General features: G+C 49.1%; 71 protein-coding genes and 2 pseudogenes. 10 read left to right on the top strand and 63 right to left on the bottom strand.

The features are described from left to right. Positions 1–51: 51 nt before the first annotated feature. The 24 genes and pseudogenes from wzy to LIZ87_RS13930 all read right to left on the bottom strand — a co-directional run bounded on the left by wzy (position 52) and on the right by LIZ87_RS13930 (position 25342). On the bottom strand, positions 52–837 hold the full coding sequence (gene wzy / locus LIZ87_RS14045) for an O-antigen polysaccharide polymerase Wzy (protein WP_227147928.1): 786 nt from the start codon (positions 835–837) through the stop codon (positions 52–54). A gap of 35 nt (positions 838–872) precedes the next feature. Then, on the bottom strand, positions 873–2123 hold the full coding sequence (locus LIZ87_RS14040) for a glycosyltransferase (protein WP_227147926.1): 1251 nt from the start codon (positions 2121–2123) through the stop codon (positions 873–875). 33 nt (positions 2124–2156) lie between these two features. Then, positions 2157–3362 (bottom strand): ATP-grasp domain-containing protein, encoded by a 1206-nt coding sequence (locus LIZ87_RS14035; protein ID WP_227147923.1) that lies wholly within the window; start codon positions 3360–3362, stop codon positions 2157–2159. 15 nt (positions 3363–3377) lie between these two features. Next, on the bottom strand, positions 3378–3986 hold the full coding sequence (locus tag LIZ87_RS14030) for a sugar transferase (RefSeq protein WP_227147921.1): 609 nt from the start codon (positions 3984–3986) through the stop codon (positions 3378–3380). A gap of 7 nt (positions 3987–3993) precedes the next feature. Then, positions 3994–5202 (bottom strand): ATP-grasp domain-containing protein, encoded by a 1209-nt coding sequence (locus LIZ87_RS14025; RefSeq protein WP_227147919.1) that lies wholly within the window; start codon positions 5200–5202, stop codon positions 3994–3996. 36 nt (positions 5203–5238) lie between these two features. Further along, entirely contained in the window at positions 5239–6495 is a 1257-nt protein-coding gene (locus LIZ87_RS14020; protein ID WP_227147917.1) for a DegT/DnrJ/EryC1/StrS family aminotransferase, read from the bottom strand. Positions 6496–7022: 527 nt separating this feature from the next. Continuing rightward, positions 7023–7139, bottom strand: a complete 117-nt coding sequence (locus LIZ87_RS22900; RefSeq protein WP_319638590.1) for a polysaccharide biosynthesis protein — start codon at positions 7137–7139, stop codon at positions 7023–7025. Positions 7140–7712: 573 nt separating this feature from the next. Continuing rightward, a complete protein-coding gene (locus LIZ87_RS14010; RefSeq protein WP_227147915.1) occupies positions 7713–8234 on the bottom strand; it encodes a sugar transferase in 522 nt (173 codons plus the stop codon). A gap of 188 nt (positions 8235–8422) precedes the next feature. Then, positions 8423–8578 (bottom strand): annotated as a pseudogene (locus tag LIZ87_RS22895) (DegT/DnrJ/EryC1/StrS family aminotransferase); the annotation flags it as partial. Positions 8579–8707: 129 nt separating this feature from the next. Beyond that, the gene (locus LIZ87_RS14000; RefSeq protein ID WP_227147913.1) at positions 8708–10783 is read right to left on the bottom strand and encodes a polysaccharide biosynthesis protein; all 2076 of its coding nucleotides are present in this window, start codon (positions 10781–10783) and stop codon (positions 8708–8710) included. Positions 10784–10973: 190 nt separating this feature from the next. Beyond that, positions 10974–11654, bottom strand: coding sequence for a hypothetical protein (locus LIZ87_RS13995; protein ID WP_227147911.1), 681 nt, complete (start codon positions 11652–11654; stop codon positions 10974–10976). A gap of 28 nt (positions 11655–11682) precedes the next feature. Then, on the bottom strand, positions 11683–11925 hold the full coding sequence (locus tag LIZ87_RS13990) for a hypothetical protein (RefSeq protein ID WP_178313130.1): 243 nt from the start codon (positions 11923–11925) through the stop codon (positions 11683–11685). 99 nt (positions 11926–12024) lie between these two features. Next, positions 12025–13068 (bottom strand): LCP family protein, encoded by a 1044-nt coding sequence (locus LIZ87_RS13985; RefSeq protein ID WP_227147910.1) that lies wholly within the window; start codon positions 13066–13068, stop codon positions 12025–12027. Next, a complete protein-coding gene (locus LIZ87_RS13980) occupies positions 13052–13819 on the bottom strand; it encodes a CpsD/CapB family tyrosine-protein kinase (RefSeq protein ID WP_227147909.1) in 768 nt (255 codons plus the stop codon). Before LIZ87_RS13980 ends, LIZ87_RS13985 begins: the two co-directional genes overlap by 17 nt. Positions 13820–13822: 3 nt before the next feature. Continuing rightward, positions 13823–14560: a YveK family protein gene (locus LIZ87_RS13975; RefSeq protein ID WP_227147908.1), complete on the bottom strand. Its 738-nt coding sequence runs from the start codon at positions 14558–14560 to the stop codon at positions 13823–13825. 38 nt (positions 14561–14598) lie between these two features. After that, positions 14599–15366 (bottom strand): CpsB/CapC family capsule biosynthesis tyrosine phosphatase, encoded by a 768-nt coding sequence (locus LIZ87_RS13970; protein ID WP_227147907.1) that lies wholly within the window; start codon positions 15364–15366, stop codon positions 14599–14601. 342 nt (positions 15367–15708) lie between these two features. Continuing rightward, complete coding sequence (locus LIZ87_RS13965) at positions 15709–16578, bottom strand: tyrosine-type recombinase/integrase (RefSeq protein WP_227147906.1); 870 nt, start codon at positions 16576–16578, stop codon at positions 15709–15711. 222 nt (positions 16579–16800) lie between these two features. Further along, complete coding sequence (yihA, locus tag LIZ87_RS13960; RefSeq protein ID WP_178317323.1) at positions 16801–17403, bottom strand: ribosome biogenesis GTP-binding protein YihA/YsxC; 603 nt, start codon at positions 17401–17403, stop codon at positions 16801–16803. A gap of 156 nt (positions 17404–17559) precedes the next feature. Next, on the bottom strand, positions 17560–19872 hold the full coding sequence (lon, locus tag LIZ87_RS13955; RefSeq protein WP_227147905.1) for an endopeptidase La: 2313 nt from the start codon (positions 19870–19872) through the stop codon (positions 17560–17562). Positions 19873–20077: 205 nt separating this feature from the next. Next, entirely contained in the window at positions 20078–21394 is a 1317-nt protein-coding gene (clpX, locus tag LIZ87_RS13950) for an ATP-dependent Clp protease ATP-binding subunit ClpX (RefSeq protein ID WP_227147904.1), read from the bottom strand. A gap of 96 nt (positions 21395–21490) precedes the next feature. Continuing rightward, positions 21491–22072, bottom strand: a complete 582-nt coding sequence (gene clpP, locus LIZ87_RS13945; RefSeq protein ID WP_227147903.1) for an ATP-dependent Clp endopeptidase proteolytic subunit ClpP — start codon at positions 22070–22072, stop codon at positions 21491–21493. A gap of 367 nt (positions 22073–22439) precedes the next feature. Then, positions 22440–23726: a trigger factor gene (tig, locus tag LIZ87_RS13940; protein WP_227147901.1), complete on the bottom strand. Its 1287-nt coding sequence runs from the start codon at positions 23724–23726 to the stop codon at positions 22440–22442. Between the two features lie 169 nt (positions 23727–23895). Next, positions 23896–24450 carry a DJ-1 family glyoxalase III gene (locus tag LIZ87_RS13935; RefSeq protein WP_227147899.1) on the bottom strand — a complete coding sequence of 185 codons (555 nt, stop codon included), beginning with the start codon at positions 24448–24450 and terminating at the stop codon, positions 23896–23898. Positions 24451–24634: 184 nt separating this feature from the next. Beyond that, on the bottom strand, positions 24635–25342 hold the full coding sequence (locus LIZ87_RS13930; RefSeq protein ID WP_227147897.1) for an L-2-amino-thiazoline-4-carboxylic acid hydrolase: 708 nt from the start codon (positions 25340–25342) through the stop codon (positions 24635–24637). Positions 25343–25468: 126 nt separating this feature from the next. Between LIZ87_RS13930 and LIZ87_RS13925 the strand changes: the two genes are divergently transcribed. Beyond that, the gene (locus LIZ87_RS13925) at positions 25469–25936 is read left to right on the top strand and encodes a CYTH domain-containing protein (RefSeq protein ID WP_227147895.1); all 468 of its coding nucleotides are present in this window, start codon (positions 25469–25471) and stop codon (positions 25934–25936) included. A 121-nt stretch (positions 25937–26057) separates the two neighbouring features. Here LIZ87_RS13925 and LIZ87_RS13920 read toward each other — a convergent pair whose 3' ends face one another. The 8 genes from LIZ87_RS13920 to LIZ87_RS13885 all read right to left on the bottom strand — a co-directional run bounded on the left by LIZ87_RS13920 (position 26058) and on the right by LIZ87_RS13885 (position 35669). Next, entirely contained in the window at positions 26058–26270 is a 213-nt protein-coding gene (locus LIZ87_RS13920; protein WP_227147893.1) for a hypothetical protein, read from the bottom strand. A gap of 5 nt (positions 26271–26275) precedes the next feature. Beyond that, positions 26276–27274 carry a galactose/methyl galactoside ABC transporter permease MglC gene (locus LIZ87_RS13915; protein ID WP_178316568.1) on the bottom strand — a complete coding sequence of 333 codons (999 nt, stop codon included), beginning with the start codon at positions 27272–27274 and terminating at the stop codon, positions 26276–26278. Positions 27275–27295: 21 nt separating this feature from the next. Next, positions 27296–28828 (bottom strand): sugar ABC transporter ATP-binding protein, encoded by a 1533-nt coding sequence (locus LIZ87_RS13910; protein WP_227147891.1) that lies wholly within the window; start codon positions 28826–28828, stop codon positions 27296–27298. Positions 28829–28924: 96 nt separating this feature from the next. Further along, positions 28925–30043 carry a galactose ABC transporter substrate-binding protein gene (locus LIZ87_RS13905; RefSeq protein ID WP_178316566.1) on the bottom strand — a complete coding sequence of 373 codons (1119 nt, stop codon included), beginning with the start codon at positions 30041–30043 and terminating at the stop codon, positions 28925–28927. A 169-nt stretch (positions 30044–30212) separates the two neighbouring features. Continuing rightward, positions 30213–31274: a galactose ABC transporter substrate-binding protein gene (locus LIZ87_RS13900; RefSeq protein WP_227147889.1), complete on the bottom strand. Its 1062-nt coding sequence runs from the start codon at positions 31272–31274 to the stop codon at positions 30213–30215. Positions 31275–31289: 15 nt separating this feature from the next. After that, entirely contained in the window at positions 31290–32261 is a 972-nt protein-coding gene (locus LIZ87_RS13895) for a substrate-binding domain-containing protein (protein WP_227147888.1), read from the bottom strand. An 11-nt stretch (positions 32262–32272) separates the two neighbouring features. Beyond that, positions 32273–34033 carry a sensor histidine kinase gene (locus LIZ87_RS13890; protein ID WP_227147886.1) on the bottom strand — a complete coding sequence of 587 codons (1761 nt, stop codon included), beginning with the start codon at positions 34031–34033 and terminating at the stop codon, positions 32273–32275. A 1-nt stretch (position 34034) separates the two neighbouring features. After that, positions 34035–35669 (bottom strand): response regulator, encoded by a 1635-nt coding sequence (locus tag LIZ87_RS13885; RefSeq protein ID WP_227147884.1) that lies wholly within the window; start codon positions 35667–35669, stop codon positions 34035–34037. A gap of 454 nt (positions 35670–36123) precedes the next feature. On the opposite strand from LIZ87_RS13885, the gene LIZ87_RS13880 reads away from it, so the two are divergent. Continuing rightward, positions 36124–37533, top strand: coding sequence for an amidophosphoribosyltransferase (locus tag LIZ87_RS13880; RefSeq protein WP_227147882.1), 1410 nt, complete (start codon positions 36124–36126; stop codon positions 37531–37533). 42 nt (positions 37534–37575) lie between these two features. Here LIZ87_RS13880 and LIZ87_RS13875 read toward each other — a convergent pair whose 3' ends face one another. The 16 genes from LIZ87_RS13875 to LIZ87_RS13800 all read right to left on the bottom strand — a co-directional run bounded on the left by LIZ87_RS13875 (position 37576) and on the right by LIZ87_RS13800 (position 53460). Continuing rightward, positions 37576–38235 carry a precorrin-8X methylmutase gene (locus LIZ87_RS13875; protein ID WP_178313344.1) on the bottom strand — a complete coding sequence of 220 codons (660 nt, stop codon included), beginning with the start codon at positions 38233–38235 and terminating at the stop codon, positions 37576–37578. Positions 38236–38371: 136 nt separating this feature from the next. Next, positions 38372–39937, bottom strand: a complete 1566-nt coding sequence (locus LIZ87_RS13870) for a cobyric acid synthase (protein WP_227147881.1) — start codon at positions 39935–39937, stop codon at positions 38372–38374. Then, on the bottom strand, positions 39919–41046 hold the full coding sequence (locus LIZ87_RS13865; RefSeq protein WP_227147880.1) for a pyridoxal phosphate-dependent aminotransferase: 1128 nt from the start codon (positions 41044–41046) through the stop codon (positions 39919–39921). The genes LIZ87_RS13870 and LIZ87_RS13865 overlap by 19 nt, the downstream gene beginning before the upstream one ends. A gap of 47 nt (positions 41047–41093) precedes the next feature. After that, positions 41094–42080 (bottom strand): adenosylcobinamide-phosphate synthase CbiB, encoded by a 987-nt coding sequence (gene cbiB, locus LIZ87_RS13860; RefSeq protein ID WP_227147879.1) that lies wholly within the window; start codon positions 42078–42080, stop codon positions 41094–41096. Between the two features lie 137 nt (positions 42081–42217). Beyond that, positions 42218–42673 carry a bifunctional adenosylcobinamide kinase/adenosylcobinamide-phosphate guanylyltransferase gene (locus LIZ87_RS13855; protein WP_178316058.1) on the bottom strand — a complete coding sequence of 152 codons (456 nt, stop codon included), beginning with the start codon at positions 42671–42673 and terminating at the stop codon, positions 42218–42220. Positions 42674–42729: 56 nt separating this feature from the next. Then, positions 42730–43536 (bottom strand): adenosylcobinamide-GDP ribazoletransferase, encoded by an 807-nt coding sequence (locus LIZ87_RS13850; RefSeq protein ID WP_178316057.1) that lies wholly within the window; start codon positions 43534–43536, stop codon positions 42730–42732. A gap of 98 nt (positions 43537–43634) precedes the next feature. Further along, positions 43635–44309 carry a bifunctional adenosylcobinamide kinase/adenosylcobinamide-phosphate guanylyltransferase gene (locus LIZ87_RS13845; protein WP_227147934.1) on the bottom strand — a complete coding sequence of 225 codons (675 nt, stop codon included), beginning with the start codon at positions 44307–44309 and terminating at the stop codon, positions 43635–43637. Positions 44310–44450: 141 nt separating this feature from the next. Beyond that, entirely contained in the window at positions 44451–44603 is a 153-nt protein-coding gene (locus LIZ87_RS13840; protein WP_227147878.1) for a hypothetical protein, read from the bottom strand. Next, on the bottom strand, positions 44600–45658 hold the full coding sequence (gene cobT / locus LIZ87_RS13835; protein WP_227147877.1) for a nicotinate-nucleotide--dimethylbenzimidazole phosphoribosyltransferase: 1059 nt from the start codon (positions 45656–45658) through the stop codon (positions 44600–44602). Before cobT ends, LIZ87_RS13840 begins: the two co-directional genes overlap by 4 nt. Before the next feature lie 53 nt (positions 45659–45711). Continuing rightward, entirely contained in the window at positions 45712–47127 is a 1416-nt protein-coding gene (locus LIZ87_RS13830; protein WP_178316136.1) for a cobyrinate a,c-diamide synthase, read from the bottom strand. Then, a complete protein-coding gene (gene cbiE, locus LIZ87_RS22595; RefSeq protein WP_227147876.1) occupies positions 47112–48401 on the bottom strand; it encodes a precorrin-6y C5,15-methyltransferase (decarboxylating) subunit CbiE in 1290 nt (429 codons plus the stop codon). Before cbiE ends, LIZ87_RS13830 begins: the two co-directional genes overlap by 16 nt. Further along, positions 48394–49248 (bottom strand): precorrin-6A reductase, encoded by an 855-nt coding sequence (gene cobK, locus LIZ87_RS13820; protein ID WP_178314329.1) that lies wholly within the window; start codon positions 49246–49248, stop codon positions 48394–48396. Before cobK ends, cbiE begins: the two co-directional genes overlap by 8 nt. Next, on the bottom strand, positions 49235–50737 hold the full coding sequence (gene cobM / locus LIZ87_RS13815; protein ID WP_227147875.1) for a precorrin-4 C(11)-methyltransferase: 1503 nt from the start codon (positions 50735–50737) through the stop codon (positions 49235–49237). The genes cobK and cobM overlap by 14 nt, the downstream gene beginning before the upstream one ends. Positions 50738–50788: 51 nt before the next feature. Then, the gene (gene cbiD, locus LIZ87_RS13810) at positions 50789–52006 is read right to left on the bottom strand and encodes a cobalt-precorrin-5B (C(1))-methyltransferase CbiD (RefSeq protein WP_227147873.1); all 1218 of its coding nucleotides are present in this window, start codon (positions 52004–52006) and stop codon (positions 50789–50791) included. A gap of 77 nt (positions 52007–52083) precedes the next feature. Further along, positions 52084–53184: a cobalt-precorrin 5A hydrolase gene (locus LIZ87_RS13805; protein WP_227147871.1), complete on the bottom strand. Its 1101-nt coding sequence runs from the start codon at positions 53182–53184 to the stop codon at positions 52084–52086. Positions 53185–53235: 51 nt separating this feature from the next. After that, positions 53236–53460, bottom strand: coding sequence for a small, acid-soluble spore protein, alpha/beta type (locus LIZ87_RS13800; protein ID WP_227147869.1), 225 nt, complete (start codon positions 53458–53460; stop codon positions 53236–53238). A 171-nt stretch (positions 53461–53631) separates the two neighbouring features. On the opposite strand from LIZ87_RS13800, the gene LIZ87_RS13795 reads away from it, so the two are divergent. Together LIZ87_RS13795 and LIZ87_RS13790 are read left to right on the top strand one after the other, a co-directional pair. Further along, the gene (locus LIZ87_RS13795) at positions 53632–54366 is read left to right on the top strand and encodes a LytR/AlgR family response regulator transcription factor (protein WP_178316716.1); all 735 of its coding nucleotides are present in this window, start codon (positions 53632–53634) and stop codon (positions 54364–54366) included. Continuing rightward, positions 54363–55694, top strand: coding sequence for an ATP-binding protein (locus tag LIZ87_RS13790; RefSeq protein ID WP_178316715.1), 1332 nt, complete (start codon positions 54363–54365; stop codon positions 55692–55694). The genes LIZ87_RS13795 and LIZ87_RS13790 overlap by 4 nt, the downstream gene beginning before the upstream one ends. 129 nt (positions 55695–55823) lie before the next feature. Here LIZ87_RS13790 and LIZ87_RS13785 read toward each other — a convergent pair whose 3' ends face one another. The 8 genes from LIZ87_RS13785 to LIZ87_RS13750 form a co-directional block, all read right to left on the bottom strand. Then, positions 55824–57827: a bifunctional 4-hydroxy-3-methylbut-2-enyl diphosphate reductase/30S ribosomal protein S1 gene (locus LIZ87_RS13785; RefSeq protein ID WP_227147867.1), complete on the bottom strand. Its 2004-nt coding sequence runs from the start codon at positions 57825–57827 to the stop codon at positions 55824–55826. Beyond that, a complete protein-coding gene (gene cmk, locus LIZ87_RS13780) occupies positions 57824–58510 on the bottom strand; it encodes a (d)CMP kinase (protein WP_227147865.1) in 687 nt (228 codons plus the stop codon). Before cmk ends, LIZ87_RS13785 begins: the two co-directional genes overlap by 4 nt. 83 nt (positions 58511–58593) lie before the next feature. Beyond that, a complete protein-coding gene (locus LIZ87_RS13775; RefSeq protein WP_227147863.1) occupies positions 58594–59922 on the bottom strand; it encodes an NAD(P)/FAD-dependent oxidoreductase in 1329 nt (442 codons plus the stop codon). Beyond that, positions 59919–61424 (bottom strand): polyphosphate:AMP phosphotransferase, encoded by a 1506-nt coding sequence (gene pap, locus LIZ87_RS13770; RefSeq protein ID WP_227147861.1) that lies wholly within the window; start codon positions 61422–61424, stop codon positions 59919–59921. Before pap ends, LIZ87_RS13775 begins: the two co-directional genes overlap by 4 nt. 403 nt (positions 61425–61827) lie before the next feature. Beyond that, positions 61828–63147, bottom strand: a complete 1320-nt coding sequence (locus tag LIZ87_RS13765; protein ID WP_227147859.1) for an aspartate kinase — start codon at positions 63145–63147, stop codon at positions 61828–61830. Positions 63148–63487: 340 nt separating this feature from the next. Beyond that, complete coding sequence (locus tag LIZ87_RS13760) at positions 63488–64075, bottom strand: hydrolase (protein ID WP_227147857.1); 588 nt, start codon at positions 64073–64075, stop codon at positions 63488–63490. 120 nt (positions 64076–64195) lie between these two features. Beyond that, on the bottom strand, positions 64196–65413 hold the full coding sequence (locus LIZ87_RS13755; RefSeq protein WP_227147932.1) for a MalY/PatB family protein: 1218 nt from the start codon (positions 65411–65413) through the stop codon (positions 64196–64198). 64 nt (positions 65414–65477) lie between these two features. Further along, positions 65478–66698, bottom strand: a complete 1221-nt coding sequence (locus LIZ87_RS13750) for a DUF401 family protein (protein ID WP_227147856.1) — start codon at positions 66696–66698, stop codon at positions 65478–65480. Between the two features lie 478 nt (positions 66699–67176). On the opposite strand from LIZ87_RS13750, the gene LIZ87_RS13745 reads away from it, so the two are divergent. Next, entirely contained in the window at positions 67177–67689 is a 513-nt protein-coding gene (locus LIZ87_RS13745) for a GNAT family N-acetyltransferase (RefSeq protein ID WP_178316482.1), read from the top strand. 24 nt (positions 67690–67713) lie between these two features. Here the strand turns inward: LIZ87_RS13745 and LIZ87_RS22420 are convergent, their stop codons facing one another. Next, the gene (locus LIZ87_RS22420; RefSeq protein WP_264467997.1) at positions 67714–67848 is read right to left on the bottom strand and encodes a hypothetical protein; all 135 of its coding nucleotides are present in this window, start codon (positions 67846–67848) and stop codon (positions 67714–67716) included. Positions 67849–68006: 158 nt separating this feature from the next. On the opposite strand from LIZ87_RS22420, the gene LIZ87_RS13740 reads away from it, so the two are divergent. After that, positions 68007–68315: an ArsR/SmtB family transcription factor gene (locus LIZ87_RS13740; protein WP_178316483.1), complete on the top strand. Its 309-nt coding sequence runs from the start codon at positions 68007–68009 to the stop codon at positions 68313–68315. A 105-nt stretch (positions 68316–68420) separates the two neighbouring features. On the opposite strand, the pseudogene LIZ87_RS13735 reads toward LIZ87_RS13740, so the two are convergent. Further along, positions 68421–69287, bottom strand: a pseudogene (locus tag LIZ87_RS13735) (cation:dicarboxylate symporter family transporter); the annotation flags it as partial. 329 nt (positions 69288–69616) lie between these two features. Between LIZ87_RS13735 and LIZ87_RS22590 the strand changes: the two are divergent. Then, positions 69617–71026, top strand: coding sequence for a DNA-deoxyinosine glycosylase (locus tag LIZ87_RS22590; protein WP_319638589.1), 1410 nt, complete (start codon positions 69617–69619; stop codon positions 71024–71026). A gap of 294 nt (positions 71027–71320) precedes the next feature. After that, positions 71321–71725 carry a hypothetical protein gene (locus LIZ87_RS13720; protein WP_227147855.1) on the top strand — a complete coding sequence of 135 codons (405 nt, stop codon included), beginning with the start codon at positions 71321–71323 and terminating at the stop codon, positions 71723–71725. 301 nt (positions 71726–72026) lie between these two features. On the opposite strand, the gene LIZ87_RS23085 is transcribed toward LIZ87_RS13720, so the two are convergent. Then, a complete protein-coding gene (locus LIZ87_RS23085; protein WP_442912192.1) occupies positions 72027–72122 on the bottom strand; it encodes a putative holin-like toxin in 96 nt (31 codons plus the stop codon). Between the two features lie 374 nt (positions 72123–72496). On the opposite strand from LIZ87_RS23085, the gene LIZ87_RS13715 reads away from it, so the two are divergent. Beyond that, positions 72497–72988, top strand: coding sequence for an NUDIX hydrolase (locus tag LIZ87_RS13715; protein WP_227147854.1), 492 nt, complete (start codon positions 72497–72499; stop codon positions 72986–72988). A 47-nt stretch (positions 72989–73035) separates the two neighbouring features. Here the strand turns inward: LIZ87_RS13715 and LIZ87_RS22890 are convergent, their stop codons facing one another. The 3 genes from LIZ87_RS22890 to LIZ87_RS13700 all read right to left on the bottom strand — a co-directional run bounded on the left by LIZ87_RS22890 (position 73036) and on the right by LIZ87_RS13700 (position 75623). Further along, positions 73036–73296: a sigma factor-like helix-turn-helix DNA-binding protein gene (locus tag LIZ87_RS22890; protein WP_334301008.1), complete on the bottom strand. Its 261-nt coding sequence runs from the start codon at positions 73294–73296 to the stop codon at positions 73036–73038. A gap of 285 nt (positions 73297–73581) precedes the next feature. Further along, complete coding sequence (locus LIZ87_RS13705; RefSeq protein WP_227147853.1) at positions 73582–74898, bottom strand: MATE family efflux transporter; 1317 nt, start codon at positions 74896–74898, stop codon at positions 73582–73584. A gap of 164 nt (positions 74899–75062) precedes the next feature. Next, entirely contained in the window at positions 75063–75623 is a 561-nt protein-coding gene (locus LIZ87_RS13700; protein ID WP_178316488.1) for a TetR/AcrR family transcriptional regulator, read from the bottom strand. A gap of 311 nt (positions 75624–75934) precedes the next feature. Here LIZ87_RS13700 and LIZ87_RS22885 point away from each other — a divergent pair, with 311 nt between their 5' ends. Further along, the gene (locus LIZ87_RS22885; RefSeq protein WP_227147852.1) at positions 75935–76051 is read left to right on the top strand and encodes a hypothetical protein; all 117 of its coding nucleotides are present in this window, start codon (positions 75935–75937) and stop codon (positions 76049–76051) included. A gap of 565 nt (positions 76052–76616) precedes the next feature. On the opposite strand, the gene LIZ87_RS13685 is transcribed toward LIZ87_RS22885, so the two are convergent. Next, positions 76617–80393 carry a phosphoribosylformylglycinamidine synthase gene (locus LIZ87_RS13685; RefSeq protein WP_227147851.1) on the bottom strand — a complete coding sequence of 1259 codons (3777 nt, stop codon included), beginning with the start codon at positions 80391–80393 and terminating at the stop codon, positions 76617–76619. Between the last annotated feature and the right edge of the window lie 424 nt (positions 80394–80817).

Raw genomic sequence — 80817 nt, 5'->3', positions numbered from 1 at the left:
CAATTATCTCGAATTATCGAGTTGAAGGAAAGTCGACGAGTTATATACCATTTACAGAATACAAATGACAATGTATGATTTTTTCACCCACTTTTCTTCTGGATGGATTCCATTTCTAAATAAAAAATATACAACAAGGAACAAAATACCCAACATAAATGTTGATCTTTGCCCACTTCCAAGGGATACCACTAAATACACCAGATAAAAAAAACATGGTAATCTGAACTGCTTTTTACTCGGCATACAAGCTAAATATATGCTTAATGCCACCGGCATCATTAATTCAATTTTACTTATGGCATATAGGATCGTATTGCCTGATAAATATTCCGAATAATCAGTATAATAATCCCAATAACTATTAGAACTTATATATCGAGCAACAATCACCTTAGAAGCAACAGCAAATAACCATGTAGCATAAAACATGTATAATGAAATTTTCTGTAAAATCCTATCATTATTGAATGTTACTGTACTAGCTATCGACTTATTTTTTCTATTAAAAAAGATAAAGCCAATCAAAATCGTTAAAAGACTAATCAACAAGCACACATTAGAATGAATTTGTACATCAGCATCGAACACCTCTACTTTATATAAAAAAAACTGCTGCAAAGCTTCTCTTCCCATTAGGAATACAAAAAATGCAACCAGGAAAGCAAATAACATACTTCGCTTTCCTAAATCACACAAAGCGAAAAACAGCATATTTGTCCAAATTAACAATGTGATTGTAAGCAGGCTGTCGGCACTGGTAATCATCCATCCTAATATAATAATTACATTAATTGTTGCAAAGACAAGAAATGCTTTTCGTTTTATGAGCAACATTACACTCTCCTATCCTATGCCGATTTTTCATTCATCTATAGCGGCAATTCTTTGACGAATTCAGAATAGTTTGTTTCCGCATTATATTTTCCTTCCCAAAAAGAATAAACATTCTTACGAAGATTATAAACTGTATCTTTATCCATCTTCAAATACCAATTTATTGCTTCAACAAAATCAGCATTATTAAAATCAGACCTTAAGAGTCTGCCATTATATCCGTCTGTTACTATCTCTTTCGTTCCACCTACATCAGTAGCAATACAGGGAATTCCAAAAGACATAGCTTCCATAATGGATACCGGAATTCCCTCGGAACTGCTGACATTTATAAACAAATCAAATTGCTCTTTTTCATATACCTTCATCAGATCACTATTTTTTAAATTTCCGCGGAAATCCGTTTCAATATTTTCAGGTAACTGTTTTGCTAATTTTTTTATTTCATTCAACAAAATTCCATCACCAAAATGTGTCCAAATTACTCTAACATTTGTAATTTCTTTCAAAGCCGCTATGATGAGATCCAGCCTTTTGACAGGAACTACATTTGAACAGCTAACCAACCGCAGTCTTGAACTTCTTTCAAATTTTTCCCTGTTATGTGCAATAGTGCCTAAATATCGCACACTTACACGATCTTTATATTCAGGGAATCTCTTCTGTAAATACTCCGTCCCATCTTCTGAGCATGGATAAACTGCATCTATATTTTCTAACAAGATTTCCCTGCATGGTATATATTTATGGGTTCTTCGTTCTTCATATAAATCATACCTGTGTGCGCGGGCAATTATTTTATTATTCAATCTTAACTTTTTCCGTAGCAAAATAGCCACATACGGCTGATACTCAAACCTGTAGGAATAAAAAATAGCATTCTTTATATCCTCATGTTTTATTGACTTTCGTATAATACGCATCTCATAATCTGATCTGCTTAAAAATACAAAAAGATCAATTATTTTTCTTATATTCAATCGGTGTTTTTTTCTCAGTATGCCTAATTCTTTGTACAAGTTTTGGTCAGTCAACACCCTAAAAGAATTCAGAAAATATTTCCACCTCGGAGCATACCTGATTGGAATTACAATACAGTTATCTGGCATCTTTCTAATCGTTTTCGCATGCTCTTTTCTTAACTGAAGCGCAAAAATATAAACTTTGTCAAACTCATCATAGTACTTTACTTCCGTTTCAAGATATGCCTCCCAGTTACCATAAGGAAACTCATTTGCAAACAAGCACAAAGCTTTCATAATGCTCAAAATCTCCAATCTATCCACTCCAGAGCCTGCCCCAGAGTGGATTCTGTTGTTTTATCTCAATTTCATCACGACTTCTGAAATTACCTTATCAAGCTTTTTCTGACATTCCTCCATTGTCTCTCCCTGTACAATGATCTGTCCCACACAATCGTTTGAATTCTCAAAAATTCTAATTTCATCACCCGGATGCTTGAAGAATGTTACTTCAAGAACATCTCCTGCAATCTCCCCTTTATACTCTATAGCATCAAGAACTCCTGACTTCTCTGTTTCCAGAATCATTTTTGCCAATCCAGCTTTTGTAGACTCTCTCTTTTTTTCCCAGAACTCCAACGGATTTTCTCCCAAAGCCATTGCTACAATCATCTTGTAATATTCAATGCCAAAATTAATTTGGACCAATTCCGGCAGGCAATTTGCCCCAACACGACCTGTCAGTTCAATCACATAAACTGTATTGTCCTTCAAAATCAAATCAACATTAACCGCACAATTATTAAGTCCCAGAGCTGTAATAGCATTTTTTACGGCAACTTTTGTTTGCTCATGGACATCCATATTGCAGCCTAATGGTACATAATGTCCGACAGGAACTGCTGTGTGGCTCATATATGTTTCATCACCATGCGGCATTACAAACAATATCTGACCATTATAGACAAATGCCTGTGCACCAAACTCCCAGCCTTCAATATACTCTTCCACAATACAATAAGATTTTTTTGTTTTTTTCATTGCCTCTTTAAATCCATTAAAAGCAGCCTCTCGCGTCTTAGAAATATAGATGCCATTACTTCCCTGCAGATCTGTAGCCTTGATAATTACTGGAAGCTGTAATTTTTCCAATGCCACATTAAGCTCTGTTTCATTGGAAATTTCATAGAATCTTGCTGTACTTACATTATGTTCCATAAAAGCTCTCTTCATTTTCAGCTTATCTCCGCACATAATGGCCGCATCTTCCGTAAGTCCTGTAAGTTTTAGTGCATCACACACTTTTCCAAGAGCTGGGACTCCAGTATCCAGACAACATGTTGCCACACCATCTAATTGTAAAGTTTTTGCTTTCTCCAAAACCTCATTTGGATTCGCAATATTCATATAGCAAACTTCATCAGCAAGTTTAATTCCTGGCGGGTTATTATCTTTCATGGTTCCAGCAATGGTATGAATTCCCATTTCTTTTGCAGCCTTATATAACCCTACCTGTCCGCGTCCTGCCCCAATTATCAAAAGTCTCTTTTTTGTTGCATTCATTTTCTCTTCCTCCAATCATTTCACTTCATGAACGTCTGATACATTTTCCTGCTCGATGTATATATTCTTTCTGAACAAAACCATCTCTATGGTTTTAAAAACAATTTTTATGTCTCCCCAAAATGTTACATTTTTTGCATACTCAGCATCATACTGTAATTTTTTTTCCTGATCGATTGAGTTTCTAAAGTATGCCTGAGAATATCCGCTAATTCCTGGTCGTACTGTCAATCTGATTCTTCTTTTCTCATCATATTCTGAAAGCGGTCTGTTGATAGTAATTGGTCTGGGACCTATAAAACTCATGTCCCCTTTAAGAATATTAAAAACCTGAGGTAGTTCATCAACAGAAATTTTTCGGATAACCTTGCCTATTTTCGTAATCCTGGGATCATCAGGCGAATTATATGTAGAATTATCGGCATTCCGCATATCCGGAGCATTCATCCTCATAGATCGTAATTTATACATCTCAAATATTTTTCCGTTTACTCCCCTGCGTTTTGCTTTATAAAAAATATTTCCTTTATCTTCCAGATAAATAAGTGGACCTATTATCAAACAAATCAGGAAAACAAAAGGCAACATTACAAGTGAAAATATAATGTCAAAGATACGTTTCACATATTTTCTATACATCGTCTATTACCTCAACACTGATTAAATTCAGAGCCTTTTCGCACAAGGAAACAGCATGCTCTGCGTCTTCTCCCTGAGCTATTACAAATCCTGCTCTGTCTACACTGCTTCTGATCCCATGTAACATTTCTCCAACACCATGCACAATAGAAACCTGCTTAATCCCTTCTATTCTCTTCGCGTTATCTACTCCCTGAATGCCCGTTATTCTTCCATGGTCAGCTCTAAAATATCGAATCGCAGCTCCTTTTGAAAATTTTTTCTTCACATCTGGCTTCTGTCCAAGAGCGATTTTTATACAACATTCAACCATATCAACTCCGGTTGATAATGGTACAAGATGAGTAGTTATATTATCTCCCCCCAGTCTTGCGCCTAATTCGACTATCTTAGGACCGCTTGATGTTATTTTGATTTCAGTATGTGATGGACCATTTTCAATGCCTATCGCATGATTAGCAGCCACTGTAATCATCTCGATTTGTCTCTTAATATTATCTGACAGCATCGAAGGCTCATTATGTCCCATTTCCACAAAATAAGGAGAACCTGTAGTCAATTTGTCCGTAATCTGAATAACTTCACACCTTCCATCAACACTCAATGTTTCAACGCTTACTTCTGGTCCATCCATATATTCTTCAACCATTAACTCACCGGATCTTGAAGACTTCCTACTATACTCAAAAGCACCCTCTATCGTTCTATCTTCAAAGTCCTTCAATAAAACTATTCCACGACTCCCTGAATTGTCTGTAGGTTTGATGATACAACGCATTCCTCTGTTTTGCATTTCTTTAACTGCCTTTTTATATTCAGTCATATCGGCAACTCGGAAAAACATCGGAATTGGAACCTCTGCTTTTTTTAATGCCTCTCTCATGACTGCCTTATTTGTCGCCTTTATAGCTGTATCTTCTGTAATTCCAACCAGATTTAATTCTTTAGACACTACCGCAACAGACCTCATCGGCATATCTGAGGCCAATGTCATAATCCCATCAATTTGATGTCTCTTAGCCGCTTCTAAAATTGCAGAGGTATCTATCGTACTGATAACCTCTTTAATTACTCTCTGCACTTTGAATCCAATTGCCTCTGGATTCATGTCGACTGCAATCACCTGCAATCCCATTTCGTTTGCTTTTTCAATTGCAGGCAGCTGAAGGATTCCAGCCCCTAATATCATTAATTTTTTCATGATTTGCTCCTGTTTAAAAAAGATTTTAAACTAACATCAAAACCCTCTCTCTATTTTCACACATTCTCTAAAGCACTGAATAACATATTCCACATCATCATCTGACAGCTTTGTATGAAGCGGAAGCGTAATCAGATTATGGTAGTAATCATATGCATTAGGATAATCTGCAATCTCTGCCCCCAAAGCTTTATATGCTGTCATCATTGGCAACGGTTTATAATGGACATTAGTTGCCACACCCATCTCTGCCATCTTTGTAATAATCTGATTTCGCTGTTCTACAGTGATTCCCATAATTCTGGTCAGATACAGATGGCCAGCTGATGTCATATTTTCTGTGTAATGGTTCAAGTGCTTCACACCCAGTTCCTCGCACATTGCATCGTATTTTCCTATGATTTCTTTTCTTCGTGCTAACAATCCCGAATATCTTTCTAACTGCCTTAGTCCAATAGCAGCCATAATATCCGTCATATTGCACTTGTACCATGGGCCTACGATGTCATATTCCCATGCACCCAGCTTTGTCTTTGCCAGGGCATCCTTGCTCTGTCCATGCAGACTGTACAGCTGATACTGATGATAGATTTCTGCATCATCAATTCCATCTATACTTTTCCATGTACTGGCTCCACCCTCGGCCGTTGTAAAATTCTTTACAGCATGGAATGAAAAAGATGATAAATCAGCGATATTACCGGCCATTACGCCGTTTTTGCTTGCCCCCAGTGCATGAGCACAGTCGGCTACAACTGCAACTCTTCCTAATGCTTTCTGGATTCTGTTCCCTAAATCTGTATTTCCTGAAGCCTTGAACAAATGCTTCTTATTCTCTACTGCCTGAAAGATTCTGTCATAATCGCAGACAACGCCCCCCAGATCTACAGGAATGATTGCTTTTGTCTTTTCTGTAATTGCCGCTTCCAGTGCGTCATAATCCATCTCACAATTATCTTTCTGAGAATCAATGAACTTAACCGTTGCACCCACATGAAGCGCTGCTGAACAGGTAGAAGTATATGTATACGAAGGGCATAAAATTTCATCGCCTTCGCCTATCCCCAAAACACGAAGGTTCAATTCCTCTGCCTCTGTTGCTGAATTAAGGCAAACAACATTAGGTGCTTCTGTCTGGAGCCCCAGATATACTGCAAGATTCTTTTCCAACTGCTTTGTTCTTGGCCCCGTTGTAATCCATCCAGATTTAAGTGCTTCTGCTACTTCAGCAATCTCTAACTCTGAAATATCTGGCGGACTAAACGGAATCGATCTAGATGGTAATTTACTCATAACAATTCTCCTCGTTTTGAATATTTTTTTACAACTACAAAATCTTAAAGTATCAAACACCATCAAATAGATTTAGTTCTCTACCATATTTCTCTACATATTCCATCATAGAATCAATCACAGATTCTCTCAAAAAGCTCTCCGTATTTTTCAGTTCCAGACAAATACTTCGAAACAACACTATATTTCTTCACATCTTCTATTGCCATATCAGCAGATGATATTTTTTGATCAATCGCAGTCAGACAGATCTTATATGCTTCCGGTTCCGGCAACTACTATTTTTACATGTTGTTCTCAATAGCCTCAATACAGTTATGCCCCATCAGCGGGACATACTGGTGTACATCCGCATTGATGGCAATCTACAAATGATACTGCTCAAATACTCTTACTATTGTTCTTCGATTTGTAATCAAAGCAATCTCCACCTACAGGTTTAACTGCCACTTATATGCAATTCTTAATTCCTGCTGGGCATCATAAGCACCGTTCTCATAGATATCTAAAATGATCAACTGCTTCGGCTACATCTTTGCTATCTGTCGGCATAATTCTGAACCAATTGAACCACCACCTCCTGTAATCAAAACGACCTTGTCTCTATAATAAGCATTCCTTCTCTCGTCAACCACGACCAGCATTTTTCTAAACAAAAGTTCTTATATCAAATTCATAGAGGCGCCTTTTCCGTCCTGCGGCGTACATAGCCGGATAATCGTAACCCTTTACCTTATAAACAACATTTTCGTAATAGTCATAAAGTCCCTTCTTGAACTCTGCTTCCATTAACGAAATCTCAAATACAATTCCTGTACCTCATATTCCCCCATTTTTCTCAGAGTTAGTTCATCCTCAGACCACACTGGACTTCCCAAAAGGTCTTCCGCTAGACCAATGCCAATATGTCTGGCACCAATAATAGCAATCTTGATCCTCTGTATTTCCTTATCTTCTCCAGAATTCTTTCATTCTCTTTATAGATCAACTCTTTCTTTTTCCTTCTATATTAAGAAGGGAAAACATTGAGATAGTTTTCAAATAGTTCATTCGTTGGAAATATGTCGTATATTCTTGTTTTAATCTCATTCACCATATTTGCATTACCCCCATCTTCAAGAAATTTAGGAGCGTTTAATACGACCATCAGTCCAATGAAATCTGTCTCACAATCTAGCTAAATCAAACCTCCTTATTGTGATTCTTATTCCCGAAAATCAGGCACAACAATAAGAGAAAGCCACCCGACTCTCCCTTCCACAATTTTCATAAAAATAATCATAATGGGATTCAACCTGACTGCTAAAAAGTTCACCATCCTCCAAAAAGTTTGGTCTTAAATTGGCAATAGTACGTTCTGGCACAGCAAAGCCCTTCAGAGCATTGTTATTACATAAAAGATGGAAATTTTCGCTTTGGCCCTCACGATATAAGGAAGTTGACCGAAGTATCCATCCAAATCTAGTCAACCGCATTTCATCAGACAATAAATTACCCTCATCATCTTTTTGATTTGACATAGAGCAGAATTTATATATCCTAAAGTTTTTTTCATCCTTACCGAGTTTCTCCTGGCTTAAAAGCACCATGCAACCCAATTTCACCCTTACCAAGACAGCTGTGCTCAACAAAATAGATAAAATGATGAGTGTTCCCATGGATAACAGAATATCTATGGGCTTTTTGATAAATCTTTCGTATATTCCAATGGTTTTATGGTTACCCCTTTTATACTCCATTTCTCTAATCCATCCTCTTCAAAATAAAACCTCAACATTTTTGTTCAAAGCAGCGTTTAATAATTTCAATCACTACATTCTGTTTTTCAACAGATATCTTGTTATTAGAAGACAGGTGTAACATCGGCTGAAGATATTATTGCCTACATCCACCCTTTCGCATACCACTCATAAATTTCTTTTTTCTACGCAATATGTTCATCAATATGCAACATATTTCCTATAGCTACGCCCGCAATAATGTTGCTCATCCGGTAGTTATAACCAAGCTCCTCATATTGATACCAGGGAGCATCTTCACGGCTCTGAGTACTCCATCTTCTAATCTTATCTGCATCATCCTTAATTGTTACACATTACCCACTTTTGCTCCAGGATTGATTTTTTCTCCTCCAAGTTTTATGCATATATGAAGAGCAGCCGTGCCAGAAGAAAGATCAACTGCACAATTTACTTTCTATGTATGAAGCAACCTATCCCACCGCCCTCGTCGCCGCAACCTCTCTCATCTGCTCCTCATACGCCTTCCCCTTCTTCTCCGTCCCATTCATCCCTGCCGGATGATAAGTTGGAACAATTTCCGCTACCTTTTCCCGGATATCAATCTGATTTTCATAGCTGGCATACATCAGTTCCTCCAGCTGCTTTAAAAACTTTTCTGTATTGAAGGGGATGGGGCAGCCTATGTGTATCATCTTATTTGGGGTAGTCTTCATACCTTCTTCTGCCATCAACTTTTCTTCGTATAACTTTTCTCCTGGCCTTAAACCCGTATACTCGATCTTGATATCAATATCCGGCTTGTAACCTGACAGCTTGATCAGATTCTTTGCCAAAGTATCTATCTTCACAGGAGACCCCATGTCCAGCACGAAGATCTCGCCGCCTTTTGCATAGGTTCCTGCCTGGAGCACCAAACTTACTGCCTCTGGAATCGTCATAAAGTACCGGATAATATCGGGGTGGGTTACTGTCACCGGGCCACCCTTTTTTATCTGTTTTTTAAACAGGGGGATGACGGAGCCATTGCTTCCCAAAACATTTCCAAAGCGTACTGCCACAAATTCTGTATGAGCATGTCCCAGCTTTTGGAAAGCGTACATAGTCCCATCCTCATCCTCTTGATGGGCATGCAGGACTGGCAGACGTTCTTCCTTCCCCTCCTTTATCATCCTGTCAAAGGACTGGATCACCATCTCACAGATACGTTTGCTGGCCCCCATGATATTGGTTGGATTGACGGCCTTATCTGTAGATATCAGTACGAAACGCTGGCAGCCGTTTTTCATGGCTGCATAGGCAGTCTTGTAGGTACCAATCGCATTGTTTTTAATAGCCTCACAAGGGCTGGCCTCCATGAGCGGCACATGCTTGTGGGCGGCAGCGTGATACACTACATCCGGCTTATATGTTTCAAAAACATTATTGATTCTTCGACTGTCACGGACAGATCCAATGAGAACTGTTAAATTTAGCTCTGGATGTTCCTCTTTTAATTCCTGTTCAATGTCATAAGCATTATTTTCATAGACATCAAATATAATCAACTGTTTAGGAGAATGACCTGCAATCTGTCTGCACAGCTCACTGCCAATAGAACCTCCTCCTCCTGTCACCAAAATGGTTTTCCCACTTATGTACTGGAATATCTCATCTAGATTTGCCTTAACAGGCTCCCTTCCTAACAAGTCCTCCACCGAAACATCTTTCATAGAGCCTACGGTAACTTCCCCATTTACCAGCTGATAAATGCCAGGAAGATTTTTAAGCTCGCATCCTGTCTCCTTACATATATTCAGAATATCTCGTTTGTCCTCCATAGCTGCACTTGGAATTGCAATAAAGATTTTCTCAATCCTGTATTTTTCTGCATTAGCAAGGATATCCTCTCTGCCTCCCACAATGGGAATACCGTCCACAAAACGTCCCCACTTATTCGGATTATCATCAATAATGCAGCAAACCTTGTCATTTGTTTCCTTTGCCTTGCATAAATCCCGCAGGATCATTTGACCTGCTGCACCGGCCCCGATCAACATTACCCGTGCAGCATGGGCATCCTTCAATTTTTTTGCAGTCCTTCCTCTCTCCAATAAAATAAAGCGGTATGAAAAGCGTATCCCTATCACCAGTAAAAACTGGATAACCGCACCAAAAAAATAATAAGAAATCGGCATACGCTGGATCAGAATCGTAATTACAATGGTATGGAATAGAGCGGTTACTGCTGAAGCTGTCAATGCCCTTGCCAGTTCACTATAGCTTGCAAATCTCCATAGGCTCTTGTATAAACGCAGCCCCCAGAATATCACGATACAAAAGACAGAATAAATTGGCGCGAATTTTATAAATGATTGCAGATATCCTTCTGGTATCATTGTAAACCGGCAATCAAATCGGAACCACAAAGCTGCAAAGTATGCTACATTTACAGCGGCAAGATCATAAAAGATTAAATATAATGCGATAATCTGCCAATGCTCTGGGCAAAACCAGCTTTTTCTTTTTCCAGACCGGAATCCATGCTTTTCAGAGACTTGTCTTTTCATACTACTTGATTCCCCGTGTGTTTTTGTTTTCTTTTTATTGCTATCTATCGTTTGACATCTCCACTGGATGTTCCTTATTTTCTTTTTTAGATAATCGATCAATTTTTGCAAAATACACCCCGCAGCCCTGCTGCGGGGCATATCCTGCTTATTACGTCATACTTTCCCTTTTGAGCATCCAATATGCAATTTATCTCTTATAAACAACCGTAAGCGTACCAGAGTTCGGAATGCTCACTTTAATCGTCTTAGAAGCAACATCAACACTGACAGGGCTTAAGAGTCTCCACTGGCTCAGCATGTTGTCGTAGAACAGTACCTGTACTGTACCTAAGCCGTCTACCAGGTTCGGGATATACAGAGGTACCTCTACTGCTCCAACCTTCTCTGCATTTGTTGCGCTGTCTCTTGTCATGATGGCATGGGTGCCGATCAGGGCGTTGTAGCCTGCAAGATCCAGATTCGCGATCAGGCCGTTCAAGCTGCTGCCGCTGTTGATGCCGTTGATGCTGGCTACTACAGACTCCGGAAGGCCAACTACTGCGTGGTCACTGCCCTGTACGAACTCAATTGCGGTGTCTCCTACTACGGCCTGGCCCCTGCTGTTGGTGGTTACGCCGCCGTTTGAGGCTGCAATGCTGATGGTGTCATTTCCTGCGCTGGTGCTGGCCATGCCGGTTCCTGCGTACATGGTTGGATTAGAGCTCTGGTACTTTCTTCCGCTGTTGCCGCTTCCACCGCCGCTGCTGCTTCCGCCGCCGCCACTTGTGATAACCGGTGCGGTGCTGGTGCTCCCGGCTGCAAATGTGCACATAGCCTGTGATGCGGCCAGTGCTGTTACTAATGCTGCTACTGCTAATTTCTTTCTCATGGTCTTTTACCATTCCTTTCTTTGAGTTTTATTTGGTTACTTTACTCTCTTCTTCATTGTCCAGCTGCTCCTGCAATTCCTTCAGGGCCAGACCGTTTACTATTTTCTGTTTCGTAACCCGGCTGTTATTTCTTCCGGCTATCACATCGCACAAGGTAGTTTCTGCTATACCGATGCTTCTTGCCAAATCGCGGCTGGTCATCCCTCGCCTGACTAGCTCTAACTTCACCTCCGTTCCGAAGGCGGTCCTTCTGATATTTCGCACGGGCATTGTTACCATCTCCTTTCCTCGTACTTTATCTATATTTTCCAGAATGCCGGAAAACGGCACTCTAGTTATCCATATAGAGCGCTTTTAACTTTCTGCTTCTCAGCCTTCCTCTCTGTAAAAGAAATCCAGGACAATGGGAAGGATCTCCTCCTGATATGGGTAATACTCATCATAAAGATTCGTCTCTACTGCTTCTCCGGGAAGCGTCACCATGTCTTCCTGACCGAAATCCTGACTGCTTTTTAAAAATCCTAACGCCATATCCATATACTGGCCCTTTGATAGATCTGTTACCATATATGGCTGGGCCTCCTCCAGAAGGCGTGTAATAACTCCCTCCTCGTCCCTTGCTTTTCTCTTGGCTGCCTGCACAAAGCCTGCTATATATGTTTTCTGGCGTTCGGTCCGTGTCAGGGCGCTCTGAGCGATCTTGATATCACGGTACCTTACGTACCGTTCAGCCTGGTTTCCCTTCAGAAGGACCTTTTCCCCCTTTACAAATGCAGGATCCGCTGCAGCCAGCCCTTCCTCTTCTATCGTCACTGTCACTCCTCCAACAGTATCGTTCAATACCGGAAGAGCTTCCATTCCTAATGCAATATACCCATCAATGCCAAGGCCTCCCAAAAGCTCTGTCACTGCTTCCTTCATATACCTGCAGCTCTTTTCGCGTCCATCTCCGTATGCATAGGCCAGAGTCAGGTGCTGGATGTCCTTTCCCAGCACATTTCCGCTCAGATCTGTCAGTGTGATGGGGGTCATGGTATCCCTGGGTATCAGAAGAATACGCACACTGTCCCGCACAGTATCATGGGCTATCAGGAAAATGCCGTCGGCCTGTCCTCCCGAACCGGTTACCCTGTTTTCTTCCAAGGTCCCTTTACGGTCAATCCCCATGAGAAGGATCGCTTTTACATAGGTATTTCTGCGGTATTTTTTTCCTTCGTATTCAATAAGGCTCTTTTCCGCCTCGCTGCCAGGCTCCTGTTCTGTTTCTGCCCAGCTCTCCGACAAGGATTTTAACGCCTTCTTTTCCTGATACGCATACCAGCCGTTCACTGAAAATACAATTGCCAGGACTGCAGCTAAAAGGGCTGCTCCCTCCCAAAATTCATAACGGAATTTTCTATGGTCTCTTCTCATTTCTCATCCTGCTTCTCTTCTTTGTCACAGGTGCTGTGGCAGTCTCGCTTTCCTCTTGATTTCCATAATATTTTCCATAGTATTTCCCGTAATATTTGTTGTAATAGCCATTTTCATATCCCGTTCCCACACGGTTTAAGACTACACCCAGGATGCGGCAGCCGCTTTTTTCTATCTGGGACTTTACCTTCTGCACGAGATGATAGCTGATGCAGCCGCTCTCGATCACGATAACCGCTCCATCGCACTGCCTGGCAATGATCGCTCCATCGATCAGGTTCGCCATGGGCGGGGAGTCAATGATGATGTAGTCATACTCCTGCTTTGCCTCCTCCAGCATTTCCTTAAACAGAGGATCCTCCAAAAGCTCTGCCGGATTCGGTGAAAATGGTCCCGAAAGGATCAGGTCCAGATTTTCAACATTTGTCTGGTAGCGCACCTCCTCCAATGTCTTCTGGCCGCTCAAATACTGTGATAATCCGTTGGGATTGCCTTTGATCTCATGTTTCTTCACCATAACGGATTTTCGGATATCCCCATCGATCAGCAGCACTTTTTTTCCAATATCTACTAAAGATGCGGCAAGGGAAAAGGTTGTGGTGCTCTTTCCTTCATTGGGCATGGAGCTTGTAAACATGATGGTTTTGATGCTGCTCCCGCAGAACTGGATATTGGTGCGCAGAGTTTTGACCGCTTCTTCATAGTAATAGTTCTTTGGTCCCACATTGTTCAGTTCAATGACTTCCCTCATCTCCTATGCCTCCTTTCCTTTTGCCTTTTTTCTGCTTTTCTTTGTGCTGCCCAGACTTTCGTCGTCCGGAATGGAGGCCAGCACGCTTAAGCCTAAATATTTTTCAACATCTTCTTCCGAACGCACAGTGTCGTTCATGATAACCTGGAGAGTAATCGCGCCGCAGACCAGCACAGCAAGCCCCAGGCCGCCCAGAGCCGCATTCTTTTTTATGCTGGGTGAGGACGGTTCTAACGCCACCACGCCTTCCTCGATCATCTTAGGCGGGATCATTTCCATAATATCTCCTATGTAGTCGGAGGAGACCTTTGCCACCTCATTGGCAATGGCTCTTGCCCGCACCGGATCGGAATCCGATACTGTCAGCTCAAGGATTCTCGTATCTGTTGGATTCGTAATGGTGACTACATCTTTGAGATCCTCGTACTGCATCTCCAAACCCTGGTTCTCAATCACCTGCTCCAGCACAGGGCGGCTGGTTATGATAACGCGGTAGTCCTTGGTCAGCTGGCTTCCTATCTGCAGATCCGCTAAGGAGGTCAGGGTCGTCTCCTTTGACAGGACATAGACCATGGCGGTAGAAGTATAGACAGGCGTCATCAGCATCTTGCTGCCGAACCCCGCTCCTGCTCCGCCTACGATCATGGCCAAGATGATCAGCCATGCCTTCCTTTTAAAGGCGAACAACAGCTCTAAAAGATCAATTTGGATTTCTTCGTCGTCTTTTTTTAACTTTTCCATTCCTATCTTTTCCTTTGTTTTATTTTTTCAATGAGACACTATAATACTGTGTCCTCCAGTATATGCATCTGGTTATGGCTCATAAGCCTTCTCGCAAGCCGCAGGCCTCCCTGCTTTACAGCCCAGGATACTGCATGCTCCAGATTAGGCGGCCTCCTTCCTGTTCCGTGCATATCCGTTGCAAGGAAATGCACCTGCCCCTTAAGCACTTCCTTCCTGCACCAGGAGGCCTTTCTGTCCAGCAACCCGCCCTCCAGGCTGCCTGCATTCATCTGGATATAGGCGCCATCCTTTACCATTTCCGCCATCTTTTCCGGATCCCTTAGGCACCTGTATCTTTCTGCATGGGCAATGACAGGAAAATAAGAGGATTGGACCAGCTGATGGACAGCCCTGGAGATCTTTCCATAGTTGTCATCCGGCCTGAATTCCACCAGCACATAGCGGCTTCCCGCCAAAGTCAGCGCTTCTCCTGCCTCAAGGCATGAAGGCAGTCCCTCAAAATACATGATCTCCTGACCCAGCTTAATATGAAAATCCCCGGATATCTCTCTGGCTGCCTCATCCAGCTGTCTGTGAACCTCCCGGATGCGCTCCAGCTTCTGACGGGAAGAATAGTGCGGTGTTGCTATAATGCACCTCACTCCCTGCTCATAGGACATTTCCAGCATCCTGACTGCTGTTTTCCAATCCTCTGCGCCATCATCCACTCCCGGCAGTATATGTGCATGTATGTCGATCCAGCCTTTGCGTCTGCTTCCCTCACCGAAGTTCACAGACTCACTGTCTGTTTCCCGATTTTCCAACGATTCACCTTCCTTGCTCGCAAAACAGGGAGAAGAAGTCCCCCTCCCTCAGCAATATGCTTTCACCGAAGATTTGTAAACATTTAAACTGCTGTCCGGTTAGATCCTGATCCATACTTTCCGTTCTCTGATATGACATAATGTAGATTATGTCACACCGAAGTGTCCTTCTTCGAATTAACACCCCTTATTCTACCATCTTATAGTCTATTTTTCAATATTTTTTATGTACAAGATTTCACACAACGTTCATAGATTTTCAATAAATCATGCCAAAATCTTTGACAGGATTTTCTCAAGCCACATCAAACACAAAAAATATACCACATAATCTACATTATGTCACACCGTTATTTTTTGCCCTTCTAATGTCTCCTGTTCATAAAACAGCAGCCCCAGTTCCAGCTGCTTTAGACATACCTCCATGCTGCTTATCATTGTGTATTTTCTTGTTGTTTCTACACTGCTGTGTCCCAAAAAATCTGCAAGACGGACCAGATCCTTTTCCTTTTCATAGTAGCATCTTGCAAACAAATGCCTCAGGTTGTGGGGAAATACCTTGCTCTCCTGTACGCCTGACCTTTTGCAGAGTCTCTTCATCTCTCCCCATACATTCCGCCTGTCCACAGGATGTCCTTTAGCAGTAATAAATATACATCCTTTTTGAATATTCCTGTTCCGGCAATAAGCTGTCAGAATATCTGTTAACGTTTTTGGAAGGAGGATCACCCGTTCCTTTCCTTTGAAATGGATACGTACCACATGCTTTTTTAGTGCCTCCACTGTAATATATTTCAGCTCTCCGATCCGGATCCCTGTACTGCCTATGGTCTGCATAATATGGCTCAGTCTCTGGTTTCCTATGCGCTCTGCTTCCTTTACCAGGCGTTTGTACTCACTGCGGCTTAACTCCTTCTCCTCCTCGCGGAATATCTGGCGCTGCTGACGGAATATCTGAACACACCATTCGATCCTTCCCTGATATTTCAGAAAACAGTTTAGGGAGGCCAGCATAGAATTGGCGCTGCTTATCTTATAATGCTCCCTCAGATATTCCTTATACCTGATCACCTGCTCCTTCCCCCAGCACTCCTGATCCACATAGTCCAGAAAACGCTTTACATCACGTATATATTTTTCAATGGTATTCTGACTCTTTTCCTGCTCCCGCAAATATGCTTCAAATAATGCCATGGTACTCCTGTTTTCCATCTCTTCTTCCTTCTTTCTTCCAAATGGTATATGTTCCTCTGATTCGTCGATTACGTAATTTTGCGTATCCTGGTAATAAAAAAAGAAAGAGTTCCTTTCTCTTTCAGATGCATTTTTCCTATATCATAGTATGGCAGTGAATTCCACTTTTTTCAAGAGAGGATTTATAAAAAAGAACAGAGGAGGTCTCCCTCCCCTGCTCTCTTATATCCATTCTAACCTCTAAGCCTCTTCTTCCCCGGTCCCCAGATTTGCCTCGATCAGGTTCCATATCTCATCCCGCCCCTGCTTTGTCTCAGCAGAGAATGGGATCACGATCCCGCCCTTTTCCATTTCCAGGCCTTCACGTATCATCTTTACGTGCTTCTGGATCTGGCTGCGGTTGATCTTATCCAGCTTTGTGGCAATGATCACCGGATGGTAGCCGTTGTAGATGATCCAGTCGTACATCAGCTTGTCATTGGCTGAGGGCTCGTGGCGGATATCCACCAGGAGAAAGACCATTTTCAGCATCTCTGACCTCTTCAGATACCGCTCGATCATCTTGCCCCATTTTTCTTTTGCCTCCAGGGCCACCTTTGCGTAGCCGTAGCCCGGAAGATCCACATAGTAGAGGGCGTTGTTGATGTTGTAAAAATTGATGGTCTGTGTCTTTCCCGGCTGGGAGGAGGTCCTTGCGTAGGACTTCCTGTTCATCAGGGCGTTGATCAGGGAGGATTTGCCCACATTAGATTTCCCTGCAAATGCAAACTCCGGCAGCGTATTGTCCGGCAGCTTGCTGGTGACGCCGCATACTGTTTCCAGATTTACGTCCCGTATGATCATGTTCTTATTTCCTCCTTGCTATGAAAGTCCCGCCGCCGGATAGGCGGCACTAAATTCAGGTATGCCAAGTGCGCCCGCCATACTTTCACGGCTCGGTGGCGCGCTGCCCGCCGGGCGCATGCAGGTTTGCTGTAAATGCTGCGGCACTCACAGTTCTTATACCAGCGCCTCCCGCAGCACATCCTCCATGGTCTTCACATACACGATCTCAAGCCCTCTGGTGATCTCCTTTGAGAGCTCCGCCATATCCGGCCGGTTTTTGTCAGGCACCAGCACCTTTTTGATATGGGCCATCTTTGCTGCCAGTATCTTTTCCTTCAGGCCGCCGATGGGAAGGGCCCTTCCTCTCAGGGTGATCTCCCCTGTCATGGCAACCTTTGCATTGACCTTTCTTTCTGTTACAGCAGAGAGCATGGCTGTCGCCATGGTAATGCCCGCAGATGGACCGTCCTTTGGCACTGCGCCCTCCGGTATGTGGATATGAAGGTCATGCTTTTCAAAATAGTCGTCTGCAATCCCATACACAGGGCACACGGAGCGCACATAGGTCAGGGCTGTCTGGGCAGACTCCTTCATCACGTCTCCCAGCTGTCCCGTAAGCAGCAGGTTTCCCTTGCCCGGCATGACATTGACCTCGATCTGCAGGGTGTCTCCGCCCACACTGGTCCAGGCCAGGCCCCGGACGATCCCAACCTGGTCCTCCTCGTTGGCATCCTCAAAGGTAACACGCTCCTTGCCTAAATACTTCTCCAGATTCCCTTCGGTCACGCGGATGGAAGCTTTGCCGTTTTCTAAGAACTGCCTGGCTGCCTTGCGGCACACATCTCCGATCCGGCGCTCTAAGTTTCTCACACCGGCCTCTCTTGTGTAATTGTGTATGATCTTCTCCAGGCTGTTGTCCGAAAATGTGATCTGCCCTTCCTTTAATCCGTTGCGCTCCATCTGTTTACTCACCAGATAGTCCTTCGCAATATGGAATTTCTCGTTTTCCGTGTAGCTGTTCACCTCGATCAGCTCCATACGGTCAAGGAGGGGCCCTGGGATGGTCTGGGTGGTATTGGCTGTGGCGATGAAGAGCACCTGGGATAAGTCAATGGGCACCTCCACGTAGTGGTCCCTGAACTTCACATTCTGCTCTCCGTCCAGCACCTCCAGAAGAGCGGAGGAGGTATCTCCCTTGTAGTCGCTGCTCACCTTGTCGATCTCATCTAACAGCATCAGCGGATTGCTCACGCCTGCCTGGCGCAGCCCTTCCACCAGACGGCCCGGCATGGCACCCACATAGGTCTTCCTGTGTCCTCTGATCTCTGCCTCATCCCGGACGCCGCCCAGGCTGATGCGCACATATTTCTTGTTCAGCGCCCTTGCCACGGAGCGGGCAATGGAGGTCTTTCCTGTTCCTGGCGGGCCCACCAGACAGATGATGGGGCTTGTGCCCTTCTTTGTCAGGGTGCGCACTGCCAGGTATTCCAGAATGCGCTCCTTCACCTTCTCCAGGCCGTAGTGATCGTCATTTAAGATCTTCTCCGCATGGCGGATGTCGTCGTTATCCTTTGACATCTTTTTCCAGGGCAGCTCCAGCAATGTCTCAATGTAGGTGCGGAGCACATTGGCCTCCTGGCTTCCCATGGGCATGGTGCGGAAGCGGGAGATCTCCTTTGCCAGCTTTTCCTTTACCTCTTTGTCCGCCCTGATGGAATCCAGCTTTTTCTGATACTCATCCGCATCGGATAAGGTATTGTCCTCTCCCAGCTCCTGGCGGATGACCTTCATCTGCTCCCGCAGGATGTATTCCTTCTGGTTCTGGTCGATCTCCGCCTTTACCTTTTCCTGGAATTCCTTCTTGATGGCGTAGATCTCCATCTCCGTCATAAGAGTCTGTATCACGACTTCATAGCGCTCTGTGAGATTGCCATGCTCCAGCACCTCCTGGCGCACTGTGTAATCCCAGGGAAGCTGGATCGCTACCTGGAGCAGCAGCTCCTCAAGCTCCGTGATCAGAAGAAGGCCCGGAAGGATCTCCTTTGCCATCTTCGGGTTTACCTTTCCATATTCCTCCAGTTTGTCCTTTACTACCCGCAGCATGGCTTCGCTGGTCCTGGAGTCCAGCTTTTCTTCCTCCTCCTCAAATCTGCCGATCTCACCGATCAGGGCAGGCTCCTTGGAGTCCAGGCATAGAAGCTCTGCACGCTCCTGGCCCTCCACCAGCACGCGCACCACCTTCCCCGGAAGCTTCACCAGCTGCTTCACACAGGAAATGGTCCCCACCTGGTAGAGATCCTTCAGATCCGGCTCCATGACCTCCGGATGCCTCTGGGCCACCAAAAACAGCTTCTGGTCCCCGATCATGGCCTTCTCCACAGCTGCCACGGATCTTGGCCTGCTTATATCAAAATGCTGTACCATGCCAGGCAGGATCGTCATTCCCCGCAGGGCAACCACAGGCATTGTAATCACTTGTTCTCCCATTTCAAACTTTCACCTCTGTATCTTCAACCATTTTATGGGCAGCAGAGAACATTTCCGGCTGCCGCTTACAGCCTCTTTCTTCTCCTGCCTTCTGCGCAAAAGACCGCTGCGAGCTGGAAGCCCTCCCTTTGCAGTGCAAAAGTGGGCCATATCCGGTTTGCAGCGGCCTTTTTCATTCTATTTGTCTTTCACTCTGAGGCCCGCCTTATGCAATCTCTCCGGCTTTGCCGCCCTGGCGCATCCTCTCTGATAAAGGTTTGCGGGCAGCAGCCGGCGGCATATCGCGGTAAATGAGCTCCGGCTCTCCCGTCTTATCCACCACGTCCTTCGTAATGGTGCATATGCCGATGGTGTCATCGGAGGGGATCTCATACATCAGGTCCATGATCGTGGATTCCAGGATGGAACGCAGGCCTCTGGCACCGATCTTGCGGTCAACGGCAAGCTTGGCAATGGCCTCCAGGGCTTCCCTGGTAAATTCAAGCTTTACATTATCCAGCTCGAAAAGCTTCTGATACTGCTTTGTCAGGGCATTTTTCGGCTCTGACAGGATGCGCACCATGGCATCCATGGTAAGCTGCTTTAAGGCCACCATCACGGGTACACGGCCGATGAATTCCGGTATCAGTCCAAACTTTGTCAGATCCTTTGGCTCTACCTTCGCAAGCAGCTCGTCAATATCCATCTCATTCCTGTTCACGATCTCGGCGTTAAAGCCAATCGACCCGGCGCTCAAGCGCTGCTCCACGATCTTTTCCAGTCCGTCAAATGCGCCGCCGCAGATAAACAGGATGTTGGTGGTGTCGATCTGTAGAAGCTCCTGGTGCGGGTGCTTTCTGCCTCCCTGAGGTGGAACGCTGGCAACCGTGCCTTCCAGGATCTTGAGCAGTGCCTGCTGCACGCCTTCGCCGGAAACATCCCTTGTGATGGAGACATTTTCGGACTTCTTTGTGATCTTGTCAATCTCGTCAATATATATGATTCCGTACTCTGCACGGGCAATGTCATAGTCAGCTGCCTGGATCAGCTTTAAAAGGATGTTCTCCACATCCTCGCCAACGTATCCGGCTTCCGTCAGGGCAGTGGCGTCTGCAATGGCAAAAGGCACATTGAGGATCTTCGCCAGTGTCTGGGCCAGATAGGTCTTACCTGAACCTGTGGGGCCTATCATTAAAATATTGCTCTTCTGGACGTCCACATCCAGCTGCTGGCAGGCTGTAACACGTTTGTAGTGGTTATACACCGCTACAGACAGCACCTTTTTCGCCTCATCCTGACCGATCACGTATTCGTCCAGGAATGCTTTGATCTCCTTTGGTTTTAAAAGGTGGATGTCATTTAAGGAGGGGACCTCTTCTTCCTCTCCATTCAGCTCCTCCTCAAGGATCTCCGAGCACAGCTCAATGCACTCATCGCAGATATATACATTGCTGTTGCCTGCTCCGGCGATCATCTTACGTACCTGATCCTGAGTTCTTCCGCAGAAGGAGCAGCGGATCGTGTCATCTGGTCTAATTGGCATACAATATACCTAACCTTTCATTTCCATATACAATCCCGAACCATCCGCCATAGGTCTTCCTGTTTTTCATTTGCCCCATGACCGGATCGTTACGCATTAATGATGGGCAATAATCTCATCAATTAAACCATATTCCTTTGCCTCCTGGGCGGACATATAGTTGTCGCGCTCGGTATCTCTGGCAATCTCCTCTATGGTCTTTCCTGTATTTGCTGCCAAAATGCTGTTCAGCTTTTTCTTTGTCTTTAAAATGTTTTCCGCCACGATCTGGATCTCTGTGGCCTGGCCTCTGGCACCGCCGGAGGGCTGATGGATCATGATCTCTGCATTTGGAAGAGCAAAGCGCTTGCCCTTTGCGCCTCCTGACAGAAGGAATGCTCCCATGCTGGCAGCCATGCCGATGCAGATGGTGGATACATCACACTTGATGTAATTCATAGTATCGTAGATTGCAAAACCGGCTGAAACAGAGCCTCCTGGGCTGTTGATATAGAGGGAGATATCCTTTCCGGGATCCTCGGCCTCCAAAAACAGAAGCTGTGCCACTACAATGCTGGCAGAAACATCATTTACTTCTTCTCCCAGGAATATGATCCTCTCCTTTAACAGTCTCGAATAAATATCGTAGGAACGCTCTCCGCGGCTGGTCTGCTCAATGACGTAAGGTACTAAACTCATATAACCATCCTCCTGTCTTACTATCTTGTCCCGTAACTGTTCAGCTCCCTCACAGTTACTATAAAAGTCCTGCCGCCGGATAGGCGGCATGTATTCAGGTATGCCCAATGCGCCCGCCAGACTTTCGCGGTGTGGTGGCGCGTCCGCTACCGGGCGCATGCAGGCTTACTATAAAAAATTCGCCGCCGCAAGGCAACACTAACATCACCGGCATCCATCAAATATGCCTATGATGAAACCAGGAGACCCCCGGACGGAACGTAGACTGCCCGCCCGAAAATCCCCCGTATCTTATGTGATTCGCGGCATGAGCCCATGCCGTTTTACTTTAAAAACCCTGCCGCCGGATGAGCGGCATGTATAGGTCTTATACCAGCTTTGCCTCTGCAACCAGGAAGTCAACTGCCTCCTGTACGGCGATGTCGTCCTTCATCTGCTTTTTGTCGTTGTCTGTCATGTAGCTCTTTAACTTGTCAGCCTCCATCTGGTAGGACTCTGCCATCTTAGCGATCTCCTCGTCTAAGCGCTCGTCGGAAACCTGGATGTCCTCAGCCTTCACAACTGCCTCTAATACCAGTCTGGTCTGGATGCGCTTTAATGCCTGTGGACGCATCTGCTCTCTTAACTGGTCAGCTGTCATGCCTGTGTACTTCAGATACAGATCCATGGACAGTCCCTGGCTCTGCATGTTGCGTGCCATCTCCTGGACCATGTTGTCGATCTGGGCATCTGCCATCTTGTCAGGGATCTCCATGGTTGCGCCTTCCACAACCTTATCCACTACGCGGTTCTCGTTCTCAGAAGCAGCTGCTTTCTGCTTTCTCTCGGAGATCTTTGCCTCGATATCCTTCTTATATTCATCCAGGGTATCAAATTCGGAAACCTCTGCTGCAAACTCATCATCCAGTGCAGGCAGCTCTTTCACCTTGATCTCCTTTACGGTTACCTTAAAGGTAGCAGGCTTGCCGGCCAGATCTGCTGCATGGTACTCTGTCGGGAAGGTCACATTGACCTCGCACTCCTCACCGATGTTCTTGCCGATCAGCTGCTCCTCAAAGGTATCGATAAATGCATGGGAGCCGATGGTCAGATCAAAGTTCTCTGCAGAGCCGCCCTCAAAGGTCTTGCCGTCTACATAGCCCTCAAAGTCGATCACAGTCTGATCGCCGTCAGCAACCGGACGATCCTCAACGGTAAGAAGTCTTGCATTCTGCTCCTGTACCTTCTTGAGCTCAGCCTCAACATCCTCCGGAGTAACAGCTGCGTCAGCCTTCTCCACCTCAATGCCCTTGTACTCGCCTAAGGTTACCTCCGGCTTTACTGCTACCAGAGCTGTATAGATAAATGGCTTGTCCTTGCCGATCTGCTCTACTGCAACCTCTGGTCTGGAAACGATATCCAGTCCGCTCTCGTTCATTGCGTCCATGCAGGTAGCATTGATAGCCTCGTCAGCAGCGTCCTCATAGAAAACGCCCTCGCCATACATCTTCTCGATCATAGCCATAGGAGCTTTTCCCTTACGGAAGCCTGGGATGTTGAATTTGTTCTTGTTTCTGTTGAAGGCCTTCTTCATTGCATCCCTGAAGTCCTCATAGCTGACCTCGATTGTCAGCTTTGCCATGTTCTTCTCTAATTTTTCCACTTGTACACTCATTGCTATGGGTTCCTCCTTAAAATATATGTGATTCGCCCATATCCATGAGGGCGCTACACTTCAATGTAGCATTATATCATGCTGGGCTTAAAAATACTAGCTTTTTTTTAAAAAGATATCCATTCTTTCCGCCCTTTTCAGCAAAAAAAATGGATATCTTCCCAACGTTTTAAAACCGGTCATACTGGATTGCTTCTTTTACCTGCTCCGAGTGCTGTGATCCCTGTAACAGCCGGATCAGCTCCAGTCCCAGATCAAGAGCATATCCTAAGCCCCTGGCTGTGGTGATGTTCCCATCCGTGACAACGCCCTGGCTGGTATAGGAAACGCCTACCAAAAGCTCCTCGAAGCCCGGATAGCAGGTAGCCGTCCTGCCCTTTAACAGCCCCATGGCTCCCAATATGCTGGGGGCTGCACAGATCGCGGCCACTCTCCTGCCCTGCTGGTTGGCCTTCTCGATGGCGGCTGCCAATCCGCCGTGGGCCTTCAGGTTGGTCGTACCAGGCATGCCTCCTGGCAGGAACAATACATCTGCCTCATCCGGGTTCACGTCCTCAAACAATGCATCTGCCAAAAATACAATGCCATGGGAGCCTGTGATCTCCCTCTTCCCGGTGACAGAAACCAGGGTGGTCTCCACGCCAGAGCGGCGCAATACGTCTACCACCGCAAGACATTCCACTTCTTCCAGACCATCTGCAAGAAATGCAAAAACCTTTGCCATACTATATTCTCCCTTTTTCTATTTTATTACACGGTGACATTATTTTAACATTTATATTTTTTTCTGAAAAGGGATAAAAAACATGAGACTGTCATAAAAAAAAGAGAAAACTTAGTAAAAACCACTAAATCCGCTTGTATACAAGGTTTCTGCCACCAGAACTGCCTCCGGATATTGCCTTATTTCAGATCCTGTCGAAATCCAGGGAAGCCTCCGCCAGAAGCTCTGCCGCTGCCCCGCTGTCCAGATATTTCTCAAATGCTCCTGCTGTCTGCTCTGCGGTCCGATCTCCTGTTTCTGCTCCGAAAATGTCTGCTGTGGTATCCCTTAAGGCAGCCAACAGATGTCCGCTGTGGTAGAGGAAGTCTTTTGTATACCTTCCTGCCAGCTCCTCCTTTACCGCTGCGATCCGTTTTCTGCTCTCCTCTGTCTGCTCATATCCCACATTGACAAAGGTACAGCAGTCATCTCCCAGGCCAATGGCTGTCTTTGTGATCATGACCATGTCCGGGTTAAAGCCCTGGACCAGGCTGATATCCACATATCGGCAATAGGGCTCCCCATATCTCTCCAGACCATATTTGGCCCAGCCCTCCTGCCACATGCAGCGGTGGCAGCAGTTTACGTATACCGGTGATTCCTGCTTTGTACTGTAATCCTCCGGTCCGGAGCTGATGCGCAGCTCTCCATATGCCAGAAATGTCTCATAGTCCAGCCTGCGCCCATCCCTGACCGCCCGTTCCCTCATCCTCCTGCCCCGCTGATGCCCGTACCGTATGATCCCATTTGCCAGTACATCAAGGCCGTATTCCCCATACCGCTCCTCCAGCGTCTTTCCAAACAGCCCCAGCAGCAGCGCGTGATGCTCTGCTGTATAATCCTGCCTTTTCATATGCTTTAAACTCCTTTTCTATCCATGTAGGTTCAGTATACAAATTTATCCCTTTCCGTGCAAGAGGATACGTGATATGATGAAACATGATCAAGCGCCAGAGCGCGAAACGAAAGGAGACTGACTATGGAGATCGAACGCAAGTTTCTCATCGAAAAAGCCCCGGACGATTACTGTTCCTACCCCTGCCGCCGGATCGAGCAGGCCTACCTCTGCACCTCCCCTGTGGTGCGCATCCGCCGTGACAATGAGGACTACTATCTGACCTATAAGGGCAAGGGCCTTCTCGCCAGAGAGGAGTACAACCTTCCCCTGACAGAGGAGGCCTACCACCACCTTCTCACAAAGGCTGACGGCATTGTCCTTACCAAAAAGCGCTATATGATCCCCCTTGCCTCCTCCGGCTCTCTCACCATTGAGCTGGATGTCTTCGAAGGAGACTACCAGGGACTTATACTGGCTGAGGTGGAGTTTCCCACGGAGGAGGAGGCAAGGGCCTTCACTCCCCCGGAGTGGTTTGCCAGGGACGTCACCTTTTCCGGTGAATACCAGAACAGCCGCCTGTCCCAGGGATCGGCTCAGCGGAAGGATTAATTTTGTTACATAGGAGGCTCCGGAGGAGTTTCCTATGAAAAAAGCCCTGGCGTAAGGCACAGTGCATATCCGCGCACACTGCCTGCTGCCAGGGCTCTTTTGTCCATTCCATATACGTTTGTCAGCCTTTCATCATCCCTAATATGACGACGATCACAAACAGGATGCAAAGGCCTGCGATGATCATATCCATGGTCCTTACCGATACGTGTATCTTCTCATAGAGCCGTTCCTTGGCGGAAAGCTCACGCAGCTGTTCATTTTCCTCCTTCAGCCTGCGGATCTCCTCCTGAAGCTCCTCCTCGGACCCGGATCTCTCCTGCCTCTCGTCCATAGGCATTACTTCTTCGCAATGTACTTTCTGATATCCAGAGCGATTGCTACTACGATAACGATACCCTGTGCAATGTACTGGTAGTTCGTATTAACGCCCAGATACTGTAAGCAGGTCTTTAAGATCTCGAATACCAGAACGCCGATCAGAACGCCGGAGATACGTCCGATACCACCGTTTACAGACACGCCGCCGATGGTACAAGCTGCAATTGCCTCCAGCTCCCAGCCCTGGCCCATGTTAACGGAGGAACCGCCGGATTTCGCGCCTACAAGGAAGCCGCCCAGTGCGTACAGTGCTGCTGCTGTGATGTAGATGATGATCTTTGTCCTCTTTGTGTTAACACCGGAAACCTCTGCTGCCTGCTCGTTGCCGCCGATGGCGTACATATATTTGCCGTGCGGGGTCTTATTATATACAAACCACATAACAATGCCTACTGCCAGGGCAATGATGAACAGATATGGGAAGAAGCCAAAGAGCTTGCCCTTTGCAACCTCTGTGTAAGCCGGACGGTAGCCGCCGATGGGAGTTGCGTTGGTGTATACCAGGCAGACACCGTATACGATCAGCTGCATGCCCAGTGTTCCGATGAATGCAGGAACCTGAAGGAAGGAAACTACCAGGCCGTTGATGCAGCCAAAGATTCCGCATATTACAATACAGATGATGAGAACTACAAGCACCCACCATGTGCCGAAGTCAGGCAGATTCGGGAAGAACTTGCCGCTGTAGTCTGCCTTCTGGAGCAGAGTACCTGCTAAGCAGGCAGCAAGGCCTACCATACGTCCTGCTGAAAGGTCCGTGCCCTTTGTGATCAGACACCCGGATACGCCGCAGGCGATGATAAAACGTGGTGCTACGTTAAGAGCAATGTTGATCAGGTTGCCGCCGGAAAAGAACGTGGGCTGCATAATACCTGTATAAATAGCCAACAATACAAGAACGGCAATGATTCCGTTATTGATAAGGAAATCCTTTACATTAAATTTTTTCGCTGTCATGACCAAAACCTCCTGTTTGGATTATTTACTTGATTTGCCCTGAAGATCGAACTGGGTCGCAAAGGCCATGATCCTCTCCTGGGTAGCTTCTTCGCCTTCCACCTCGCCGGTGATATGTCCGTTACACATAACGATGATGCGGTTGGACATGCCGATGAGCTCAGGCATTTCAGATGAAATCATGATAATGGATTTGCCCTGCTTTACAAGGTCGATCATGATCTGATAGATTTCATACTTCGCGCCTACGTCAATACCTCTGGTAGGCTCATCCATAATCAGGATGTCCGGATTGTTGGCAAGCCACCTTGCAATGATAACCTTCTGCTGGTTGCCGCCTGACAGGGATTGTATCAGTGTCTTACCGCTGGGAGTCTTGATGTTCAGCTTCGCAATGCTGTCCTTTACTACTGCGTCTACTTTTTTCTTATCGATCTTGCCCATGCTGGTATAGTTCTTATAGGAAGCAATGGCAGTGTTATCGTCAATGCTCAGGCAGCCGAAGATACCAGTGCCGCGCCTGTCCTCTGTGATCATGCCCACAGAGTCATTGATGGCATCCTGCGGCCTCTTGATGGTCACCTTCTTTCCCAGCACCTCTATGGTGCCGCTGGCAATGTGGCGCATTCCGAAAATGGCCTCCATCATCTCTGTTCTCTGCGCGCCTACCAGGCCTCCAAAGCCCAGGATCTCGCCCTTTTTCAGCTCAAAGGAGCAGTTCTGGAAGGAACGCTCATGGATGCTGCAAAGGTTCTCCACCTTGAGGACGGTCTCCTCTGTCCGGTAGTCCTCCTTTGGAGGATAAACATTGGTCAGCTCACGTCCTACCATCTGTTTTACGATCTCGTCATCGGAGATATCCTTTACCTCCCATGAACCTACGTATGTACCGTCACGCATGATAGTGATATCATCAGCAATCTGACGGATCTCAGCCATCTTATGGCTGATATATATCATAGAAACGCCTCTTGACTTCAGATCGCGGATAATGCGGAAGAGGGCTTCTACCTCATTATCAGTCAGGGAGGAGGTTGGCTCATCCAGGATCACCAGCTTTGCATTCTGGCTTACCGCCTTTGCGATCTCCACTGACTGCATCTGTCCGATTGATAATGTTCCCAACTTTGCTTTGGGATTAAAATTCATTTTTACATCTTTTAACCACTTCTCAGCCTCGCTGTTCATGGTCTTGTGGTCTACGATCTTTAATGGCCCGAATCCCTTCATGGGATATCTTCCCAGATACATGTTCTCTGCAATAGAACGCTCTGGAATAGGCTGCAGCTCCTGATGCACCATTGCAAGTCCTTTGTGCAAAGCATCATCCGGATTGCTTATCTCTGTCTTTTCTCCATCAATAAAAATCTGGCCTTCATCCATTTTGTAAATGCCAAAGAGGCATTTCATGAGGGTGGATTTACCTGCTCCGTTCTCACCCATCAGGGCATGGACGGTTCCGGGACGTACTTTTAAGTGAATTCCATCGAGTGCCTTTACGCCAGGGAATGTCTTGCTGACCCCTACCATCTCAAGTCTGTATTGATCTGCCATCCCGTTACTCCTTTCAAATACAAATTATAGTCCTTGCTACTCTTAAAAAATCGGGTGTGTCGGTGGACACACCCGGTTTCATCATCAGACTTGGTATTACTTTAACTGATCCAGAATCTGCTGAGCGTTGTCGCCTGTAACCTTGGTATAGTCAACCATATTTACAGGATCAACTGCCTCGCCGTTTAAGAACTTCACTGCCATATCAGCTGCGGATTTAGCCTGTGCGAAATGGTCGTTGAATACAGTACCTGTCTGCTTGCCGTCAATTACGTTCTGAACAGCCTCTGTCAGAGCGTCAACGCCTACCAGATAGATATCCTCGTTTACCTTGCGGCCTGCTGCCTCGATGGACTGCAGAGCGCCCAGTGCCATAGCGTCGTTGTTACAGAAGATAACCTCGATCTTGTCGCCGTACTGGTTTAAAGCGTCCTGTGCGATCTGCTGAGCCTTTGCCTGATCCCAGTCACCACGCTGCATTAACAGCTCCTCAACCTCAACGCCTGCATCTGTCAGAGCCTTAACGGAGAACTCTGTTCTGTACTGAGCATCTACGTTCTCTGGGTCGCCCTGGATCATAATGTAGGAAACCTTGCCGTCGCCGTTGATATCGCCCTTGTTAGCGGTCTCAAGGATCTCTTCGCCCTGGAAGGTACCGGACTGTCTGGCGTCACAGCCTACATAGGTAGCCTGGATGCTTTCGCTTGCCCATCTCTCTTCCTCTGCTGCATCTGGCTCACGGTTGATGTAAACAACAGGAATGCCTGCTTCCTTACACATATCTGTGATCTCTGGTGCGGAAGAAGCCTGTACCAGGTTCAGGATCAGAACATCATACTTCTGGGTGATGAAGTTCTGGATCTGGTTTGTCTGCTCAGCCTGATCTCCCTTACCATCCTGGATAACAACGTTCTCTTTTGCGAAGCCCAGCTCCTCTGTCAGGTAACGCTCTAACTCTGTTCTGTACAGGGTCATGAAGTTATCATCAAACTTGTAAATGCTGACACCAATCTTCTTGCTGGAAACATCGCCGCCGGCTGCCTCTGCTGCCTCGGTAGCTGCCTCTGCTGCTTCTGTTGCAGCCTCAGATGCTGCCTCAGTAGCTGCCTGGGTTGCTGCTGCTGTTGTCTCTTTTGCTCCGCCGCCGCAAGCTGCTAAAGAAAGAGCCATAACGGATGCCATTGCAACTGCTGTTGCTTTCTTGAATAATCTCATGTCTGTAAATCCTCCCGAAATTTTTTTGCCGTTTTAGGTATTTTTCCCTTTCCGACACCTTTATTATAAAGCTTGATTATGCATTTTTCCATATGAATTTATTAAAAAAGTTATTAATTTTCTTTGATTTTACAAATCATGCAAATTTTTTTCGATATTTTTTTACATTTTAATGCGCATTTTCCCTAAAATTTTCCCCGGAAGACTGGGTAAGAGGGGCCTGTGGGCACCAGAAATACTTCCCGTTTTCCAATATCTGGTCCTCATTTACCTCTTGTCCCATAGCAAGACGGGAGGCTATGGTAAATATGACCCTGGCATACGTATCCTTGTCCGACTCCACGGTTCCTAAAAGCTTTCCTGACTTTAAAGCCTCCTGGCCCACAGGGGTTCCGTCTATGCCTACGATCTTGATGGAATTTCCCATAATACCTTCCCGTCCAATGGCATCAATGGCACCTAAGGCCATGTCATCGTTGTTGCAGATCACAAGCTCGATCTGGCCGCGGTACTCCTTCAGCCACTGCTCCATCAGGGCGGAGGCCTGGCTGCGCTCCCAATTGGCAATGCCGCCTGTGATCTTTTTCAGCGGCACTCCCCCATCCTTTAAGGTCTGGATGGACCACTCTGTCCGTATCAGGGAATCCTGATGGCTGGATTCTCCCTCCAGTAGAACATAGCTCACTGTTCCATCGCCATTTGCATCAAGACTCTCCGGCTTTTTTCTGTATGCATCTACCAGGATCTGTCCCTGGAGCACAGCAGACTCCTTTGCGTCTGCTCCCACATAATAGAGCTTTTCCCACCGGTTCATATCCTCCTCCACCGGCTCCCTGTTGAAGAATACCACAGGAACGTCTGCTGCCATTGCCTTGTCAATGATGATAGAGGCAGCCGATCTGTCCACGATATTGACGCACAGGGCGTCGCAGTTTAAGGACAACAGGCGCTCCACCTGGCTGTTTTGGGTATTCTGATTGCTTTTTGCATCCATAATATCGAGAGCCACCTTCACCCCGGTCTCCTGCTCGTATTCCTTTGCCTGCTCCTCCAGCGCGCTCCTCAGTGTGCTGATAAAGGTATCATCCCCACGGTAGAGGAGGATGCCGATCCGTATGGCCGTCTTATCCTCCTGCTGTTTCTGCCCCTTCCAGATATAAAGCATCACTCCTGCTGCAAGAAGGCAGGCAGCAAGAAGCACCGTCCCCAGATATATCCGGCTTTTTTTCATGTCCTTTTCCTCCCCTTACTCTATGGGATAGAGCATTTTTTCATACTTTTTATCCCTGATATCGTCCTTCTCCAGATAATAGGACTCCAGCTCTATCTGCAGCTTCTGCCTGCTTCCCCGTATGGCTTCCACTGCGCTTTTCACGCTCAGATAGCCTTCATCGAACTGGTTATACACAACGATTCCGTCAATGATCCCCTTGTCAACCTCATTGAGGATAGATGTCGTGCAGCCTGCGCCGTAAAGGCCTGCCAAATGCTCCTGGTATACGGTGCTGCCCTCTATGATCTTAACAGCCTCGTCTAAAGCCTGGGCATCCATGGCGATAATGGCAGCCCTGCTGTCTCCGGGATAGACAGTAGACTCGATGGCCTCCCGGTAAGTATCCTCTGTCTTTTTTTCATAGAGACTGACGGGGATCCCCTCCCTCTCCAGGACAGAGCATATCCCTGCATAAATGCCGGTATTCCTCCGGTAGGAAATGCCCTCTGAAAACAGATAGACCGGTATGCCCTCCGGGGTACCCGCCGCAGCCGCCTCCCCCAGCTTTCTCCCGATTTCGTAGGTATCCGTTATAATGGACTCTGCCACAAAATCACTGGAGGACACGGCCCCCAGCAGGATAACAGGACAGCTGGGCTTTAGGGCCTCCATCTCCATGATCGTCTCATTGCTGTCAACCGGCGCGAATATCACTGCCTTTGCCCCGTCCCGCACCTCTCTCTGGATCAGCTCCAGCTGCTGGGACTTGCTGCCCTGACTGTAAAGGGTGATGAAATTAACGTCCGCATAAAATTCTTCTGCCGCCTTGTCAGCTCCCTTTTTGAAATTCACATAATACTCATCATTTTCATCTTCAATGATAATGGAAATGGGATAGATCTCCCTCTTTTTTTCTTTGATGATCAGGTTTGTGGAGGATGCGAGGAACAACAGGGCAAGGAAGCCCGCAAATAACCCCCACAATAATTTTTCCCTAATGGACATCTGATATCTCCTTACCTTTTCTCATAAGGCTCTGCCGGAAGGCGTATGGTGACAGTCGTTCCCTCGTCCGGCTCTGACTGGATGGACAGGCCGTAATCCCGGCCAAAGTACAGCTTTATGCGCTCATTCACATTTTTCACCCCGATACCGGAGCCTCTTTTTGAAGGCACATGGCTCACATCGGCAAACAGGTTCTCCACCTGCTCCTCTGTCATCCCCAGGCCGTTGTCCGACACGCTCATCATCAGGTCTTTGCCCTTCTGCCATGCTTTTATCAGGATCTCGCCATCGCCGTCCATAAATTCCATGCCGTGGTAGATGGCATTTTCCACAAGAGGCTGGAGCATCAGCTTCAGGCTTGCCATATTCATCACTGTCTCTTCCGCCTCAATGGAATAGGTAAATTTATTCTTGTACCGCATGTGCTGTATCATCAGATAGCTGCGCACATGCTCCAGCTCGTCCTTTACCGGGATAATGCTCTTGCCCCTGCTCAAGCTGATGCGGAAGAACCTGGCTAAGGCTGTCACAGCCTTGACTGCCTCGGACTGCTTTTCATTCTCGATCATCCACACAATGATATCCAGGGTATTGTACAGAAAGTGGGGATTGATCTGGGACTGGAGGGTGTCAAATTCGCTTTTCCGCTTTGACTCATGCTCCGCCACAATGTCATCCATGAGCTTGTGTATCTGTCTTGCCATATTCTGGATGGAGGTTCCCAGATGGCGTATCTCATAGGATCCCCCCACATACACCTCTGTCTCCAGGTTTCCCTCCTCGATCTCATTTACTGACTTTTCCAGAAGCTTGATGGGAACTGTGATCTTTGAGGAAATGTAAGAATTGATGATGGCAAGGATGTACAGGATAAATGTGATAATGAACATCACAAACAGCCTTGTCTTGATATTATTCAGGGAAGCTCCCTCCAGGGGCATCACTCCCACGATCTTCCAGCCCGTGTAGCCCACGGTCTTGACTGTGACAATGCGCTTCTTGCCCTGAAAGCTCTCCTCGTGGTTTCCATCCTTATAGGAAACTGCAGCCTTTACATTCTCCTCCTTCAGGCCGGAATCAATGAGCTGGGCCTGGGGGTGGAAAATGATCTCACCTTCATTGCTGATGAGGTACACATATCCGTCCTGCCCCAGGCTTACGCCGTCAAAAAGCTGCTCCAGGCCATTGTAGCGGATGTCGATCAGGAGCACGCCCTGATCCGTATAGGGGCCCTGGGTGATCTCCACTGCTCTTGACATGGTCACCACCCAGCGGTACTGGCTCTCACTGTTGTCAAAGATATATTGTACATGGGGCGTGGAGAAATGGACGTTTTCTGTCTTCTCCAGGGCATACTGGAACCAGCTCTCCCGGGTAACGTCTGCATTTGTCTTGAGCCTGGCTGCCGGCACGGATTCCAAAAGCGTTACATCCTTTGAGAGCAGGGCAATGTTCTCGATATTGTCCTTGTTGTTGTCATACAGAAGAGTGATCTCGCTGCCAATGGATTCCTGGGACAGATCCGCATTTTTGATCACACCGTAGTAAAGGGAATCCGAAAGCTTCATCACGGTGCGCAGATAGGATTCCATGGAGCGGTTGATCTGGCTGATCAGGATCTGGTTCTCCTCCTGCATCGAAGCTGCCATCTGTCCTGAAAGCCTGGTGTAAAGCCATAGGCTGGCGAAAATACTGGCCGCCAGGGCTGTTACCGTAAAATAGATAAAGATCGTATAGCGTATGCTGGCCTTTTCCAGGCGGCGTTCCTTCATCCTACTTTGTCCCCCTGAACTTTGTGGGCGATATTCCAAACCTCTTTTTAAACACATAGCTGAAATAATTCTGCTCCTGATAGCCTACCTTGGCAGCGATAATATAGGTCTTATCATCCGTCTTATTTAACAGCTCCACTGCCTTGTTCAGGCGCACCTCTGTCAGGTAAGCGATATAGGTCTGGCCTGTCTCTTTTTTAAACATGGTGGAAAAATAGGCCGGGCTCATATGGAGATGACGGCAGATCTTTTCCACTGACAGCTCCGGATCCTGGTAATGGTCCATGATATATTCTTTGGCCTCTTTTATGACCTGCTTCATGGTGTTGTCCCGCTCCCGGTTCATGGACTGGTTCACACGCAGGGCCACACCCATGAGCCACTGAGCAAACTCCTCCCTTTTCTGGGTCCCCGGGACAAAGGACAATGGACCTTCATTCTCCCGGCCCTCCTCAAAGATCTCCTCCATATCCAGATCATACATCTGCATCATCTGGATCATGCAGTTGGTGACGCTCAGCATATAGGCCTGGCACTGCCTGTAGTGCACCTTTGCATCGCTCATCTTGTCAAGGAGCTCCTGGATCACATTCTCGATCTTCTCCCTGGGACCGAATTTGACTGCGCCCACCAGATCTGCCTCGTCCTTCCCGTCAAACTGCAGCTTTCCGCGGCCCACAGGCTCCACATCATTGATATAGATGGTGCTTCCGCTTCCCACAATGGCTTTGTAGCCCAGGGCATTCACCGCCCCCTTGTAGGAGCTGCTGATCTCAGCCAGGCACTCGCACCGGTAGCCCACGCCGATGGTGATGGGCACCTCCAGTATCTTCTTGACCTCCTTGCAGATATCGCCCAGTACGTCGATCAGCCCTGTCTGGCTGTTTTCCTCGTCAATGGCTGCGATCACTGCCAGCTCCGCCTCATAGATCCTGGGAGGATTGAAGATGGAAAAGCGGCAGTATTTCCCCAGCTTTTCCTCCACAAGCTGCATCACGGAGATGGGGATCAGATCCTTTTCTTTATGAATGGGCAGCTCTGTCTCCTCCACGCTCTCGCGCTCAATATCAATGGCCGCAGCCACCCACTTTTTCGCCCCTGCAAGGGGAATATCGTATTCTGAAAGCTTTGCCTTCAGCACGGACTCCTCCACAGGCTGGCTCACAAGATCATTTAAAAACTGCTCCCTGAGGATGGGCAGGTTCTTTTTATAGTTCTCACGCAAAAGGCTCACATCCCGCTTCTGCTCGATCTCCTGATCCAGATTCGCCTTGATGCGCCTTAGGATCGCCGTCAGCTCTTCCACATTGACAGGCTTTAAAATATACTCTGTCACATTCAGCTTGATGGCCTGCTTTGCGTATTCAAAATCATCATAGCCTGAAAAGATCACGATCTTTGCAGAGGGGGCCTTCTGGCGCACCCGCTCTGCCAGGGTGAGGCCGTCCATATAGGGCATGCGGATATCCGTCAGGATCACATCCGGCTCCAGGGCCTCGATCTTCTCCAATGCATCCTCCCCATTCTCCGCGTCCCCGACCACACAGAAGCCGGCAGAATTCCAGTCTATTTTTTTAATAATACTCTTCCTTACTTCTTCCTCATCGTCTACAAGGATGATACGGTATAAATCCATGGCCTACCTCTCTTCTAACAGTTGAACGCTGCTTGTAACTGTTCACAGCCGATATCCCGCGATGTGTTTTTTGTGAGTGAAGCGTAGCGGAAGTCACAGAAAACACGAGGGTTGCAGCGCCAAACCGCGTTTCGCGGTTTGTGTGCATCGCGGAGCGTGTTATTGTTCGCAGAACGGCTGCTTTTTAGCCGGGCTGTGAACAGTAACCGCTGCTTCCTTCTATGATACCATGTCCTGTGTTTTTTTTCAATGACGGCCCTCCTTTGAGTTTCCGCAGTTGTAACTATTCAGCTGAATCGTTACCTGCAGTCTGCGCCGCGGCTGTACTTATCATGAATTATAAGTATAAATAATACACAGACTATATTGTCCTTACCTGCTAATATATGTTATGATAGTTGTGTTTGGATTTTCTGAAAGCACTTACAGACTATATGGGAAAGAAGGATAACACATGGGCGGAATATTTGGAGTTGCATCAAAGAACAGCTGCACCCTTGATTTATTTTTTGGAGTTGACTACCACTCCCATCTCGGCACAAGAAGAGGCGGTATGGCCGTATATGGAAAAGACAATGGATTCACACGCTCCATCCACAATATTGAAAATTCACCCTTCCGTACAAAATTCGAGGGCGATTTAGACGAGCTTCAGGGAACAATGGGTATCGGGTGCATTTCCGACAATGAGCCCCAGCCCCTTTTGATCCAGTCCCATCTGGGAAGCTTTGCCATCACCACTGTCGGTAAGATCAATAACAAGGCAGAGCTCATCAAGGATGCCTATGAAAACGGGCATATCCATTTTATGGAAATGAGCCATGGGCATATCAATGCCACGGAGCTGGTGGCTGCCCTGATCAGCCAGAAGGCCTCTATCACCGAGGGACTTCTCTACGCTCAGGACAAGATCGAGGGCTCCATGACGATCCTTCTTCTGACACCGGAGGGAATCTACGCCTCCAGAGATAAATATGGAAGGACTCCTGTTGTCATCGGCAAAAAGGAGGATGCCTTCTGCGCTTCCTTTGAGAGCTTTGCCTATATCAATCTGGGCTACACAGACTACAGGGAATTAGGCCCCGGGGAGATCGTGCTCATCACACCGGAGCATGTGGAGACCTTAAGCGCTCCCAGGGAGGAGATGAAGATCTGTTCCTTCCTCTGGGTCTATTACGGATATCCCACCTCCTCCTACGAGGGAGTCAATGTAGAGGAGATGCGCTATGAATGCGGCAAGCTCTTAGCAAAGCGGGATAATGTGAAGCCGGATATGGTGGCTGGTGTTCCTGATTCCGGTATCGCCCATGCCATCGGATATGCCAACCAGTCAGGTATTCCATTTGCCCGGCCCTTTATCAAATATACTCCCACCTGGCCCCGCTCCTTTATGCCTCAGAATCAGAACCAGCGCAACCTGATCGCCCGCATGAAGCTGATCCCGGTGGATGCGCTGATACGCGGAAAAAAGCTGCTGCTCATCGACGATTCGATCGTCCGCGGCACACAGCTGGGGGAGACAACGGAATTTTTATACCAGAGCGGCGCCAAGGAGGTCCACATCCGCCCTGCCTGCCCGCCTCTGCTGTTCGGCTGCCCCTATCTGAATTTCTCCAGGTCTTCCTCTGATCTGGACATGATCACACGGCGCATTATCCGTGACCGCGAGGGTAATGAGGTGCCGGAGGAGGTGCTGGAGGATTATGCGGATCCGGACAGCCAGAATTATGCGGAAATGGTGGAGGAGATACGCAAGCGTCTGAATTTTACCAGCCTGCGTTACCACAGGCTGGATGATCTGAAGGATTCCATCCATATCTCTCCATGTAAGCTCTGTACCTATTGCTGGAATGGAAAGAAATAATTGTAACTACACAGCCGCAGGCTGAGTAGTTACAAATAATCCTTATGTTATCTGGTATAACAGGGCATTGCAGATAGCTGCTGCTACATTGCTTCCGCCCTTTCGTCCCCTGGCAACGATGTAAGGGACATCCTTTAAGGTCAGGATCAGCTCCTTTGACTGGACAACATTGACAAAGCCCACCGGTGCTCCGATGATGAGCGCCGGTTTTATTTTGTCCTCTTTTATCAGCTCATAGAGACGGATAAGGGCGGTGGGGGCATTTCCAATGGCAAAGATCATGGGAGGGCGGACCGGGGCTCCGGCCCAAAGCCCGGCCGCCTTGTCCATACTGGCAACGGCCCTGGTGGTTCCCTGCCTGCGGGCAGCTGCCGCCACATCCTCGTCCGCCATGAAGCACCTTGCTTCCCCTCCCAGCCGGGAAAGCGTTTTTTTATTGATCCCGGACCAGGCCATGTTGGTATCCGTGATGATCCACGCCCCCTGCTTCAGGGCCTCCAGGCCTTTTTTTACTGCATGTTCTGAGAATACAAGGTTATCTGCGTAGTCGAAATCCGCAGTGGTATGGATGGCCCGTTTGATCACCAGAGCATTCTCCGGCTCCAGTGTTTTTCCCATGTCCGCAAGCTCTTCTCCGATCAGTTCAAAGCTGCGGCGTTCAATATCAGCAGGAAGAACCTGCTCCAAATGGATCTCTGTCATCGGATGTTCTCCTTTTCTTCCAAAATCTACATGCGTCCAGCAGCGGACGCACTGCCACATCATAAAAGCCTGGCGGGCGCATTTGACATACCTGAATACATGCCGCCTATCCGGCGGCAGGACTTACATAGTAAATCTACATGCGGAGTCCCATTATATGGTAGATCTTCTCCATATCCAGGCTGCTCCTCAGGCAATCTGCCAGCTTATCATACTGCTCTTCACGGTAAGTGCGGTAGTCCACTGTCCGGATCTCCTCCGGCGCAAGACCCTTTTTGGCTGCCAGGGCTTTTACGATGGTCTCTGCGATCCCCGGCCCGTCAAATACGCCGTGGACATAGGTTCCGTACAGGTTCCCGCGGTTCCAGCCATCCTCCTTTGCATGGTGCTCCCCCAATGCCATCAGATAGGACATGGGGCGGCAGATCTCCGGCTCCTGTCTCCAGGATACCAGCTTTGCCGTATCCATGGGGCCATTTTCACGATTGATAAAGGTCCTGCCCATGTGGATCTCATAGCCTGCCAGCGCTTTGCCGGAAAGCTCTGACAGACAGCCGTCCAGCTCTCCGAAGGCTCCCTCTGACTGCGTACGTACCTTTTCCTCCTCAAAGCAGGTGCATAGAGGGAGAAGGCCCATTCCCTCTGCCCTTTGCACCTCTTTCGACTCCACCTGGGCCTCATCGATGAGAAGCTCTCCCATCATCTGGTATCCCCCGCAGATGCCCCATACGGGAACCTGCCTGTCAGCCAGCTTAAGGACCCCGGCCTCGATGCCTGACTGGCGCATCCACAGGAGATCTGCGATGGTACTCTTTGTTCCCGGAAGGATGACCATGTCCGGGCTTCCCAGCTCCCTTTCCTTTGTGACATAGCGGACAGTCACCCCATCGAGCCTGGCAAATACATCAAAGTCCGTAAAATTGGAAATACGCGGAAAGCGGATCACTGCAATGTCGATCCGTCCTGGCCTGTCCTCCAAAAGCTTTCCGCTTAAGCTGTCCTCATCCTCAATATCCACGTCCATATAAGGCACAACTCCCAGAACAGGGACGGAGCAGAGCTCCTCCAGCTGCTTAAGCCCCGGCCGCAGGATCTCCGTATCTCCCCGGAATTTATTGATGATCAGCCCCTTGATGCGCGCCCGCTCCTCTTTCTCCAAAAGGGCCACGGTACCGTAGAGCTGGGCAAATACGCCTCCCCGGTCAATGTCCCCCGCCAGAAGGACAGGCGCATCTGTCAGGGCCGCCAGGCCCATATTGACAATGTCCCCGGACTTTAAATTGATCTCCGCCGGGCTTCCTGCGCCCTCTATGACAATGATGTCGTTGGCCGCAAAAAGGCGGTTGTAGGCTGCCATGATCTCAGGCACCAGCTGCTTTTTATAGGCAAAATAATCCTTTGCCCTCATATTTCCCCTGGAAATGCCTCCCACAATCACCTGGGAACCCACATCTGTGGTCGGCTTCAACAATATCGGATTCATATCCACCGATGGAAGGATGCCTGCCGCCTCTGCCTGCACAGCCTGGGCTCGCCCCATCTCCAGGCCCTCTGTAGTGATGAAGGAATTGAGGGCCATATTCTGTGATTTGAAGGGAGCCGTGCGGTAGCCGTCCTGTGAAAAGATGCGGCACAGGCCTGCTGCGATCAGGCTTTTTCCTGCATTTGACATGGTCCCCTGTATCATGATCGGTTTTGCCATATGTTCCTCCTGTTCTCCTCCTGCAGTACCTCCCGCAGGATCGTGATAAAGCGCCTGTTTTCTTCCCTGGTCTTTACGCAGATGCGGTAATAGGTATTGTCAAGCCCCGGATAATTTTCACAGCTGCGGATAAGGATGCCTCTTGAGAGGAGATCCCTGTAAAGTCCGCCTTTGGGGCAGGGCTTTAATGGCCGCATATCCCGGAAGAACAGGTAATTTGCCTGGGACGGATATACCAGAAAGCCCATCTCCTTCAGCTGTCCCGCCAGCCATATCCGCTCTTTGGACACCAGCCTTTTTGTCTCCTTTACGTATTCCACCTCGTGAAGAGCAGACAGACCAGCACTCTGGGCCAAGCCTGATACGGACCAGGGCTGGCGCACTCCGGAAAGCCGCTCCAGCAGAGACTGATCTGAACAGAGGGCATAGCCCAGACGCAGGCCCGCCATGGCATAGATCTTGGTAAATGCTTTCAGAATGATGAGATTCGGGAAATCTTCCAGGGCGGAGACCACAGAGCAGCGCTCCTCCTCTTCCAAAAAATCGCAGAAGCATTCATCCACTACAAGGAGCGTACCAAAAGCATGGCATACCTCTGCAAGCGTCCGCACCTCTTTTCCATCTGTCGGTATTCCTGTGGGATTGTTGGGATTGCAGAGGAATACCATATCATAAGGCGTTCCCTTTCGGACAGCTTCTCTTATGGTATTGGAAAATTCTTCCAAATTCATTTGAAATCCCTGCTCTTCTTTTAAAAAGAACAGGTCCACCTGACTTCCGGCTGCTTTCAGAGCCTGGCTGTATTCCGAAAAGGTGGGCGCCTCCACCAGCCCATGCATTGGCCTGCAGGCAGTTGTGAGTGCAAATATGAGGTCAGCTGCCCCATTCCCGCAGACGATCCAGTCCTGAGGTATCTGGTGAAAGGCGCCAAGGGCCTGCCGGAGCTGGCTGCAGCTGCTGTCTGGGTAAACACTGCACACAGACTGCTCCTCTATGCTGGCAAGAAGCGCTCTCTTCACTCCTGCCGGAAGCCCCAGGGGGCTTAAATTAGCAGAATAGTCCATATCTACTTTTTGGCTGTAAATGTCGCCTCCGTGCTGGTATTCCATGTGTGTTTTCCTTTCCGCTGTATTTGTATTCATTATGCATTTCCGTTTTAAGCCAGAAGCAGCAGGCAGGCAATCAGGAGCATGAGCATTGCCTGGGCTAAGAACATCAGGCAGTTGGCACGCCGGATATCCTCCGGCTCTACAGGCCTGATGTCATCTCCTATAAAGGGCTTTTTGTGCAGCTCTCCAAAATACCAGGCATCTCCTGCTAACCGAAGACCCAGGGCCCCGGCGCAGGCCGCCTCCCCGTGGGCAGAATTGGGGCTTTTGTGGTTTCTTCTGTCCCTTAAAAAGATGGTCCAGGCTCTTCTCCCGTCTGCCCAAGGAGCGATCCAGGCTGCCAGCACCAAAAGGAGGCCTGTGAGCCTGGCCGGGATCAGATTCACGGCATCATCCAGCTTTGCTGCCGCCCAGCCCAATTCCCTGTATTTTTCGTTCGTATATCCCACCATGGAATCCATGGTATTCACTGCCTTGTAAATACAGCCGCCCACAGGGCCAAAGAGGGCCATATAGAAAAATGGGGCGATCACTCCGTCTGAAGCATTTTCCGCCACAGTCTCCACTGCCGCTCTGGCAACTCCTGCCTCATCCAGCACAGCAGTATCTCTGCCAACGATCATGGAGACTGCCCTTCTGGCCTCCGCCAGGCCTTCATTTTTCAGGCTTCTCAAAACTTTCATGCTCTCAGCACAGAGATCCTTTGCCGCCAGAAGCTGATAGCACACAAAGGTCTCTGCCAGAAACAGGAGCTTTCCCGGACTTCCTCCCTCCAGACAGCGAATGCCTTTAAAGAGCAAAAATGGAATGACTGTCCAGACCAGGCACATGGTAAGCACCAGAATACAGCCGCCCAGGCGTTCCCTCCCCTTAAGCCTTGTGCGCACCACGCCTTCCAGGTATGCGATCATGGAGCCCATCAGGCGGACAGGATGGGGAAAATGGCGCGGATCCCCCAATATCCAGTCTGCAATACAGCCAGCCAAAAGGGCCCATCCATGAAATTTCCACATTTCCAGCAACGTTTCTCTCATCTGCCTCCTGATTCCTTCCTTAATTGATACCTGCACGAACGGCTGATCCTCTTGCACGGCCTGCAGCCATGCAAGAGGCATCGGATGTCCATCTGATCGGAAATCCGGTGCATTTCCCGCCGTTCTGAACCCTTATCTCACTTTATCCTCTGTCCTATGCCGCAGCAGACCCGCCAGACTTCCTCTGCCTCTTTTGCTAAGATACAGCAGAGCCGCCCTGTCATCTCCCGGTAAAGGCGCTCCTGCTTCTCTATAGGAACGATCCCATAACCGATCTCATCCGTCACAATGATCCTGTCTCTCTTGCCTTCCAGAAGCGCTGATGCCAGCCGGCCAGGAAGCTCCTCCCATGATATGGGGCCGCCTCCCATTTCTGCCGCCAAAAGCCAGCCCTCTGGCGCCTCAAGCGTCCTGTCCCCCTCTATAAAACGCTTTACCAAACAGTGAAGTCCAAAAATATAAGCGCTTTTCATCAATACATCCCAACTGTCCTTCTCTCCGTCTGCCCACTGGATGAACGTCTGCTCCCGGCAAAGCTGATTCCGGACAAATCCGCGCTTTCCCTGGGCCCTGCCGCCGATCACCAAAATCATCCTATTTTTTCCTCCTCACACCGGAAGCCGCCGGGCCTCCGTCATACGCTGTTATTTCACCACATTTTCAGATACACCACTGCCGCTCCCATGGAAGCCAGTTCGCAGACCTGGAGGAACCATCCGGCCAGATCCCCGGTAATGCCGCCGAAATCCCTGTCTGACATCCTGCGGTAATAAACAAATACTGCCAGCTGGACTGCTGCCGTCAGGCATACGAGTCCTGCGCCCTTTCCTTTCAGGAATGCAAAGGCGGCTGCCGCCAGAACGAGCAGCCACAGAATGAGCACCTGGCTGCCCTTTTTCTTCTCCGCAGCCTGGGCAAAGGAGGCGGCAAGGCCGTCCTTTTTTGCAGAGGGAAAGGTCAGCACGGACAATCCGCTGAAAGCCCGTTCCATGGTAAAGAGCCACATAGGGAACACATAAGCTGCCATGTCCTCCCGGCCCCTGACGGCAACCATGCTTACATACTCCCAGAGCACGCCTGCATAGAGCAGGGCATAGGCCACAGCAGAGATCACGGCAAAGGCTCCCACATGAGGATCCTTCAGGATCTCCAGCTTTTTCGCCCTGTCGCCATAGGAATGGATGGCATCCATGGTATCCAGAAACCCATCCAGATGGATGCCGCCTGTGACAAGCACCGGGACAGCGGCCCCCACCAATGATGTCATCCCCACGGAAAAGCCCATCACCTCCAGGGCAATATAAAACCAGCCTCCCAGGCACAGCCCCTCTAACAGGCCTACGATCGGAAAGAAGCACATGATATGCCGCATGCGCTCCGGTGTCCAGTCCACCTGAGGCATAGGGATCTTTGAATACATCGATATCGCAATAATACAGGAATAGATCACATTCATATGAGTTCTCCCGGATGTCCTTCCTTTTCTTTTTTCATAGCTGCGAGCACTTAGAGCTTGTCTTTTCGAGCGTTACTATTTTTCATAGCTACGAGTACTTAAAGCCTGTCTTCTAGGCTTTTACGTGCGATGCATGAAAAATCGTTCGCGAGGTCTTTTCGAGCATTACTATTTTTCAGGACCACCGGGATCCCGTACACAACCTCCACTACTCTGTCCGCCATCCTGGCCAGTCTCTGATTGAGAAGCCCCATAAGCCGGATATATTCCATTGTGGATGGATCGTAGGCAGTCCCGTCTGCTCCCACCTCATTGGTTACGATCACCATATGATCGGCCTGGCGGGAAAGGCGGCAGATCCCGCCGAAAATGCGGTCCGCTAACTGGTCTGCCTGCGGCGGGCTGATATCCTTCTCCTGGCTTTCCTGTTCTGCCCGGTTGATTTGCAGCTCCTGTCCGCCCTGCCCTGCTTCCTCAGTCTCTCCTCCGCCAAACATCTCATTGGCAGCCAGATTTGACACGCATTCCAGCAGGACTGCCCTTTCTCCTGTGCCATGCAGCTCAAGGCCTCCCATGTTCCGCTGCCGCTCCAGTGTGACAAAGCCCTTTCCCCGGCGCAGCCTTTTGTGGCGTAGGACCTTCTCCCGCCCTTCCTCTCCGAAAACCTCCATTGTAGCAACATAAAAGCGCCTGCAATCCCCAAATCTCATCACAAGCTGCTCTGCATATTCTGATTTTCCGCTTCCGCTTCCGCCTGTCACAAGTACGATCATTACATTTCTCCATCCAACCATCCGCAATCCGGCCTCGCGGCCTGCTTCCTCATACCGGCTTGGTTGTCAAATGTCTGTACGTCCTTGCGTGCGAGCACGCAGTCCGTACAGCCGCTTGACAACACTCTCTTAACTTGAAAGTCAGCTGCTCCGCGCTTTGCGCTCCCGCAGCTGCCGCCGGTATTCGCAATCCGGCCTGGCGGCCTGCTTCCTCATACCGGCTTGGTTGTCAAATGTCTGTACGTCCCTGCGTGCGAGCACGCAGTCCGTACAGCCGCTTGACAACACTTTCATATTAAATGCTGGTACTGCTCTACCTTGATATCTTCAAAGCTGCCCATATCATGGTAGATCACAGCCGCCATGTCAAGGAGCGGAAAAATGGCGGCTGCACCTGTGCCCTCTCCCAGACACATACCTGCCCGGATCGCCGGCTGAAGTTCCAATGCCTCCAGCACCATGGCGCCTGCCGGTTCTGCGGAAACGTGGGAGGCAATGAGATAGTCCTTTGTATTCGGGCAGATCGTGACTGCTGCCAGAGCTGCCGCTCCGGTGATGAGCCCATCCAGCACCACCGGGAGCTTCCTTGCGCTGCAGCCTATGTAGAATCCAGTCAGTGCCGCCAGATCAAAGCCTCCCACCTTTGACAGCACATCGATAGCGTCAGAAGCGTCCGGCCTGTGAAGACTTATACCCTGCTTGATGACCTCCACCTTCCTTCTGTAGCCCTCCAGCGAGAGCCCGGCTCCGCGGCCTGTCACCTCTTCCGGCTCCTTTCCCAGCAGGACGGAGATCACTGCGCTGGCTGTTGTGGTATTTCCAATGCCCATCTCACCTGTGCCCGCCAGACGGCAGCCCTTTTCCTTTAACATGCTCGCCACTTCTATCCCCGTCTGAAGCGCCTCTATGGCCTGGCTGCGGCTCATGGCAGGACCCTTTAGAAAATTTCCGGTTCCGTAGGCAGTCTTTCTTTGAAGGAGACCAGGTACATGGATATCACCTGCGATCCCCACATCCACCGGAAATACGTTTGCCCCGGCGCAGGCCGCCATACGGCACACGCAGGAGGTTCCCTTTGCCATATTTTCTGCCACGATCCCTGTTACGGACTGGCCCGTCTGGGTCACTCCCTCTTCCACGATCCCGTTGTCGCTGCACATAACAGCGATCCACTTCTCCTCCAGGGAAACAGCCGGATCCCCCTGCGCCCCTGCAATGCGCACAATATCCTCCTCCAGCACGCCTAAGCTGTTAAGGGGCTTTGCGACCTTATCCCACCGCGCTCTCGCCAGTGCTTTGGCAGACTTGTCCGCCTCCTCTGTCTGTCTGACCGCCTCTTCCAATGTCATTTTCTTCTGTCCTCCTTCTATGTCCTGCCAAATCGTTACTGTTCACAGCACGTCTAAAAAGCAGCCGTTCTGCGAACAGTAACGCCAAATCTCCTGCACGCCCTGGAAAACCGCTCCACAAAAGCGGGGGCCGACGGATAGTAGAGATGCGGAAAGCCTGCCATCACCTGTCCGCAGACGCGCATACAGGGCCAGGTTCTTTTTCCCACAGGCTTTACCGCCCTCATCTGCCAGGAGCTGTCCGCTGTCCGGCAGTCCCAGTAATGAAACTCGTGGCCTTTTATCTCCTCTCCGCGCAGCAGGTAGGGCGTATCCTGCTCTGCTGCCAGGGCAACATATCCAAAACGGCTGTTTTTTCCCTTTCTGCAGCCTTTCCCCTCAAAAATCCCTGTCATGGGATAAAACACTCCATCCAGCCCCTCCAGCTCCTCCAGCAGATACAGGTATCCGCCGCACTCTGCCAGGATGGGCATTCCCTGTGCGGCCGCCAGGGCAACCGCCTGCCGCATGGCTGTATTTTCAGACAGCTCCGCAGCATAATTTTCCGGGTATCCGCCGCCGATGAGGAGCCCATCCAATCCCTCCGGCAGCTTGTCCTCGTGAAGAGGGCTGAAATAGACGATTTCGGCCCCAACAGCCTCCATTTCCTCTAAATTATCCCTGTAATAAAAGCAAAAAGCCTCATCCCAGGCCACTCCCAAGCGGAAGCGCCCTCTCTTGGCAGCATAAAGGCTGCTTTCAGAGACCGAATGCGAAACATCTTCCCCAAAGCTCAGGCTCGGACCGGAAAGGCTTTCCAGGATCTCCCAATCCAATGTTTCCTCCAGACAATCCCCCAGCTGCTCCATCTGCATTTTCAGCCCTTCCACTTCATCGGGAAGGATGAGCCCCAGGTGCCTGCTTCCCACCTTGAGGAAATCCAGCTCCGGCACATAGCCTGCCGCCAAAATCCCCAGCTCGCCCTCTGTTATTTCCTTCATTCTTGGATACATTCCTGCTGACATGCGGTTAAATATCACTGCGGCAATGTGACGCTCCCCCCGGCCCAGCTTTGCCTCATAATCCAGAAAGCCCTTGATCTGCGCTACAAGGGACAGGCTGGCTCCTTTTGCATCCAGTACCAGGACCACAGGAATACGAAGGATATCTGCTATCTCCCAGGAGCTGGCGTCCGGAAGGGTGCCTCCCAGGCCGTCAAAATATCCCATGACGCCCTCTGCCACCACAAAATGCTCTGCCTCCGCCCTCCTGTATTTCCTCCGCAAATGCTCCTCTGTCTCAAAAAAGCTGTCCAGGTTTCCGCCTTCTACCTGGAGCACCTGCCGGTGAAAGAGGCCGTCTATATAATCAGGCCCGCATTTAAAGGCCCAGGGCCTTTTGCCCCTTCTCTTTAAGACCTCCAGGATCCCGCAGGTCACCATGGTCTTTCCGCTGCCGCTTTTGGGGGCTGCGATCAGAAAGCCTGCCATTCAATATCCTCCTCCTCACCGGAAGGGTACTGCATCACCGCCACATAGACCGGATTCTGAGCCTTTGTCATATGATAGCCTCCCACCAGCTCCACAGGCGCAGCCGAGACCTGCACCATCTGTGTGTCCTGAAAGCCGTATTCCTTCATGCAGTCCAGGATCTCCGCCACAGTCTCCAAGGTGATGGCATTTGCCACAATGCGCACCTTCGGATTTGCCTTTAACAGCCAGCCCAGGATCTCCTTCATCCTGCGCCCGCTTCCGCCGATAAATGCATGAGTAGGCGACTTAAGCCCCTCCAGGGCCTCCGGGGCTTCTCCCTCCACAATGTGAAAGCCTGACCAGCTTCCGTGGAATTTCCTGCTGTTGGCCTCTATGAGCTCCAGGGCATCCTGCTTCTTTTCAATGGCATACACCTGTCCTCCCTTACACCTGCGCCTGACCTCCAGGCCCATTTCCACGGCAACGGAGCCAGTGCCTGCACCGATGTCATAGCAGACAGCATTGTCCCCTATGCGCAGCAGCTCTATGGAAAGCCTGCGCACGGTCTCCTTTGTCATGGGGACCTGGCCCCGGATAAATTCCTCGTCGCGGATTCCGGCCGCCGGGTACAGATTTCCCTCCTCCGCCTGGGAATTCTCCACAAGGACACAGGCAAGGCCTCCGAAGGGATCATGTTCATCCTCCATGATCATCTCCGCAGGAGTCAGATCCCAGGTGATGCGCTCATCATCATAGGAAAAGTTCTCCCCAGCACAGATGGAAACATTTCCCAGCCCATTGCTCACAAGCTCCCGGCACAGCTCCGGCACACTGCCCGGCCCTCCCAGCAGGAGGAAGCAGGTCCTGTACCTCCTGATGTTGGCGACTGCGTCCAGCTCCCTTCCGTGGCTGCTGACTGCCCGCACATCCTGCCAGCTCCTTCCCAGCCTGGCGCAGAAATAGGACAAGCTGGAGATCCCTGGGATATATTCCACATCCCAGCCTTCCCGCTCAAAGGCCTTTGAGGCTGCCTCGGCACCGCTGTAAAAGCCGGTATCCCCTGAGAGCACCAGGGCTGCCTCCTCCCACGAAAAGGAAGAAAGCCACTGGACCATATCACTGGGACGGTAGGCAGAGAGCACCGGCTTTCCATCGGTAAACCCTCTGACGCTGTCTAACATCCTGTCTGCGCCCATCACAGCTTGAGCCGCCTCCAGACAGTCCATTGCCTGACCTGTCAGCTGCTCCTCTCCTCCCATGCCAATGCCGATGAGATAAATGATCTTATTCACAGCCCATCCACTCCTTTACCTTATTTTTCACTTCCTCCAGAGAAATGCCCCTGTCCTCAGGGCGCAGGATCACCACGGCTGTGGCGCCTGCCAGAGCGGCAGCCTGGAGCTTTTCCCCAAAGCCGCCTGCATTTCCTCCATCCTTTGTCACAAGATAGCGGCAGTTATATTCCTTCAGCAGCGCCAGGTTCATTTCCGTGGAAAACGGTCCCTGCATCCCTATGATATGCTGTCCCTCCAGCCCCAATTCACGGCATAGGCGGATAGAGTCCTCCACAGGCAGCACCCTTGCATAGATCCGCCTCCTGTAATCCCGAAGCCCTGTAAAGCTGTGAAGCTCCTTGCTGCCTGTTGTCACCAGAACATTCCCGCGGACAGTGGACAGCCAGGATACCGCCTCCTCCATGTGGGAGAAATACATCATCTCCGGCCCTTCCCCGTCCTTCTCCACCTTTGAGGCCTCCCGAAGGCAGCGTATCATCTCAATGCCCTGGGCCCTGCAGGCCTCACGGATGTTGGCGCTCACCAAAACCGCGTACGGGTGGGTGGCATCGATCACCAGGGAAGGCTTCTGGGCTGCCAGCATATTCTCCATCTCATCCCTGTCAAGGCGCCCCCAGCCCACCTGAAAACCCAGGGTTCCATCCCGCAGCGAATCCGGCCCCTGACCGCTTCCGCCTCTGTTTTTCTTCCAATGCTTGTCCTTCAGCTCCTGGAGCAGCAGCTCCCCTCCATACTCGGTAGCTGCCCATACAAAGCCCCTTATGCCCATCTCATAGAGCCAGCCCGCCAAAAGCCGTCCCTCTGTGGTCCCTGCAAATAATGCGATCTTTTTATCTCTTCTCATATCTGTAGCCTCTGGGTGTTACCATACAGTTTCCTATCTGCTTTGTTTTCGAATTTCCAATATAGACTGTGGTGAACATATCTGCCGGGAAATGAAGGATCTCCCCCAGCGTCATCACCCTGCACTCCTCGCCGTCCCGCCCGATCTTAGAGGCCAGGCCGCAGACTGTGTCCTCGCCCCTGTATTTTAAGATCCTCTCGCAGGCCTGGCGGAAATAGTCCGGCCTTCCCTTGCTGGCAGGGTTGTAGATGCATATGACAAAGTCAGCCGCAGCGGCGTGTTCAATGCGCTCCCATATGGTCTCTAAGGGCGTCAGCCTGTCGCTTAAGCTGACAACGGCAAAATCATGCATCAGCGGTGCTCCCAGGATGGCTGCTCCTGCGCAGGCAGCTGTGATCCCCGGTATGATCCTTACAGGAACCTCCGGATATTCCACAGCCAGCTCAAGTATCAGCCCTGCCATGCCGTACACTCCGGCATCGCCGCTGCAGATCATGGATGTCTCCTTCCCCTCTGCACAGCACTTAAGAGCCAGACGGCAGCGCTCCTCCTCCCGCGTCATGGCAGTAGTGATGTACTCCTTGTCCGGGAAATAGGGCTTTACCAGCTCTATATACACCGTATAGCCTGCAATGACCTGGCTTTTTGCCAATGCCTCCTGAGCCTGCACCGTCATCTGCTCCGGCTTTCCCGGACCCATGCCGATCACATAGAGTGTGCCGGGTTCCTTTGTCTCTGTCTTCTCCCTGCAGCCGGTGGTGAAACCGGGATCGTAGAGCTTTGAGCGCTCATATCCTGTCTGTGCAACGGAATCCCCCACCACGATCAGGGCTGTTTTGGATATTCCCTCTGCTCTCGCTGCCTCTGCCAGAGTGCCTACGGTGCAGCGCACCACCTTCTCCTCCGGCCATGTGGCCTTGTAGACAATGGCTGCCGGGGTATCCTCCCTGTATCCCCCTGCCTTCAGCTCTCTGCTAAGTCCTTCCAGCATTCCGGCGCTTAAGAATACCACCATGGAAGCCCCATGAGCCGCAAAGCTGCGTATGCTCTCCCTTTCAGGCACAGGCGTCCTTCCCGCCATCCTTGTGATGACAACGCTCTGGGAAATGCCCGGAAGGGTATATTCCATTCCCAGGGCTGCCGCTGCGCCGCAGAAGGAGCTCACCCCCGGACAGATGTCATAGGAGATCCCTTTTTCGGCCATCCGGTCCATCTGTTCCCGGATAGCGCCGTATACACAGGGATCTCCCGTATGGAGGCGTACAGTCTCTTTTCCTTCTGCCTCCGCCCTTTCTACCACTTCCATGACCTCCTCCAGCGTCATGGAGGCGCTGTCAAAAAGATCTGCCTCCTTTTTTGTATACTGGAGCAGCTCCTTATTTACCAGGGAGCCTGCATAAATGACCACATCTGCCTGTTCCAAAAGCTTTTTTCCCCTGACAGTGATCAGATCCACTGCCCCTGGGCCTGCGCCTACTATGTGTACCATTGTCTTTCCTTTCTTTGCAGCCGTTCCTTGAAGCACCGCTGCTTTTTTCTTCTATTCCTGTTCAGATCCGCTGATTGAACGGCGGCGGAACCCTTTCATCATTTCCTCTGCTCCGGGAGTCTGCCCCAATACCCCGCGCTCGTTTGTAAATACAAGGGCCTCCACCTTCAGACTGTCCCCGGCCCGCCTCCTTAAGCTGCGGCCGATCCTCTCCATGATCCTGTCCATTGTCCTCTCCCGAAGCCCCGGCACGGTCTCTAAAAGAGCCAGGCCCTGATCCACTGTCACGGCATCCAGCACCTGTTCCACCAGAGGGCCCTCTGCACCGCAGACAGACGCATGGGCCCCCAGGATCTCCATTCTGCCATCTGCCACGGAGGAATGGGTGTTCATGATGCCCCCGGCTATCTTGATCAGCTTCCCACCATGGCCGATGAGAAGGATCTCCTTTATTCCCTCCTGGGCTGCCATGTCAAGAGCTGCACCGATATAATTGCTGCATTTTACTGCCTGCTCCAGATCCAGCCCCAGATGGCGGCTTAAAAAGGCCTCTCCGTAATTTCCCGGCGTCACCATGAGCCTGTCCATACCTGAAAGATGCTTTTGCCTGAGCTCCAGGCGTATGGTCTCTATGAGAGCCGCCTCGCTCATGGGCTCCACAATACCGCTTGTGCCCAGGATGGATATTCCTCCCACGATCCCAAGCTTTGGATTAAAGGTGCGCTCTGCCGCCTCTCTCCCGTCGGGAACGGAAATTTCTATGGAAAGCTTCCCCTGAAACCCCTTTTCCCTGCATACGGCCGCCACCTGCTCGAATATCATCCTTCTGGGAACCGGATTAATGGCCGCTTCCCCCACTTTGCAGCTGAGTCCCGGCTTTGTAACCCTTCCGATTCCCACTCCACCCTTTAATATAAGAGAAAATGCTTCCGTTTTATACTCAAAATCCCCACTTTCTCTGCAAAAATCCCCTTTATTTTTGCTGACGTCTCCCACTTTCACAGTAGAATACACAAGCAGGCCGTCTGTCACATCCGGATCATCTCCCCCATCCTTTCTCACGGCGCAGGAGACCATCTCCTTCTTCTGCCTGATCTCCTCTATGTCCAGATGCAGCCTGATACCTTTGGGAGTCAGGAGGAAGACCTGTTCTCTCCTCTCTCCGGACAACAGCATAGCGGCAGCTGCCAGGGAAGCCGCTGCCGCACAAGTACCTGTGGTATAACCCCATCTTAATTTTTTCTGTTTGGTAGAACCATATGTATCCATGCCATCTCCCTGTGCCAGTTTTTCTGAATAGCTACCTAATTTTAAAGTATAGCATGTCCTACCAGATTTCACAATCCTTATTTCCCTGTAAACCTACATGCGCCCGGCTGGCAGCCGCAGCCGATATCCACTACGCCTGTGATCTCCAATGCCGCCGCCACCGTGATCCCCTCTGCTGCCTGTTTTCTTATGAGCAGCCTTCCTCCTCCCATGCAGGCCGCGCGCTCGCAGACATTTCCCACGCCAACGGTCTTCCTCACAAATTCTGATTCTGCAAACTCTCCCTGAATTTCAGAAAGCTTTTCTGCACAGTAGAACCGTCCTTCCCAGCCATATTCCTCCAACAGGGAACGGATGGCCTCCTCATCCCTTTTTACGTCAATGGAAGCCAGGGCCTTTACTGACCTTATGTCGATCCCATTTTCTTCCAGGATCTTCCCGACGAGTGCCTTTAAGGCTGCTTGGTCTGTTCCCCTCCTGCATCCGATCCCCAGGACTACCGCCTTCGGCACCAGGCGCAGGCAGGACTTTTCCATAAGCGGTACAGGACGGGGCGCAGTGCTGCTTCTTATGGTCACCCATATATTGTGGGCGCAGGCCTCTGATGTGCAGCCCTCCGGTATCCCATTGCAGGGAAGATCGCTGAAAAATCCTGCTTTTTTTCCTTCCAGCAGACTGGCAGACAGCGCCTTTGCCTCCTCCCTGTCTGTGATGGCAAGGCCGTTTCCGGCGGCAAACAGATCCACGGCAAACAGGCCGTTCACATCCGTAGCTGTTGTGATCACAGGAACTGCCCCCAAAATGTCCCCTATCCTGAGAGCCAGCCTGTTGGCCCCTCCCACGTGGCCGGAGAGAAGAGGAACCGCAAACTGTCCTGCCTCGTCCACTGCCACTACCGGGGGATCTGTCATCTTATCACGGACCCAGGGGGCGATCCCTCTGACAGCAATTCCCACAGCTCCCACAAATACCATAGCGCGGCCCTGGTCAAACATGAGACCGCACCACTGCTTTAACTCCATGTCCCGCTCCCTCAGGCCCTCTGCCCTCCACTGGGGCAGGAGAAAACGCTCCGGCACATAGGCCTCACAGTCCTCCCCTGCCTCCACAAACTCGCAAAACAGCCTGCGGACAAGCTCTGCGCCGAGGGCTGTAAAACAGATCATCCCGATTTTCATCTGTATCTCCTTTACCGGTATGCACAGTATGTTCTCTTCCTCAAGTATAGCTTAACTTTCCTCTGCTTTCAATGCCTCTGCCTTCATCTCCCTCTTTCTTTTGGTGATAAGTCCGCCGATCTTTCCGCTTTCCTTTGCTGTCAGGCTCCTCCAGCCATTCTCCATCACTTTTCCGTCCAGCCCTAATTCCTGGGCGATCTCAAATTTCAGCTGCTCTTCAGGGCTGAAATCCTTCGGATCAAAGGGCCCGCTCTTTTTTGTCTTTGATTTTCCCATTGATTCTGGTCTCCTTTCACGCTGCAGAATAACGACTGCAGCTGCACAGAACCAGTATGCTCACATTTTTTACAACTTATTCCAATTATTCTTGCTTTTTAAAAATTTGTATATTATACTGGATTTAAACAGAAGGAATCTAACTGATCCTGACATTTACGAGGCTTCCAATTGAAGATAGCGATTATTGAAGATTCAAAGGACGATGCACTGCGTCTGTCCGAATTTATAACTACATATTGTTCTGGTGTACATTTATGTCAGCAGACAACCCTTTTCCACACTGCGTCGGATTTTCTGCATACCTGGAAATCCGGCGCTTTTGATTTAATATTTATTGATATCTTTCTGAATAACGGTGAAGCTTTGGGGCTTCAGCTTGCTGACAGGATACGCAGGGAGGATGAACAGTGCTCCATTATCTTTACCACTGTCAGTCCTGATTTTGCATTAAAGGGATATGAGGTCAGAGCACTTGATTATCTTGTAAAACCGATTTCCTATGGCAGCCTGCGCCGTACCATGGATTATTACCGTTCTTCTAAGAAAAAACAGCCCAGGCACTATATTGAGGTAAAGGAAAGCCGCATCATGGTAAAGATCATGGTGGATGATATCCTGTATACGGATTATTTTAATCACTATATACAGATCCACCTTCCAGGACGTGTGGTTCGCACTTATATGAAATTTGATGCATTTTCACCACTGCTGCTGCACCTTCCCCAATTCTTATGCTGCTACCGCAACTGCATTATTAATATGGATAAAGTAACTGCTCTGCTCAAAACAGAGTTCATCGTAACTTCAGGAGAACACCTGCCCATTGCAAGGAACCTGCGCCCGCAGATCCAGCAGCAATTTGCAGATTACCAGTTCCACAAATTGAACGGAGGCAATGGATGACTTTCACAAACATCCGGTATCTATCCATGATCCTGGCTGAGACAGCAGCTATGATTCTGCCGTTTTTTGTGATTTTCCGAAAAGACTGCCGCTTTTCTCCATGCAAACTTACAGGTATTCTTATGGGATACCTGTTTTTTGTGTCCTTTTTGCAGCTGCTTCTGGCAGATGCTGCTTCCGGCGCCTTCTACCGGTCTTTTTCTATTGATTGTGTTTTTATGCTCTTTTCTGTCCTACTCTGTCTTTTCCTGACAAAAACAAATGTGTTGGCGATCATCTACACTCTTTTTGTCTTTAAAAATGTTACCGATGCCGCCATTTTCTGTTTCCAGTCCGTTACCGCCCTGGCAAATGCAAATGGGCTGCATCTTATCCTCGGACTTTTTTTCCTGATCCTCGTCTGCCTATGTGCCTGTCATCTGGCTTCTCTGCCTCCTGACAGGACTGCTGCCTATGTGCTTTCCCTGGCAGAATGGAGGCTGTTCATCGCCATTCCGGTTATCTTTTTTATCATGTTCCGCTTTACGCCTGTTAACATTTTTCCTGCCCGGCTGCCCGCCTATCCGCCTGGCCTTGCGCTGGTTTCCGTGTGCTGGCTGGCCTGCGTCTGTATCATCCACTATGTTACCTTCCATACTCTTTCAAAGCTCTCCCAAAGCTATGCCATCCGTGAACAATATAAGACCTCGAAGCTTCTGACAGATGTACAGACCGCACAAATGGAACAGCTTGAGCAGACCCTGGAGCAGATGATGGAATCACGCCACAATTTCCGCCATCACTTTGTCACAGTAAAAGGTCTTCTGGAGCACGGCAGCCTTGACGCTGCCTTAAACTATATTGATTCCTATCTTGGAAACAGCCATCCTGTCTCCAATGTCCAATACTGCTCCAACCTCTCTGCCAACGCTCTTCTTAATTACTATCTGGAGGAGGCCCAAAAGCATCTCATCCGTGTGACCACCAACATTACCCTTCCAAAGGACCTTCCCCTGCCGGAAATTGACTTCTGCACTATCCTGGGAAACCTCCTTTCCAATGCCCTGGAGTCCTGCCTGCGTCAGGAATCCGAACAGCAGCCATTTATCACCGCCAATATCTGCCTGTCCGGAGAGTCCATGATCACCCTATCCATCTCAAACTCCTACACCCATGAGATCCGTGAACAGGATGGGCATTTTCTCTCCTCCAAAAGGGAGCACACCGGAACAGGCACTGCCTCCGTACGTTATCTGGCAGAACGGTATCACGGTGTCCTGCGGTACAAATACGGGAATGGCATTTTCGAGGCCTCCCTTCTTTTGAACCCCTGTATGGATCAGGGATGAAGATGGGAATACTGACAGATCAAAAGAATCCTGCGATCCTGCCGGTCGGTTTGTTACATAGGAGTCTCCTATGTAACAAAAAGGGGCAGCCCCAAAAGGACTGCCCTATTCTCACGCGATCGTATGTGATTACTCCTCAATGGACTGTGCCACTGCATCAATGTCAACATCTGCCACGTCAGCATCTTCTACGCGCTCCTGTGGTGCCGGAGCCAGCATAGCCTTGATGCTTAAGCTGATCTTGTGGTCTGCCTCGTTGAAGTCAACCACCTTTGCTTCTACTTCCTGACCGATCTTTAATACGTCAGCCGGCTTCTCAATGTGCTCTCTGGAAATCTGGGAAACGTGAAGCAGTGCGTCTACGCCTGGCTCCAGCTCAACGAATGCGCCAAAGTCAGTCATACGTGCAACGCGGCCAACTACGATGTTGCCTGCTGCGTACTTCTCTGCTGCCTGTACCCATGGATTTGCCTCCGGGAACTTAAGGCTCAGTGCGATCTTCTCGCCCTGGATATCCTTGATCAGGACTCTTACCTGGTCACCAGCCTTGAAGACCTTCTTTGGATTCTCCACACGGCCCCAGCTCATCTCGGAGATGTGAAGAAGTCCGTCAGCTCCGCCTAAGTCAATGAATGCACCGAAATCAGTTACATTCTTTACAACACCGTCAACAGTATCGCCTGGCTGGATCCTTGCGAACAGCTCTTCCTTCATCTGTGCCTTCTTCGCAACCAACAGCTGCTTTCTGTCGCCGATGATCCTTCTTCTCTTTGGATTGAACTCTGTGATAACAAACTCGATCTCCTGGCCTGCATACTTGGATAAATCCTTCTCATAGCTGTCAGATACAAGGCTGGCCGGGATAAATACTCTTGCGCCCTCAACCTCAACGCTTAAGCCGCCGTCTAATACCTGTGCTACCTTTGCAGTGAGAACTTCCTGATTCTGGCAAGCCTCCTCCAGACGCTTATTGCCTCTGTCTGCTGCCATTCTCTTATAAGACAGGGAGACCATGCCTACGCCGTCATTCAGCTTAATGACCTTAGCCTCCATCTCTTCTCCAATCTGTACCTTGGTAGTCAAATCTACGTTATTGTCGTTGCTATATTCGTCACGGGTGATAACTCCCTCTGACTTATTACCTGCAATACTCAGAATAATCTCATCTTTGTTGACTTCAATAACCTGACCGGTGACTATCTCTCCTGTACGTATTGGTTTGGTTGATTCTTCCTCTTCCTTTAATAACTCTGCAAAACTCTGCTCTGCCATTCTGGTATGAACCTCCTCAATATTCTTTTTTGGGGTGGATGCCCCAGCTGTAATACCTACGTTGCGCACAGAAGATACACTGTCAGGATCTAAGTCGCCGAGTGTCTGAATGTAAAATGTATTTTTACACTCCTTGAGGCAGATTTCGTACAGCTTCTGGGTATTGGAGGAGTGCCTTCCGCCGATGACGATCATGGCATCCACCTGTGAAGCAATCCTTGCCGCCTCCACTTGTCTTTCCTGTGTTGCATTGCAAATCGTATTTAAAACACTACTATCATAACCCTTTTTCAAAAATTTTTCAACTAATTCTTTAAATTTGTTGTAATTAAATGTCGTTTGGGATACGATACACAGCTTTTTTCCCTCTGGAATCTTGAATTCTTCTGCTTTTGCTTCATTTTCTATGACAAAAGTATATTCATCCCCCCAGCCTTTGATTCCCTCGACCTCCGGGTGATCCGGGCTTCCAATGATCACCACGCACTCCCCTGCCCTCACGTGCTCCTCCACAATGCGGTGGATCTTCTTTACAAAGGGACAGGTGGCATCCACCACGGTCACCCTCCTGGCGTTTAAGATGTCGTAGATATGGCGGCTGACGCCATGGGAGCGGATAACTACGATGCCCTCTCCCTCAGGCAGGGACTTTAAGTCCTCCTCTGTCTCCAGCACACGGACTCCCTTTTCCTCCAGATCCCGGACAACCTCCTCGTTGTGGATGATGGGGCCATAGGTATAGATCGGTCCCTTCGCCTTGCCTTTTTTTACATTTTCAATCTGCTCATAGACCTTTTCTACCGCTTTTTCCACTCCAAAACAAAAGCCTGCTGTCTTTGCCACGATCACATTGCGCTTCACTGTTCCACCTCCAGGCCATGCTCACAGGCAATGCGGATAATGGCAGCTGCCACCTCCTGTGCTGTCATGGGGGAGCTGTCAAGAAGCACTGCATCCTCTGCCTGCTTTAAGGGGGAATGCTCCCTGTGCATATCGCGGTGATCCCGCTCCTCAATATCCTTGCGGATCTCATCCAGGTCACAGGAAAGGCCCTTTTTTGTAAGCTCCTTATAGCGGCGCTCCGCCCTTACCCGCGAGGAGGCTGTGAGATAGATCTTGACCGGGGCATCCGGCAGGACGCAGGTGCCGATATCCCTTCCGTCCATGATGACATTCTCCCTGGCGGCAAGCTGCTTCTGAAGCTCTACCAGCTTCTCCCGCACAGGCATGTATACCGAGGTGGAGGAAGCCATATTGCCCACCTCCTCGGTGCGGATAAGGCCTGTGACATTTTCCCCGTTTAAGAATACCTGCTGGGCCCCATCCTCATAGCGGATCGTGATATCCACGCCGCCGCAGGCTGCTGCGATCGCTGCCTCATCTGCCGGGTCAATGCCCTGACGCAGAAACGAAAGGGCCATGGTCCGGTACATGGCGCCTGTATCCACATACACAAAGCCCAGCTCTTTTGCCACCATTTTGGCAATGGTGCTCTTTCCTGCCCCTGCCGGGCCGTCGATTGCGATATTAAAATGCTTCGTCATTCCTGTATTCTCCTGCTCTGTCTCTTATTTCTTTTGCTGTTCACAAAAACGGCTGTTTTCAGCCGGGCGGCAAACAGCTGCCTTTATTCCCGTGATGCGGTCCCTGTTCCTGCACACCAGCCCGTGGACCAGGCGATCTGAAGGTTATAGCCTCCCGTCACCGCATCCAGATCCAGCACCTCTCCTGCAAAGTACAGGCCCGCTGTCTGCTTGGATTCCATGGTGGAGGGATTGATCTGTTTGACAGAAATGCCTCCCTGGGTGATGATGGCCTCCTTGAAGCTTCGCAGGGCTGTCAGTGTAAACTCCAGTCCCTTTGTCACCTCTGCCAGCCTGCGACGCTCCTCCTTTGTGATCTCATTGACCTTCTTATCCGGATGGATGCCGCTGCGGGCGATGATGACGGGGATCATTTTTGCGGGATATAAATGGTTTAAGGCATTTTTAAACTGTTTATTCACTGCCTCACCAAAATCCCGCAGGATACGCTCGTCCAGCTGCTCCGCCGTCAGGGCCGGCTTTAAGTCGATCACCAGACGCAGTGGCTGCTTTTTGATGGCCTTTGCCCCGTAGGAGCTGGCACTTAGGAGTATGGGGCCGCTGACGCCGAAATGGGTAAAGAGCATTTCGCCGAACTCCCGGTAAAGCTCCTTTCCTCCGGCATAGACGGCAGCCTCCACGTTTTTCAGGGAAAGCCCCTGAAGGGCTTTGACCTCTAAAGCTTCCGCCGCCTCAAAGGGGACCAGGGCAGGAGAAAGGTCCGTGATCTTGTGGCCCAGCTCCTCTGCCCACCGGTAGCCGTCTCCTGTGGAGCCTGTGGACGGATAGGAAAGGCCTCCTGTAGCCACGATCACGCTGTCTGCCGCTTCACGCCTGCAGCCGGCGTAACGTGACTGCCCGCTGTCCATGGTACCGGACTCCGCCCCGGCTCCATGATATCTCTCTGTTCCCCGGCCTTCCAGGAGGATCCCCCTGCATATCCCTTCCTCCACCCACAGCCCTTCTACCCTGCTGTTTAAATGAATGCTCACGCCCTCCTTTTTCAGGATGCGCTCCAGGGTGCTTATGACGTCAGATGACTTGTCGGAGGCCGGAAACACCCGGTTCCCCCGCTCTGTTTTCAGGCGCAGTCCGGCATCTTCCAAAAGCGCCATCATATCCTGGTTCGTAAAGCCGTAAAAGCTGCTGTAGAGGAATTTGGCGTTGCTCACCACTGCCCGGAACAGATCCTCGGTATCGCAGGCATTTGTGATATTGCATCTACCCTTTCCTGTGATAAAAAGCTTTTTCCCCAGCTTTTCATTTTTCTCATAAAGACTTACCCGGCATCCGCTCCGGGCAGCAGCAATGGCGGCGGCCATACCAGCTGCGCCGCCGCCTACTACGATCACATGTCGTTTTTCCTGTGTCATTCTCTATTCTCTTTCACTTCTTTGATCTTCTTTTCCAACGCATCCACCACGGTCTTTAATACCTTTACCCTGGCATAGCGCTTGTCATTGCCTTCCACCACGATCCATGGGGCATAGGTGGTGGAGGTGCGCACGAGCATTTCATTGACCGCCTCCTCGTAGGCGTCCCATTTTTCCCTGTTGCGCCAGTCCTCGTCCGTGATTTTCCACTGCTTCATGGGGTTCTCCTGGCGCTCCTTGAAGCGGCGCTCCTGCTCGTCCTTGTCAATGTGGAGCCAGAATTTCAGCACCACTGCCCCGGCGTTTGCCATGTGGGACTCCATTTCGTTGATCTCCAGATAGGCCCGCTTCCACTCTGCTTCCGTACAGAAGCCCTCAATGCGCTCCACCATCACTCTGCCGTACCAGGTGCGGTCAAAGATAGCGATATGGCCTGCCTTTGGAACATTGTTCCAGAAGCGCCACAGATAATGGTGGACCTTCTCGATATCATTGGGAGAAGCCGTGGGATTCACCCGGTAGCCCCTGGGATCCAGCTGACTGGTAAGGCGCTTGATGGCTCCTCCCTTACCTCCTGCATCCCAGCCCTCAAAGCCGATGACTACGGGAATGCGCAGGCGGTAGATCTCGCTGTGGAGCTCTGACAGGCGCTTCTGGAGCTTTTTCAGCCTGGTCTTGTACTCCTCCTCTGTCAGGCTCTTTGAGAGGTCAATGCCGGAGAGGACGCCGTTTTTAAAGTGTTCTCTTGCCGTCAGAGCGCCTGTATCCCTGCCTTCCTTTGACGCCATCTTCTTCCTTGCCAGCTCATATTCCAGCCTGTCAATGACAGTGGTAATGATCTTAAGGGCTGCATAGTCCTTATCCAGCGCTTCGATGATGGTCCAGGGAGCGTAATCCGTATCTGTCTTTTCCAGCATCTCCTCGTTCATCTGGAGATAGCGGTCAAATTCCTTGTTCCGCTGCCAATCCTCCTTCGTAACCCTCCAGGCCGTCTCTTTGGACCCATCCAGCTTCTTAAAGCGCTTCTTCTGCTCCTCCTTGTCAATATAAAGGAAAAACTTGATGATCGCCGTCCCATCATCTGAGAGCTGCTTCTCAAAGGACATAATATCCTGGCAGGCATCTGCCAGCATGTTCTCGGGGGTCAGTCCGTCAAAGCGGTCCACCTGAAGGCTGCGGTACCAGCTCCTGTCAAAGATGGCGATCCTGCCCTTTGCCGGAGTCTTTGTCCAATAACGCCACAGGAAGGGGCGCATCTGCTCGTCCTCTGTGGCCCGGTTGCAGGCATATACATCAAAGCCCCTTGGATCCAGGGACTGGATCAGGCGGTTGATCTGAACGCCCTTTCCCGCTGCCCCCATTCCCTCAAAGACGATGATAATGGGGATCCCGGCTGCCTTGCACTCCCGCTGCAGAAGGCCTAAGCGCTCTCCTGCCTCATCCATGGACTTGCGGTATGTCTTCTTCTCAACTTTTTTGTTCAAATCGATTTTTTCCAGCATAATGTACCCTCCCTATGGGTTGTGTGCGGTGGATTGGTTTTTATGATAAAGATTATACCACAACTCCTTTTATAGTAAAACTTAAAAATGCACTTGGGTTTCCGCATTTTGCACCGCGGCCGGCAGAGGGAGGGATGGTGCGACTTTGCAGGACATTAGAAGCACTTAGGCAGCTGGTTTTTCCGTTCAGAGCAGCATCAATGATTGTTTGAGCGCAGCGAGTTGCGTTGATGCTGCTCTGGCTTTTAGGAAAAATCAGGTGTCTTAGTGCTTCTTATGTCTGAAACCGGAGCATCCAGACCTCCCTCTGCCGGCCGCGGTGCAAAATGCGGAAATCTAAGAAAAATGCAGCAACCGGGAACTCCTTCCTGATTGCTGCACTTTTTCCCTATTCCGGGACCGCTTACATCTCTGCCGTAACAAAGATATCATAGATGGCCTTAATCGCCTTCTCAAAATCATCATTCTTCACGCCAATAATGATATTCCACTCGCTGGAACCCTGGTCAATCATCTTTACGTTGACTCTTGCATGAGCCAGTGCGGAGAAGATACGGCCTGCAGTTCCGCGGTTGGAACGCATGCCCCGTCCCACTACGGCAATGAGGGCCAGATCGGATTCCATCTCCACGGTATCCGGGTTCACTGCCCTGTGGATCCCTGCGATCACGGACTGCTCAAAGTCCTCGAATTCTGTCTGGTGCACATAGATGGTCATGGTGTCAATACCGGAGGGCATGTGCTCAAAGGAAATGCCGTACTGCTCAAATACGCTTAGGACCTTCCTCCCAAACCCTACCTCGGAATTCATCATAGCCTTCTCAATATTAATGGAACAGAAGCCCTTCTTGCCTGCAATACCGGTGATGGTATGGCGTGGCTTGCGGCAGGTGCTCTCCACGATCAGGGTTCCCTTGTCCTCAGGGCGGTTGGTATTCCTGATATTGATCGGGATCCCCTCCTTGCGTACCGGGAAGATCGCATCCTCATGGAGAACGCTGGCGCCCATGTAAGCCAGCTCTCTTAACTCCTTGTAGGTAATGGTCTCGATAACCTCAGGATTCTCCACCACTCTGGGATCCGTCACCAGCATGCCGGACACATCGGTCCAGTTCTCATACATGTCTGCATGGATAGCCCTGGCTACAATAGAGCCCGTCACATCGGAACCTCCTCTGGAAAAGGTCTTGACCGTGCCGTCATGCTTGGAACCGTAGAAGCCGGGGATAACCGCCTTTTCCACATGCTCCAGGCGCTCGGAAAGCTCCTTGTTCGTCAGCTCTGCCTCCAAATTTCCGTTGTCGTCAAAGAAGATCACCTCTGCTGCATCGATAAATTCAAAGCCCAGATAATTGGCAACAACAATACCGTTTAAATATTCTCCTCTGGAAGCAGCGTAATCCCTTCCGGCCTTTGCCAGAAAATTCTCCTCGATCCGGTCAAACTCACTGTCTAAGTTGAGATTTAAGCCAAGACCGTCAATGATTTCCATGTATCTGTTTTTGATCTTCTCTAAGATCTTCTTATAGGATCTTCCTTCTGATGCTGCATCATAGCAGGCATAGAGCAGGTCTGTGACCTTCTCATCCTTGTCATTGCGCTTTCCCGGTGCGGACGGCACAACGTATTTTCTGGATTTATCAGATCTGATGATATCTGCCACTTTCTTGAACTGCTTTGCACTGGCCAATGAACTGCCGCCGAACTTTACCACTTTCCTCATATCTGTTGTCTCCCTTGTTCCTTATCTCTCCTCAGCTGCGTCTCATAAATCTTCTCCTTCAATTTATGACGCTACAAGTGCAAATGATACCTTACTTTCTAAGGGATGTCAATAGTTTTTAGACAAAAAATTTGCGCAGAGAGGACATTTGTCTTCTCTGCGCGGACAGTTGTTTAACTTTGTTTTTACTATAAAAGTCCTGCCGCCGGATAGGCGGCATGTATTCAGGTATGCCAAATGCGCCCGCCGGACTTTCGTGGTGCGGTGGCGCGTCCGTCCGCCGGGCGCATGCAGGTTTACTATAAAAGTCCTGCCAGGCCGGCAGGCCGGATCCGTAGGTTTACTGGCAGCTCTCCATTTCCTTATTCACGGACTCCTCACAGGAACGCATCGCCAGAATGGTCTTCTCCATCAGTTCCTCCAGCGTCCAGCCCAGCATCTCGGCGCCTTCCTTGATCACGTCCCTGGAACATCCAGCCGCAAAGCGCTTGTCCTTAAATTTCTTCTTAAGGCTGGATACCTCCATATCCATCACGCTTTTTGAGGGGCGCATCTTAGCTGCTGCTCCCACAAGGCCGGTGAGTTCATCTGCTGCAAAGAGGATCTTTTCCATCGGATGCTCCGGCTTCACATCGCAGCAGAGGCCGTAGCCATGGCTGCAGACCGCATGGATCAGCTCCTCCTCTGCCCCTGTCTCGCGCAGAAGCTCCGGTGCCTTTAGGCAGTGCTGTTCCGGATACATTTCAAAATCAATATCGTGGAGCAGTCCGGCCATGGCCCAGAAATCCGCCTCGTCTTCAAACCCCTGGTCCTTTGCAAACCAGCGCATGGTTCCCTCCACCGTCAGTCCGTGAAGGATGTGGAATGGCTCCTTGTTGTATTTTTTCAGTGCCTCTAAGCCCTGCTCTCTTGTAAGCGTTGTCTTCATCTTTTCTGTCTCCTTTCGCCTCTGTAAAACCTTTGCACGATAAGCGCTTTTCTGCCTTTTTACAGCAGCGTGCCTGCTTTCGCGCCTGCCGAATTAAGTATAGCACGGTGAAGCGGAAAATCAAGTGCCTGCATTGAACACATATTTATCCATCCGCTCAAAAGCCTCCTTTACCCTGCTCAGAGGCAGTGCAAGATTCAGCCTGATATGGCAGGGGCCGTGGAACATCCTTCCATCCTGCCATGCGACGCCCACATCCCAGCCGGCCCGCTCCAATTCCTCAATGGTCCTGCCATGCTTTCTGCACCACTCCGTGCAGTCCAAAAACATCATATAGGTTCCCTCCGGCTTTGATACAGTCACGCCCTCAAAATGCTCCCTGATATAGTTATAGGCAAACTCCACATTTTCCGTGAGTACCTGCCTAAGCTCGTCCACCCACTCATGGCCCTCAGGCTTGTAAGCACCGATCAGGGCGTGCATGGACAATACATTCATGTCATTGTAATGGGGAAGGGAGGATTCCTTTTCGATCCTCTCCCGTATCCACTTGTTGTAGATGATATGGTAGCTTCCCACCAGCCCCGCCAGATTAAAGGTCTTAGAGGGCGCATACACGGCAACTGTGCGCTGCCTTGCATCCTCGCTTACGGACTGGGTCGGGATGTGCTTATGATTTCCTAAAATAATGTCAGACCATATCTCATCTGAGATCACAAATACATCATGTTTTTTGTAGAGCTCCATGGCCTTCTCAAGCTCCCAGCGTTCCCAGACACGGCCGCAGGGATTGTGCGGGGAACAGAAGATCGCTGCATGGATCTTGTTCTTTACGATCTTTTCCTCCATATCCTCAAAATCCATGCGCCATGTTCCCTGCTCATCTCTCTTCAGGGGGCTGTGGATAATGTGATAGCCGTTATTTTCCACGCATTTTGTGAAGCCGATGTAAGTGGGGGAATGAAGGAGCACCTTGTCTCCCTTTGAGCAGAAGACGCCCAGGGCGCTGACTACGCCGCCCAGCACGCCATTTTCATATCCAATGGCCTCCCTTGTCAGGCCTGCGACTCCGTTGCGGGTCTCATGCCACCGGATAATGGAATCATAATACTCTTTTGCAGCGCTGAAATATCCATAGGCCGGATGCTTTGCCCTCTCGATGATCGCCTCAGGTACAGTGGGGACCGTAGGGAAATTCATATCCGCCACCCACATGGGGATCGCATCAAAGCCTTCCTTAGGAGGCTCCGGCGCAAAGCCCGGATTCATTCCAAGGCCGTCAACTGCAATAGCATCCTTTCCATGGCGGTCTATGATGCTTGTAAAATCGTACTTCATAAAAAACACTATCCTTTCTTTCATTTGTATGTCCAAAGCTTCTATGTATTTAAATGCCAGCATCTTAAATATGCAATAACATCAGCAGGCCATAATAAGCAAAGGCTATGGCACAGAAGACCACGATCAGCGGCATTGTCTTTTTGATCAGCTCTCCCAGGGAAATGCCGTAATCCTCCGCGCACATCAGCAGGCAGATATGAACGGGCGAGCACTGGGCAGCCGCATAGGCCATGCACATGAGGAGTACAAATAGGGGTAGCACTCCCGGCCCTTCTCCAAGGGCAGCCATTGCCATGGGCATGCAGAGCACGATGATCGCCTGTGTCCCTGCAACAACCGCACCGAAAAAGAAGATCAGTGCAAAGATCAGGAACATAGGAACAGGAAGGGAGGAAAAAAATGCCGGCAGGCTTTCAATGACTCCTGTGGCCCCAAGGATCTCCTTAAAGATCATCACCAGCCAGGTGCTGAGGATCAGCCTTTTCTCAAAGGCTGACTTAAAAAACGGCAGAAGCTCAGCCAGGCTGAAATGATTGATAAAAATATTGGCAAAAATGCAGATAAGGACAGCCAGCTCTACCGGAAGATGAAACAGCAGTATGAGAAGGATCGTTGCCACTATGCTCCAAACGCTCTTTCCCAGCAGCAGCCAATAGCTGGATTTCGGCTGATCCGGCACAAAGCCGGTATCCTTCGGCACACGGCGCAGGTAAACGGCCCATCCGGAAAACATAAGGGCAGCCACCATAGGAAGCATTGCCAGCAAAAACGCGCTGACCGATACCCTGCCCTCTGTCAGCCCAATGGCAATAAAAATGCTGGTGTAGGTGGGAAGAAAACACTCTGACACATGCCTGTAATAGGAGGTGACGCATGCTTTTTCCGGATCGCTCAGGGCCTCCCCCACGCTCTCCCTGACAATGGGGCCGCAGATCAGCACTGTGCTGGCCGCCGGGAGCATTCCCATAAGGAAGGGAACGATGGAGGCATTGATCCTGTTATTGTTGAATATCCCGCTGAGGGCCAGCCTTGCATTGCTGAGATTCTTTCTCTTCTCCAGCATCCGCTGAAGGTAGGTGATAGAGTAGAACACCAGAAGGGTCTCAATGGTGGTCCATCCCGTTCCTCCCTTTACCACTGCCCGCCAGGCAGCTTCCGGAGGCAGCTGGTACAGAAATACTGCTGCCACTCCTGCCGCTGTCACAGCAACCATCAGCGGCTGCCTCCTTCTCAGGAATAAAATGATAATGGCAAAAATCACCAGCAGCTTTATCATATCCATCTCGTATGTATCTCCTCTTATGTGTTAAGTAATATGCCGTTTTACAACCGGCTCCAGCGGGCATCCTTATGCCCCACTAGCCATTATAACGTATAAAAGCACTGCTGCCAATGATGAAATCACTTAAGTTTCTGTGCCCTTTTCATAGTAAACTCTCATGCGCCCGGCGGGCGGACGTGCCACCGTACCATGAAAATCCGGCGGACGCACCAGCGCACCATGAACGTCCGGCGGACGCACCAGCGCACCATGAACGTCCGGCGGGCGCACCAGCGCACCATAAAAGTCCGGCGGGCGCATTTGGCATACCTGAATGCATGCCGCCTACCCGGCGGCAGGACTTTTATAGTAAGTATAAAATGCAAAAATATGAGGATCAGTTGATTTACAGGTAAAACAAGTTGGCTTATAATCATAGAAAAAGGTAACTGGTCAGTTCCCTTACAGTTACCAAAAAAACATCCAGGAGGAACGACTTATGATATACCGTTTCGCGAAAAATACAGACCTTCCCCGCCTTATGGCAATGACCGATCAGGCAAAGGCTGGCTTCCGGGCCAGAGGCATTGACCAATGGCAGAAGGGAGAGCCCAATGAAGCCGGACTGGCCCTTTCTATCTCAAAGAAAAACATCCACGTCCTGGAGGAGAACGGGGATGTCGTTGCCATGATCACCATAGTGTCCGGCCCGGAATTAAGCTACAGGACCATTGACGGTGCCTGGTTAAATGATGAGCCCTACTGCGCCTTCCACCGCGTCTGCGTAGAGGAATCCAGAAAGGGCCAGGGACTTGCTGCAAAGCTGTTTGCCTGCTCTGAGGACTATGCCAGAAAGCAGGGCTATACCAACGTAAGGATCGACACCCATCCCGGCAACCTTTCCATGCAGAGAGCCCTTTCAAAGAGCGGCTTCACCTTGTGTGGAAATCTCATTCTGGCAGAAGGCGCAGAGGCCGGGAATCCGCGTCTAGGGTATCAGAAGAGGCTTTGAGGGGTATGCTCACTTTCGTTCCACTCAAGCTCCCATGCCCTGGCGTTCACGGCAGATATAAAAATATTCCAGCTCTGGCATGATGCCCTCTTCTGCCGATGTTCTTTCCATTCCCCAGAATCCCGGCAGGCAGCCCTCCTCCCCTCTGCACACATACACAGGATTCGAATTTCATCTTATCCTCCGCTATATTTTGCCTGCTACACCGCGCAGAGCGATTTTGCCGAAGCTTGAGTAGAAAAACTTCAAAAACATATTCACATTTCTCTATTTGTGCATATAATATATATAGATAATCTTCTATAGGAGGTGGCGTTTTGGAACTTGACGAGAAAAAAATACCGATCGTTTTCAAAGCTTTTTGTGATGAAAACCGCATCAAAATTTTGAAGCTGTTACTTACAGGCGAAAAATGTGCCTGCGTACTGTTAGATGATATGCATATTACACAGCCCACCCTTTCCCATCACATGAAAATCCTATGTGATTCCGGCATTGTGGCGGGGCGCAAAGAAGGGAAATGGATGCACTACTCCATTTCAGCAGACGGTGTAAAATATGTGGCAGAGTGTCTGCAGGCACTTACAAATACAGCGTATGAAGATAAGTCGTGTTGTGATAAGTAATTTTCATTGCTTTACCGCACGACTTATCAAAGCATTTATATATAGATAAATTTCAATATTTCAATATTTAGGAGGTCATTTATGGGATCGTTAAAAACAGGATGGAATTTCTGTGAGCACAGAGCCGCACAGATGGATATTGGCAAACAGCGGAATATCGAAATTTACCATATCGGAACGGAGAACCTTGCTCTTTCTCGCGCAGCTTAAGGCTACAGAAAGCGTTGCTGCAGAGCTCATAGTACCAACTGCCGTCAGGTAGGCCGGACCATAATGCTTCAGCACCTCCATCGGATTCTCACCGGAGTAAGCACCCGCAAGCCCATAGAGAACAGCCATTCAGATATAATGGCCGATCAGGACGATCACAATGACCTTAATAAATACCGGAAGCTGTCCGGTAATGGTACCGTCATAGGCCAGGCCTGCAAAGGTCGTGGCAATGAAGAAGGGAAGAACCGGGATCACCACCTTCGTAACGATCTGCAGAACGATCTTCTGGAACTCATCCAGCACAGTGATAACCGTGTCTGCATGAGTCCATACAGCTGCAAGTCCGATCAGGACGGAAAATACTAATGCGCTCATGACCGGCATGATCTGCGGGATATCAAGCTGAAAAGCCACAGCCGGAAGCTCCTTTAAGCCGTCAACATTGCTGACGATCTGCATGCCCGGAATGAGTACAAAGCCCGCTGCTGTTGACATAAATGCCGCGCAGATAGATGATACGTAGGCTGCAAGCAAAGCCACGGTCAGCATGCGCGAAGCGCTGGAGCCCAGCTTTGTGATAGACGGTGCGATAAAACCAATGGCGATCAGCGGAACGCAGAAATTAATGAGCTGACCCATAATGTACTTTAATGTGACGATCACTGTCATCAGCCCCTCCGGAGCCGCCAAACCAACCGCAATGCCGATGATCAATGCGATAACCAGCTTTGCCGACAGGCTTTTAAAAATTTTACTCATATAAAATACCTCCCATATTTTGTTTTTGCATTGCACTCTGTCAATGCGCTACTCCTCTCTCATGATCAATGACCGCATATGCTATGGTCCTCCCCCTTCGATATTTGCTCAAAAATCACTGCTTTTTACCTGTTTTTTCTGGCAATTCAGCGGTCTATCCTCTCAAATCATGAACATTATTGTAGCACATACTGACAAAAGGGAATAGTAAATTTTTCCTCAAAATAATATATTTTATCTTATTTTCAGAAAAACTATCCTAGAACCACGCTTGAATTTTCTTTCCATTTCCGCTATCATAAAAACTATCAAACAGAAGGAGACCCGCTATGCCATTCATTTCCCTGATCATCCCTGTATACAATGCTGAGAAGTATCTGCGCCGCTGTTTCAATAGTGTGCTGGGGCAGACCTTTCAGGATATGGAGGTCATTGTCATCAATGACGGGAGTACGGACGGAAGTCTTTCCATCTGCCGTGAATACGAGGAAAAGGATTCCCGCTTTGTTGTCATTGATAAGGAGAACACGGGGGTGTCCGACAGCCGCAACCAGGCCATTGCTGTGGCAAAGGGCTGCTATCTGCAATTTATAGACAGTGATGACTGGCTGACTCCTGACGCCACAGAGCTTCTGGCAGAAGCCGCCGGAAAATATGACTGCGACCTGGTGGTGGCTGATTTCTACCGGGTGGAACGGGCCGTATATACAGAAAAACAGCACATACGGGAGCGCGGCCTGCTCACCAGGGAGCAGTATGCAGAATACATGATGCAGGACCCCGCCGACTTTTATTATGGCGTGCTGTGGAATAAGCTGTACCGGAAAAGCATCATTGAGGAGCACCAGCTCAAAATGGAGGAGGAGCTGCGCTTTTGTGAGGATTTCCTGTTCAATTTGCGCTTTATCCGCCATGCAGCCCGCTTTGCGGCCATTCAGACCCCGATCTATTATTATATGAAGAGAAAGGGAAGTCTTGTGAGCACTGACTGGAAGAAGGCCAATGCCGTAGCGCTGAAGCTGCGCCTTTTGAAGGAATATAAAGAGCTTTACCAGAGCATGGGACTCTACGAGGAAAACGAGCTTCGGATCAATGCCTTTGTCCTGTCCTTTGCCAAGGATGGAGGAGTGGCTGCTCCCATGAGCAGGCGCAGGCAGAAGCTGGATGCGGAGGACTACATTGATGATCAGCTTCCTCCCGGCTTTGTGCGGGTGCGCCACACCTTTGAGCCGATCTGCGATGAGCACTGCCGGATCCTGATACTCGGAAGCTTCCCCTCCCTCAAATCCAGGGAAAACAACTTCTACTACGGTCATCCGCAGAACCGTTTCTGGCGCCTTTTGGCCCGCCTTTTAGGAACAGAGGTCCCTGAAACCATTGAAGAAAAAAAGAGTCTGCTCCTTCGCCATGGCATCGCCCTGTGGGATGTGGTGGCGGAATGCGACATCCGCGGCTCCAGCGACTTAAGCATCCGAAATGTGATCCCGGCCAATTTAAACCAGGTGCTCCGCCTGGCTGATATTCAGATCATTATTGCCAATGGCGCTACTGCCCACCGCCTTTACGAAAAATACTGCGAGGAGCGCACCGGACGCAGGGCCGTCAAATGCCCCTCCACCAGCCCTGCCAATGCCGTCTTTACTCTGGACCGCCTGGCCGAGGCCTGGGGAGAAGTGTTGGGGCCTTATATTGTGCCTGACATTGATGGACATGTCCCTGATAAGCCCAAACGTCTTTGATCCATCTCCTCTGCCCGCCTCAAAGGCACAATACATGTCCGGGTAACCTCTGCCGCATAGAGTACAGCCATTGGCCTTTTCCAGCTCATCCGGCTCCTTCGTGATCTCATAAGAGGAATTCCGGGAATATCGAGAAGAAGGACTTTGCCGCACAGTATTCATCTTCGTGGATGAAAAATATCCCCAGCTAGACCCCTGCGCCTTGTGCCTGAGATCCGGTGTGCAGGTCTTCTGCTGACACCTATCTTATTTCCTGCTATAATCGCAGTATCATTATTTTTGCGAGGTGCCACTATGAATGTTTCTGCTTATGAAAAATATCTCCCGATGTCCCAAAGCCTGACTTTTGAGGAAATGGCAAGCCTCCACCAGGAAATGCTTTCTGAAATCGGGAATGATGAAGATGCATTGGAACTCTACGAAGAATTGATAATCACTGCCAATAAATACAGTGTGTTCCGTTCCAACTGGTGTGTATGGACCAGGGAGGAAAAGATAGACAAAGATCCCAGCCGTACTTCCTGCCATAACTCCCTGATTGTTAAGTTCAACCAGCTGGCCCGTTTCCTGAAAATGCAAAATAAATCTGCCTCTTGGCGTGATGTCCTTGGACATGAAGAAGATGATCGCTGCAATCGCAAGAGGGTAGGCGATTTTGCCTGCTATATTGTTTTTATTAACAGTATTAATGCCCGCTAATGTTCCCCGGATCAATCTGTTTAGGCAGCCCAGGTGGAGCCGTCTCCCTGCTCCACCTTACTGTTTGATTGAGACATCACTTTCCATAAATGGCGTATTTCCATCTCTGACAGTTTTCCGTGATGAGTAATCCCTGGAAACTAAGGTTCTTTGGAAACCCAAGAGATTTACTTGAATTTGGGATATGGATTGATTATAATATAGACATAAAGAAAGCACCCTCTCCAAAAGTGGATGCCTAATTGGTTAAGTTTTGTCCCTAAGGACGCCGCCTATCCTGTTGGCCGACAGGATAGGCATTTTATTTTCGCTTGTTTCTCTTGTCGAGAAAGGCGATGAATGCAATAATCAGGCCGCTAAAGGATATGAGCAAGCCCAAAATCCCTAGCACAACCATTATGGTCTCATAAGCCGTCATATGCACCACCTTCTATGTACGCCCGCCGAAACGGTTTTGATAGGGAGGCATACCACTCCTGTCGTGAGTGCTTTCCTGATACTCACTTTATTATAAGAACATACGTTTTTCAATCTATAAATAGCGGACGGATTGAGTTATAAGAAACCGGAAGGTGAATTGGATGCTGTTGGCAGGATGTGTAAACTTGTCTTTTAAAGTTTTCCGCGCTGTCAATGGCAGACAAGAGGAAGGTGTTTTCTTGGAGCGATAGCGATTTCTTATACTCCCTCATTTCTTAAGTATTTATCCATTGCTTTCTCTGGTCTGCATCTGTACAATAATCACAGACTAGAAAAGAGAGGATCTTGTTTATGACTGAGAAAATATTGCCTGCACATATTGTCGCTACAGCTGGTGTTGTTCTGAATGAGAATGGAGAAGTTCTTCTCGTCAATACCTATCAGGACAGCTGGGTATTGCCTGGTGGTGAGGTTGAGGTTGGAGAAAATCTGGTTGATGCTGTGAAACGTGAGATCTTCGAGGAAAGCGGAATTGAGGTTGAGGTCGGAGAGGTATTCTGCATCTCTTCCAACACCTGCACCTATCCAGGATACAATGGCGTAAAGACGGTTCCGACTAAAGTAATTTTTGATTTTATCTGCAAAGAAAAGTCCGGTATCCTTCGTGGATCAGATGAAAATTCTGTGTCTGCCTGGGTTCCGCAAGATCAGGTTCTGGATCTGATCAAGGCTCCTTCTAACAGGGTACGTTTTCAGGCTTTCCTGGAATATTCCGGCAGGCCGATCTATCTGGAATATATCACCAAACCGGTTTTTGAATTAAAAGGAAAAAGGACATTTTAACAAAAAAAGAAGAAGCATCCCATTTTGTGAATGCCGATAAGGAAGTATCAGAAACGAATTAAACTTAACGGCTGACAAATAGGATTGCAGAAAAGAGCTGCTGCACAACCGATTTCTGTATCGGTATATCCCAGAAAGAAATACATCAATAGGACAGTACGACGTTGTTCCGGCAACTTGGATAGTGCGTCGGCCAACCGTTCGCTTGCAACGATAATCCTATGTCCTTTCACAATAAGGGCAGTTAGCTTATCATACTGTTCAAAGTAGTTGTCCGTTGTGAATGGTTCTAAAGACGTTTCAGACATCAGATAATCAAGCGATACCTCATATTTCTGTTTTCTTCCAAAATCGCGATATGCGTTAAGTGCCGTGATATGGAGAACATCTTTGCAAAAGGCGTTATTTGACGGTTCATACTCATGGACAGAATATCCCGTTTCTAAGGACAGGATTTTTTTAACATATCAAGCAGTTGTAATGTGAAGAAAAAAGGCATGGCGACACCCTCCATGATGCCGCCATATCCTAAAAACACGAAACTATTTTGCAACGTATCTGAACGGAAAATGGCGGCTGACTGTGTTTAAAAATCATTTCTTGCTTTTTATCTGTAACAGCGATACAAGCATGGAAGCCACCGCCGCGCAGATATGGCTGACAAGTACAGCAGCCCATATTCCGTTTAATCCGAAGCCTAATGACGAAAGCAGATATGCCAAAGGCATACGGACAACGATGTAATAGAAAATCATTAAGAGCATACTTTTTGCAGGCTTGCCTAAACCGTTTAATACGCCAAGAAAACAATTTGTAACCGTGTTCAAAACATAGCCGATACTTACAGTTAAAAAATACACACCAACAATCGTTGCTACGTCCGTGCTGTTTACAAAGAAACCGGAGAGCTGTTTTGAAAATATCACTATGACACCGGAAAGAATAAAAAGCAGTACACACCCATATTTCAAAGCGCATTTTAAGTAATCTTTTGCGCGGTCAATTCGCTGTCCACCGATACACTGACCTATGATAGTAGTCAAGACCATATTCAGCGCCATAGCCGGATAAAAAAGAATTGTTTCCAGCTTTCCCGTAATTCCATACGCCGCAATCGCAGTAATGCTATATGTACTTACCAGCGCAGTTAAAAATGTTGTGCTTACCGCCGGAATACTCTGCTGAACGACAGACGGTAGTGCTTTCCCGATAAGCGGTAAAATGTCCGCTTCATCAAACCAAGTAATATGCAGAGAAAAGAGTTGTTTCCTTTTCAGATATACAACCATGAAAATCAAGCAAACGCCCTGTGAAAGCAAAGTTGCGATCGCCGCTCCATGAAAGCCGATGAAATGGATAAAAACGGGGTCAAGGATTGCGTTTAATACGGTTGACACCAACATAGCAACCGCTTGAAACATGGAATTTCCGAAACTCCGTAAAACCGCAGTAAAATACAGATACAGATAAACCGCCAAATATCCAAGTACATAAATAGAAAGATAGCTGTATGCCATATCATACGTTTCCGCCGGAGTATTCAAGGCGGTTAAAATATGCGGCAGAAATATTTCAAACACCAAAGTAATCATCAAGGAAAAGACAATAGCAACGATAAATGAAGTGGCAATCAGACTTTCCACTCGTTTTTGCTTTTTTGCGCCGATTGCCTGTGAAAGTAAAATAGAAATGCCGTTTGTCGCTCCCATTGCAACTGATGTTAGGATTAAAATAATCGGTGTAGAATTTGTTAAAGCAGCATAGGCAGTTTCGCCTAAAAGATTTCCAATCCATAAACTGTCCACAAGATTATAAGCCATGTTTAGGAACATAGCCGCAATCATGGGCAATGCCATAGCCATTAAACAGTGTTTTGTATTCCCTCCGATAAAATCAATTTTTGTTTGCATATAAATCTTCCTTTCTGCAAATGAATGAACAACATTCATTATTTCTGATTTATGATAGCTTCCACGAATGGAAGCTCTATTGTGTTATATTAAGCCACTATACGAATGAATATCATTCATTTTTGTGCTGTAAGATTGCTCCCTGCCGAAGCAGAGAGCTGCCATTATAACCGTAGCGCATAAATCAAAAAGCCACGGATATGTTTTTCTTTTTCTTCTGCGGTATAATCCTTGTTAAGTAAAATACCGATTTGACCGTAAACGCAAAATAAAGCCGCTGCTCTTGTGTCATCTATGCTGATTTCGCCTTTTTCCTTCGCGTGTTCCAGTAATTTAGCAACTATCTTTGAAAGTTTCTCGCAGACTTTTAAGGTTAGTTGGTCGTGAAATTTTTTATTCTCCACAACATGAAGCGTTTTATAGTAATTGCTATCTTCTGTTTCCACCATAATAGGCATTGTTTCAATAAGTTCTTTCAATGTCATTTTGTCATGGCTCGATGGAACAGAAAAGCGGCTTATAAGCTCGTCTGCATACTGTTCGATTGCACTGTCAAAAAGAGCTTCTTTTGACGGGAAATATCGGTAGCACAATCCCTGTGCAACGCCTATGGTTTTTGCAATATCGGCAATAGAGGTTTTTTCATAGCCCTTTTCATGGAAAAGCCGCATAGCAGTATCTAATATTTCCTGTTTGCGTTCCTCTGGTTCTTTCGTAATACGCATACCGCACCTCCTTTCCAACAGACATCATAGCACGTCCTTTTTCAGAAGTCAATGAATAATGTTCATTCAAATACTTTTTTAAAAAATTTCACTTAACTTCAGCAAAATCGCTGTGCGCGGTGTTGTAGGCAGTGAAAGGAATTTCAGAGGGTTTGGGACACTTCCCAACAAGCAATTTTCAACCGTCACGCCGCAGAGGTCGTGAAGCGTATCTTTGCATTGTGCATAGCAGGAAAAGGACCTATGCAGATTGCAAAAGTGCTGACAGCAGACAAGTTTTGGACAGTCTGCGGCAGAACCGCAATATCACGATGGAGACACTTAATCTCCTGTGCAACCTGTTGGATTGTGATATCACAGACATTATCCATTATGAAGAAAAAGCAGGACAGACAGGAAGTTGTTTTTTCCTGTCTGCCCTGCGGTAAGGGTGAAAATATATTTTGTGCTCATCTTCGGCGGGATGATGCGGTGAGGGCCCATGGGATGAGGACAAACCATGTTCCCTTCCCATCCAAACTCACCCTCTCGTCCCAATGAAATTAGACGTTCAGATTTTTGTTTTCCTTCTTCTTTTTCAGTTTTCTTTTAGATCGCTTTTCCTGATTTCTTTTCTCTCCCTTTTCCCTCTCTCCTGCCCTCTACGGGCAGTTTTTCTTTTCCTTTTACCTTTCCCTTTTAAGAACAAAACCCATTTTCAAATCCAAAGTTCCTTTTCTTCCCTTTCTCATTTTTCCTTTTAAATAAAGGCTTTTCTGGCTTTTTTTCCGCTTTGATTTCAGCCTTTTTAAAGAGAGAAATACTCAGGAATTTGAAACAATACCTTTTATGGTTGTCGTTCGGATGAAAAAAGAGAAATTGGACAAAAGAAAAAGCAGGACAGACAGGAAGTTGTTTTTTCCTGTCTGCCCTGCGGTGAGGGTGAAAGTCTATTTTGTGCTCATTTTCGGCGGGATGATGTGATGAGGGCCGATGGGATGAGGACAAACCATCTTACAGCGCAAAATACTTCACGCCGGACTCAAATATCTTCATATCCTGCTCCCCATAGATATTCACAGCCACTGCCTCGCCCCGTCTCTCGGAGTGGGCCATCTTGCCCAGGATGCGGCCGTCGGGGCTGGTGATTCCCTCAATCGCCATATAGGAGCCGTTGGGGTTCCAGTATTCGTCCATGGTGATGCTGCCCTTGTCGTCTACATACTGGGTAGCCACCTGACCGTTGGCGATCAGCTTTTTCAGCCATGCGTCATTTGCCACAAAGCGGCCCTCGCCGTGGGATGCGGGGTTGCAGTATACGCCGCCAAGCTCAGCTCCGGCTAACCATGGGGACTTGTTTGTCACTACCTTTGTGTAGACCATCTTTGATATATGGCGTCCGATGGTGTTCATGGCCAGAGTCGGGGAATCCGGGCGCTGCTCCACGATCCTGCCCTCCGGCACCAGTCCCAGCTTGATGAGAGCCTGGAAGCCGTTGCAGATGCCTAACATGAGGCCGTCTCTTTCATTTAACAGTTTCTCGATCTCTTCCTTGATCACTGCATTGCGGAATACGGTTGCAAAGAACTTTGCGGAGCCCTCCGGCTCGTCGCCTGCAGAGAAGCCGCCTGGGAACATAACGATCTGTGCCTTTGCAATTTCCTCTTTGTAGGCTTCTACGGACTGGCGGATATCCTCCGCAGTAATATTCTTAAATACTCTTGTCACTACCTTTGCGCCTGCGCGCTCAAAGGCCTTTGTGCTGTCGTACTCACAGTTGGTTCCCGGAAATACAGGGATGAATACGGAGGGCTGTCCGATCTTGTGGTCGCAGATATAAACCGCATCTGTGTCGTAAAGCTTTTCCTCTACCTTTGCAGCCTCGCCGCAGGCAGCCTTTCCGGTCACAGTCGGGAATACATCCTCCAGGGTCTTTGTCCATGCCTCAATGGCCTCATCCATGGAAATGGAGACATTTCCATACTCAAAGGTTCCCTTATCTGTTACCTCACCGATGACTGTGTAGGAAATGGACAGCTCGCCCACCTTGCCGTCAGGCACCTCGCACACAATGTTGCCCCAGCCTGCACCGAAGAAGTCTCTCGGATCCACATTGTGCTCGATCTTCACGCCCAGCTTATTTCCAAAGGCCATCTTGCTCACAGCCTCTGCCATGCCCTGGCCTTCCACTGCATAGGCGGAAATGATCTTTCCGGCCTTGATATCTTCAAAGATCTTACCATAACCATCCATGATCTGGCTGTAAACAGGCAGGTCATACTGGTCGCGGCTGATCTGAAATACTACGATCTTGCTTCCCGGCTTCTTGAACTCAGGAGTGATGATATTCTTGTGGCTGTTCACATCCACAGCAAAGGATACCAGCGTGGGCGGAACATCGATCTCACCGTGCTCATCATCAAAGGTACCGGACATGCTGTCCTTTCCTCCGATAGAAGGAAGGCCAAAGCCCAGCTGTGCGCTGTATGCGCCAAGCAGAGCAGCAAAGGGCTGGCTCCATCTTGCCGGGTTCGCGTTCATCCTGCGGAAATACTCCTGGAAGGTGAAACGGATCTTTTTATAATCTCCGCCTGCTGCCACGATCTTTGCCACAGAGGAAACCACTGCATACACAGCGCCGTGATAGGGGCTCCAGCTGGAAAGGTAGGGATCAAAGCCGTAGCTCATCATAGTCACAGTGTCTGTATGGCCCTTTAATACAGGAAGCTTTGCCACCATGGACTGTGTTTCTGTCAGCTGGTACTTTCCGCCATAGGGCATAAATACGCTGCCTGCGCCGATAGAGCCGTCAAAGCGCTCCACAAGGCCCTTCTGGGAGCACACGTTAAGACCGGACAGCATGTTCAGCCATTTCTCCTTAACATCTCCCACTTCCTTCCTGTCAAACAGGTTTCCTTCATGGACAGGAACCTCCAGGGTGACATCTGCCTCCTGGTGAGCGCCATTGGTGTCAAGGAAGGCGCGGCTGATATTTACAATGGTCTTTCCTCTCCAATTCATCACAAGGCGCGGCTCCTCTGTCACCACTGCCACAGTGACAGCCTCCAGATTCTCCTCTGCCGCAAAGCCTAAGAACTTGTCCACATCCTTTGGATCTACCACAACAGCCATGCGCTCCTGGGACTCTGAGATGGCGATCTCTGTGCCGTCCAGGCCTGCATATTTCTTCGGAACCTTATCAAGATCGATCTGAAGTCCGGCAGCCAGCTCGCCGATGGCTACGGATACGCCGCCTGCTCCAAAGTCGTTGCACTTCTTGATGATGGAGCTCACCTCAGGGCGGCGGAACATTCTCTGGATCTTGCGCTCTGTGGGAGCATTTCCCTTCTGCACCTCTGCGCCGCAGACCTCGATGGATGCGGTGGTGTGCACCTTTGAGGAGCCGGTAGCTCCGCCGATACCGTCACGGCCCGTACGGCCGCCTAACAGGATGATGATGTCCCCCGGATCAGAGTTCTCACGGATCACATCCTTCCTGGGAGCTGCGCCCATAACAGCGCCGATCTCCATTCTTTTTGCCACATAGCCCGGATGATATACCTCTTTTACGTAGCCTGTTGCAAGGCCGATCTGGTTTCCGTAGGAGGAATAGCCCTGGGCTGCGCTGTTTACGATCTTTCTCTGCGGAAGCTTGCCCTTTAAGGTCTCATTTAAAGGCTTTGTGGGGTCTGCTGCACCTGTGACACGCATTGCCTGGTATACATAGGTACGGCCGGAAAGGGGATCGCGGATAGCGCCGCCCAGACAGGTAGCTGCGCCTCCGAAGGGCTCGATCTCTGTGGGATGGTTGTGGGTCTCATTTTTGAAATTTACAAGCCACTCCTCTGTCTTTCCGTCGATCTCAACAGGAACCACAATGCTGCAGGCATTGATCTCGTCAGAGACCTCCATGTCCTCCAGCTTGCCCTCGCTCTTTAGCTTCTTCATTGCCATCAGGGCCAGATCCATCAGGCACACATACTTGTCGTCCCGGCCCTTGTAGATGACTTCACGGTCAGCCAGATACTGATTGTAGGTGTCCTCAATCGGCTTTCTGTATTCGCCGTCCGTAAAGCTGACATTTTTAAGCTCAGTAGAAAATGTGGTATGGCGGCAGTGATCGGACCAGTAGGTGTCCAGCACGCGAATTTCTGTCACTGTGGGATCCCGATGCTCTTCATTCACATAGTAGTTCTGGATATGGAGGAAATCCTTGAATGTCATAGCCAGATTCAGCGTATCGTAGAGGGCCTTAAGCTCTGCCTCCGGTGCATTTGCAAAGCCCTCAAAGCTCTTGATGTCCTCCGGAACATCAAACTCGGTCACCAGTGTGGCAGGCTTGTCCTCCCCTGCCTGACGGCTGTCCACCGGGTTGATGCAGAAATGCTTAATGGCCTCCTCCTGAGCGGCGGTCAGCGGCGCGGTGATCACATAGGTGGTAGCAGTGCGGATCACAGGCTCCTCATTCTCATTTAAAAGCTTTACGCACTGCTCTGCGGAGTCTGCCCTCTGGTCAAACTGTCCTGGCAGGTATTCCACAGAAAATACAAGGTCTCCCGGATTCTTCGGGAACTCTTCCTCATAGATTTCGTCCACCGGCGGTTCAGAAAAGATCGTAACCAGAGCCTTCTTATAGGTCTCCTCTGACAGATTTTCAATGTCATAGCGTATCAGGACACGCACATCCTTTACGCCCTCTATTCCCAGATAGCTCTCCAGCTCTTCTCTCAGCTCGCCGGCCTTTACGGCATAGTCCGGCTTTTTCTCCACAAAAATTCGTCTTACGCTCATACCAGAACCTCCTGTTTTCTGTAATGGCTATTTCTTGTCTTTTTTCTTACGTTATATCATAGCACAGGGAGTATAGATTAGTAAAATTAATATATTTAATTACTAATATATAAATGACTTATAAATATGTTTTTATCTGATGGGCGAAGCGCTTATAATACTCCTCTGCCTGTTCTTCTATCAGATATCCTCCTTTCATTATAATCAAAAATAACTGCGACTTCAATTATGAAAATCGCCTCTCATGGGCATCACCAGTCTTTCTTTCAAATTCATTTTTCTTAAGCTCCTATTGTGAGATCATCAGCCGATTGGCCTTACGCGGCATTTGCCGCAGAAAAAACAGAAAATTTGCCGCAGAAAAAACAGAAAATTGTAGGTTTGTCAAACATTTGTTACACTGACTGCAAATAATTCTTTAGCA

This window comes from Lacrimispora sp. 210928-DFI.3.58 (assembly GCF_020554865.1).
Taxonomy (GTDB): Bacteria; Bacillota; Clostridia; order Lachnospirales; family Lachnospiraceae; genus Enterocloster.
Note: the sequence above shows the minus strand (reverse complement) of the source record. Positions and strands in the feature narration are given on the sequence as shown.

Coding starts and splice junctions, on each gene's coding strand:
- wzy (WP_227147928.1), bottom strand. CDS start 837: ATGTTGCTCATAAAACGAAAAGCATTTCTTGTCTTTGCAACAATTAAT.
- LIZ87_RS14035 (WP_227147923.1), bottom strand. CDS start 3,362: ATGAATGCAACAAAAAAGAGACTTTTGATAATTGGGGCAGGACGCGGA.
- LIZ87_RS14025 (WP_227147919.1), bottom strand. CDS start 5,202: ATGAAAAAATTAATGATATTAGGGGCTGGAATCCTTCAGCTGCCTGCA.
- LIZ87_RS14020 (WP_227147917.1), bottom strand. CDS start 6,495: ATGAGTAAATTACCATCTAGATCGATTCCGTTTAGTCCGCCAGATATT.
- LIZ87_RS22900 (WP_319638590.1), bottom strand. CDS start 7,139: ATGCTGGTCGTGGTTGACGAGAGAAGGAATGCTTATTATAGAGACAAG.
- LIZ87_RS14010 (WP_227147915.1), bottom strand. CDS start 8,234: ATGGAGTATAAAAGGGGTAACCATAAAACCATTGGAATATACGAAAGA.
- LIZ87_RS14000 (WP_227147913.1), bottom strand. CDS start 10,783: ATGAAAAGACAAGTCTCTGAAAAGCATGGATTCCGGTCTGGAAAAAGA.
- LIZ87_RS13995 (WP_227147911.1), bottom strand. CDS start 11,654: ATGAGAAAGAAATTAGCAGTAGCAGCATTAGTAACAGCACTGGCCGCA.
- LIZ87_RS13990 (WP_178313130.1), bottom strand. CDS start 11,925: ATGCCCGTGCGAAATATCAGAAGGACCGCCTTCGGAACGGAGGTGAAG.
- LIZ87_RS13985 (WP_227147910.1), bottom strand. CDS start 13,068: ATGAGAAGAGACCATAGAAAATTCCGTTATGAATTTTGGGAGGGAGCA.
- LIZ87_RS13980 (WP_227147909.1), bottom strand. CDS start 13,819: ATGAGGGAAGTCATTGAACTGAACAATGTGGGACCAAAGAACTATTAC.
- LIZ87_RS13975 (WP_227147908.1), bottom strand. CDS start 14,560: ATGGAAAAGTTAAAAAAAGACGACGAAGAAATCCAAATTGATCTTTTA.
- LIZ87_RS13965 (WP_227147906.1), bottom strand. CDS start 16,578: ATGGAAAACAGGAGTACCATGGCATTATTTGAAGCATATTTGCGGGAG.
- yihA (WP_178317323.1), bottom strand. CDS start 17,403: ATGATCATACGGGACGTAAATCTGGAAACAGTATGCGGCGTCACCAGC.
- lon (WP_227147905.1), bottom strand. CDS start 19,872: ATGGGAGAACAAGTGATTACAATGCCTGTGGTTGCCCTGCGGGGAATG.
- clpX (WP_227147904.1), bottom strand. CDS start 21,394: ATGCCAATTAGACCAGATGACACGATCCGCTGCTCCTTCTGCGGAAGA.
- clpP (WP_227147903.1), bottom strand. CDS start 22,072: ATGAGTTTAGTACCTTACGTCATTGAGCAGACCAGCCGCGGAGAGCGT.
- tig (WP_227147901.1), bottom strand. CDS start 23,726: ATGAGTGTACAAGTGGAAAAATTAGAGAAGAACATGGCAAAGCTGACA.
- LIZ87_RS13935 (WP_227147899.1), bottom strand. CDS start 24,450: ATGGCAAAGGTTTTTGCATTTCTTGCAGATGGTCTGGAAGAAGTGGAA.
- LIZ87_RS13930 (WP_227147897.1), bottom strand. CDS start 25,342: ATGAAAAGGCAGGATTATACAGCAGAGCATCACGCGCTGCTGCTGGGG.
- LIZ87_RS13925 (WP_227147895.1), top strand. CDS start 25,469: ATGGAGATCGAACGCAAGTTTCTCATCGAAAAAGCCCCGGACGATTAC.
- LIZ87_RS13920 (WP_227147893.1), bottom strand. CDS start 26,270: ATGGACGAGAGGCAGGAGAGATCCGGGTCCGAGGAGGAGCTTCAGGAG.
- LIZ87_RS13915 (WP_178316568.1), bottom strand. CDS start 27,274: ATGACAGCGAAAAAATTTAATGTAAAGGATTTCCTTATCAATAACGGA.
- LIZ87_RS13910 (WP_227147891.1), bottom strand. CDS start 28,828: ATGGCAGATCAATACAGACTTGAGATGGTAGGGGTCAGCAAGACATTC.
- LIZ87_RS13905 (WP_178316566.1), bottom strand. CDS start 30,043: ATGAGATTATTCAAGAAAGCAACAGCAGTTGCAATGGCATCCGTTATG.
- LIZ87_RS13900 (WP_227147889.1), bottom strand. CDS start 31,274: ATGAAAAAAAGCCGGATATATCTGGGGACGGTGCTTCTTGCTGCCTGC.
- LIZ87_RS13895 (WP_227147888.1), bottom strand. CDS start 32,261: ATGTCCATTAGGGAAAAATTATTGTGGGGGTTATTTGCGGGCTTCCTT.
- LIZ87_RS13890 (WP_227147886.1), bottom strand. CDS start 34,033: ATGAAGGAACGCCGCCTGGAAAAGGCCAGCATACGCTATACGATCTTT.
- LIZ87_RS13885 (WP_227147884.1), bottom strand. CDS start 35,669: ATGGATTTATACCGTATCATCCTTGTAGACGATGAGGAAGAAGTAAGG.
- LIZ87_RS13880 (WP_227147882.1), top strand. CDS start 36,124: ATGGGCGGAATATTTGGAGTTGCATCAAAGAACAGCTGCACCCTTGAT.
- LIZ87_RS13875 (WP_178313344.1), bottom strand. CDS start 38,235: ATGACAGAGATCCATTTGGAGCAGGTTCTTCCTGCTGATATTGAACGC.
- LIZ87_RS13870 (WP_227147881.1), bottom strand. CDS start 39,937: ATGGCAAAACCGATCATGATACAGGGGACCATGTCAAATGCAGGAAAA.
- LIZ87_RS13865 (WP_227147880.1), bottom strand. CDS start 41,046: ATGGAATACCAGCACGGAGGCGACATTTACAGCCAAAAAGTAGATATG.
- cbiB (WP_227147879.1), bottom strand. CDS start 42,080: ATGAGAGAAACGTTGCTGGAAATGTGGAAATTTCATGGATGGGCCCTT.
- LIZ87_RS13855 (WP_178316058.1), bottom strand. CDS start 42,673: ATGATTTTGGTGATCGGCGGCAGGGCCCAGGGAAAGCGCGGATTTGTC.
- LIZ87_RS13850 (WP_178316057.1), bottom strand. CDS start 43,536: ATGAATGTGATCTATTCCTGTATTATTGCGATATCGATGTATTCAAAG.
- LIZ87_RS13845 (WP_227147934.1), bottom strand. CDS start 44,309: ATGATCGTACTTGTGACAGGCGGAAGCGGAAGCGGAAAATCAGAATAT.
- LIZ87_RS13840 (WP_227147878.1), bottom strand. CDS start 44,603: ATGAAAGTGTTGTCAAGCGGCTGTACGGACTGCGTGCTCGCACGCAGG.
- cobT (WP_227147877.1), bottom strand. CDS start 45,658: ATGACATTGGAAGAGGCGGTCAGACAGACAGAGGAGGCGGACAAGTCT.
- LIZ87_RS13830 (WP_178316136.1), bottom strand. CDS start 47,127: ATGGCAGGCTTTCTGATCGCAGCCCCCAAAAGCGGCAGCGGAAAGACC.
- cobK (WP_178314329.1), bottom strand. CDS start 49,248: ATGAGAAGAGATAAAAAGATCGCATTATTTGCAGGGACCACAGAGGGA.
- cobM (WP_227147875.1), bottom strand. CDS start 50,737: ATGGTACACATAGTAGGCGCAGGCCCAGGGGCAGTGGATCTGATCACT.
- cbiD (WP_227147873.1), bottom strand. CDS start 52,006: ATGGATACATATGGTTCTACCAAACAGAAAAAATTAAGATGGGGTTAT.
- LIZ87_RS13805 (WP_227147871.1), bottom strand. CDS start 53,184: ATGAAAATCGGGATGATCTGTTTTACAGCCCTCGGCGCAGAGCTTGTC.
- LIZ87_RS13800 (WP_227147869.1), bottom strand. CDS start 53,460: ATGGGAAAATCAAAGACAAAAAAGAGCGGGCCCTTTGATCCGAAGGAT.
- LIZ87_RS13790 (WP_178316715.1), top strand. CDS start 54,363: ATGACTTTCACAAACATCCGGTATCTATCCATGATCCTGGCTGAGACA.
- cmk (WP_227147865.1), bottom strand. CDS start 58,510: ATGACGAAGCATTTTAATATCGCAATCGACGGCCCGGCAGGGGCAGGA.
- LIZ87_RS13775 (WP_227147863.1), bottom strand. CDS start 59,922: ATGACACAGGAAAAACGACATGTGATCGTAGTAGGCGGCGGCGCAGCT.
- pap (WP_227147861.1), bottom strand. CDS start 61,424: ATGCTGGAAAAAATCGATTTGAACAAAAAAGTTGAGAAGAAGACATAC.
- LIZ87_RS13765 (WP_227147859.1), bottom strand. CDS start 63,147: ATGAGGAAAGTGGTAAAGTTCGGCGGCAGTTCATTGGCCAGTGCAAAG.
- LIZ87_RS13760 (WP_227147857.1), bottom strand. CDS start 64,075: ATGAAGACAACGCTTACAAGAGAGCAGGGCTTAGAGGCACTGAAAAAA.
- LIZ87_RS13755 (WP_227147932.1), bottom strand. CDS start 65,413: ATGAAGTACGATTTTACAAGCATCATAGACCGCCATGGAAAGGATGCT.
- LIZ87_RS13750 (WP_227147856.1), bottom strand. CDS start 66,698: ATGGATATGATAAAGCTGCTGGTGATTTTTGCCATTATCATTTTATTC.
- LIZ87_RS13745 (WP_178316482.1), top strand. CDS start 67,177: ATGATATACCGTTTCGCGAAAAATACAGACCTTCCCCGCCTTATGGCA.
- LIZ87_RS22590 (WP_319638589.1), top strand. CDS start 69,617: ATGCCATTCATTTCCCTGATCATCCCTGTATACAATGCTGAGAAGTAT.
- LIZ87_RS13720 (WP_227147855.1), top strand. CDS start 71,321: ATGAATGTTTCTGCTTATGAAAAATATCTCCCGATGTCCCAAAGCCTG.
- LIZ87_RS23085 (WP_442912192.1), bottom strand. CDS start 72,122: ATGGTTGTGCTAGGGATTTTGGGCTTGCTCATATCCTTTAGCGGCCTG.
- LIZ87_RS13715 (WP_227147854.1), top strand. CDS start 72,497: ATGACTGAGAAAATATTGCCTGCACATATTGTCGCTACAGCTGGTGTT.
- LIZ87_RS22890 (WP_334301008.1), bottom strand. CDS start 73,296: ATGTCTGAAACGTCTTTAGAACCATTCACAACGGACAACTACTTTGAA.
- LIZ87_RS13705 (WP_227147853.1), bottom strand. CDS start 74,898: ATGCAAACAAAAATTGATTTTATCGGAGGGAATACAAAACACTGTTTA.
- LIZ87_RS13700 (WP_178316488.1), bottom strand. CDS start 75,623: ATGCGTATTACGAAAGAACCAGAGGAACGCAAACAGGAAATATTAGAT.
- LIZ87_RS22885 (WP_227147852.1), top strand. CDS start 75,935: ATGGAGACACTTAATCTCCTGTGCAACCTGTTGGATTGTGATATCACA.
- LIZ87_RS13685 (WP_227147851.1), bottom strand. CDS start 80,393: ATGAGCGTAAGACGAATTTTTGTGGAGAAAAAGCCGGACTATGCCGTA.